Origin of the sequence: Bacteroides sp. DH3716P (assembly GCF_025914115.1) — a bacterium.
In the GTDB taxonomy this organism is placed as follows: domain Bacteria; phylum Bacteroidota; class Bacteroidia; order Bacteroidales; family Bacteroidaceae; genus Bacteroides; species Bacteroides ovatus.
The window spans coordinates 2,206,958-2,322,300 of sequence record NZ_CP083673.1; the positions used below are offsets into that span (position 1 = coordinate 2,206,958).

The following is a 115,343-nucleotide window of genomic DNA, read 5'->3' on the forward strand; positions in this document are numbered from 1 at the left end:
TACACAAGGAGTATCGTCGGCAGCGTCAGATGTGTATAAGAGACAGATGTCGGTGTGGTTGTTGCGAGGGAAGCCATGTAGTAAGGGCGTATAACGGGGGATGTGCAGCGGGAACGTTGCGGGAAGGCCGTGTGGGGCGTTGTAAGTTGCAGGACACGGGTATGGGATTCTTATGTTAGTTAATTAGTTGGTTGTTTTTTAGTTATTTGTTTTGTTTAACCAGTCATAGAAGGTGTATTGGGCTCGTACAGCGGGGGTGCCGGGCGCTCTTTTTTTGAATATATTTCGCAGGTTGTCGTCTACCCAGCAGGCTTTTTGGTTGTCGGCGAGCTGGATATTAAGCATTTCGATGAGGCTGTCACGCAGGTCGGGGGCGAGAATGGGGGTGATGGCTTCGATGCGGCGGTAGAGGTTACGACGCATCCAGTCGGGGGAGCCCATGAAGACTTTGGGTTTGCCGTCGTTGCCGAAGTACCAGATGCGGGCGTGTTCGAGGAAACTGTCTACAATACGGGTGACACGAATGTTACGACTGTATGACTGTCCGGGGATAAGACAACAGATTCCACGGACGATGAGGTCTATTTGTACGCCGTGTTCGGAGGCTTCGTAGAGACGGTCAATCATGGCGGGGTCTTGGAGGGCGTTCATTTTTAGGATGATACGGCCTTGTTTGCCTTCGTCGGCGAGGGCGATTTCCCGATCAATCAGGCGGTTCAATTCGGGGATGAGGTTGAAACGGGCGACAAGAAGGGTGGTGAACTTCGGGTCTTCTTTGCCTTGCAGGGTGCGGAAGAGGTTATAGAGGTCGGCCACTATCTTCGGACGGCAGGTGAAAAGGCCACAGTCGGCGTAGAGGGTGGCGGTCTTTTCATTAAAGTTACCGGTGCTGATATAGGCGTAGCTGGGTATTTTTTCACCGTTCAGTCCGCGGCGGCGGATAAGGGCTACTTTGGCGTGTACTTTCAGACCGGGTATGCTGTATATTATTTTAATGCCGGCGGCTTGCATCATTTCGGCCGTGGCAAGGTTGTTTTCTTCGTCGAAACGGGCTTTCAGTTCCACGAATACGGTGACTTTCTTGCCGTTTTGGGCGGCGGCTATCAGGGTGTTGATGACGGCGGAGTTTTCAGCTACGCGGTATTGGGTTACCATGATTTCACGGGTTTCCGGGTTGTGCACGGCTTCATACAGGAAGTGGATGAAGTGCTCGAAAGAGTGATAAGGGTAATATAATAACAGGTCCTTCTTGGCAACGTAGTTGAAGATAGATTCTTTTTCGTCAAGGATGGTCAGCTTCATTGGCTTCGGCTTTTCGAGGCTGTGAAGAGATTTGTTCGGGTTGGGAAGATGACGCAGGTCTTCAAGATTCAGGTGCTTGTCGCCGGGGACAAGTTCATCACGCTGAATATGGAAGGCGTCTACCAGAAAGTCCAGAAAGTCATGAGGCATACCACGGTCGTAGACGAAACGGCAGACGTCACCGATCTTACGTTTCTTCACTTTCTTCTTGAGTTGAGCGACAAGGTCGGCACTGCTGGCGGTGTCGTCAATCAATATGTCAGCGTCACGGGAGATTTTGATGCAGTAGCTGGAATCAACATCGTAGCCGGGGAAAATAAGGTTGAGGTTTGCCTTGATTATATCTTCGGTAAACATCAGGTAATGGTTTTTCTCGCGGGATGGAAGTTCGATGAAGCGGGGCACTTTGGCGTAGGGTTGCTTCATCACGAAGTAAAGAGGTTGCCGGGATTCTGTTAGACTGGTAGTTCCTTCATTTCCTTCTTTCTTCGGATAGACTCGTATGGCCAGGTAAAGGCGGTTATCCCGCAGGAAGGAGACTATTTTATCTTTGGATACAGGCACAGGCTGCAGGTAGGGAAAAATTTCTTCCCGGAAAAAGTCTTTAATAAACTGCTGGTGGAACGGTTCTACATGTCTGTCCTGATAAAAGATGATGTGATTCTTGCGCAGGGCAGGTAGTAGTTTCTCTTCATAAATGCGTACACGGTCATCCAGCTGGCGGGTGACTTCTTTATTTATTTCTTCTACCAGTTCGCGGGCGGATTGTACGGTTTCTTCATCACTTTCCGTAGCGCCGGAGGCAACAGCTTTATGGTCGGCTACACGGATTTTGTAAAACTCTTCGAGGTTGGAAGAGTAGATAGAGATGAAGTTGATACGTTCGTAGAGCGGTAGACGCTCGTCCAGAGCCTCCAACAATACGCGATAATTAAATGAGAGCCAACTAATATCTCGCTTGAAATAATTATATTTGCTTTCCATGTGCTTTAAGATTTTTCCAAATATAGTATCTTTGTGGGATTAAACAAAGAAATTTATGACAAGAATTGGATTATTATCTGATACTCACGCTTACTGGGACGAGAAATATCTGGAATATTTTGAACCATGTGACGAAATCTGGCATGCCGGAGACATCGGTTCGCTGGAAGTAGCGGAAAGGTTAGCCGCCTTCCGTCCATTCCGGGCGGTATATGGAAATATTGACGGACAGGAAATCAGAAAGCTGTATCCGCAAATAAACCGTTTCACGGTAGATGGTGCAGAAGTGCTGATTAAACATATCGGCGGTTATCCGGGGAAATACGATCCTTCCATCATCGGCAGTCTGATGACACGTCCGCCCAAACTTTTTATCAGCGGACATTCTCATATATTAAAGGTGAAATATGATAAAACGCTGGATATGTTGCATATTAATCCGGGAGCTGCCGGCATGTCCGGTTTCCACAAAGTACGGACTTTGGTACGTTTTGTTATCAACCAGGGGGCCTTTCAGGACTTGGAAGTCATCGAATTGGCGGACAAATAAAATAAATGTTCCTGCCAGATTGAAAAATTATTTTAAAATTTTGCCACGTCGGAATTCTTTCCGACCTTTGCACGCAGTTAATGAATAACTCAGACGAACATGAAAGGAATTATTCTAGCCGGTGGTAGTGCCACCCGACTTTATCCGCTCTCTAAAGCGATTTCCAAACAAATCATGCCTGTGTATGACAAGCCGATGATTTATTATCCGTTGTCAACACTTATGTTGGCAGGAATACGCGAAGTGTTGATTATTTCGACTCCACGCGATTTGCCGATGTTCCGCGACTTGTTGGGAACGGGTGAGGAACTGGGTATGTCTTTCTCCTATAAAATTCAGGAACAACCTAACGGACTGGCACAAGCTTTCGTATTGGGAGCCGATTTCCTGAACGGCGAACCGGGCTGTCTGATTCTTGGGGATAATATGTTTTACGGACAGGGCTTTTCCGCCATGCTCCGCCGGGCTGCCAATATAGAAAAGGGCGCCTGCATCTTCGGCTACTACGTGAAAGACCCGCGCGCTTATGGTGTAGTGGAATTTGACGAACAGGGAAAAGTGATTTCACTGGAAGAAAAGCCGGAAGTGCCAAAAAGTAATTATGCCGTTCCGGGACTTTATTTCTACGATGCCAGTGTGACGGAAAAAGCAGCGGCTCTTCGTCCTTCAGCACGTGGAGAGTATGAGATAACAGACTTGAACCGTCTGTATCTGGAAGAAGGTACATTGAAAGTGGAACTCTTCGGACGCGGATTTGCATGGCTCGATACGGGTAACTGCGACAGTCTGCTGGAAGCTTCCAACTTCGTGGCCACTATTCAGAACCGCCAAGGTTTTTACGTCAGCTGTATTGAAGAAATCGCCTGGCGTCAGGGATGGATTCCGACGGAGCAGTTGCTTCTACTGGGTCAACAGCTCGAAAAAACCGAGTATGGTAAGTACCTTATCGAATTGGCTAAACAATCCTAAAATCAACATAAAGAATAAAATATGAAAACTTATCTAGTGACCGGTGCCGCAGGATTTATCGGGGCAAATTACATCAAGTACATCTTAGCCAAACATAACGACATCAAAGTCGTGATATTGGACGCTTTGACGTATGCAGGTAACTTAGGAACGATTGCCAAAGACATCGACAACGAACGCTGTGTCTTTATCAAAGGAGACATTTGTAGCCGCGATGTGGTAGACGGTCTTTTTGCTGAGTATCGTTTTGACTATGTGGTGAATTTCGCTGCCGAGAGCCATGTGGACCGCAGCATTGAAAATCCGCAACTGTTTCTGATTACCAACATTCTCGGAACACAGAACTTACTGGATTGTGCACGCCGTGCATGGGTAATGGGGAAAGACGAACAAGGATATCCGACCTGGAGAAAAGGTGTACGCTATCATCAGGTATCTACCGATGAGGTGTATGGTTCATTGGGAGCCGAAGGGTATTTCACTGAAGCAACTCCGCTTTGTCCTCACAGCCCATACAGTGCTTCTAAGACAAGTGCAGACATGGTGGTAATGGCTTACCACGACACTTATAAAATGCCGGTAACGATTACCCGTTGCTCCAACAACTACGGTCCGTACCACTTCCCGGAAAAATTGATTCCGTTGATTATCAAGAATATCCTCGAAGGAAAGCATCTCCCCGTCTACGGTGACGGTAGCAATGTGCGCGACTGGCTTTATGTGGAAGACCACTGCAAAGCAATCGACCTCGTTGTGCGTGAAGGTCAAGACGGAGAAGTGTACAACGTTGGTGGACACAACGAGAAAACAAACCTCGAAATCGTGAAACTGACAATTTCGACTATCCACCGTCTGATGGCAGAAAATCCCGAATATCGTCAGGTTCTCAAAAAGAAAGTGAAAGACGAAAACGGAGATATTTCGATCGAATGGATCAACGAAGATCTGATTACTTTCGTTAAGGACCGTCTGGGACACGACCAACGTTATGCTATCGACCCCACCAAGATAACAAATGCCTTAGGATGGTATCCCGAAACTAAATTCGAGGTCGGTATCGTAAAGACAATCGAATGGTATTTAGCCAACCAAGCTTGGGTGGAAGAAGTTACCAGCGGAGATTATCAGGGTTACTACGAAAAGATGTACGGGAAATGATTCTCAATTTATCAACATTCCTATTGCAATAAGAATACCCATAAGCAGCATATTACGCGAAGTCTCGCCTAATATGCTGTTTAATTTTTTACCGCTGTATATTTTCACCATCCGTTTCCAGGTAAGGAAATGAGGGATCAGATAAAGTTGCGGAAGAAAAGCGGCGTAGAAATGACCTTCACGAAGGAAACACAAGCAGAGAAGAGAAGCGGTAATCCCCAGCATCAAATAAAAATAGCGACCGAATTTCTCGCCGAAACGAACGATCACTGTCCTTTTTCCACTGCGTGCATCCGCTTCGCGGTCACGATAATTATTGACTACCAACAATGTATCGATAAGCAGTCCGCAGATTAAAGAGGCGATAGTGACATCCGGTGTCCAGGTTAGCGCCTGTACGTAATATGTTCCGCCTACAGGTACAAAGCCGAAAAAGACAATCACCAATACATCGCCCCAACCGTTGTAAGAAAGAGGATAAGGACCGGTGGTATAAAGAAAAGCAAATAACACACAAAGCACTCCTACGATAATCAATTCCCACCCGGCAAAGAAGAGCAACGTACAGCCGATAAGGCAGGCAAGAGCAACTGTAATAACAATCCCGGTTTTCATCGCTTGCGGAGAAATCCATCCTTGCGCACAAGCACGTTCGGGGCCTAACCGGTCTTCCCGGTCTGTTCCTTTGAGGAAGTCGAAAAGGTCATTGATGAAATTAGCGGCAATTTGCATCAGACTTGCAAACAGACAGCAGATCAGTGCAGGCAACCAGTGAAAACGTCCGTCCATTGCAGCAAGAGCAGTACCTATCATAACCGGAGTTATGGCCCCTGTCAGCGTTTTGGGACGTGCAGCTAATATCCATGCTTGTAGCGAGTTACGCTTTACTTCTTCCATACTTTAATATATTATAAATAGTTTTGACGGACAAAGATACATGATTTTTCGTATCTTTGCACCCCGAAAAACTTCAAACTAAGAGAAGATGAAGAAAATAAAAACAATCTACCCTGTTATCCTGTTGACATTGCTTTTGCTGGTTTCCTGTAAGTCGAAAAAGAATATGGTGGCTACCTTGCCACGCCCTGTTTTAAATTCAGATTCTATTTATCCGGATACGGCTAATGCCATAGCCGGGTTATTCTCCCCCGACCACTCGCAACTCAAAGAGCTGAATGTTTCCAAAAACAAAAAGCAGAATACAAAGGAAAAGACTTCTACCGATACACACGAATCGTCGGATCTGGTACTGCGGGGAACAAAAATCACTTCTTCCAGCGTAGATGTATCTTCTGTCTATACCGGAGTGGACCGTGTAGTAAAATATGACTTTACACACCGCGATGTTCCCGAAGCCTTTGAAGGTTTCCGTATCGCTTTCATTTCCGACTTACACTACAAAAGTCTGCTGAAAGAAAAAGGCCTGAACGACCTTGTCCGCCTACTGATTGCTCAAAAGGCTGATGTGCTTCTAATGGGTGGTGACTATCAGGAAGGTTGTGAATATGTGGAACCTTTGTTTTCCGCACTGGCACGCGTAAAAACACCGATGGGCACTTATGGGGTAATGGGCAATAACGACTACGAACGTTGCCACGACGATATTGTGAATACAATGAAACATTACGGCATGCGTCCGTTAGAACATGAAGTAGATACGCTTCGTAAAGACGGGCAGCAGATCATTATCGCTGGAGTGCGCAATCCTTTTGATCTGGGGCGCAACGGAGTATCGCCTACTCTGGCACTCTCTCCCAAAGATTTTGTCATCTTACTGGTTCATACTCCGGATTACATAGAAGATGTTTCAGTAGCTAACACCGACCTTGCCCTGGCAGGACACACCCACGGCGGACAAGTCCGTGTATTCGGAGTTGCCCCGGCACTTAACTCACACTATGGCAATCGTTTCATCACCGGACTGGCATATAATTCTGCAAAAATACCTTTGATTATAACAAACGGAATAGGAACCTCCAAATTACCAATCCGTGTTGGTGCTCCGGCAGAAATCATCGTTATTACTCTTCATCGATTGACGGAGTAAAGTATCGTAGCTTGGTATGAAAAAACAACCCGAATAGTAGCATTCTACATTTTTAAGGTACGACTTTCTGTGATATACCACACTTTTAGGATACGACTTTTTGTTAAAGATCACATTTTTAATGTACTACTTTTTTGTTAATATCCCTTTTAATGCTTACATTTGCATCTATAAGTAGCTGATAATAAAAGAAAGAAGTATGAGAAGAGATGCAATGCAAGAATTGTATGACTGGAAAGAAAAGTCTACACGAAAGCCTTTGATTATTCGCGGAGCCCGTCAGGTAGGAAAGACATGGCTCATGAAAGAGTTTGCGGCTACTGCTTACAAACAGTTTGCTTACATCAACTTCGAAGACAATGAAGTGATGAAGGAGATTTTCCAAAAAGATTTTGATATCGAACGTATTTTAATGGCTATCCAATTAGTTACCGGAAAAGTAGTAAATACGGATACTTTAATTCTTTTTGACGAGCTTCAGGAAGCTCCACGCGGTTTGACAGCTATGAAGTATTTCCAAGAGAAAGCACCACAGTATCATGTCATTGCAGCTGGTTCTTTATTGGGGATTGCGATGCATCAAAATGATTCTTTCCCAGTAGGAAAAGTCGATTTTATAGACTTATATCCACTTTCTTTTTCCGAGTTTTTAGAAGCTATCGGACAAGAACCTTTTGCCAGCTTGCTCGCTAAGCAAGATTGGAACCTGATTTCTACCTTCCGCTCTAAACTCACCGACTTCCTTAAACAGTATTATTTCGTAGGAGGAATGCCTGAAGTAGTCAATGCCTTTATTGAACACAAAGACTATGCCGAAGTCCGCCAGTTACAACAAAATATACTGGATTCTTATGATCGTGATTTCTCCAAACATGCTCCTATTGCCGAAGTACCCAGAATTCGTATGGTGTGGCGTTCGATTCCGGCACAGTTAGCAAAAGAAAATCGCAAATTCATTTATGGAGTTATAAAAGAAGGAGCAAGAGCCAAAGATTTTGAACTGTCTATGGAATGGTTGATAGATGCCGGCCTTATTTATAAAGTAAACCGGGTAAAGAAAGGTGGAATACCTTTATCGGCATACGAAGATTTTTCTGCATTCAAACTATTTATGCTGGATACCGGATTAATGGGAGCAATGAGCGGACTCCCCCCACAGGCATTATTGGAAGGAAATGTTTTATTTACCGATTATAAAGGAGCAATTACCGAACAATATGTGTTACAACAACTGAAATCGGTGAAAGGCTTGAATATTTATTACTGGTCTTCAGATACTTCCAAAGGAGAGTTGGATTTTCTATTGCAAAAAGAAATCTATATTATTCCGGTTGAAGTGAAAGCAGAAGAAAACTTACAGTCGAAAAGTCTGCGTTCTTTTGTTGAAAAGAATCCAGGACTACATGGCATTCGTTTTTCCATGTCAGATTACCGGCAACAGGAGTGGCTGACAAATTATCCGTTATATTCTGTCGGATATATATTTTAATATATTCAAAGACGTATATTATCTTTCTTTTATAGTCTCCCAGACCTTTGGATGCACAAAGTATCGAACATCTTTCCCTGCATCCAATGCTTCTCGAATAAAAGTAGAACTGATTTCAAATACAGGGGAATGAACGAGACGCACCGTTTCCGGCAATTCCTCCTCTTTGACGGGAAAGCCGGGACGGGGGTAAATAAGAATCTGATTCTCTTTAATGATACGTTCGGACTGATACCAATATCCAAAACGTTCCCAATTATCGGAACCGATAATGAAATAAAACTCGCGATCGGGAAATGCCTCACGCAGTTTCTCCAACGTATATACGCTATATGAGGGGCGAGGCAAATGAAACTCAAAATCTGAAGCCTGAAAACGAGGATAGTCACTGATGCTCAACTTTACCAGTTCGAGACGTAATTCATCATTCCATAACTTCTCCTGTGCTTTCAAAGGATTCTGAGGACTCACCATAAACCAGATTTCATCCAATCCTTCATACTCACAAAGGTAGTTGGCTAGAGCAAGATGTCCGATGTGAATCGGATTGAATGATCCGCTGAAGATTCCGGTTTTCTGCTTATTCATTGTTCCAAAAACTCTTTGATAACTTTCAAAGCTTCCGCTTTAGCAGTTTCCAAATTGTCATTGACAATCACACAATCGAATTGCGGAGCAAAACCCAATTCATATTCCGCCTTAGCGATGCGACTTTCAATCACTTCCGGCGCATCCGTTCCACGTCCTTCCAACCGGCAGCGTAATTCTTCCACCGAAGGCGGCTGGATAAACACCGACAATGCACGATCACCATAAAACTTCTTGATATTGCATCCGCCAACCACATCTACGTCAAACACCACATTCTGACCCGCTTCCAATTGCTTTTCTACCTGCGCTTTCAGCGTTCCGTAATAACGGTCCTTATACACCTCCTCATACTCCAGAAATTCGTTGTTCTCAATGCGTTGGCGAAATTCTTCCGGCGTAAGGAAGAAATATTCAACCCCATGCTGCTCCGTTCCACGCGGAGGACGGCTGGTAGCAGAAATAGAAAACGCTAAATTCAAGTTCTGCGTCAGCAGATAATTGATTATAGTAGATTTGCCCGAACCCGACGGAGCAGAGAAAATAATTAGCTTACCGGTCATAAGTTTAATGAAGAATTAAGAATTAAAAATGATAGATACTGTTTTACATCACGTTCAGCACCTGTTCCTTAATCTGTTCCAGTTCATCCTTCATCTGAACTACGATCTTCTGCATTTCAGCATGATTGGACTTGCTGCCTAACGTGTTGATCTCCCTACCCATTTCCTGGGCGATAAAACCAAGCTTTTTACCCTGTCCGCTACCACTTTCCATCGTGCTGATGAAATATTTCAGATGGTTGCTAAGACGTTGTTTTTCTTCGTTGACATCCAGCTTTTCGATGTAGTAAATCAGTTCCTGTTCCAAACGATTCTTGTCGTAGTCTACGCTTAACGTCTTTTCGAGAGCATCAGTGATGCGTTCCTTCACTTTCTCTACACGTTCTTTCTCGTAAGGAGTAATCTGTTCGAGCAAACTGTTGATGTTGGCAATCTTCTCACGGAATTTCTTTTCCAATGCAGCCCCCTCCTGTTTGCGGAAATCTACCAAATGACTGATGGCTTCAAGTATGGTAGCATGCACCATGCTCCATTCCTCTTCCGTCAGTTCCTGAATTTCCGTTTTCGTCATCACGTCCGGCATGCGAAGTAATAGTTGGAGCCAGTCTTCCGGTGCGGGACAAGGAATCCCCAGTTCGCGGCTTATCGAATCCAACTGGCTATAATAACTTTTCAGTACATCCTTATTGATGGGAGCAGCATCCGCACCCTCCTTCTTCTCTATCCACAGGCTGAAGTCAGCTTTTCCACGTTCCAGAACTTTAGAAATCTCATTACGGATTTCAATCTCTTTTTCACGATACGCCGGAGCGATGCGAGTGGACAAATCCATTGCCTTGCTGTTGAGCGACTTGATTTCTACATTTATTTTTTTATCAGGAAGTTCGGCCGTAGCTTTACCGTATCCTGTCATAGACTGTATCATAACCTTAAAGTTTTGTGCAAAAGTACACGAATATTTTAAGAATTGGAAATAATCATGTAAATTTGCGACAATTTAATAAGCTGATTTTTATGTCGTGTATACTGAATATTGAAACCTCTACCTCTGTTTGCTCGGTAGCGGCCAGTCAAGACGGACAGACGATTTTTGTGAAAGAAGACTTGAAAGGCCCTTCACACGCCGTGTCTTTAGGAGTTTTTGTAGATGAAGCATTGTCGTTCATAGACAGTCATGCCATCCCTTTGGATGCCGTTGCAGTGAGTTGCGGACCGGGTTCGTACACCGGACTCCGAATCGGGGTTTCTATGGCGAAAGGAATTTGTTACGGGCGCAATATCCCCTTGATCGGTATCCCGACGCTGGAAGTATTGAGTGTTCCGGTGCTGTTGTATCACGACTTGCCCGAAAACGCTTTGCTTTGTCCGATGATCGACGCCCGCCGCATGGAAGTATATGCAGCCGTCTATGACCGTCGTCTACAAGTGAAACGTACAGTTGCCGCCGACATCGTAGATGAGAACTCTTACCTGGAGTTCCTGAACGAACAACCGGTTTATTTCTTTGGAAACGGAGCCGACAAATGCCGCGAACAGATCACGCATCCGAACGCACATTTTATCGACAATATCCATCCGTTGGCTAAAATGATGTTCCCACTGGCAGAAAAAGCAGTGGCCGATGAAGACTATAAAGACGTGGCTTACTTCGAACCTTTCTACCTGAAAGAATTCGTTGCCTCCATGCCGAAAAAGCTTCTTTAATTTTTTAATTTTTAATTCTCAATTTTAATTTAACAAATGCAATACAATACTCAACAGAAAAGAATGCCGCTTCCCGAATACGGACGTAGCATCCAGAACATGGTAGATTATGCGTTGACCATTCAGGATCGTGCAGAACGTCAGCGTTGTGCCAACACCATCATCAACATTATGGGAAATATGTTCCCCCATTTGCGTGATGTACCCGATTTCAAGCACAAGCTTTGGGACCACCTGGCTATCATGTCCGGTTTTGAGCTGGATATTGACTATCCGTATGAAATCATCCGCAAGGACAATCTGGTGACCCGCCCGGACCATATCCCCTACTCCACTGCCCGTATGCGTTACCGTCACTACGGACATACGCTGGAAGTACTGATAAAAAAAGCGATCGAATTCCCTGAAGGAAACGAAAAGAGAAACCTGATTGCCCTTATCTGCAACCACATGAAAAAGGATTACTTGGCATGGAACAAAGATACAGTGGACGACAAAAAGATTGCCGAAGACCTATACGAACTGTCCAACGGGGAACTCCAAATGACCGACGATATCGTCCGGCTGATGGCAGAACGCCTGAATCAGAACTACCGTCCGAAGACGAACTATACCAACAATCGTCAAAACAATAAAAGAAGATACTAAACACTTTATACTTAATACTAAAAAAATTAATGGCTTCATTTGTAATCGAAGGAGGACATCGGCTTAGCGGAGAAATCCACCCGCAAGGAGCTAAAAACGAAGTTTTGCAGATAATCTGTGCCACGTTGCTGACCGCAGAGGAAGTGACGGTGAACAATATACCTGACATTCTTGATGTCAACAACCTGATTCAGCTCTTGCGGGAGATGGGAGTGACGGTTGCAAAGAAAGGCATTGATTCTTATAGTTTTAAAGCAGAAAATGTAGACCTGGCTTATTTGGAAAGCGATGAATTCCTAAAGAAATGTTCCAGTCTGCGAGGCTCTGTGATGCTTATAGGTCCCATGGTGGCACGTTTCGGCAAGGCATTGATTTCCAAGCCGGGAGGAGATAAAATCGGTCGCCGCCGTCTGGACACTCACTTTGTAGGTATTCAGAATTTAGGGGCCGACTTCCGCTACGACGAAGAGCGGGGTATCTACGAAATAACGGCCGACAGACTTCAGGGAAGCTATATGCTACTGGACGAAGCATCTGTCACCGGAACAGCCAACATCGTCATGGCAGCCGTACTTGCCAAAGGTACGACCACCATTTACAATGCCGCCTGCGAACCCTACGTGCAACAACTCTGCCGGTTACTCAACCGGATGGGAGCCAAAATCAGCGGTATCGCATCCAACCTGCTCACCATCGAAGGCGTGGAAGAACTGCACGGCACGCAACACACCGTACTGCCCGACATGATTGAAGTGGGCAGCTTCATCGGCATGGCGGCAATGACGAAAAGCGAAATTACCATCAAGAATGTTTCTTACGAAAATCTTGGAATCATCCCCGAGAGCTTCCGCCGTCTGGGCATCAAGCTCGAACAGAGAGGAGACGATATTTACGTTCCCGCACAGGAAACATACCAGATAGAATCATTTATCGACGGCTCCATCATGACGATAGCCGACGCCACTTGGCCGGGACTGACTCCCGACTTGCTAAGTGTGATGCTCGTTGTAGCCACACAAGCCAAAGGCAGCGTACTGATCCATCAGAAAATGTTCGAAAGCCGCCTGTTCTTTGTGGACAAGCTGATCGACATGGGTGCACAGATCATTCTCTGCGACCCTCACCGTGCCGTAGTCATCGGACACAACCACGGCTTCAAGCTGCGCGGCGCCCGCCTGACTTCACCGGATATACGTGCCGGTATCGCCCTTCTGATTGCCGCCATGAGCGCCGAAGGAACCAGTACCATTAGTAACATCGAACAGATAGACCGTGGTTATCAGAACATCGAAGGACGTCTGAACGCTATCGGAGCCAGAATCACCCGGATATGATAAAGAAAGAAGAAGTATACAAGATAGGATTATTCAATAAACCGCACGGCATCCACGGCGAATTGCAATTTACCTTCACGGACGATATTTTCGACCGTGTGGACTGTGATTACCTGATATGCCTGCTCGATGGCATTTTCGTGCCTTTCTTCATCGAAGAATACCGCTTCCGTTCAGACTCCACCGCCTTGGTGAAACTGGAAGGAGTCGACAGTGCCGAACGTGCCCGAATGTTCACCAACATTGAAGTCTACTTCCCCGTGAAACACGCCGAAGAAGCGGAAGATGGCGAATTATCCTGGAACTTCTTTATCGGTTTCCAGATGGAAGACATCCATCACGGACTTCTGGGAGAAGTCATAGATGTAGATACCACTACGGTAAACACCCTTTTCGTGGTTGAAGGAGCGGAAGAAGAGGAACTGCTCGTTCCCGCCCAGGAGGAATTTATCGTAGGAATAGACCAGAAACAGAAACTCATCACGGTGGAACTTCCCGAAGGGTTGCTCAATCTGGAGGAATTGGAAGATGACCGGTGAGAACGAATAAAACGATGAGCCGCTCATCCACTGAAAATAGTAAATAGTAAATAGTAAAAACAGTAAATACCCGAGATGCCAAAGAGAAGACGAAGTAAAGCTTTCTGGAAAAATTTCAAGTTCAAGTATAAACTAACGATCGTTAATGAAAATACACTTGAAGAAATTGTCGGACTTCGCGTATCCAAGCTCAATGGACTTTCCGTATTACTTTGCGTGCTGGCGGTACTTTTCCTGATCGCTTCCTGCATCATCACCTTCACCCCGCTGCGCAACTACCTTCCCGGATACATGAACAGTGAAGTCCGTACACAAATCGTGGACAATGCCCTGCGTGTAGACTCTTTACAACAAGTGCTCAACAAGCAGAATCTTTACATCATGAACATTCAGGATATCTTCAGTGGAAAAGTATCCATCGACAGCGTGCAGACACTCGATTCACTGACCACTGCCCGCGAAGACACACTGATGGAACGTACCAAACGGGAAGAAGAATTCCGCCGTCAGTATGAAGAGAATGAAAAATATAACCTGACCTCCATCACTTCCCAACCGGACGTGACCGGACTCATTTTATACCGTCCGACACGAGGTATGGTGTCCGACCACTTCAATGCCGAGAAGAAACATTACGGCACCGACATCGCCGCCAATCCCAACGAAAGTGTATTGGCAACCATGGACGGGACCGTCATCCTAAGTACATACACCGCCGAGACAGGTTATCTGATTGGCGTACAACATAACCAGGATTTAATTTCAATCTATAAACACTGCGGCTCCCTCCTGAAAAAGGAAGGTGAACGCGTGAAAGGAGGGGAAGCCATCGCTCTGGTAGGAAACAGCGGCACACTTAGTACAGGGCCGCACCTCCATTTCGAACTTTGGTATAAAGGTCATCCGGTGAATCCCGAAAAATACATCGTATTTTAAGTGATAATAGAAAAATGAATATAGAGACTAACAAAAAGAAAAAACAAATAGCTATCCTAGGCTCAACAGGCTCCATCGGGACGCAGGCTCTGCAAGTCATCGAAGAACATCCCGACCTGTACGAAGCCTATGCGCTGACAGCCAACAACCGCGTGGAACTACTGATTGCCCAGGCACGGAAGTTCCAGCCGGAAGTGGTAGTGATAGCCAACGAAGAAAAGTATTCCGAACTGAAAGAAGCATTGAGCGACCTGCCTATCAAAGTGTACGCAGGCACAGACGCTATCTGTCAGATTGTAGAAGCAGGCCCCATCGACATGGTGTTGACAGCCATGGTCGGTTATGCCGGACTAAAACCAACCATCAACGCCATCCGCGCCAAGAAAGCGATTGCGTTGGCCAATAAAGAAACATTGGTAGTAGCGGGCGAACTGATTAATCAGTTGGCACAACAATATCGCACTCCGATTCTGCCGGTAGACTCTGAACACTCTGCTGTTTTTCAGTGTTTAGCGGGAGAAGTGGGTAACCCGATCGAGAAAGTGATATTGACAGCCTCCGGAGGTCCGTTCCGCACTTGCACCCTGGAACAGCTGAAATCCGTCACAAAGACGCAAGCCTTGAAACATCCCAACTGGGAAATGGGAGCAAAAATCACAATCGACTCCGCTTCCATGATGAATAAAGGTTTTGAGGTGATCGAAGCCAAATGGTTGTTTGGTGTTCAGCCCAGCCAGATCGAAGTGGTGGTGCATCCGCAATCAGTCATTCACTCGATGGTGCAGTTTGAAGACGGAGCTGTCAAGGCACAACTTGGGATGCCGGATATGCGCCTGCCCATCCAGTACGCATTCTCCTACCCCGACCGTATCAGCTCTTCTTTCGACAGACTCGATTTCTCCCAATGCACGAATCTGACGTTTGAGCAACCCGATACGAAACGGTTCCGCAACCTGGCACTCGCCTACGAAGCGATGTACCGCGGAGGGAATATGCCCTGTATCGTCAATGCTGCCAATGAAGTAGTGGTAGCCTCTTTCCTAAAAGACGACATCAGCTTCCTCGGCATGAGCGACGTAATAGAGAAAACAATGGAACGGGTTGCCTTCATCGCCAATCCGACATACGACGATTATGTAGCTACGGATGCGGAAGCAAGGAAAATAGCAGCCAGTCTGATATGATCCGCTTCATCCCATTGATGAACAAAGAAAATAAAGAAATTGATTAGTATTAATATAAATTGAAAATAGCCTTTATATCCTCTCTTCGGTAGAGAATTAGTTGAAGGCTTTAAACTGTAAATAGACTATATGGAAACATTTTTGATTCGTGCCCTGCAATTGATTATGAGCTTATCCTTGCTCGTTATCGTTCATGAAGGCGGGCATTTTCTTTTTGCCCGTTTGTTTAAGGTGCGTGTAGAAAAATTCTGCTTATTTTTTGACCCTTGGTTCACCCTTTTTAAGTTCAAACCCAAGAAAAGTGACACAGAGTATGCAGTAGGCTGGTTGCCATTGGGCGGTTATGTCAAAATAGCCGGCATGATTGATGAGTCGATGGATACCGAACAGATGAAACAACCCGAACAACCGTGGGAGTTCCGTTCCAAGCCGGCGTGGCAACGTCTGCTGATAATGGTGGGTGGCGTACTGTTCAACTTCCTGTTGGCACTGTTCATCTACTCCATGATTCTTTTTGCATGGGGCGACCAATATATAAAGGTACAGGAAGCCCCTCTTGGTATGGAATTCAACGAGACTGCCAAAGCGGTAGGTTTCCAGGACGGTGATATCCTCCTTTCTGCCGACGGTGTTCCTTTCGAACGTTATGACGGCGACATGTTGAGCCAGATTGCCGATGCACGCGAAGTAAGCGTCATCCGTAACGGGGCAAAAGCCTCCGTCTATATCCCGGAAGACCTGATGCAACGCCTCTTGGCAGACAGTGTCCGCTTCGCCTCCTACCGTTTCCCGTACGTTATAGACAGCGTAATGGTGAACTCTCCTGCCGCACAAGCAGGAATCCAGGCAGGTGACAGCATCATCGCCCTGAACGGAACACCGATCTCTTTCTCCGACTTCAAAGAAGCGATGGCAGAACGTAAGAAAAACGAAGCAACCCTGCTCAAAGACAGCATAGATCCACGTCTAATCACGCTGACTTATGTGCGTAACGGTGCAACAGACACGCTAAGTATGCGTGTAGACTCCGCCTACCTGATGGGTGTAACCGCCTGTCTCGTCACAGACCGTCTGCTCCCTATGGTAAAAAAAGAATATGCTTTCTTTGAATCCTTCCCCGCAGGTGTCTCCCTCGGTGTGAAAACCCTGAAAGGCTATGTAGGAAACATGAAATACCTCTTCTCGAAAGAAGGAGCCAAACAGTTGGGCGGCTTCGGAACGATCGGCAGCATCTTCCCCGCTACCTGGGACTGGCACCAGTTCTGGTATATGACAGCCTTCCTTTCCATCATCCTGGCTTTCATGAACATCCTCCCTATCCCCGCATTAGACGGTGGCCACGTGCTCTTCCTCTTCTACGAGATGATAGCCCGCCGCAAACCGAGCGACAAGTTTATGGAATACGCCCAGATGACCGGTATGATTCTGCTCTTCGGTCTGTTGATATGGGCTAACTTCAATGATATTTTGCGATTCTTCTTCTAGCGAATATAACAATAGAAAGATAGAGAAAACATATAAAAAGAATCATCCCGGATGAAAAAGGTTTTAAAAACCAATTTTCATCCGGGATCTTTTTTTATTGTTGTTTGTCTTTAAATCTTCAACATCTTCTTCTCTCTCTCCAAATCCGTCTCATCCAACTTAGGTGAAGGCACCGTGCACGTTTTGATATAATCTCCCTCCTGACACGTATAATTATAGTACACCTCCAATTCCGGAGTCAATTCCGCCCGCGGAACCAGACACCCTTCCATCTCCAGAAACTGATTAACATCCGTACTATCCGACTGTTTCACCAATACAATACGACGCGCAATCGGATTATGATTGTAGTCCAGACAGAGATAAAGCCCTTTCAGCATATTCGGAAACTCATAATGCGGAAGTTGCAGGTAAATAGTCACCAGCGCAAACTGTGGCAAATCCCTTTCGTTGAACATCAGGTAAGAGTTCTGATGATTACTGATAATCCCGCTCCCCCAATGCACCGACTTATACGCATTAATCATCCCCACCTTCACATACTCATTATTCTCGGAAGCACAAATCATGTACGGCTCGATCTTCAAGCTATCCGTAGAAGACGACAAACTGTAACTAAGATACATACCGCTATAATTATACACCTCCTGCACAGACTCCTTCGCCTCTTTCCCCAGCAACTTGATAAAAGAGTTGCCATTCTCCGCCTCGCTCTGCACGTCCGGTTCCATCTCCTGAAGCAACAGCCTCACCGATCCCACATTATTTAATAAGCGTTTCTTGGAAACATTATTCACCAGTGCCAAAGCTTCATCCAGCGCCTCGTCCGGTGTGCGTGTTTTCAATAAATCGATATAAGCGGGAAGCACACTCGAATACAAAGCAGACAACACACTCGGAGCCATATCCACCCGGTCGGCAATTTCTTTCATCTTCACCCCGTTGTTGCGCAGGTACTCTATTCTTTTATAAATATCCGTAAGTTCGTCCATGATTTTTCGGTTTGTTAATTGATTCCGTTGCAAAGGAATGACTAAGGTATTATGTTTGTATTGCATGAATATTACATTAATATTTCAGTACACTTAAAGGCTCATATATACAATATGATTCATTGAAATTCATTTTTTCGTTCGCTCCGACACCCTACTTTTGCACCGGAAACAAAAAAATAGCATTATGAATTTCAAAGAAAAACTGTCGCCTTCGGCCCAAAAGAAACTTTCCGATTTACTCTTTATCCTTTATGCGGGAGGAGCGGCACTGCTATCCTATTCATTAGTCTACGCACTACGCAAACCGTTCACCGCCGCCACGTTCGACGGCATGGAACTATTTGGTATGGACTATAAGATAGCCACCAGCATCATCCAGATATTCGGATATATGGTATCCAAGTTTATCGGGATCAAACTTATTTCCGAACTGAAGAGAGAAGGCCGCCTGAAATTCATTCTTGTTTCTATTTTAGTGGCCGAACTCTCTTTGGTTCTTTTCGGATGCCTGCCCCGCCCGTTCAATGTGTTGGCGTTGTTCTTCAACGGACTGTCGCTTGGCTGTATGTGGGGAGTCATCTTCAGCTTCCTCGAAGGACGCCGGGTGACGGATCTGCTCGCTTCCCTTTTCGGACTCAGTATCGCAGTCAGTAGCGGCACAGCCAAATCCATCGGACTTTTCGTTGTCGACACCCTGCACGTCAGTGAGTTCTGGATGCCTGCACTGATCGGTGCGGTAGCATTGCCCTTGCTGGCAGGACTGGGCTATATCCTCGATCACCTGCCCAAACCGACTGCCGAAGACAAAGCACTGCGTGTGGAACGTGTCACTCTCAACAAACAACAACGCTGGAACCTGTTCCGCAGCTTTGCTCCCATATTGACACTGCTTTTCTTCGCCAACCTCTTTCTCACCGTTTTGCAAGATGTCAAGGAAGACTTTCTGGTGAAAATCATAGACGTCAATGCCGCCGGACTTTCCCCGTGGGTATTCGCCAAAGTGGACGGTGTAGTCACACTGATTATCCTGGCCATTTTCGCCACCTTGGCAGTGATGAAAAGCCACATCAAAGTACTTTCCGTTCTATTGACCCTTGTCATTGCGGGAGCAATCACACTTAGCACTGTGGCATTCAACTACCATACCCTGCAACTTTCTCCGCTCGTGTGGTTATTTATCCAGAGCCTCTGCCTCTATTTTTCCTACTTGAGCTTTCAAACCATTTTCTTCGACCGCTTCATCGCCTGTTTCCGCATCAAGGGAAATGTAGGTTTCTTCATAGCGATGGTCGATTCCATCGGCTACACAGGCACAGTGGTGGTATTGGTAGTGAAAGAATGTTTCAACCCGGATTTGAATTGGCTGGAGTTCTACAATACGATGGCAGGGACAGTAGGAATCGTCTGCACCTTTGCGTTCACCTTAGCAATGATTTATCTGACACAAAAATACAGAAAAGGGAAACAGGGTGAAATACGCGGGAACGAATCCTGCCCCGTCCCCTCCCTCGCTTCTTATTAATTTCCGACGAATAAACCAATATTATATAGAAACAAGAATGAAAAAGATTGAATGTATTATTATGGACTGGGCTGGTACAGCCGTTGACTATGGATGTTTTGCCCCCGTGGCTGCTTTTATCGAAGCATTTGCCGAAAAAGGACTGGTAATCGATGTTGTACAGACCCGCAAACCAATGGGACTACCCAAAATTCAACACATCCGCGAACTACTTTCCATGCCTGACGTGAACGAACAGTTTACCGCCCGTTACCAACGCGCCTGGACGGAAGAAGACGTGGTAGAACTAAACCGCCTTTTCGAGAAGCATCTCTTCGCCTCTCTCGAAAACTACACAGACCCTATTCCGGGAGTAATCCCAACTTTGGAAAAATTGCGTGCCGCAGGTATTAAAATAGGATCGACCACCGGCTATACCCGCGAAATGATGGATGTAGTTCTCCCCGCCGCACAGGCAAAAGGATACCACGTGGATTATTGCGCCACTCCCAACCTGCTTCCCGCCGGACGTCCCGCTCCTTACATGATTTTTGAGAACCTGACGAAATTAGCAGTCCCCAGCCTCGACGCCGTTATAAAAGTGGGTGATACGATTGCCGATATTCTCGAAGGAGTGAACGCGAAAGTGTATAGTGTAGGCGTGATTCTCGGCAGCAATGAAATGGCACTTACCGAAGCAGAAACAAAATCAATGCCTGCCTCCGAACTCGAAGCCCGCATCGCCGATGTCAAAGAGCGCATGCTTGCCGCAGGAGCTTCTTACGTGATACGCACTATCGAAGAACTTCCCGCACTGATTGAAACGATCAACGCCGGCAACTAACATTCAAGCCCGCACCCAACAATCAGAAAAGAAACAAAATCATTTATTTATTCATTTCTAAAGAAAACATCATTATGAAACCATATTTGTTATTAACTCCGGGACCTCTAACCACCTCTGAAACAGTAAAAGAAGCCATGATGACCGACTGGTGTACATGGGACGAAGACTACAACCTCGGCATTGTTCAGGAACTCCGCAAAGACCTGGTTAACATCGCCACTAAAAAACCGGAAGAATACACTTCCATCCTTTTACAGGGAAGCGGAACCTATTGCGTGGAGGCCGTTTTAGGCGCCACCATCACCCCGAAAGACAAACTCCTGATTTGTAGCAACGGAGCCTATGGCGACCGTATGGGCAACATTGCAGAATATTACCATCTCGACTACGACATGCTGGCTTTTGAAGAAACAGAGCAGGTATCAGTTGAATATGTAGACGATTATCTTAGCAATAACTCCGATATCACACATGTCGCTTTCGTTCATTGCGAAACAACGACCGGTATCCTGAATCCGATCAAAGAACTGTCCCACATCGTCAAGATGCATGGTAAAAAGCTGATTGTAGACTGTATGAGCAGCTTCGGAGGTATCCCCTTAGATGTAAACGAACTCGGTATCGACTTCCTAATCAGCAGTTCCAACAAGTGTATTCAGGGTGTACCGGGATTCGGATTCATCATCGCCCGCCGTTCGGAATTAAAATATTGCAAAGGAGTGGCACGCTCTCTTTCCCTGGACATCTACGACCAATGGGAAACAATGGAAAAAGGACACGGAAAATGGCGCTTCACTTCACCGACACACGTTGTCCGTGCTTTCAAACAAGCCCTGACCGAATTGATTGAAGAAGGAGGCGTAGAAGCACGTTACCAACGCTACTGCGAAAATCACCGTATTTTGGTGGAAGGTATGCGTGCACTCGGATTCAAAACATTACTCGAAGATGACATCCAGTCGCCTATCATCACTTCTTTCCTTTATCCGCATGAAGGATTCGACTTCAAAACATTCTACTATGCACTGAAAAATAAAGGATTCGTGATTTACCCGGGAAAGATTTCAAAAGCAGATACCTTCCGTATCGGAAACATCGGTGATGTGCATCCGGAAGACTTCCGCCGTCTGGTAGAAGTCATACGGGAAACGAAATACTAGAAAGTCAAATCTTTCAAGTTCATCTTGAATGATTACTTACTAATATGTTGTATGATGTTCCTGTGAAGTTCTGAAAGACTTAATCCTCTTTCAGGACTTCATTATTTTCTTTTCAGGGTGGAAGGCTGTGATAGCCTCAAGCTACTGACGATAGCTGCCACAACGGCAAACCCACTCCCCACCATCAGGCAAACAGCCGTGCTCCGGCTATGAGTGACAAAGCTGAAAAGCAAGGCAACCAATGTTGTTCCGGTGGTCTGTCCCAACAGGCGGGCCATTCCCAGCATCCCACTGGCCCCTCCCGAACGCTGCGTAGGAGCGGAAGAGATAATTGTACTGTTGTTTGGCGTCTGAAACAATCCGAAGCCTGCACCGCATAACATCAAACGCAGGATAATACTTATATCAGATGATTCGGCAGTCAGACTGGAAAGCGAGAAAAGCCCGATGGCAAACAAAACCATCCCGATACTTCCCAGTATACCGGGGTGAATACGCTCCACGAGATACCCTGCCAATGGAGCCGTGACCAGCGTAGCCAACGGCCACGGAGTAAGCAAAAGTCCGGTCATCACCTCACTGTGTCCTAAAGTGTTCTGCAGGAAAAAAGGCAGGGAAACCATTGCCGACATTTGAGCGATAAAGGAACAAATGGAAGTCAGGATGGATAACCGGAAAATCGGAATCCGCAACAGGTCGAGCGGCAATAGAGGAGTAGTCTGTGTGAGTTGCCGGCGCACATAGTACGTGCCTACCACTGCCAATACAACCAGTTGGATGAAAAGGAAATCCATTTCCTCGTGATGGGCGAATCCGTCCAGCGTATATATAAGCAGGCCGAAGGTAACCGCATTCGCTATGGCGCTGATATAATCGAATTTGCGTTTCGAGCGTTCCTCCTGCCTTGGCAGATGTTTGATGCCGAGAAACAATGCGGTAAGTCCTAACGGAACATTAATAGCAAATAACCAGTGCCAGCTGGCAATAGAAAGAATACCGCTCGCCACAGAAGGCCCGGCGGCAGCCGATATGGCAACGACCATCGCATTAATCCCCATTCCCCGCCCAATCTGGCTCTTCGGATAGATATAACGTAGCTGTGCCGTATTCACGCTGGTGATGGCAGAGGCACTGAACCCCTGAAAAATACGGGCGACGGTTAGCGTCCAAAACGAATCGGACAAGGCACAGATCAATGAAGTGATGCAAAACAGGCCGATACCCGAAAGAAAGACTTTCCGGTAACCGATGATTTCACCCAAAGCGGAAAAAGACAGTAGCGATATGACGATGGCCAGCTGATAGCCGTTGATAATCCAGGTGGTTACAGCGGGAGAAGTCCCAAAATCATGCGAAAGCGTGGGTAGTACGATATTGACGATGTTAATATCCAATACCGACATACAAAGAGCGAATCCAACGGACACCACCGCCCAAATACGCTTAGGCATCGGCAATCCGTCGGTTTCCTCTATTTTTTGAGTTGAATTTATCGATTGTACCATAAAAACTTATTCTTGTAAGTAGTCATTCTTTTTTCACCATAAAGCAACGCAGGGATGCAAACACAAACACCACCGACTACAAAAAAAGCACCGCGTTACTCCGTGATGAAAAATGATTCACTTGGTTTCGTAAAGGTAAACAAAACAATGGTACAGGTGTTTTTGTTTCCTTTGAAAAATAAGTTTTTTTAGTGGAGAAAAGTCGTTACTTCAACTTCAAGATCCGTTGATTACTGCTTCCCCTGAACTCCAGATACGGAGAGAAAAGAGCCTGCTCGAAGCGTCCGTCCACCAACACATCTATATAATCAAGAGCAGCACTCAAGCGGGGCTGTGCCTTGATTTCTTCGTAGCTATATCCTGTATAGCACCACACATTCATCCCCGTCTCCTCTTTCACCCGTTTCAGTAAAAGCAGAAACTCCTCCGGATGGAAGAACGGATCACCACCGGAAAAAGTAACACCGTCCAGCAAAGGATTTGCCTTGATTTCACGGATGATGGACTGTATTTTTTCTTCCGTCAACTCTTCCCCCGCCCTCGGATTCCAGCTCTCCGGGTTGTGGCAACCAGGACAGTGATGGGAACATCCGGCAAGATAAATAGAGTACCGGATGCCTTCACCATCGACAATCGTTTCAGGATAAGTTCCTAATAAATTCACTTCTACAGGTGTTTTACGCGGTCTTGTTCTTCTGCCCGTTTAGCAGAGTTCCAGGAACTCAAATCGCCTGTCAGGTAACCGGTTATACGGCGCATACGAAGGATGCTTTCACTCTGGCACACCGGACATTTATCGAAGATAACCCCTTTGTAACCACAGTTATGGCAAGTATCTACCGGGTGATTGATAGAGCCGTAGCCAATCCCCTCGTCGTGCATCACTTTCACAATCTTGGCGATGGCACGTACATTCTTCTGTGCTTCACCGTCCAGTTCTACATACGTGATATGTCCGCCGCGCGTAATGGCGTGGAACGGAGCTTCACGCTTGATTTTCTCAACGATGCTGATCGGTTCTTTCACGTCTACGTGAAAAGAGTTGACATAATAGTCGCGGTCTGTCACTCCGGGGATTTTTCCATATTTCCGACGATCCATTTTAGTGAAACGTCCCGAAAGTCCTTCGGCAGGAGTAGCCAGAACGGAGTAGTTCAGGTTATATTTCTCTTTATATTCGTTTACCACTTTATTCATTTCCATCACCGCTTCATACAGCGTGTCCCATGCTTTCTGGTTGTGGCCGTGACCTTGTCCGTAGAGAGCCACCATCGCGTTGTGTCCGCCGATAAATCCGATACCCAGCGTACCGCTGCGCAATGCATCACCCACCTGTTCATTCGGGTTCAGCTCACCGCCGCCTTTCCACACATTATTTCCCATCATGAACGGGAACTGACGTGCCAGGGCCGTACGCTGATACTGATAACGCTCGTAAAGCTGATCGGCTACAAGCACGGACATTTGGTGTACGGATTCGATGAAAATTTCTTTTGCCTTCTGTTCAATGGCATCCTTGTTGCGTTCATCCTCTATCAGGTTTTCCGCCTTGATGCGGGCTTCAATCGCCAGTCTCGGCATATTCAGCGTAGTGAATGAAAGATTGCCACGACCTAAAGAAGATTTTTCTCCTGCCACGTTTTCAAAGACACGGGTGCGACAACCCATCGTCGCCAATTCGTAGATGTAACGTTTCGGATCGTCCGCTCTCCATTTCTCGTTCTGATTGAAAGGTGCGTCGAGGAACATGAAGTTCGGGAACAATGCTTTCGCCGTAGTCTGGCAAGCCTTCAACAGCAAGTCGAAGTTGGGAGCCTCGTAACGGTCGGTCATTGCCTCTTCGATATTTTCCGCTTTCATTGCTTTCTCAAAGTCTTTTTCCGAGTAAGAAACTCCGTCTTTCACCTTGAAAATCTGGATCGGGAATACAGGCACCTCACCTCTTGTACCCAATCCTTCAATGGTAGCTTTCAGCAATTCTTCGATCACCATGCGGCCTTCGGCAGAAGTGTCCGTACCGTAGTTGATGGAGCTGAATACCACCTGATTACCGCCACGTGAATGCATCGTGTTCAGGTTGTGGATAAATCCTTCCATGGCCTGATGGGTATCTTTGCGAGTCTGCTGATAAGCTTTCTCAACGATACGGGCAAGGTGTTCCTTATCTATAATAATCTGTAAAGCCACCAAAGCAATGCGCAATGTTTCGCGTTCGGCTTCAGTAGTCTTGATAGACGGAAGATATTCTTTAATCAATGTGCGGATGGATTTCTCATCGGCCTGATTTCCGTTTTCCATGGCGACATAGAAATTGATGAACGATGCCAGATGCTTGCGGAAAGATTTGGCCACACCTTTTGCCATGAAGAAATCGAAAGCAGGAATTGCCTGTCCGCCATGCTGCTCATTCTGATTCGTCTGGAAAATAATAGTAGCCAACGTAGCATAACTCTGGATGCTTTGCGGGGTACGGATACTACCGTTCTTGGTGCGAAAACCACGTTCAAAGAGGTCATCCATATCATATTGGATACAGGTCGTCGTCTTTGTCGGATAATAATCCAAGTCGTGAATGTGAATATCTCCCAACTGGTGCGCTTCGGCAAAACGTTTCGGCAACAGGTATTTATACGTATAATCTTTGGTTACTTCGGAAGCGAACGTCATCATCTGTCCGGCAGGCGTGTGACTGCTCATGTTGGCATTGCTCAAGTTGACATCGTTCTTGTCGATAGCAACGATGCCGTCCATCACTTGCTTCATCTGGGTTTTCTTATCGCGCTCCGTATTCCGCCATTCGCGATAAATAATATATTTCTTCGCTACTTCCGGGCGTACTTTCATCAACGACTTTTCTACTAAATCCTGAATCTCTTCTACGGTAATAGTAGGAGTAGTAAACTGACTGATTACGTTCATAGTGATGTCAGCCACCAACTGCTGCTCATCCTGAATACCTGTTGCACTGAATGCTTTACTAATTGCATTCTTGATCTTACTGATAGAGAAATCTTCTCTCTTACCATCACGTTTGATGATACAAATTTCCGCGTAGTTCATAACTTTAACTCCCGAAAGTTTAAATTTAAAATATTGATAACTAAAAGAAAAAGTTCCGGCAGGTCTTCTGACTTATCCCTCCCTCGCAACACCTTCCCACACCGACATCGATGCAGTGGCTTATTGTGCGGATTCTTAGAGAATTACAGCAGCGGGTACTGTCGCCGATTTACACAGCGTTCCCTCATTGACTAAACCTCTTTTAGCTCCGAAACCGGATACAAAGATAGAAGATAATCTAATAGCTTGGTTAGCTTTTAACATTAAATTTCGGGAAACATTTCTTTCTCGCTGATACAGAAAGTTTTCCAAAACGGAAAACTTTTTTCTGATTTTAACGTGGATAATATTCCAATTCCGTTTATTTCACCCAAAAGACATATATAGTTTTTAGCTACTTCACTCTTAGCGAAAAAAGAATGTGTGTAAAAGTCTCCACAACTATCTTTTGCTTCATAAGTTACAGACTATTTTTCACTTTCGACCAAACCTTTCTTTCCGATAAAATGAAAGAAATTATAATTTTTCGATTTCTTCTTTCGAAAGCCCGGTAGATTTTATGATAATATCGTCAGCCACTCCTAATTCTTTCAAATTACGAGCTGTTTCTTCTTTACCTTTTTGCAAGCCTTTCTGTTCAGCAAAGTCCAACGTATTAAAATAATCGTTATAAACTTTCCATTCTTCTTCATACTGGGCTCTTTCCTCCTGGGTCATATTTGCTTTGGAAGCCAACTTTTCAAGTCGCTCGAAGACGGCCTTGCGAGCCTTGAAAGGCATCCGGTCAAGTGTATCCATATGCTTTAGTATATAAATCCAGCGTTCAAAATCATTTTCACATTCATCCTCCTCTTTGTTGAAGTTCGGCAGTTCGATAAAAATCTGCCGGAACTTGTTGCTGAAGAGCTTCCCCGTATCCCTGTCAGAAAGAACGATATCCGTTCTGATTTTAGAGGGCATATCCTTGTCCATCACGAAATTCATGAAGAACACTCCGTACACGGCATCCAATTGAAAGTTCCAAACTCCCCTTTTCGCCTGCTGCGTAATGGCCCTAGAAAGATAGAAGAGGGCACGATCTTTAAAGTAAGGCTGTTCCCGGTTCTGCATTTCTACGATAATACGTTCACCGGTATCGGTTACGCAATAGATGTCGTAGATAAGACCTCGTTCTGTTTTTACTTCCGGCTGCTGTTCACTGTTAAGGAACTGAATGTCGGTAATCACATGCTCTCCTACGAGCAAATCGTTCAAGAAGTCGATTAACAACTCCTTTTCTACCTCTCTGCCGAATAAAAACTTAAAGCCAAAATCGGTAAAGGGATTGATAAATCTTCCCATTATATGCTGTGTCTCAATTACAAAACAAAGATAGAGTTTTTTTGTTGAATACGGTCAAGAATAGAAAAAAATAAATGGGTACAAAAAAAGAAGCTGCCTCATTCATCGGGAGACAGCTTCTTCATTTGAACCTTGAGCCTTACTTTACTTTCACTTTATGAGTTGCTCCACGTTTGTTACCGGTTCCGTGAGCTATGTGCGGGCGGCACGTTTCGTTTTTTTTCAGGATCATTTTTTTACACGTACACTAATCTTTTTCCGTCTTACTGCTTCTCCGATGACGGAACCGCAGAACAGCCTCAAGAATGTCTAACAACTTTTCCAGTAATAATTTCATTCGCTTTTCTATTAAGGTTGATAATCTATTTTATATCGGTCGAAGTGCAACCATCAGCTATACCCGATTCGCGGCTACTGATAAGTCTATCAATAAGCTTTAGTTTGCCTGACAAACTTATCAGTTAATCCCTACGGATTCAGCTGCCAGCTGCACTTCCGGTCAAGCGGCCGGGTCCGGCGCTTCTCCTCCTCCGCCACCGGGTTCGTCGCCGTCATCCGGGTCTTTGTCAACGACATCGTCGGCCACAAACGAACCCGCTACATCCTTGATGTGCACAAACTCCACTCCGGTGGTCAATGCGCGGGTAGCACTTCCGTTAGCGGCACGGGTGTATTCAGGGGTAAACTGACAACGCAATGAAGTGATCTGCGAACTGCTGACTTTACTCTCCAACTCCACTCCTTTTCCTCCTGCTTTGGCAATCATTGTAAATGTTCCCAAGCCTTCGAGGCGCACCGTGCGGCTGTTGAGCAACTGTTCGCGCATCACCGACATCAGGTTACGAATCACGTTATGAACATCACCCGCCGTCAGCGAGGCTTTTTCTGCAATCAATTCCGCCATTTTCTGCGTATTGACCATTTTCCCGAATTTCACCAGACGGGGATAATAAAGTTTCTGTCCTTCCTTGTTGGCAAGTGTTGCCTGATAAGGTTTGTAAATTAATGGCATACTGTTTTCCTTTCTTTTTTGATTGATGAATAAATAACTACTGTTTGTAACCGATTACGAAGACAAAAGTACACGAAGAGAAAAAAGCAGGGAAACACGATGTTACAACCCGTCGCAAGAGAGAACAGACAAACACAATTTGATACGATTCATGCCTACAAAGGCTTCTGTACAAAACAGAACCAACCGACATAAAAAGGCGTACCTTTGCATGAGTTCATACAAAATAAACCTCTAAAAAACAGTCAATATGAAAACAGAAACAACTCCAAAAGCAGAAACAGAGAGCCGTACCCGCATACAAGCCTATAGCAAAAGCCAGTTGGCCGGACTTTACCTACCTCACATACAGTCCGCCTCGGCACGACGCACCCTCCGTAGTTGGATTGCCAAGAACACTGCACTGCAAGCCGCACTCGCTCAAACCGGATATAGTGAAAAAGCCATCCTGCTCACTCCGGCACAAGTAAGGCTGTTCTTCAAGTTTTTAGGAGAGCCCTGAAACGACTCTTTTACAAAGAAAATATCATTCGGAGAAAGATAAAGCCAAACAAGGCAAGAAAAAAGGCAAGCCAAAGCAAAGCGGACATTTCATCACAGATCACGCGAATCAAATTATAACTTGCTGATTGCTGTTATAAAGAGTCCAAGATAATCTGTAACGAACTGTCCGCTCATTATATAAAAAAAGGATTATATCATTCCGGAGTACCTTCTCCCGACGGCTTCATCAAATCGGCTGTAACCTCCGCTTTAAAACGGACACCGTCGTGAAGCCGCAGATTCAATTTGACAGTAACATTCTCATCGTTGTTACGCTTCACATAAAACGTTCCCGTCACCCTTTTATATTGGGAATAATAATAGAACGGATCTTCGTAAATAAAGAAATACTGGTCGTTTTGGTACAAGGTCGATGCATCCACCACTTGCCCCTCCCAATACATACCCAGAGAAAACAAAAAATAAGTACTAGTTTTCCCGTCCTGTATCTTTTCCGGAGAAAAGATACAGGTAAAATAACCACCGTCCATAGTAGCCTCACCGGACACGATCCTGTTCGCTTCCCCCCGGAATGAATAAGTACCGATGGAAGGCAATTCCTCCACATCCGGACCGGGATTTACCGGATCATTATCTTTATCGTCACTACATCCGGCAAAACCCACCAGAAGCAATCCCGATAAAACATATAAATTTAAATATTTCAATAAGATTTTCTTCATGAATACACTTCATTAAATCGTCACTCTATTACTGTCACCGCACCTTTATAGTAGCCGGACAAACTGGCATCGCCATATTTCTTAATACCTACCACTTCAAAAGTCATTTCAACTTCATTGCCCTGAAGAGACACCGAAGTCCGGCCTCCCAGAGCCAGATTGCCCAATGTGGTATTAGCCCGACTGTAAGTCACTCCTTCATACGTAATCGAGATTTTCACATTTTCATCATCACCGGAGAATCCGCGGAGCACTCCATCCAGCATTGTTTTCGAAAGACGCACCACTGCATCCGCTGCCGACATTCCCGCCACAGTAGTGATACCTGGTTGTCGTGAAAGGTAAATAACACAAATATCCGCATCCGTCTTATCTATCACCACAGACTGGATAGTGACCGGAGTACCGTCCGCCCCTAAGCGATATTCATTCGGGATCGTCGTATCATACACCGCGAAAGCACCGTTATAGTTACCTGATATTTTAAGGCTATTATCACCCAAATATTTGAGGTTAAGCGTCAATGAATATTCATTATCCGCTGATTTCGATACACTGAACGTACCTGCCGCATCCTCCAGGTGACCTTTGGATATTTGTATTCTTTCTTCGTCATACGGGCTATAATAAGTAAACTCAAAAGCCAGATTGGTATCTGTAATATCCACCTCCTGCCCGTTAAGTCCTGCATTCGGAACAAAAAGGCGCACATAATACGAGTTTACATTTTCCAAGTCCGCAGCAGATGAAATTCCCGACGGAGTGAGATACAACGCTACTCCTGCATCTGTCTTTTCATAGAAAGTAGCTTTGATGTCACGCGTTTTTTCTCCGTTCAACGTTAATATATTCGTCGTACTCTGCTTAATTTCAGAATAAGCACCCTCATAAGAACCTTCGAACTTTTCACCCGAAAGCAAAGTAAAGCTAAAAGTTACTTTCACATGATCGTCCGTCTTTTCTACTTTGAACTTACCTGCCGAACATATTTCAGACCATCCATAAGGCTCCACCGCACCCAGATCGTCAGCTCCCAATTCTGTCATATTATAGAAAGCATAATCCGTACCGTCATAAGACGTGATATCCAATACCTGTCCCAACATATCCGGATTGATTCCGATCATCAGGAACTCCGTGTCCGACATATCTTCCACCGTTGTCACTCCCGCGTCCGGACTAAGATAAAGGTATTGAATCCCTCCGATGACAGTAGCCACCGCCGATTTCAACGGACGCACTTCACTTCCGAAAGAAAATTCACTGGGCAACTTTGCAGGAGCCTTGTAGCTACAACCAGCCTCCCCTGTAAACTTACCGCCACTTTTCAGCGTACAATCAAAAGTAGCTTTCACAGCCGATATCTCATTCTCACCCGGAGTCATCGTCAAAGTGATCTTGCCTTGCGTCAGCACCTCTTCCCATTCGTAAGGGTCCACGGCTACAATAGCCTCACCATCGGCATCCATGTAATAAAGCACATAATCGTCACCTTCAGAGCTGCCTACCGTAACCGGACTGCCCACCAGACTCTTATCCACTCCCAGCATCACATATTCCTTTCCGCTATTCATAAAGTCTTCAAGCGTTTCCAAACTCTGCAACGGACTCATACACACATACACAATGCCATCCTGTTCAAAACAAGACACCGATTTAGCTTGTATCGTCTTATCCTTATACGTATACGTATTCACTGTTTCCACAGGTTCCAGTTCCGGCTCCGGTTCGGGATCAGTGGCCGGATCATCGTCACTACATGCCACAAAACAACTCATTGCCAACATGAATAAGAAAAAGGAAATAAATCTAGTTTTCATATTTCTCGTTTTTTGGGTTAATTATAAAATCGCGTTATTAGTAAAATGATGCCATCCACCCGTGTTTACTGCGGACGATAATCAAATACGGTAATAGGAGCATCCTGCGAATAAGTGGTACGTACATGATTCGGGTGTTCCTTATCACAGTCAATAAAATCTATCGTCAGCGTGTGTTTGTCACCGTCGCGTGCCACAGTCATGGTTCCGCCGTCTATGCGTGCATATTCTTTCATGGCTCCGTTCTGAAGTTTCTCATACCAGGTTCCTCCCGGATAAGTAAAGCCGTTAGGATAGCCCGAAGCTATGTTTCCCGGTTTCAGCAACTCGCGCGGGATACCATATGATTCCTTATCACGCGCCACCACCGTATAAGTACCTGCCGGAATACCCTGTGTTACATCCGTAGCCCATTCCACGAAAAATTCCACCTTCAATACTCTTCCATTACCGGCCGGCCAAGTGTCGACAAGACTTATACTCTCTTCCGCCAGATAAAGCTCGACTACCCGGCACGACTCATCTTGCAGATAATAAGAATCGCCCTTATCCTGCAGGCGGGCTTGCGTCCATCCATTCAGTGCAATATCGGTGGTCAGCGTAGAATTAGGAGTTTCATCCTTGCTTTCGTGACGGTCGATGGTGATTACTTTTCCCGTATAGGTGAAATAACGTTTCAAGGAAAGATCGCCCACCAATGTTCCGCTAATCGAATATTCACCACCGGACAGCCGTTTCACCGTCATTTTACCACCGGAAAGCAAATCGGCATCGACACTCGTAGAGTAAGATTTCACATCACCGTAGAAAGTTCCGGCAGGAATATCCACCTTTCCGGTCGGGAGATCGATTTGATTCATATATCCGAGGTTGAATGTCCATTCATCAAACGTGTATCCGTTCAATGCTGCATCAAAAGTGCCTTCAGGGAGCGGAAATTCCGTAGCTTCCGAAGCAAATGGCGGGACATTCAGGCTGAACGCCATGATCTTGCCCGGTCCTATCGGATTACCAGTAGCATCTACTTCCATATCCGTATAAAGCGTCAATACAAAATGATCTGTGCCCACTCCGTCTTTATCTCCCCAGTACACCAGGTTGGAGTTGACAAACTCCACCACTTCCGGCGCCGGGTTTACGTCTTCTCCACCGGGTTTTCCTCCCTCCGGATTTTCGGCGTCATTGTCACTGCAAGCGGTCAACACCCCCACAGACGCAACAGCGAACAGGCAGACACCCAATAACTTCATTATTTTCTTATCCATATCAGACTGATTTATATATTTTACATCATTGAAAAGAACTTCCGTAGCGACCGGGAATCATAAAAAAGGCGGAGTAAGCTCGGGAAAAGGATTCCCATTCTTCGCACGAGTATCCCCGCCTGTCATATAGTAAAGTTAAATTAAGAGAGAATTAGTAAATTCTCATTCCGTTTCACAACGGTAGTTCTTTTCTTTATTCATCAATGTTATGTTCGTTTTATCTGAAAAGTGCAATATCCGGGAAAAGGATACAATCTTTCAGTGTCCCGGTCAGGAACTGCTGTCCGTCAAACAATGCTATCGCCAGGTAGCATCCGCTTTCCGGTGCTCCGGTCACGTCCTGAAAACTGACTCCGACAGAACCGTCCTGATAAAGCACAGGAGCGAAACCGAAATTTCCTTTCGAATAAATATTGGAAGAAGCCGCTACAGAAAAGCCGTACAGGGTTTGCAAAACAACACCTGCCCCATCATCCGATGTTCCGTCCGATACTCCACCTGACGTTCCGTCCGAAGCGCCTTCTGCCACCTCATCCGCAACTTCTTCCACGACCGTAAAGTCTTTCTGTGCCGCACCGATAGGAACCACAAACGATCCATTTTCATAGGTAGCCTGCAATGAAATCGTAGCCTTTGCGGGGTCTTTCAGATATTGCGCTGCCGGAGTATTTGCCAACGACATCTTAATGGTATATCCCTCGCCATCGACATTCTTCGAAATTTCAGTAGCCGACAAGGGATAGGCGTTTTCGATATTCTTCGTATCCCATTTCACATAAATCCGGCTATTTCCCCACACTCCAAGCAGGTCCGTCGCTTCATACTGGTAGACGTAGTAAAGGAACTTCCGCCCCTCATTGGTGCTGACCAATAACTGGCAGGCACGGGGATTTCCGGTTTTGTTCTCTTTCAACACAAGCAAGAAACCATCTTCTTTTGAAGCAGCCGGCACCTCCACCCAGTCGATTCCCCGCTGCACGCTCACTTTGAAATCAAACGAACTATTCACACGTACAATCGTCTGTGAAGGAGCATTTCCGAAGCGTATCACCTGCTGGTCGGAGTCGGGAGCAAAAATATTTCCCTCCTGCGTCACTACAATTTTCTGTTCGCTATTACCATCGCTCACGGTCACCTGCGTGGCACGTGACGTATATTCATAATTGGCTCTGGCAAGCAAAGTTATCTTTTCGTTTGTCACTTCGATTACCCTGCACCAGTCCGCACCCGAAACGGCAGTCAGTTCTCCGGTAGCCTGCAAAGCCACTTCCACCGTTCCGCCTCCGGCTGCCAGATCGACGTCCGCATTCATGATGCGGAAGCCTTGTGCCGTTTCATCGTTTTCCTTGTCGCACGCTGTCATCAGCAAACAGCACGCAGATAATAACAGTATAACTAACTTATTCATCATATCATTCTTCTATTGTTTTTTTAATCAACCTGATTGCTGCAACTGCATCCGTGTATCCCATGAAAGAGGCCTCCTCATCCTGCGAGTCGTACACACCGAAGATAAATCCGGAGATTTCACCCATCCACACTCCATTGTCCACCAGATAAATGCCGTCGGTGGTAGGATAACTGATAAGACCGATTGCCGAACTGCGCAAAACATAATCATTCATCAAATCCCACATAGCCAGATACACGTAACCTCCCTGTACTTTCTTCAAAAATTGCGGCAAGATGGAAAGTCCGCCACGCGGCTTGTCATAAGTTACCAGAATGTCATATTCGAGTCCTTTGAGCCAATAGCTCTTGCCGTCCTCGTCCTTCACCAGTTGAATCTCCTGCGAAGCCACTTCCATCTGGTTCGTCGCATCGTTCAGACGATAAAAATCCATCTGGTAAGTGCCTGGATAATAGTCGTAACTTTGATACCCGGCAGTATAGACACCCGCCAGTTTCACCTCCGTAGCTCCTTCGTCGGTACAAACAAAGCTGATCTCCTCGTTCTTCCAGACAAAATTCTGCATGGTTTGTCCGTCTATCGTCACCGGTTCGTGAAAACGCATTCCGTCGGTGGTAAACATAAAAGGTACGGTTTTCTGATGCACCTTTCCAACTTCGTCATAATAGGTCACAATGAACGTATAGTTGCTGCGTAGCATTTGCCCGGTGTAGAGTCCGTCCATCCGCAGGTCGTATTCATAAAAGAAAGCATCGTCTTCCACTTTCTTTATCCGGGTGAGATATTGCTTCCACGTCTGGTCGGCAGAAAAAGCCTTCATCACGATGCGGTTGCCATATTTCTTGCCTTTCAGTTCGATACGGTCGGCGGTGGCATCGGAGATCACGAATTCGTAGTCGCCTCCGAGCGTTCCGTTCGGGTCGTCGGCCATACTTCCCTGTGGTTGACCGAAATAATGCACCAGATAATTGTAGGTATCGAAAGACAACATCGTTGCCTGCTCGGACTTGACGCTATAAAGCGAACTGACCGTCTCATCCGCTCCCGCTATCTGCGAAGCCATCGTCACCCGCTGGCCGTCGAACTTGCAAAGCAGGGTAATACCTCCCAGCGAGTAGTCCTTACCGACGTAATATTCCATCACCCATCCGTTGGGTGCTGCTTCCAGCAGTTCGCTGCAACGCTTCACATCGGCCGTGGCACGGTTGGCAGACGAATCGTCAAAATAATCTTCTTCCTGAAAGAGGCACGACTGCAAACCCAGGCAGACAAGGGCCAACAGGAAATATATCGTTCTATTTTTCTTCATCATAATAATGTGTAATTAAATAATCATCCAATCGTCAATCAAAAAAACAAGAGGTGACCGGCACTTATTGAATAGTGCTCAAGTCAATTTCGGTAATCTCCTGCTGGCGGCGCAGCACGATTTTACGAAGTTCGTTGAGGTCGATCCCCCATGTGTCGCGCATATAGTTATAGACAATCGTGAATTTCTTGTTGATGATGGCAGCGCCCGATTCTCCGGCTGCCGTCATCATATTGTCCCAGTAGGCCTGCGTATGTGTGACGTACATGGCTATATTTTCCACAAAATCCTCGTTGGACTGGCTCATGGCATAAGCCGTCACGAAACCGTCGGACCAGGCCACATCGTCCGTGCGGGGCATGGCACCCTGGGCGGTCATGTAGTAATACCAGTCGGCTCCCACGTATTTTCCTTCCGAGATGCGGTTGAAAGAAGGGTCGAAATTCCGTTTCTGATGCAGGATATGGGCAAATTCATGATGCATCGTTTCAAAATAATACTCGTTGAGCTTTTCGATATTGTTCTTCTTTATGTTGAGGTCGTTCACGTTATAGAGGGTGATTTTCTTCCCGCCTTCTGCCGTGCCGAGCACCATGTTACCGCTACTTTCGTAGGCGGGCGATCCGATGAGGTGGAATGTCTTGGGTACGTAGACACGGAGAAAATCCATTCCTGCCAGTTCGACGTAAGCGTCCATCCAGACGTGTTTGATGATTTTCGACAGTGCCACCGCTTTGTCATAGTCGGCGGGCACGAGGTTGTATTTATGATCGCTCTCGATATCCTTCATGCGGTACATGAAGTCGATGTTATAAGGATAGGTGTAGTTGTCGAGCAGCCAGTAATCGAAAGCATTTCTCTCCAGAGGTTCGGTAGAGAAGATGCTGTTCGCGGTGTCTATCTCGTCGTTATTGTTGCAAGCCCCCAGGCAGACTGTGGTGAGAGCAAGCAAAGAGTAAATGATCTGTTTCTTCATAATTTTCACTTTTTTCTCTGTTAGTTTCTTCTCGGGTTAGGTTGCATTCCCGCCACGATCACGTTTCGCGGAATCTGGATGGCACGGCGCAGGTCGTTCGGCGGCATTTCGTCGGTGACACGTTGAGTAGCCATGTTGCGACGGTAAATCATAATACCGTACCGTTTGATATCGGGCCAGCGCATCCCCTCGTGCAGGGTAGTGACACGGCGTATGTGCAGAATACAGTGAAGAATATTTTCCTGCATCCCTTCCTCGATAGTGAAATCGGGAGCTAGCTGTTTCTTGGGCGTCTGTTGCGTGAAAGGCGTGTAGAAATTCATTTTATCATAATACGCATTGATCTGGTCGGGTGTCAGGGCCGATTTGTTGCGGGTGTAGGCACGTTGCCAGCTCGTGATGTCGGCAGCCGACTGGGGGTACATTTTCTTCAACGCGTATGCTTCGGCACGGCAAAGCAGGGTTTCGTCCGTTGAAAACAATACCGGCATATAATAAAGGTAGCCGCCATCATAAAGTCCGCTCTTGCGCAGGATGCTGGCTACAAATCCGGTGGTAGAGAAAGGTTTCAGATACAAATAATCCGAGCTGCCCCACAGTCCTGCAGAAAGACAGGTTTCGCTGGTGGCGAGCGTTTGGTTGTGGAAGTAACGCGGGCCTACCAGGTAGTCGCTTCCGAGTGCGCCCCAGTTGGAGACGGTGCTGCTTATCAGCAGGTTCGCCTCATTGGAAGAAGCAATATACGCATCTGCCTGCACATTTCCGTTCACGGAAAGATTGCTCAATGCTTCCCAGTCGCGGAGCAGGTCGTCGGGGTTGCTGCCCAACACACGGGTGGCAAAGTCAATCACCCGGTCGCAGTTGGAGAAATCGGGTTTCATATAATAAAGGTAGAAACGGGCGGCAAAGGCATAGGCGGCCTTGCGGGTGAAATGGTATTTGGGGACGGAATATCCGTCGTCCGAAATCAGTTCCACTCCCTCCAGGAGGTCACGCTCCACTTTCCGGTACACTTCTTCCAGCGTGCCGCGCTCGTAACGGGGAGACACGGTGGTTTCCACGTCTTCCATATAGGGGATTCCCAACGATTCGGAGGCATGAGTGTCATAAGCATTGCAGAAGATAGTTGCCAGCATGAAATGGCAGTAGGCACGGCACACCAGTGCTTCACCGCGCTGCGGGTTGAGCGATGCCGGATTTCCTTTCTCCTCTATCGCCTTGAGTGCCATGTTGGCGGCTGAAATTGCACCGTAATAACCTCCCCAAAGGGAATTGGGTGTGTCCTGATATTCCTCTTTGGTATCTTCCCAGTTGTAACATTCCTTTTCGGAAAGCTGGTAGTAACCGTAGGTGGGGCCGCTATCATCGGAGTTGTCGCTGTAGAGTTCGAACAGTTCGTTGGGCGATACGTCGGGATAGGCCGATACAAGCAGTTTGGCTATTTTCTGGTCGGTGTTCAGTTCCGTGCGGTTGTCCGGTGTTTTGTCCAGAAAATCATTGCAGGAAACGGTAGTCAGACCGGAAGCTGCGGTGAGCAGCAGCACAGGGAGTATATGGTTTATTTTCGTCTTCATCTATCGTATATTTTTTCGGGTTCTCTATTGGGGGTTACAATCACAGTCCCAGACGCAGGGTGAGGGTAAACTGACGCGGAACGGGGGATGCCACCCCTCCGGTGTTCACAAATTCGGGGTCCTGCCCGTTCAACTTCTTGTCGGCGTAGATCAGGAAGAGGTTGGTAGCCTGCAACTTGAGCGACAGGTTGGATATTTTGGCAGGAGCGATCCAGCTTCTCGGGAACTCATACATCAGTGATATTTCTTTCATGCGGATAAAATCGCCTTTGGCGATGCGCTCCGTAGAATAGTTGTAGGCGTTGTAGGCAAGATAAAGCGATGTATTCGTCCTATATTGCGGGTCGCTAAGTATCACCGGGATATTCGTTCTCGCTTCGTCGCCGGAAACAGTCCAGCGGTTTTTGAATTCACGCGGCATGGCGGTAAGGTCGGAATATTTGTAGTTGAACACCGGGTTGAGGCGGACTACGTTGCCGAAAGAGTAAGTCATAAAGACATTTAGTTTGAAGCCTTTATAGGTGAATACATTACCGAAACTTCCCGTGACGGTGGGATCGGTAGGACCTTCGTATTTCAGGTAATCCAGTTTTTCGCGTTCCTGGAAGTTGATGCTGGTGCTAGTCACTTTTCCGTCGATGAGGTATTGCGGAATACCGTCTTCATCAAGTCCCGCAAAAGGGATGGAGAAGAGTCCGCGCACGGGGTATCCTTCGCGGGCAAAGCCGTTGCCGGAAACGAGTTCCATCATACTTGTGAGTCCTTTCAGCTGGGTGACTTCGTTCTTGGCATAGGAGAAGATAAAGTCTGTGTTCCATGAAAAATCATTCGTGCGGATGTTGCGGGTGGAGAGCGTAAATTCCACACCGTGAGATTTCATGGTGGCTACGTTGGCATATTTGTTGATGACGCCGCCTACTCCCTGTGTGGGGACTACACCGATCAGGTCGTAGTTGTTACGCTGGTACCAGTCGGCGGAGAAGTTGATGCGATTTTCGAGCAGGCCGAGGTCGATGCCGATGTTCAGCTCATGCTTTTTCTCGTAAGTGAGTTCGCTGTTCTCGATGTCATCGATATAAAGTCCCGTTTCCTGAATGTCGGTAAAGGGGCGGTAGGGCGAGAAGCTGCGGATGATGGCTTGCGAGTTGGTCACTTCCGCCGGGCCGCGGTCGGCGGTGAGGGAGTATGAGGCTTTCAGTGTCAGGTTGGAAAGGGTGGGTTGCAGCGCTTTGAAGAAAGATTCTTCATGCACGTTCCAGGCACCGGACAGGTTCCATGTGGGTAGCCAGCGGGATGAACGGCTGCGTCCCATGCGGTTGGTTCCTTCATAGCGGAAAGTGCCGTTGAGAGTGTAGCGTCCGTCGTAAGAATACGTGGCGTTGAAGAAGCTGGCTATACTCCGGGTTTCGGAGTGTCCCAGGCTGTAATAGCGCGAACCGGATTCGATGCCGTTCTTAAAGAACTGGTAGATGTAGGACGGAATTTCCCCCATCGAATATTGCATTCCCCAGCCTTGGAAAGAGGAATATGTTTTTTGAAGGCTGTTCACTTCCATTCCGGCAAAGAAGTTGGTGATGTGCTTTTCGGCGAAAAGATGATTCCATGAGAGTGTTCCACGGAAATCGAGTCCCAGCATACGGCGGTCCTGACGCTGGTAGATACCGCCTTCGGGCAGCAGGGTGATAGGCAGGGCGTATGGGTTGTCGGGGTCGGTATAGAGCAATTTGTTTTGCTCGCGGATGGTGGCGTCGTCCATACCGGTGCGGTAGGCGATTGCCTGATTGGCGTCGTCGAGCACGTTGTGTTCCTGCGATGAAGTCTGGTATCTAACGGCTCCGAGGGCACTCAATTCGAGTCCCTGAATCACTTTCCACTTCATCTCGCCTTGAAATTTCACATCGACCATATTGATTTCGATGTAGTTATTGTCGAGTTCGTGGAGAATATTGAATGGGGCGTAGTTGCTGATATAGTCCACAGAGGGGTCGAGTGTGCGGCTTGTGTTGAGCGCGTATGAATAAGGGTTGATGTCGAATCCGCGGGACATCTTTCCTGATGCGATGTCGAGGGTGGAGTTCATCGTTCCCGGCGCGTTCTGCTGGCGGTAGGAGGCGTTGGATATGAGGTTGAGCGACAGATTTTTATATATATTATAGGTTGTGTTCACATTGGCCGTGTAGCGTTTCACCTTGCTCTGCTTGTACCAACCCGGATCGAGCATGGCACTCAAGGAGGCATAGAAAGAGGATTTTTCCGTTCCGGCGGTGATGCTGACGGAATGGTTCTGCGAAACGGCATTGGTGAAAAGCACGTCGAACCAGTCAGTGTTGCGCATTTCCGCTTCGCGGAGGTAAGCGTTACGGGCTTCGGTGGTGTTGAGCAGTCCGCGTTGGCCGTTACTGTTGTTGTATTCGTCGATGAGGCGGTACATACGACCGTACACTCCGGTGTCTCTGGTGCGGAAAAGGTCGGCACTGTTCAACCAGCCTTTCTGTTCCATTTCTTTGTAGATTCCCATCTGTTCCTGCGAATTCATGATATTGAATTCTTTGTAGCTGGGGATAGCACGGGTGGTGAACTCGCCCGTATAACTGATCTTGCTGACTCCGGCACGTCCTTTCTTAGTGGTGACTACGATAACGCCTGCCATCGCACGTGCACCGTAAATGGAGGTTGCCGAACCGTCTTTCAAAATTTGGAAACTCTCGATATCGTCGGAATTCAGTCCGGCTATGGCGGAACTAATCAGTGTCTCGGCATCACCGGAGGAAAGATCATCGGGACCTACGTCTATGGCGTCTTCCAGAATCACGCCGTCAACAACCCACAACGGTTTGGAACTTCCGTAAATGGAAGTGGCTCCACGCACACGAATCTTGGGGGCAGTTCCAAAAGTGCCCGAAACATTCTGAACGGAAACTCCTGCCGCACGACCTTCCAGTCCGCGACTAATGTCGGGCAAACCGTCCAGCTTCACATTATCGGCATTTAATTGTTTGGTGGCTCCGGTAAAAAGACGTTTATCCATTTTCTGCATACCGGTCACTACCACTTCCTGTAATACTTCGGAATCGGATTTCATCATTACCTTGATGGTCCCGGACTTGATGGGAACATCCTGCGACTTCATGCCGACATAGGTGATTTGCAAAGTTCTTGATGAACTCATGCATTTTCTGCCCCTCCTTCCATAAGTGCTTGAGCACAAAATATTTAATAAATATAAAAAAGAAAATACAGAAAGGGGAATAAGAAAAGCAAAAAAGGAAGTGAAACGCAAAATAAATCGTCCTTTTTTGCTTTTTATCTACTTACTGAAAAGGTAGAAAATATCTTTCATGTAGCAAACTTCAAGTCCGGCAGCAACTCTCGTCTCCCCAATTAGGGTATTAATATAAGAGACTACGGATAGAATTTCTTTCTTTGTCCAATAAACTATCTTTTTTCTACCTGCAATTATTTATTTGCAGATTATTATGTGTTATTAAACATCTTATCTACGAATTTATCCACATTTATTTATCAAAAAGATACTTATTTTCGTTTATTAATCACCAAAAAGAAATAAGAAACCGCCTTTCATGTACTTATCTTGTATTTAAGTCCTTTTGCTACAAGTATTTTGTATCGACAGCACAAATTCATATTTTTTTCATATTTTTCTTTGTTTTTCTAAAAAAGTGGTTACTTTTGCGAATCGTAAGATAGCAAAACAGACTATTCTACTATATAAAAACTATATGAAAAGAAAACTAACGCTGTTATTAACCTGCCTGCTAGCAGGCATTAGCCTGGCAATCGCTCAAACCTCCAGAAAGGTAATGGGCGTTGTCTTCTCCGAGGAAGACAACCAGCCCGTCATAGGAGCATCCGTTTTAGTTAAAGGTACATCTATAGGAACCACCACCGACCTCGATGGAAAGTTCGTTATCAATAATGTACCAAGTTCATCAAGAACTTGGTAATTCCCCTCCCGCTTTCCTCTATTTTCCATCTTTTTTCTTCACCTTTCCTTCCTTTTCACCAGTCTCCAGGAACAGTGTTTTATCGTCATGAAACTGAATATCTATACGAATATGATGACTATCATCAACTGTATAGCCTACATCCGCAGAATCTCCTAGAAAAAGCTTCAGAATCCAGCACAACACCTCCGGAATATTGACAATAATCGTTGCCTTTCCAATCACACAAGAGAAAAAATTAAAGATAGTTGTCCAATTTGGTATAGGACTCCGACCGTCGAAATTACACCTGTACACACGCCCCACGGACGAACGCGAACAATCCGAATTCTTTTCAACATATTTTTCTGGAATATTATTCAGTTGCCCCAACTTAAAAACACAATCAATTACTTTCTTCTTAACATCATCGTCGCTGTGACGTACACCGGTCATTTCTTTCTGACCATTTTCACTGTTAAAAACCACTTCTCTTTCTACCTTAGTCATTTTTTTACATTTTATTTAATATTTACATATAAAATTCACGACAAAAGTACAATGCTTATTTTAACATATATGTTCAAGCATGACACATTCTATATTTTTCATCCATATTTTCACAAAGAAAGAGGGTTTGGGGTACCCATTTTCTACCTTACCGGTATTATCAAGAAAATAGATGAAATAAAATCTGCCAAAGAGGAAAGAAATCACTCGTTCCAAAAGCTGTGATTTGCGCTAAAAAAGAGAAAGCATTCCTGCACTAAAAGTTTCAACGTTTCATTATGGTTCAAGCTTGGACAGCCTTTGCATTACCTGCTCTCTACCTTTGTCCCCATAATCAAATCATTAAAACGAATCAAAATGACTGAAACTGAAAAAAATCATTCCTTCCAACGGGTACAGCTAATGAAGCAAGCTGCCGTCATCCGGCAAAACAACGGTATGAACCGGCACGATGCACTCGTCACGGCTCACCGGATAGGGGCTCTCATCCGGCAGATGCATCACGGAAATGTCTGTTTCCGCTACACCAAACAGGATGGAACCATCCGACATGCCACCGGCACCCTCACCGGATATGAACATAGTTTCCACCGTCCGTATCTACCCAAACCGGAAAATACGTTCGTTGTCTACTATGATATCGAAGCCAAAGGCTGGCGCACCTTTCACGCTGAAAATTTTCTGGATATCGAAACGGACGGGCAAGACAGCAACAAGTAAAAATGAATCTGCAAAAGAACGGAATGAACGGGCAGGAACGAAAAGAATGGGAGGCGCTTTGCAGACAGTATAACGTAGATTCGCTATACGAGGCCATTCAAGGCTGCCGGGAAGAACTGGAGTTTCTGATTCATTGTGCCGAACGGCTCGAACCTCATACGGAGGAGGAGGAAGAAACGCCGTTTAACACATACAGACCACAGCGTTTCTCCGCACCAGAAAGCGCCGTTTAACAGATGGAGGAAACGCCGTTTCTCCCCGCATGATTCAGAAAAACGATTATTTTTTAACAGAGTATAATTTTATTAACATTATCAATATCAAGTATGGAAAATTGGAGATTTATTGAAGAAAACCCCGACTATATGATTTCAGATCACGGACGGGTATTGAGTTTCAAGGGCAGATCAAAGTTGATCCTTTGTGCCAAAATCATGGGGACCGGTTACGAAACTGTCATACTGCCGAATAAAGGTGTTTGTATCGAATACAAAATTCATCGTTTGGTTGCCAAAGCATTCATCCCCAACCCGGAGCAGCTGCCACAGATTAACCACCTCGATGGCAATACGATGAACAACCACGTGTCAAACCTCGAATGGTGCGATGCATACACCAATATGATGCACGCCATCCGGACGGGATTACGACGTACGGGAGTGGGATCTCATCAAACACCTTTCGCCGTTACGGATGCAACGGGGAAAGTATTGCGTGCCTACCCGTCTATGAAAGAAATGGTCAGAGAGGAACGTCTGAAGCCTGCGCACCGAAACTGGCTTATCCTCCAACTAAAGCATCCGGACCGCGTGAAACAACACGCCTTGCGTGTGCAACATCATCGGGGAGATGCTTTTATTATGGTTCAGACAAGGCCTAACCAGACCACAGTGCTTAATCGGACGACAATACCTAATCGGCCCACCATGCCTAATCAAACGACAACGCCGCCGATGGATGCTCCCTTCTCTCCGGTGCTCCATTCAGTAACAAAGCAATATTACCGCCAACTGTCCAAAGAGGAGGCTATTGCGTTCGGGGTTATCTCACGTGCCGTCTGCAAACAGGAAAGGAGGATTCTGCCATGAAAGACACGATCATCATCCACTGTTCCGCCACTCGTGCGGGACAGGATTTTACCGCTACCGACATCGACCGCTGGCATCGTCAACGTGGTTTTCGTTCTATCGGTTATCATTTCGTCATCCGTCTCGACGGTACGATAGAACCGGGAAGAGATGTTGCTCTCGACGGAGCGCATTGTACAGGTTGGAACCATCGGTCTATCGGCATCTGCTACATTGGCGGATTGGACAGGAACGGCCGGCCTGCCGACACACGAACGGAAGCGCAACGTGAAGCGCTCGTCCGGCTGGTAGAAGATTTGCGCCTTGTCTTCCCTTCTCTGAAGCAGGTGATAGGGCATCGGGACACCAGTCCTGACCTCAATGGAGACGGCATTATCTCACCTGACGAGTATATAAAATCTTGCCCCTGCTTCGATGTAAAAGCAGAATTTATTCAGTAATAATCAACCATTTACAACCAGCATTTTATCATCATGGCCCGCATTTCCAAACCCGGATTAGATTATTTCCCCCTCGATGTCAATTTTCTGCAGGACAGAAAAGTACGCCGCATCTCCTGTCGCCACCACGCGGCAGGGATTGCCGCACTCACTTCGCTGCTCTGCCTCATCTATAAAGAAAAAGGTTATTATATTTTGTGGAACAAAGACACTCTTTTCGACATCGCCCAGGAAGCGTGTTGCGGGGAGGAGGAAATGCAGGCCATCATTGATGATTGCCTGTCAGTGGGGCTGTTCGATGATCTTATATATAAGGAGTATGGCGTACTGACTTCACAGGCGATTCAGGAACAATATCATAAAATCATCACCGACAGCCGGAGAAAATATAAATTACCCCTGGAACATTTCTGGATTATCAAGGAGGAGAGTAGTGAAATAGAACCGGAAAATACGGATGACTCCGGCAAAGATGTTACAAAACCCCATGAATTTGCTACAACAATGCCACAAACAAAAGAAGAAACGGATACAGATATCAAAGGTAAACAGGAAAGGAATATGGAAAATGAAATCAAACCTGAAATAAAAAAAGACATAGAGACAGAGAGGGAAGGAAAAGACGGAAAGGAGAATGAGAGGAGCATGCCGCCCGTTCCGTCAAACAGCGTTTTTCAGGCTTCGCCTGTCGTTGTAGAGGGTTTGTCTTTGGATAAATCGATTGGAAAAGAAACGGTTTCGGAAGGGATGCAAGCGGGAGGAGGCTCGGAAGCTATACTTCTACTTAATATGCAAACTATCGGCATCCGGAACGAACAGACCGTAAAAGCGATTGTCGCCCTTGCCCGACGTAAAGAATTGGGAGGCCCCGGCGGTATTTTATGGAAAATTCTTAGTTCCCAATACCGCCCTACCCTACTCAAAAAGAATGAACCGGGTGATTACATTCTTTGGGCACTCAATCATCCGACGGAATTTGAAAACACCTACAACGGGACACTGAAAAAGCTAATCAGGGGAAGATAAAGCGGAAAAGTCTGCCTATAAACAAGGAACCTTTTATTTTTACTGCAAAAGGGATGGAAAACCAAGAATTATCGTACCTTTGTAGTACGAAGAAAAAGCCTCTTTTTTATGTATAAAGAGAAACGTCTCTTTGCAAAACATAAAAAGAAGCGACCCAAAACAATGAGTAAATTTATCAATCCGTTCACCGACTACGGATTCAAACTAATATTCGGCAGAGAAGTGTCTAAGGATTTACTAATCGAATTTCTGAACGACCTGCTCGAAGGTGAACGAGTGATAACGGACTTACAGTTTTTGAATAATGAGCAATTGCCGCTCTATCCGGAAGGACGAGGTATTATCTATGATGTATATTGCACCACGGACACAGGCGAAAAAATCATCGTTGAAATGCAGAACCGTATGCAAAGCAACTTCAAAGAACGCTCGATTTATTATTTATCGCGTGCCATCATCAATCAAGGAAGGGTAGGCAATGAATGGAAGTTTGAAATAAAAGCCGTATACGGAGTTTTCTTGATGAATTTCATTATCGACAAGAACATAAAACTCCGCACAGATGTTATTCTAAGTGACAGGGAAACAGGAGAACTCTTCTCGGATAAGTTCCGGGAAATCTTTATCGCCCTCCCTCTCTTCAACAAAAACGAAGAGGAATGCGAAACGAATTTTGAACGTTGGATTTATATATTAAATAATATGGAAACTTTAAAACGCATGCCGTTCAAGGCACGAAAAGCTGTCTTCGAGAAATTGGAAGATATCGCTGATGTGGCTTCTATGTCTCCGGAAGACAGGGAGCGATACGACAATAGCGTCAAAGTGTACCGAGATTATTTGGTGACAATGGATGCAGCTGAACAAAAAGGTGCACAAGAAACCCAGCTGAAAATAGCCCGGAACATGAAAGCCAAAGGGATAGACAATGAGTCTATCGCCGAATGTACCGATTTACCTTTAAGCATAATCGAAGGGTTATAAAGTAATCGGATTCATAAAGGCACTATGTTGTAACCAACCGTTTACGAACGAAGAAAATAAAAAGAGGTGAGCTCCCTTTGCAGGGTAGTCCACCTCTTTCTCTTCATACACAAACATTCAAATTATCAGGTTTCAGGTGTTCGTCAATATAACGGATACCGTCCATCTTAAAAAGCCCCCGCAGAAGCGTATAGTTCAACATACGCTGTACCAGGTACGGGGTGCCTTGCAAGCTGCTCTGGTAGATGACCTCCTGCAAATCCGGTGCAAAACGGTCGGGATCGACTCCGGGAAGCAGATAACCGCAAATCTTACAATGCGTCAAGACATCAATCAACTGCTGCAACCAGAAAGCCTCCTCCCGCTCGAAAGCAGCACGGTATTCCCTGTCGGCAGCAATATCCATCAGCAACTTCTTCCCCAGCGAATGAAGCAGGGTGAGATAGCCATCCACTGTGATGAAAAGTGCCTCCATGCACGAGCTGTCCATCCGTATCTGTTTTTGCTGGATCCGGCTTCTGATTCCGTTGGCAAAATCAGAAAGACAGACACGGAACAGACTCGTTTTGCTGGGAAAGAGCTTGTAGAGTGTCCGCTTCGACATCTTCATTCCCCTGGCTATATCATCCATCGTCAACCCGTCGGCACCATGCTGGTACATTTCCCGCTTGGTGTAGTCGAGTATCCGGCAACGCAGTGTTTCTGGATTCATACATACCTCCCTACATACGGCCGCCACCCAATGCCTGATACAAAGTGATTACGCCCTGGATTTCAGTAAAGCGGTTCGCCACTTGTGACAGTTGCGCGTTGAGCAACGTCTGTTGGGCGGTCAATACTTCCAGATAAGTGGTGTTGCCATGTTTCATCAACAGGCTTGTGCTCTTGGCTGCTGTTTGCAGGGAAGCCACCTGCTTGTTGTAGTAGTCGGCTTTCTCGCGGGCAGTCTGGTACTGCACCAGTGCCTCGTTCACTTCCACGCCTGCGTTCAGCAAGGTCTGTTCGAAACTAAGGCGGGCTTCCTCCTGTTGGGCTTTCGCTATTTTCAGTTGGGCGATGTTCGCTCCTTTATTAAACAAAGGCTGCGTCAGGGAAGCCACGGCGGAGGCCAGGAACTTACCCGGGTTGACAATCATGCTCCCTGCACTGTTGGTCCATCCTGCACTGCCGCTCAACGTGATGGAAGGATAGAAAGCGGCACGGGCGGCATTCGTGGTATAGAAAGCCTGTGCCAACGAAAATTCTGCGCTACGCACGTCAGGACGGTTGGCAAGCATCTGTAAGGGAACACCCACGGAGAAGTTTTCCGGCAACTGTTGATTTCCCAATTTGCCACGCTGTATTTTGTGAGGAGTTTCTGCCAGTAAAAGTGCCAGTGAATTTTCCGCCTGATTGATTTGCTCTTTCAGGTCGAGTACGGTGGTACATATATTGAAGTAGGTAGCCTCCGTCTGCGCCAGTCCGGCCTCATTCACCATCCCGGCCTTTTTCATGGCACGGGTGGCATTTACACTTTCTTTCCAGGCAGCTTCGGTAGCCACAGCTATCTCATACTGCGAATCGAGCATCAGCAAGGTGTAATACGTATTGGCAACGGATGCTACCAACTGCGTCTTGACAGCCTGTTCATATTCCTTGCTCTGTTCGTAGGCAGCTTTCGCACGACGCTTTGCTGTTGTCACCTTTCCAAAAATATCCAGTTCCCACGAAGCAGTCACGGGCAGCGAATAAGTTTGTGTAGCCTTTCCACGGTCGAAGCTGCTGGCAGCTCCTTCCGGTGCCAGAAACAAAGAAGGCAGATAAGACAGTTTGGACGTCAACAGCGTGGCTTCCGCTTCTTTCACACGCAAATGGGCAGTCTGCATATCGGTGTTGCGCAAGAGTGCCGAATCCACCAAATTCTGCAGATAAGGGTCGGTAAAGACCTCCCGCCACGAGAGGTTACCGAAGTTTGCCGTATCGGTGGCAGCAACAGACTCGCTGCCGTAAAGTCCTTCGGGAACTTCCGATACCGGTTTGTATTTATTGTAGATACCGCAACTACTCAATATAAGCGTTGCTGCGGACAGAATGATTATTTTTCTCATTAGTTCTTATTTTAATTCAGGTCTAAAACCTTTAATCATCAATTATTCTTTTCCAGCTTTAGATTTTTCTTCCTCGCTCACTTTGATTTCTTCTTCAATCTGCCAGTCATGCGTCGGGACGCTCTGCACGGGACGCAAACGTTCCTGCAACCACTGGAAAGCAATAAACAAAGTAGGCACGATGAAGAGCAACGCCAACGTACCGATGGTCATACCACCTACTACACCCGTACCCAATGAACGGTTACCGTTGGCTCCCACTCCACTTGACATCATCAACGGGAACAGACCGAAAATCATCGTCAATGCCGTCATCAGAATCGGACGCAGACGGGCTTTAGCCGCACTGACCGCAGAAGCAATCAGCCCCATACCTGCTTTACGACGTTCGGCAGCATATTCCGTCAGCAAAATAGCCGTCTTCGCCAGCAGACCGATCAACATAATCAAACCTGTTTGCAGATAAATATTATTCTCCAGTCCGAACATCCAGGCGAAAAGGAAGCTACCCATCAATCCGCAAGGCACACTCAAAAGCACAGCGAACGGAATAATGAAGCTCTCATAAAGCGCACTCAAAATAAGGTAAATCATCAGGAAGCAGATACCGAAAATAATGATCGTCGTACCGCTCTGCTGGTTTTCCTCACGGGTGATACCTCCGTAATCATAGCCATAGCCTTTCGGAAGAGACTGTTCGGCAGTTTCCTGCACAGCCTTGATGGCGTCTCCCGTACTATATCCGTCGGCCGGCATCGCATTTACCGCAATGGAGTTATACATATTGAAACGGCTCAACGATTCCGCACCGTAGCTACGGGTCAGCGTAACGAACTGGCTCAATGGCGCCATCTCTCCATTCGACATACGCACAAAAGCATTATCGAGGGAAGTTTCGTCCAAACGGAACACCGGATCGGCCTGAATCATGACACGGTACACTTTAGAGAAACGGTTGAAATTGGACACATACTGCCCACCGTAATAACCGGACAGCGTACTCAACACAGCGTCGGGCGTGATACCTGCACGCTTACATTTAGCCGCATCCACCTCTACCGTCCACTGCGGATAGCGAACGTCGAACGTCGAATAAGCCATCGATATTTCAGGCCGCTGGTTCAAAGCTCCCAAGTATTGCTGGGTGGTGGTGAAGAACTCGTTCATATCACCGCCCATCTTATCCTGCATGTGGAGTTCGAGCGCATTACCCATACCGTAACCCGGAATCATACCCGGAGAGATGGCGAACACACTGGCATCCTTGATATCAGCCGTACGCGCATATACCTGACCGATCACCGACTGCACATTGTCCTCATCACCCGGACGTTCGTCCCACGGTTTCAGTTTGAGAATCAACATACCGAACGAACTACCCTGTCCTGCCAACAATCCGTAACCGGCCACTTTCTGCACGTGTTTCAGTTGAGGTATTTCTATCAGGCGTTTTTCGATACGTTCCATCACCTTATCCGTCGTTGTCAGCGAACTGCCTGCCGCTGTACTCACATTGACGAAAATAACACCCTGATCCTCGTCGGGTACCAGACTGGTCTTCGTGTTATTCATCAGTAACACAAGCAATACCACGGAACAAGCCAGCAACGACCATGTCAACCATCTGCGCTTGATAAAGAACAATACAATCGTCTTATATTTATCCACCATCATATCGAAAGCCGAATTGAAAGCCTTACGGAAGCGTGCCGCAAAGTTGTTCTTCTGCGTTCCGTCTTCATTAATATAAGGTTTCAGCAGCAATGCACACAAAGCCGGACTCAAAGTCAACGCGTTAATAGCGGAGATACCTACCGCAACCGCCATCGTCAAACCGAACTGGGTATAGAACGTACCGGAAGTGCCGCCCATGAAGGACACCGGAATGAACACCGCCATAAATACCAGCGAAGAGGTGATAACGGCATTACTGATACCTTTCATAGCGTCGATACTTGCCATATATGACGACCTGTAGCCCACATCGAACCGCGCCTGCACCGCCTCGACGACAATAATGGCATCATCCACCACCGTACCGATAACGAGCACTAGCGCAAACAGGGTCAGCAAGTTGATACTGAATCCGGCTATCGCCATGAAAGCAAACGTACCCACCAGGGAAACCACAATTCCGACCAGCGGAATCAATGTAGAACGGAAGTCCTGCAAGAAGACGTACACCACAAGGATAACCAGAATGATAGCCTCGATCAACGTTTTCACCACCTCATGAATGGAAGCGAACAGGAAGTCGTTGGAGCTCATCATCTGCGTCAGTTCCACGCCTTTCGGAAGGTCTTTGCTTGCCTCTTCGAGGAGTTTGTCGATATTCTGGTTTACTTCGGTCGCATTGGAACCTGCCGTCTGGAACACCATACAGGATACACCCGGATGACCGTCCATACCACCGTGGTAAGCGTAGCTGTCCTGTCCCAGTTGGATATCGGCAACGTCTTTCAGTTTCAAGACTTCGCCATTGTCGGTGGAACGGATGACGATATCCCCGAATTCTTCGGGAGTAATGAGACGTCCGGTGTACTTCATCGTATACTGATAAGTCTCATCGGAATTTTCACCGAACGAACCGGTAGCCGATTCGATATTCTGCTCGGCAAGCACACCGGTGATATCGGACGGAATCAGTTTGTACTGCGCCATCACGTCCGGTTTCATCCATACACGCATACTATATTCACCGCCCATAATCATCAGGTCGCCCACACCGGAGATACGAAGAATCTGCGGTTTCAGGTTGATGCTGATATAGTTGGACAGGAAGTTCTCGTCGTAACTGTCGTCCGGACTATACAATGAGAACATCTGCAGAATACTCGTCTGACGCTTGGAAGTGGTCACACCGACCTGGGTTACCTCCGCCGGAAGCTGTCCCGTAGCACGTGATACACGGTTCTGCACGTTGACAGCCGCCATATCGGGGTCTGTGCCCTGCTTAAAATAGACGGTGATGCTCACCGAACCGGAATTGGTGGCGGAGGAAGTCATGTAGGTCATGTCTTCCACTCCGTTGATCGCCTCTTCCAAAGGCGCAATAACACTCTTCTGCAATGTTTCCGCACTGGCGCCATAATAGGTGGTACTCACCATAATGGTAGGCGGAGCAATATCGGGATACTGCTCAACGGGCAAGCTGAACAGCCCGATGATACCCACTACGACAATCGTGATAGAGATGACTGCCGATAATACGGGGCGTTCTATAAAGGTTCTTAAATTCATGAATGATTCCTCCTTGGTTTAATTTTCAGTAGTAGTTGCCGGAGACTTCGTTGTTGTCTCTGTTGATGAGGATTGATTAGCATTTGTCACTCCTGCCACTGGAGTTTGAGCAGCCTTTGCCTTGACCGGAGTACCTTCACGAAGCAAACCTACTCCTTCTGCCACGATCACATCTCCCGGTGCCAATCCTTCATCTACAATAAATTCCCGACCGCCATTGACACGGGTCACTTGTACCTGGCTGGATTGAGCCTTGCCGTCCACTACCTTATAGACATATCTCTTATCTTGTATTTCGAAAGTGGCAGCCTGTGGAATGGTCAGCGCAGCTGTTTTTTGAACAGGAACAATCACATTACCCGCACCACCGCTATGCAGCAATCCTTCCTTGTTCGGGAAAACTGCACGCAGGCTGACCGTACCCGTCGAACGGTCGATCACTCCGCTGATAGATTCAATCTGTCCCCGTTCGGAGTAGGCTGACTTATCGTTCAGTTGCAGGTCGATGGCAGGCATATTTTTCAATGCTTCCTCTTTAGAACCGTATTGGCGGATCAGTCCCAGTAATTGGTTTTCCGTCATGGAGAAGTAGACGTACATATCCGAATTGTCGGAAACGGTAGTCAACGGCTGGGCAAGAGCGGAACTAACCAAAGCTCCTACACGGTAAGGCAACGTGCCTACCACTCCGTCGGCCGGACTTTTCACAACCGTATAAGAAAGATTATTGCGGGCACTCACTTCCTGCGCCTTGGCCTGTGCCAACTGTGCTTTGGCAGCCAACAGGGAGTTTTTTGCCGTACTCAAATCGAAAGAGGAAATTACGTTCTCTTTATACAGTTCCTCTTTACTGTCATACGTCAGTTGCGCTGTAGCCAGAGAGGCCTTGGCCGATTCAACGTTTGCCACTGCCGTCTGCAAAGCAGCTTCATACGGCACTTGGTCGATGATGAACAATGTCTGTCCGTTCTTTACACGCTGCCCTTCCGTTACACAGACTTTAGTCAGCGTACCACTTACCTGGGGGTAAATATCAATATCCTGACGTCCGCGGATGGTCGCCGAGTAGGCGCTTGAAATCATCCGGTCGGCCGGAGAAACGGTCATCACTTCGTATTCTGTTTCCATTTGTGCCGGAGGAGCTTGTTTACAGCCCGTAGCAGCTACCATACAGCAGAGCAACAATAGCCCTTGCTTCACTTTACATACCTTTTTACTCATTTTCTGTTACCTATTTAACTATTTTTGAACACGGCAAAGGTAGACTGTTTTCTTCATAGGAAACTGGACTTAGTATCTTCAGTTTTGTTCATTTTAGGAACATTAAAACCGATATTTAGTGAAAAAGTCCTATTTTTGTACCCAAAATAAGAACAACAATGGAATCAAAAAACTCTAGCCTAGCCATACTTCATGAACCGTTCGTTGCCGGAATGGACGAAAACCTGTCTCCAATTATGCAACGCCTGTGGAAACTGGAAGGGGGTGCCATCTATTTTTGCAGAAGCGGATGGGCACACGTCACAATCGACCTGAAAGACTATGAAATAGTAGAAAACACTCAAATCGTGCTCTTGCCGGGAACGATTATCCGCATCAATGGCAACAGCAGCGATTTCACAGCTTCTTTCTTCGGATTTCCCAAAGAAATGTTTCGCGAAGCCTGCCTCCGTTTCGAGCCGATCTTCTTCCGGTTCATCAAAGAAAAACCGTGCTATACACTCAAGGATGAAAGCACAGGAGCAATCAACGGGTTAATGCGTGCCACAACAGCTATATACAACGATCGTGAAAACCGTTTCCGCAACCAGATCGCCAAAAATCATCTCCAGTCGTTTATGCTGGATATTTATGATAAGTGTTACCGCTACTTCGACCGACAGGAAATCGAAGGAGGAAGCCGGCAGGATGAAATCTTTAAGAATTTCATCGCACTGGTACATGAAAACTGTATCTCACAACGGGAAGTGACTTTCTACGCCAGCAAACTGTGTATCTCCACCAAATACCTGACAGGTATTTGCAAAAGCGTGACGGGCGAGGCTGCCAAAAAGATTATCGACGACTTTGCCATCCTGGAGATAAAAGTGTTGCTTCAATCCACCGGACTGACGATTCAGGAAATAGCCGACCGACTTGGTTTTCCCGATCAGTCGTATTTAGGAAGGTACTTCAAACGGCACGAGGGAATGTCGCCGAAAGAGTATCAGAGTAAGTATTCTATCTAATCAAGTAAAATAATCTTTTATTATTAGATTATTAGGCACGGATTACGCGGTTCTTTTATTAACTAAAACCGTGTAATCCGTGCCTCCATTTATTTTATTAATTTGTATTTATCGCACAACACAGATTGTTAACAGATCTGTAATACTATCTTAATCTGCCTTGCATTCCTTTGCACCGTGAAACAAAAACACGGGTGTGAATAACTTTATTTCATTTAATAAATTAAAAGAAGCAAGGTAAAAGATTATGAAAAGAAACAAATGGCTGCTTTCTCTGTCGATTGGGCTCTTGTGCTGTGGCTCTGCATACGCACAGACAACAGTGAAAGGAAAAATCACAAGTGAAGGCGGGGAACCGTTAATCGGGGCTACCGTAGCTGTGAAAAACTCGACAGACGGCACGGTGACCGACATCGACGGAAACTACTCCCTGAAGACTAAGAAAACATTGACTCAAAAGGATTTGCTTGTATTCAGTTATGTGGGATATAAAACGCTACAGAAGAACTATGCAGGCAATACGATGAACGTAAAACTGGCGGAAGAGTCGCAACAACTGAATGATGTGGTGGTGACTGCCCTGGGGATCAAACGTGAAGAAAAAGGATTGGGATATGCCACGGAAACCGTGAAAGGGGATATGATTACGAGTGCCCTGCCCACCAACTGGTCGACGGCACTGAACGGCAAGGTAGCCGGATTGAGTGTTATCTCTTCCGGTGGTCCGCTTAATTCGAGCCGTATCTCGCTGCGGGGGGACGTCTCGCTGAACCAGAACGGAAACGACGCATTGGTGGTAGTGGACGGTGTACCGATGAGTAGTCCGATGACCAATCCGGGTGTTGCCTACGGTGCAGGTTCAAACAGCGAACTTTCCGTGGACTATGGTAACGGATTCTCCGACATCAATCCGGATGATATCGAAAGCATCCAAGTATTAAAAGGGGCCAGTGCGACAGCCTTGTACGGTACGCGTGCAGCCAATGGCGTGATTATGGTGACTACCAAATCGGGAGCGGGTGCACCCAAAGGTATCGGTGTGTCTTACAGCGGTAACTTCAGTATTGACGATGTGATGAGATGGCCCGATTACCAGTATGAATTCGGACAGGGATTGCCGAGCAATATCGGTCCGGCAGGTTCTATCTACGAAGGCCAGCCCTATTACTCTTACGGGAAAGCGGAAGACGGCAGTTACGCAAGCACTAGCGGAACCAGTAGCGCCTACGGAGCACGTTTCGACGCCAACAGGTTGTTCTACCAATATGACCCCGTAACGCAGGGACGCGCTTCTGTTGCCACCCCTTGGGTAGCGTACAAAAACAACCGCAAAGATTTGTTCCAGACAGGATACACCCTGACCAACTCGGTAGCCTTGACCGGAAAATCCGACCGGGGCAGCGTACGGGCGTCCATCACCCACACTAAGAACGAATGGATTCTCCCCAATACAGGTTTCCAGCGTATCACCGCCATGGTTTCCGCCCAACAGCAGATTTCGAGGGCACTGCGCATTAATTTCAAGTCGAGTTATACGTACCGCAAGCTCAACAACACGCCTGCACTGGGATATAACAGTAACTCTATCTCCTACTTCCTTATCTTCCAGAATCCGAATGTCAACCTCGACTGGTTGCGTCCGATGTGGCGTACCGGACAGGAAAATGTGAAACAGCTCCAACCGTACAGTTCCTTTATCGGAAACCCGTATGTCATTCTATACGAATCTGAAAATCCTTCGGAGAAACACAGTAATGTATCATCCATTTCTGCCAATCTGCGCATCAACAGTAAATTCGATTTCATGATCCGGTCCGGTATCCAGTTGTCAGCCGACCAACGCGAACAGCATCGTCCTATCAGTGACGTGGTTTTCGGAAACGGGTTTTTCAAGAAACAGAATGTGTTCGATTATGAATTAAACAGCGATGCTTTATTTACTTACCATGATTCATTCGCCAACGGATTGCGTGTCAACGCTTCGGCAGGTGGAAACATGATGCAACAAAGCTACGATATGTTGGCTGCCTCGGTGGTAGGATTGATTACGCCGGGAGTATACAAACTGGCAAACGGTGTTTCCAACCCGAACGTGCAGACGGTTATCAAAAAGAAAGCGCTGAACAGTCTTTATTTCACGGCCAATTTCTCGTATAAGGATAAACTGTTTCTCGATGTCACCGGGCGCAATGACTGGTCGTCTACCCTGCCGAAAAGTAACCGTTCTTTCTTCTATCCGTCGGTCAGCGTCAGTGCAGTGATGAACGAGTGGTTCACGTTGCCGGAACAGATCAGTCTGTTGAAAGTGAGAGGTTCGCTGGCACAGGTGGGCAATGACACAGACCCTTACAAGACATCGCCCTATTATGGCACGAGCGATTTCCCCGGATCGGCCATCGTATCTTCTACGCTCTATAATCAGGATTTCAAACCGGAGATTTCGACCAATTACGAAACGGGATTCGACTTCCGTATGTTTCACAACCGCATCGGACTCGATTTCACATTCTATTATAACCGCACCAAAAACCAGATTCTGGATGCTCCGATGGACCCGACCACAGGTTACAGCAAAGCTACCATCAATTCGGGATGCGTCCGCAACCGCGGTTACGAAATCCAGTTGGACGTTACTCCGGTAGTCAGCAGGGATTTCCGATGGAATGCTACTTTCACCTGGTCTAAGAACGAGAACCGGATTCTCTCACTGGCGGAAGGGGCGGATGAGAACCAGTTAATCAGCAGTATCGGTAGTGTGTCTATCATCGGACGTGTGGGTGGAACTACGGGCGATCTCTGGGGATATAAACTGGTACGCGACCCGGAAGGAAATGTGGTCATCAACGACAACGGATTGCCCGAACGTTCGGGAGAGATCGAATACGTCGGCACGGCCTATCCGAAATGGAAAGCCGGACTGTACAATGAATTTTCTTACAAGAACTTCACGCTTAGCGTCCTGCTCGACGGACAGGTGGGAGGTAAAATGTACTCGCACTCGCACCACAAAATGACGGAACAGGGAAAACTGCAACATACCCTGAACGGACGTCTGCCGGGAACGGAATTTTATATGTCGAAAGACGACCCGCGCATCGCTGCCGCCGGACTTTCACCACAAGACGGGATGTACATGATTGCTCCGGGAACAGTGAAGAACGATGACGGAACTTACTCGCCAAACACCAAAGTGGTGACCGTGGAAAGTTATTATAAGGAATATTACCGGATGGCCAATGTGGAAACTAACACGTTCGACACTTCATTCCTCAAGTTGCGCGAAATGAGACTGGAGTACAAGTTGCCGAACAGCACACTGAAGAAAACACCGTTCAGCAAAGCATCGGTGGCACTCTACGCACGCAACCTGTTCTGTATCACTGACTATCCTCTGTTCGACCCCGAATCTGCCGCCCTCAACGGAAGTTCGATGGTGACCGGTGTGGAGACGGGCTCACTGCCTACGGCACGTACTTTCGGACTGAATATTAACGTATCTTTTTAAACACTGACTTATGAAAACCAATAAACTTTTCAAAAATATAGTATGGGGAATGACTTTGTGCGGAGCTCTCTGCACGACTTCCTGCACCAGCTTCGACGAACTCAATACAGACCCCACCCGCATGGATGAGGTGAATCCCGGCACGCTGCTCAACCCGATTTTATACGAAACATCGGTCTACAACTGGAAACGCTACAACAGCTATACCTACGACCTGATGCAATGCGCCGTATCTACCAGCAGCACCAACGGTGTGGGATGGTGGTATATGACGGACAGCGAAGGAGACGGCACATGGACTACTTATTATAAATGGATCAACAACGCCAAAGAGATGATGCGCCTCACCGGAAAATTGCCGGAAGCCTCCAAACAACCCAACTACGATGCTATATCGCTGACTTTGCAATGTTGGTTATACCAGATTCTGACGGATGCCTTCGGTGATATTCCGATGAGCGAAGCCTGCTCCGCCGACGAGGGAATACTTGCACCGAAGTTCGACACCCAGCAGCAGGTGTACCAACAGATTATCGACAATCTGAAAACAGCTAACGAGTTGTTCGACAAAGCTAACGGGTTGATCTACAACCAATCGGGCGAAATGTTGTACAAGACGTCCAAAGGGGATGCAACCGGTATTTTGAAATGGAAGAAGTTCTGCAACTCGCTCCGTCTGCGTGCACTGCTCCGGGTGATCGACGTGCCGGAATTCAACGCGAAACAGGAGCTGCGTACCATGCTGACCGATCCCGCCACTTATCCGGTATTCGAATCGAACGATGATGCTGCCCTGCTTGCCATCAGCGGAACTTATCCGGAGGAAGCTCCGCTCACCCGTCCACAGGATTTCACTTCTTATGTTCAGATTTCAGAGTTCTTTGTTAATCTGCTGAAAGGTTGGAACGATCCCCGTCTGCAGGTGTATGCAACACAGGTCACTCTCCCCGACCAGACTAAAGATTATGTGGGTTTGCCCAGCGGTTATCAGACGTTGCCTTCAATCACTGCTTCGGGACTGAATCAGGAAATGGCGAAGGCACCTATGAAACTTGCCATGATGCCTTATGCCGAAGTGGAATTCATCAAAGCGGAATTACTGAAAAAAGGAGTGATCGACGGAGGAAGTAGCGCTGCCAAAGAGGCTTATCAGAAGGGAGTGCAGGCGGCTATCGAACAGTGGGGACAGAAAATGCCTGACCATTATTTTGAAAATCCGGAAGCTGCTTATGATGATACGCTGGAACGAATCATGAACCAGAAGTTTGTCGCACTGTTCTTCTGCGATTATCAGCAGTGGTTTGAATATAACCGTACCGGTTTTCCTGTGTTACCTGTGGGGCCCGGCATCGCAAATGCTAATAACAAAATGCCGAAACGCTTTAAATATCCATCTGCTCTGCAGCGTACTAATCTGAAGAATTATCAGGCGGCTAAAGCGAACATGGGAGGCGATGACTTCCATATCCGACTGATGTGGCAGCAATAAATGAATGTGTCGGTCACCAAGATTGCGGCAATAATTATCATTTCAATCAATCTTTAAAATTCAATGAATATGAAAAGAATAATCAGTATGGCTGTTGTGTTAGTTATAACGATGGCAGCAACGGCGCAAAAAGGAGAGCTCGCCATGAACGAGAATATCTCCGGAAAAAACCATATTTCCAAAAACGAAAAAGAAGCTACTCCCGTAGGCAAAAAGCCGAAAGCGGTGTTTATATTCGACGTGTATGGAGAAATCCCGACTACCAAACCAGTGTTTGAAGCGGAACATTATCTGGGGAGTGACATTACCGGAAAATGGAATACTTTCATCCAGAATTATACGCATGAGTATGATGTAACAATCGGATTTACGGATTCTTCGGTCGAAATTTTGAAGCCTTCTATTTACAAGGCGGTTAATAAGGTGAATAAATATTATAAGAAGGCATTGAAGAAAGAAGAGGTGAGCCGGGAAGTTGCTACATTCAACATGGGTCATATTCTGGATTGCGCCAATGTGATGTGTTTCGATGATAACAGCAAGTCTTTTGAGGAGGCTCTCAAGTCGGCAGATGAACCGGAAGAAATTATCGCATTATTCAATCAGGTTACTTTAAGAAAGTTATAAGCAATGAAAAAGATCAATTTTAGAAAAACGCTGTTTGCAGCGGTTTTGCTTTTCCAGCTGAACGCTATTGCCGCCTTTGGTCAGACGGTGGTGAAAGGTAGTGTGAAAGATAATACAGGTAAACCCATCAGCGGTGTAGTGGTGACAGACGGGGCACATTTCAATACGACTGATGCAGAAGGAAATTATGTTCTGAACACTGATCCGACACGTTATCCAATGGTTTACATCTCTACTCCGGCAGCGTATGAGCTTCCTTCCAAAGAGGGGGTAGCAGATGGTTTCTATCAATATCTGGATGCCGGGAAAAGCGAAAACCAATGTGACTTCGTATTGACTAAACGGCAGAAGCCGGTGGATGAATTTGTCTACATCGTCCTTTCCGACCCGCAAGTGAGAAACGAAAAGCAACTGGACCGCTTCCGCACGGAAACAGTGCCCGATCTGAAACAGACTGCCGACTCACTAAAGAACTTCGAAATCATCGGCATGGGACTGGGGGATCTGGTGTGGGATGCCATGAACCTGTACGCTCCTTACCGGCAAGCGGTGTCCAACTTGGGAATGACGATGTTCCAACTGATGGGAAACCACGACTTCAACCTGCTCTACAAATCTATAACGCAGACGGATCATCCGGCGGATGGTTATGGGGAACAGAATTATTATCAGTCATTCGGCCCGGCTAACTATTCATTCAATATCGGTAAAGTGCATGTGATAGCAATGAAGGATATTGATTACGACGGCAACAAGAAATACACGGAACGCTTCACGCCGGAAGATTTGGACTGGTTGAGAAAAGATTTAAGTTATGTGCCTAAAGGAAATATCGTGTTCCTGAACGTTCACGCTCCAGTAGCTAATAACACGGTAGCTGCGGGGGGAAATGCGCGCAACGCCAATGCGCTTTTCCAACTGTTGAGGCCTTACCAAGTACATATTTTCTCCGGACACACGCACTTTTATGAAAATCAGTTGCCCGCCCCTACCATTTACGAACATAATATCGGAGCGGCCTGCGGCGCATGGTGGGCAGGACACGTGAATCGTTGCGGAGCACCAAACGGTTATCTGGTGGTACAAGTGAAAGGTGATGATGTGAAATGGCGTTACAAGGCAACAGGGTGTTCGCCGGACTATCAGTTCCGGCTTTACCAACCGGGAGAGTTTGAAAGCCAGAAAGACTATGTGGTAGCCAATATCTGGGATTGGGACTGGACGTATACGGTAAACTGGTACGAGGATGGAGTGTTGAAAGGTGCTATGCAGGCTTTTGACGATGAGGATCAGGATTATATCAATATGGTAAAGGGAAAGAAAACGGGTTATCGCACACGTCATCTTTTCCGTGCACAGCCTTCTAAAGATGCAAAATCTGTCAAGGTGGTGGTTAAGAATCGTTTCGGGGAGATATTCACGGAAGAGATAAAACTCTAGTTTTATTTCGGTCTGTTTATACTGGTAGTAATTATAATTATACTGGTAGTAAATTATAAAAGTCATGAGGGAGTTTAAGCTTTAACTTCCTCATGACTTTTATTTTTGAAACAATCTCACTTTAACGGAAAATCCGGCACATTGCTACTTTCATCGGTACTTTCCTCATCGCCCATAGTGCACAAAGCAGGGAACAGATGGCGCAGACCACAAACGTAACTCCGGTAGATACAAGGATATTTCCCAAGCCGACCAACGGAGAAACAATACCTCCGGAAGCAAAACAGAGTGCTCCCAACAGGGCGGAAGCTGCTCCGGCGTAACGGCGTTCGCTATCCATCGCCAAGGTGGTGGAGGAAGTAAAGGTCAGTCCCATTGTGAAAAGTAATGCGAACATCAGCAGTTCATAGGTCCAAAAGCCGCATCCGTTATACAAGGCAATCATCACACAGACGGACAGACACAACATACCGATGCATCCGGTCAGCGTCCCAGTTTCAGGTTGGCGGAATTTCACGGAGATAGCTGCTGCCACCCCGATAGCTACCGCATTCACCGCGAAGCAAGCTTCACCTTACGGTACATATTATATCGCATCTTTACTTCAGGAGTGGTTGTGCTTCTTTCTATTCTTTCTCCTATTTGATATGCTAGCTGCCATTCGTTAAAAAACATTATATTTGAGCCTATATAGGGTTACAACTTACTTGTTTTTTTTCATAATTTTGCAAACCAAAAATAGAAAAATAGGTATCAAGATGAAACTAAGATATTATCAAATCGCCATTCGTTACAAGAACAAAATGCATGACTTTCACGGTTGGGGTGTAGCAGCGCAGATTTGATAACCCTCCTATTTTCACTACAGAGAACGCCAGAGGACACAGCGTTCAAATAATCTTCATTAACTTGTGTCAACTGACATATTTCAAAAGAAAAAAACTCTGTGTTACTCTGTATTATTCCGTGGTGAAGAAAATTCAAAATTCTACTATTAATTAAATTTCTTTTCACTTTATGAGCAAAAAAAGATGGCTCATAGTGCCGCTATGTGCCGTGCTATGCAGTCAGGGACTGTTTGCCCAGACGCTTGACAGGAGAGTGTTGGGCATTGACGAAATGTTCCGTCTGGCAGACGAGAACAGTCAGAGTATTCAAACGTATAAAACCGGAAAGGAAGCAGCCGATGAAGCTTTGAAGGCTGCCAAGTCACAACGTTTGCCGGACATAGGTGCCTCACTCTCATTTAGTTACCTGGGCGACGGATATATATGGGACCGTGACTTCAAAAACGGGCAGAATATCCCTATGCCACACTTCGGCAATAACTTTGCGTTGGAAGCGCAACAAGTGATTTACGCCGGAGGAGCCATCAACAGCAGTATTACTCTGGCTGAACTCGGTCAGCAAATGGCTGCATTGGACTGGCAGAAGAACCGTCAGGAAATCCGCTTTCTCCTGACCGGCTATTACCTGGATTTATACAAGTTGAATAACCAGCTGCAAGTGTTACAGAAGAATCTGGATTTGACGGAACAGGTGATCCGCAACATGGAATCACGCCGCACACAGGGAACGGCCTTAAAAAATGACATCACCCGCTATGAGCTACAGAAAGAGACGCTGAAACTGCAACTGGCAAAGGTGCAGGATGCCCGCAAAATAATGAATCACCAACTGGTGACTACCCTACATCTGCCTGCCGGAACAGAAATCGTTCCCGATTCTACCTTGCTGAACGAGGAAGTGACAGCATTAGCCGAAAACGACTGGCAAATGATGGCCAGTCAAAGCAATGTCGGACTGCAACAAGCCCAGCTGGCTATGAAAATGAACGAGCAGAAAGTGAAATTGGAACGCTCGGAACTGCTTCCGAAAATTGCACTTGTGGCCGGTGAACATTTAGATGGTCCTATCACCATCGAAGTCCCGGTGCTCTACAATAACTTCAATTACTGGTATGTGGGGGTCGGTATCAAATACAATCTTTCTTCTTTATTTAAAAACAACAAGAAAGTGCGCCAGGCAAAACTGAACGTCCGCAGAGCACAGGAGGAATATTCACTGGCACAGGAACAAATAGAAAACGGTGTACAGGCGAACTACGTCAACTTTCTCACCTCTTTCACAGACCTGCGTACACAGGAGAAAAGCGTGGAACTTGCCGACCAGAACTATAACGTAACCAGCAACCGTTATAAAAACGACCTTGCCCTGCTCACCGATATGCTCGATGCCAGCAATATGAAACTAAGTGCCGACCTCGGTCTGGTCAATGCGCGTATTAACTTGATATACAGTTATTACAAAATGAAATATATCACACACACTCTCTAACAGAGAAGTAATGACTTATCAAAAAGAATCCAATTTATAACAGAATCAAATTCTCATCTCTCTTAAAATAGAACAGATTATGATAGCTAGAAAAACCCAGAAGATAATATACAACATTGTAATTATCTGTTTACTTATCGGTGGTGTCACTTATGTTTGTTCCCGGTTTATCCACTTGGGAAATATCGAATATACGGATAATGCGCAGGTGAAACAACATATCACACCGATCAATACCCGTGTACCGGGATTCATCAAGAAAATCTACTTTGACGAGTATCAGCAAGTGCGCAAAGGCGACACGCTTCTTATCATCGAAGATGCGGAATTCCGTCTCCGTGTGGCACAGGCAGAAGCGGATTTGGCGAATGCCACCGCAGGACGCCAGGCCACTACCATCGGTATCGCCACTACGCAAAACAATTTAAGTGTGAGCGACGCAAGTATTGAAGAAGTACGTGTACAGATGGAAAATGCCAAACGGGAACTGAACCGTTTTGAGAAACTGTTGCAGGAAGACGCAGTGACAAAACAGCAATATGACAACGTACATACAGCATACGAAGCTGCCAAAGCCCGTTATGAACAGGTGTCACGGGCTAAAATGTCTACTTCTCTAGTGAAAAGTGAGCAGACTCATCGCCTGGGACAGAATGAAGCAGGTGTCCGCCTGGCAGAAGCTGCGTTGGAACTTGCCCGTCTGAATCTCTCTTATACAGTCATCATTGCTCCGTGTGACGGCACGACAGGAAAGAAAGAAATCCTGGAAGGGCAACTGGTGCAACCGGGACAGACTATAGTTGATATCGTAGACAGCAGTGATTTGTGGGTAATCGCCAATTACCGCGAAACCCAGCTTCCGAATATCAAAGAAGGTGCAGAAGTGGAAATAACCGCAGACGCCGTGCCGAACGTCACATTCAAAGGAGTAGTAGAATCCATCTCCGATGCAACAGGAGCCGCCTTCTCAATGATTCCGCAAGACAACGCCACCGGAAACTTCGTGAAAGTGGAGCAACGTATTCCCGTACGTATCAGTCTGAAAGGAAACAAACCAGAAGATTTGAAACGCATGCGTGCCGGTTTTAACGTGGAATGTGAAGTGAAATATTAACCGCTTTAACCCTTTATCGTTTTAATCATTGTTTTAATTATCAATTGCTTTAATTTTTAATTTCTAATCTTTAATTCTTATGAGTGCTCCTGTTCTGAACGGTCCTTTTGTTTTGCCGATGTTCCGCAGCTTCGTGCCGCGGAAAATGCAACCGTGGATTTATCTTTTCATAGCCGTCACCTTCCAACTTTCGGGAGGTGTCTATTTGGGTGCATTGAATCAGATGATCGGCAGCATGTCACTGATGCGGGAGGATATTTTGATGTGCATGTATGCCAACCTGGCCGGTATGGCAATCTACTTTCCGTTACTGTTCCGCATGAAGTTCCGTTTTACCAATAAAACCCTGCTTACATCGGCCGCACTGGGAGTATTACTCTGCAACCTGATAGCACCGCATATCACCTTTCTCCCTCTATTGTGGTTGGTCTGCTTCATCGAAGGTATGTGCAAAATACAGGGAACTTTCGAGTGTATGTCAAACATTCAGCTGTGGATGACCCCTAAACGGGATTTCACCGTTTTCTTTCCCTGGCTTCATATTGTAATTTTGGGAAGCATCCAGCTATCTGACCTACTTACGACCCGTCTAATGTATCATTATCACTGGACGTACATGAACCTGTTCGTTGCCGGTCTGATGCTGATTGTCTTATTGATACAGTTCACTTGTGTGAAGCATTTCCGGTTCATGCGTAAATTTCCTCTGTTTGGTATCGACTGGCTGGGCGGGATACTATGGGCTGCCTTATTAGCGGAAATCGCCTTCCTCTTCAACTACGGAGACTGGTACGACTGGTGGAACAGCCCGGTCATCCGCCAACTTACCATCGTGATTTTCATCACTTTAGGAATTTGTATTTGGCGCATGATGACCATTCGACACCCATTTCTCGAACCAAAGATGTGGACGTACCGCCATTTTTTGCCTTTATTGGGATTAGTCACTTTAGTGGAAGCGTTCCTCGCCACGGAGCACGTGCTGGAGGAAGTCTTTTACGAGGAAGTAATGAAATATGAAGAACTGGTCAGTTCCCAACTCGATTGGCTTGCCATTGTCGGTATCGTATGCGGTTGTGTGTTTTCGTATTGGTGGATGCACGTCAAGCAGTATAATTATGTACGCCTGGTCATTGTCGGCTTTATCGGGTTGATCGGTTACCTGATCGGTTTCTACCTGACTTTATCCACCGACATCCATATTTCACAGCTTTACCTGCCGACCGTATGTCGGGGCTTCGCTTATGCCATATTGAGTGCTACTTTTATGGTGTGTCTGGAGGAAATCATGACTTTCCAGCATTTCTTCCAGGGATTAAGTGTGTTCAATATGCTGCACATGGTAGTAGGCGGCGTAGTGGGAGCCGCAGTCTATGCACAGGGATTGGCGTATTATGTTCCCGACAATCTGGCCCGTTACGGTTCAGCCATCGATCATGTAGCTTTCAGCAGTAGTCCGTTCAATCTGGGTCACTATATGGAAGAGTTTATCAGTCAGATGATGGAGATAAGCATCAAGCAGATTTACGGCTGGGTGGCTTATGCCTGCATTTTCCTCTTCCTATTGTTATTGCTTTACGATTTCCCGGCTCGACGCTCACTAAAAAGTATACCAAGCTGGAAAGAGGTGGCAAGGGAGGTGAAAAATACGTTCTGGCGGACAACACACACGCCGTCGGAGAAAGAAAAATAGGAAGACTGTTTACCTGTATATTTATTGAGCTGATAATCAATAGAGTTTATGCCATCCGGCTACGAAAACAAACTGCCGTAGCTATCCGGCATAAACTCTACCTTTTTCTAACTAGTCACTTACCTTCTATATCTTTATAAATAGTTGCTTTTTGTACAGCCCCCATACAATCAGATAATTGAATCCGATAAACAGAAGGCCGTAAATCAGAGAGGCCAGATGAGCATCGGGAAGAACGCTCCAAATGGAAGTGTAAATCTTCTCCTGCAAGCTACTCTCCCCAACTGTAATTACCTCCAGCAAAGTAGCTAACACACCGGCCACTATATAAATAAACAATGGATTCGTACCAAAAACATGGAAAGGATATCCCCATTTCTGCTTTTTACGAATATCAATCAGCCAGGTGAGAAACACAAGCAACAAGGAAGCAAAACCACAAGTCACCAGCACAAAAGTCGGACTCCATACTTTCTTATTCAACGGGCAGCCGTAACTCAACAACCATCCTGTAAACAAAAGAGCAATACCCAGTATGGAGATCTGCAACAGCCGGTGATGGATTTCAGTCTTCTCCCGCAAAATATTTCCGCAGAAATAACCGATAATCACTTGCGCAATGCACGGCAAGGTACTCAACAGGCCTTCCGGGTCGAAAAAGATACGCCCGCCATCCGGCAACCACTCCCGATACAAATGGGCTTCTCCGAATAGTGTGCGATCTGTAACGGCAATAATATTCTGTTCGGAAAGTTCAAATCCGTGTCCCAAAGCCAGCAAGATGGAATAACCTGCCAGAATGATCCCGGAGATCCATACCAGATTTGCCGGACGCCGGACACCCACAATCAGCAAGGAACCAAAGAAATAAGCCAATGCCAACCGCTGCAACACTCCCAGAATACGTATGTGCGAGAAAGGTTGTTCTACTCCTGTGCACACCAACGAGAACCAGGAAAGAAAAAGTCCCAACAAAAACAAGATCACCGTGCGCCGTACCAGTTTGATGATAAAACCGCGACTGAAATGATGATCGAACCGGGATAAGGCAAAACTCATGGAAACGCCCATTATAAACATGAAGAACGGGAAGACCAAATCAGTCGGAGTCAGTCCGTTCCATTCGGCATGTCGCAAGGGTGCGTAAATGGATTCCCATGTTCCGGGGTTGTTCACCAAAATCATTCCGACAATGGTGATTCCCCGGAGTATATCTAATGAAAGTAAACGTTCTGATTTCATATTGTTCTTAGTGTACCGGGATTAAAGAAATCCCGGTTTGGTGAAATAGAATCCATTCGCATTCAACCATTTAACATGCCATTTCAGGCGATTGGTAAAATCAATCCAGTTACGGCTACTTCCCCACGCCAACTCCGAAAATGCTTGAAGAGAGGGAAACACGTGCTGGCCAAACTTCCGTTCATTAGGAATCATCTCCGTCCATACACAAGCCTGGAAGCCTAACACATTTTGCTTCACGATGCCGGGAAACTGGGGTTCGAACTCGAAGTTATACAAAGAGCTTAATCCTTCGTCTGAAGGCGTTGCACTCAAATAGAAACGGGACCATTCCATGAATATAATCGGATAACCTTTCTGGGTAATCTTTCCCGGCTGATCGGGCAGCCAGTCACGCCAATAAGTATAAATCAAATCCTGTGGCTCTTTTTCAAGAAAAGCATCGTCCCATCCCATCACTTTCTTGCCTTTACCCTTCACATAGTTCGTCATAATCTTCACAAAACGGTTTTGCAGTTCATCCACTTTCTGATAACCTTCCTGCTGCATCAATCGCTGACAAACTTCACACTGTTCCCAGTTATCTTTCTCCACTTCATCTGCTCCGATATGGAAATATTCCGAAGGGAAAATCTCGACCATCTCATCAATGATGGACTGCACGAACTGATAGTTCTCCGGACGCGAGGGACAGATAGGATAAGAGAATTCTTCTCCCCATCCGGCTTCTCCCGTGCACGACAACTCGGGATAGACTTTGATAGCCGCCGAGAAATGACCTGGCATGTCAATTTCGGGTACAATATCGATCCCTCTTTCCAACGCATAACTTACCAAACCTTTCATCTCTTCCTGCGTATAATGACCACCATATTGAGAACCGTTTCTCACGAAACGGGGATCTATCTCATAGTTATAATCCTGTTGGGAAAGTTCTACGCATCTCTTGTCATATTCGTCAAAGTCGCGCCAGCTGCCTTCCTGCGTCAGCAACGGATATTTTTTCACTTCAATGCGCCAACCCTGATCGTCCGTCAGATGCAAGTGAAGCTTGTTTATCTTGTAGAAAGACAAACAGTCTATCACCTTTTTCAGATAATCAACCGTAAACATGTGGCGGACTACATCGATATGAAATCCGCGCCAATCATATTTGGGAGCATCTTTTATATCGACCATCGGAAGATATTTAGCACTTCCGGAAGTGAAGAAATTTGCTTGTTCGAGCGCTTGTCTCAATGTCTGGATTCCCCAGAGAAGTCCGGTTTCCGTTGAATAATAGACGCAGGCTCCCTCTTTGGTAACGGTGAGCCGGTAAGCCTCTTTAGCCAGATCCGCTTCCTGTTTCACACGGATAAAGGCACGATCGTTGGAGGCATCACTGACGGAAAGAGAAAGTTTCTCTTCCAGGGTGGATTTCAACAGTTGCGACGTGGAAGCCGGAATGTTCTGGCTGACAGTCACATTCTGCGGAAGAGAGACAACCGATTCTTTATAATCGACTCTTTCCGGCAAAGGCATCACCGACAGGCGGGTGGGCACTCGCTCCGGGTAGTTCGCGTTATCATTATCATTGCACGACAACGATGTGATCGCACCTATTCCCAACAAGAATAATATTCCGGTTCTTTTTATCTTATCATAGTTCATAACTTATCTACTTTTGTGGATTAATCTACTTTGAGAGTGCTTGTTACACTCTCTTTATTTAAATAAAACAGTTTCGCTTTCACAACGGAAGCATCACAGGCTACGGGAGCTTTCCAAAGTTCCGAACGAAGGGTCGGTTCCGTGCCATCGGTCGTATAGCGTATTTCACCTCCCCGGATAGGGGTACTGGCATGGAGTTGCCCTTCTTTGATGCAAAGTCCGGGATGAGGTAAACGGAAATTGATACTTCGGGACGCCCAGTGAGGCATTTCTTTCTCACTCACTTTGGAGTAGAACAGGCCCAGTTCTTTATTGAAAGCCTGACGTTCTTTCTCTCCTGTTAAAGTGCTCCAGGCGGGAAAAGCGTTCCAACCGCGTTCCACCAATCCGAGGATTTTGGGGAAGGTGTAATATTCCACCCATTCAAAATCACGGATGGTTTCAGCAAATAATTGTGCCTGCACTCCCTGGATATGTTCCTTTCCGGAAGCGGTCAAAGTCGTTTTTCCCTTTCCTGCGATGTCCGGATCGACCGGATTGCCTGCCATATCGGTACGCGAAGAACGATAAATGCTATATGGAAGCATGGAGAAACCTTTGGACTCGTCGACATATCCCGCCCACGAGAGACCTCTTTCGTCGGGATGAGCGTCATAGGCCAAATCCAGATAGAAATTGTTCACGTTGCAGAGAATCACCGGATATCCTTTGTTGGCTATCTGGTAAGGTATTTCATCCGCTTCCCATTCAGGAACCGTATTCCAGCAATACACTCCTGCTGCAAGTTGGTTCAAATGACGATCGGTTGTTTCCGGATGTCCCAACGCTACTTCCTGCCAGCCGCTGAATTGCAAATTATGTTGTTGCAGATAGTCTGCCATCTTCGTAATATAGTATTCAGACAGTTCGTGGGCACTTGTCATCCCGTTTTCATCCATAAACGTCCGGCAGACAGGAGAACCCATCCAGGCTCCTTCGGGTACTTCATCGCCACCTAAATGAATCGTAGTCAAAGGTACCTCCGCTTCCTCATACATGGCTATCAACTCACGAATCACTTTTTCCATAAACCGGTATGTAGAAGGCAATGCTACATTCATGACATTATCCGTATAAGACTGCGCGGAAACATAACGGGAAGTGTCTTGTGCGTCACTTAATAAATATTCGTTGGCCTTTTCAGGGGCAGTATTCACATACTTATGATAGCGCGCTTTCATGGACACGATTGCCGCACGGGCATGTCCCGGAGACTCAATCTCCGGAATCACACGCACATGTCTTTGAGCTGCATAACGCAATAAATCGATAAATTCTTCACGGGTGTAATATCCGTTGCCGGAGGTAGCTGCAGACGGATCATAGTTGCCATCGTAGCCCGGATATAAACATTCCAGTTCATCCGTGGTATGTCCCCGGCGTGCGCCAACCGAGGTCAATTCTTCCAAGCCGGGAATCTCCAGACGCCAGCCTTCATCATCCGAAAAATGGAAATGCAGTACGTTCAGTTTATAAGAAGATATTACATCTACCAGCTTTTTCAGATGTTCAACAGTCGTAAAGTTCCTGGCAATATCGAGCATTTGCCCGCGATACGGCAAATCGGGATAATCGCGGATGGAGAGAGCTTCCAAACGGAACAGCTTTTCCTGACCTTTCAACAGGGAGAGCAAGGTTTGCGTCCCATTGAATATGCCATGTGAAGTGGAAGCTGAAATATTTATTAGCCCGTTTCCCGTATCAATCCGATAATATTCGCCGTTCACTGCTGTTTCCCGTTCCGGCAAATAATCCAGATGAACTGTTACCGGTGCTCCGGATACAACTTCCAGGCCATGGATGGTTGCCAGCTTTTCTTTCAGTAATTCAGCTTCGTTGGCAAAATCGGGATGGAAAGTCAGTTTTACTTTATTTTCTATAGCAAAACCCTCTTTGCCGGTAGCCGGCACCGCTTCTTTCACTGACGGAAAAATATCAGTTTGCTGCAACTGGGCTGTAGTCTCCAACGCCAAATTCGAAGCATATATCTTATCAGGTGCGGGATACCAGTCTTCTGTCTCCATTCCTTTCAGCGGCTGTATGGTCAGTCCGACAGGCAAGGAAATACCTTGCTTACTGCCTGACTGACTCACCCAGTAAGTGCCTTCGGGAGCATGTGACATTTTTTTCAATCCGTTGGTACAACAGAATTTGACGGTCAACGAATCTCCCGGAGCCAGTGGTTGAAAATTTTCTGCCGGATACATCCGGAAGAAGTTCGCATTCACCACTTCCACTTTGACCGGAGCAGACTCTTCCTGCAGAATCTCACGAGGCAGCTGCGAATAATAGATGATCCAATCCTTTCCTAAAGGAACATCTGAGATGTTCTTCAGGACAAATGAATTCTCATAGTAACCGGGCTGTACTTCCACAGCTCCCATCTTCCAAGTCAATGACACGGGGGCTTTCGCCCCGTCAGTCGATTTACAACCGGAAATGACCAGCAGGAGGCACAGACTTCCCCATATTGTATATAGCATATTTCTCATAGGCTTTCCTGTTTTTCTATATATCATTCTTTTAGGTATTAATCACTCAATCGTTCGATGTGCAAAGTTTCTTTGCCTACTCCCTGCGAGGCGTCGAAAGTCAGACGATAATAGCCGGGAACGAAACCGTCGCCACTCGTTATTCCATTGGAACCAGATAGTTCAATTCCATCCGTATCGCCGGACAATGAACCCTCTTGCAGTAGCATGCCTTTATCTTTATTCCATTGCAAATCGCTGTAAATTTCAATTTCGAAGGATTCCCATTCATGAGTGTTACTCAAATACACGGTGGTCTGGTATTTCTGTTCACCGATTGGCACAATATATCCTAACTGTGATATGTCTTCCAAATTCCAGCCTCCACTATTATATGCTTCATTCCAGACGGGTGCGCATGTAAATCCGTGTCCTACCAGCCAGAAGCAAGTGGGAGCCGTATCACCCATCCGTGCCACCCAGATATAATTATACTTAGAAGAATAATAGATCTCCCAGGTTCCTGATTTGCGCAAGAAGGTAAACTTGCCATTATCCGGATTATAGCTAAAGAAGTCGCGATTGTAAGCGTGTTCCACATCTTCAAATCCACTCATTTCGAACTCTTCCCCCTGCGTAAAGCTAATCTGTGCACGGAAAAATCCCTCACTGGCTATCAACTCGGTTTCTTTAATTTTCAGGTTCTTTTGGTAGCCGACTACTCCCAGTTCAAAAGTCATCACATTGAAAGTGATTTGTTCGACAAACCAATCCCGGTAATCAAAAGCAAAGCTGGGTCCCGACGCTTCAATAAGGACTGCCGTATTGCTTGCTTCGGCAGCTCCCCAAATCAGTTTTGCATCGTCCAATGATGCTGCGGTAGAGATCTTTCCGGATAGTTCCATCGGATAACCCTCTTCCGAATCGGAAACTTCCGTGAGGTACAGGTAAGGATTGTCCTCACTCCGGTTCATTTCTACCACCTCACCGTTATAGTGAAGATAAAGCACTTCGGGAATCTGCGGACGGGTTATATGGAAATCAAATGTTTGAGTGACTTCACTACCTTCCACATTAATGGCTGTCAGAATCACCTTCGCTTCCTGATTCTCTTCAAGTCCGGCTTCAAACGGGATATAAATCCCTTTTTCAACAATCGAAACATCAGTGCCTTTCGTACGGATCGACTGCGAACTGACCAAAGTTTCACCTGTCATCAATTTCACTTCCAGCGTAGACAAAGGAGTCTGCGGATCGTGAATCTTCACAGAAAAATAAAGAGAATCGGCAGCAGGTGTCTGATCGGTAGTTGAGAATTGCAGTTCCGATATTTCGGGACACGAATATGGATACGTCACCCGGCCATCTTCTTCGCTGCATGAAGCCAGCCAACAAACAGTCAGCCCCAGCAGCCATAAAAACAGATTATTGTGTTTCATCATTTTTTCTTTTAAAGTTTTACGTTCCTCTTTTCATTAATAGCCTTCATTTTGAGTCAGATTGGTGTTCTTATCTTTCTCTCCTTGAGGAATCGGCCACAACTGCCGAAAAGCCTGCAAACCTGCAAACAGCAATCTGCCGTCTTTGTCTTTATGCTTCTGCATCACTTCCAGCAAACGATTATTGCGTACCAGGTCGAACCAGCGCTGACCTTCCATATACAACTCTAATTGGCGTTCGTTCTCTACCGCCAGGCGTCCTCTGGCCTGCCCCATATTTTCATCTAAAGAAGAAGGAGCAAAACCGGCACGTTCTCTAATACTATTTACAATCCGGATGGCTTCCGGGGTGCGGTCCAACTCTACCAGTGCTTCGGCTTTCAACAGCAGTATATCTGCCAACCGCATCAAAATGATATTGGAAGTCTTCTCGCGAATCTTATAAGACAACGGGTAACTGTCTGCCGGCCAATAGGTATCATAAGGCACTGATTTCCAAAGAATACTGGATGCATAACGGGTATCTTTCTCTTTGTCAAATTTAGCAACCAGATCATGAGTAGGTGTACAATAACGTCGCCAGGTTACTGATCCGTCATCTTCTTTCAGCAATACCCAGTAAGCCCAGTTGGGTGCATCGGAGGTGTAATAGACTTCAAAGATGCTTTCTGAAGAAAATTTCTTATCGGGTTGCCACAACTCGTCAAAATTGCTGACCAGCGTATAGCCTTCTGCTATTACTTTGTCACAAGCCTCAACCACTTTGGTATAGTCGCGTGTTGATTTCTCCCCTCTCGTTGCTAACACTTTGGCACGTAAGGCATAGGCTGCTCCCTTAGTTGCCTGGAAAATTCCTTTATTCTTGCTTACCAGGTAACGAATGGTATTTTCTTCATTCAGGTCGTCCAGGATCTGGTCATATATTTTATCTGTGGCAGAACGTTCCGGATACATCACCGGATACCATTTATCGAGGTTTTCGGCTGTAATGGTCGGAATCAAATCCAGCACCATCGGGGCATCACCCCATAAACGGACAATATCAAAATACGCCCATGCCCGCAAGAACTTGGCTTCTGCAATAACACGATTACGTTCTTCTGCTACGGTAGAAGTAGGATCCATCATCTTCGTATTTTCAATCACACTGGTTGCAGTGCCCGCCATCGAATAATACTGTGACCAGACCAGTTCTACTTTATAATTGGTAGAGGTCAGTTTCAACAAATCAAACTCCTGTTCGGCCACACCATCTCCGCCGATATAACAATTATCGGACTGCACATCTCCAATAGTATAATTTTCCGACTGGAATATATCTGCTTTAAAACTCTCATACGCACCCTGCAACTCGGCCTGTGCATCTGCCAGACTTCCATATTTAGACTCCTGATCTTCCGTTCCGGTACCTTCCTGCATAAAATCCGATTGCGGTTTCTCATCTAGGAAACTACTGCATGAAACGACTAATGTACAGAGTACGACATACGCTAACTTTATTATATTTTTCATTTTCGCAGCTATTAAAATTCAACATTCAAACCAAAAATTACCGCCCTCGATTGAGGATAAGTACCATAGTCCACCCCTTGAGCAACGGAGTCTCCGCCAAAAGCATTTACTTCAGGATCGTATCCTTTGTATTTAGTCAGTGTGAAGAGATTCTGTCCGGTGACGTAAGCCTGCAATCTGGACAGATGTATCTTATTCAACCATTTCTTAGGAAAATTATAGGATAAAGTGACTGTTTTCAGGCGCAGGTAAGATCCATCTTCTACAAAACGGGAGGAGTTATGATTATTCTCTGTATTACCAACGCGGGGGACATTGGTAATCATACCCGGTCGTTTCCAACGATCCAACACACGAACCGACTGGTTTCTAAAGTCTGTCATGCCTTCCATATCAATACGCGATGCATTAAAAATCTTATTGCCCTGACTTCCCTGCAAGAATACAGACAGGTCGAAACCGGCATACGAAAATGTATTCGTCATACCGTAAATGAACTTGGGCTGGGCATTTCCCAAAGTAGTGCGATCTTCCGGATCGATAAAACCGTTACCATTCAAGTCACGATAGATAATATCTCCGGTTTCCGGATCAACGCCTTCTGATATGTAACCAAAGAATGTGCCTAACGGAAGACCTTCTTTCAGGATGACGGCTTTCTCCTTGGATTCGTACATTTCAGCATAATAATAAACTTTATTCAAACCGAGCTTCGTCAGCTTATTCCGGTTGAAAGATATATTGAAATCGGTATTCCACTGAAAGTTACCTTTAAAATTCTGGGAAGAGAGAGTGAACTCCATACCTTTATTCACCATCTCACCGTCGTTTCTTGTCACACTGCTCGGCACCACATTCTCCGGCAGGCTGACTGTCAATAGTAAATCGGTGGTCTTTTTGTAGTAAGCATCAACCGAGAAGGATAAGCGGGAATCAAACATGGTCAGGTCGAGTCCCAGATTCCATTGGCTTGTTTTTTCCCAGGTCAGTTCTTTATTGGCTGCCGAGCCGGGTTTAATGGCAAGTCCCGGATATAAGTTTCCCTCCGAAACGGGCAGTTTACTGACGCTCATGGAAGCCATGTAAGCGTAGTTTCCAAAACCGCCTTGGTTACCATTCATACCCCATCCGGCACGTAATTTCAGGTCGGTAACAATGTCTTGTAAAGGTTGCATGAACTTTTCGCCTGAAATTCTCCAACCTGCAGAAACAGAAGGGAAAGTACCCCAACGATGTCCCGGGGCAAAACGAGAAGAACCGTCTGCACGGAAGTTAACTGTCAGCAAATAACGGCTGTCGTAATTGTAGGCTACACGACCCAGAAAAGAGGCCAGCGTCCATGCGGAAGCAGAAGAACCGCAAGCATCCTTATCCAGTTGATTGGCGGCACTGATGGAATGAATATCGGGATAAGACTCTGCCAGGTCGAAACCTGCCATCCACGAACCGTTATATTGTGCACGCTGCTGGGTAGCCCCTCCCAAAATAGAAAGGTTATGTTTGTTGAATGAACAATCATAGGTCAGCAAATTTTCAAAAAGCCATTCGAAGTTTCGTGAGAAACTCTCTTCCACACGCCCTTTTGTACCCCGTCCGTCCGAAGTTGAAATCGGGTCCAGATAGTAGTCCCAATGTTCATTGGTCAGTTCAATGCCAAAAGTGGTTTTAAACTTCAGTCCTTTGAGTATGTCAACCGTGAAGCCGAGTGAGCCATTTATATGGTCTGTATTCGTGTTACTGTCTGCGGCATTGGCAGCCAGCGGATTCAGAATACGTGCACCGTAAGCCTGTTCATCATATTCGTTCGGATCATACGGATTCCGCTTCTGCATAAACGGAGGAGTATTCACAACGGATAAGATGGAACCGGCACGCAAAGAACTACGGCTTTCGTTCACCCATTGTCCGCCTGTATGCGAATATGCAAAATTGAGTGCCATCTTTAGCCATTTGGTCTGCTCACTATCCAGGTTTGCACGGAAATTATACCGATTGAAATGTGCTTTTTCCACGATACCCTGTTCGTCGGAATAACCTCCGGAAACAAAATATTGCAGTTTCTCGGTTCCATTTGCCACAGACAACTGATAGTTCTGATTGACACCCGTACCGAAGAATAAATCAGTCCAGTCCACATAGCGCGTTTCACTTTCGGGGATATTGGGGGCAACATCCGAAACTGCTTTCAAGTCTTTCATCAAGTCTTTATATTGTTCTGTATTCAACGCATCTATTTTTTTCCCTAATTTAGAGAAACCCACATAAGCACTCATTTTCACTTGTGGTGCACCGATCTTTCCTCTTTTAGTCGTAATCAACACTACTCCGTTTGCCGCACGTGCTCCGTAAATAGCTGCCGATGAGGCATCTTTCAGAATTTGCATGCTTTCAATATCATTCGGACTGATATTCGAAATGTCATCCGACGGCAAACCGTCCACCACATACAACGGTTCATTGGATGCCTGTACCGAAGTGGCTCCTCTCACCCGGATTGTCACTCCGGAACCCGGCATACCCGACGGCTGCACAACCTGAATACCGGCTGCCTTTCCCTGAATAGCCTGTGCAGCTGTCATAATCGGACGTTCTTCAATATCTGCCGTGGAAACGACAGATACCGCAGTCGTAATATCTTTCCGTTTCATAAACCCGTATCCCACTACGACTACCTCTTCCAGTACCTGCGAATCTTCGCTCAATGACACATTGTATATGTTCTGCTTATTGACCGTATGAGATTGGGAAACATAACCGATATAGGAGAAACTGATTTTTGCCCCCACAGGAGCTTCCAAAGAGAAACGACCGTCTATATCGGTAGCGGTTCCAATATTCTCTCCCTCCACTCTCACTGTGACACCAATCAAGGGTTCTCCCCTCCGGTCGGCCACAACACCGGTGATTGTTTTCTTATCGCCTTTCTGGGGGGCGTTCTGTTCACTTTTCAGAGTAAGCACCACTTGCTTACCCGATTCTATTTTATAACTAATAGATGATCCTTTGAAAACTTTTTCTAAAACCGCATCAATACTTTCATTACTCACTGTCAATGAAATTTTTTGATCTAATCCGGGAAGCTTATCCGTATAAAAAAAGCTGTAATCAGCCTTCTTTTCAATCACTCGTATCGTCTGGCGTATCGTCTGATTCTTCACAGAGAAAGTGATCTGCGCACTTGCCTCTTGAGACACAAACAACAAGATACAACTGAACATAACAAGCCTGAATATGATATGTAATTGTTTTCTCATTAGTAATTAGCTTTAAATTCTTTAAAATATAAGTCTGAAAATTAGACTTTTTATTATCTTTGTAAAATCGTGAAGCAAAAAGGATTCCCTTTCCCTTATCCGCATAAGGAAAATTTCTTTTTTACTATCATGTATAAACCGTATTTGATTTCGGGGTAGAATTATGCTGCTACATAATTCTACCCTCTTTATTTTATTATGAGGTGTCTTCCATAAATCGTCCTTTTTAGTTAATACTACTTCCTATTCTCACCGTATCTCCTTCTAACTCATAGGTTAAAGGATAAGTAAGGCTTATAATGTAAAATACATTATGCAAGCTGCTGTTCCGGATGGTTCCGGAAAATGGCACGTTCTTCAGTTTCTCGGAGTCAAACACGACTTTCACTCCGTACATCCGCTCCAGCGTAGTCGCGATCTCCGCTAAAGAGGATGAATTAAAAATCAACATATTGTTCCGCCAAAAGTCGATTTCACGCATATCCGAGATGGGCGATTTAGTAAATGTCTGCTTGTTCTTATGGTATTCTACCTTCTCCCCGGGTTTCAACAAGGTTACGTCCGTTTTATTAGAAACCTTGACGCTTCCTTCTGCCAGCAGTGTTGTGACAGAATGATCGTCACAATAGCCTTTCACATCAAAGGTGGTTCCCAACGCTTCTATCTCCAGATCATTGCAGCAGACGATAAAACGTTTATCTTTGTTTTTCGCCACTTCGAAATAGGCTTCTCCGTCCAAATAGATTTTCCGGTCGGATTTGTTGTACTCCGCATCATAAGAAAGATGAGTAGCCGAATTTAACCAGACTTTCGTTCCATCGGGCAAAGTCAGATTCGCTTTCTGTCCATAATCGACAGCCACCATGAAAGGGTCCTGTGACACCTTATTCATGTGTTCTACCCCAAAGTAAGTGGCCAGTCCCAAACAAACCGGTAATAAGATAGTGGCTGCCACCTTATATATAATAGGTTGCCAGCGCCGTTTCTTCGGAGATAGTATCTTGGGCTCATCCAGATTCCTCTGCAGATGGTTCCACATTTCTTCTTCCACTGTCTTATCGATTTCGACGGCTGCTTCTTTCCACATTTGCTCGCAAAGCAGATTAAACTCATTACGAATTCCGGGTTTACGAATCCATTCAATAAGTATCCTTCTTTCTTCAGAAGAGGCCTCCTTTTTGAAGAATTTTTCCAATAGTACTATGTAATCGTGTTGCTCCATAATTTTCCTGTTCTATTTATACTAGTCTTGAGAGACAGAAAAGGACTACAGAGAAATCGAAATAGTTCAGATATTAACTTTTATTAAAACTTCTATATTAGATATCATGTAAGAAGAGAGAGACTGAAAAGGCAATTATTCCCAGTTTGTCACGCAAGAAATCCAAAGAACGGTGTACCTGTGTGGCAACAGTCTTTTCCGAGATATTCAACTGGTCGGCTATCTCACGATAGTTCAACCCTGATTTCCAATAAAGCATAAAAACTTCCCGGCGCGCTGGAGGCAGTTCTTCTAAAAGTTTCAGGATATATTCTTCCAAAAACAAATAATCCAGTTCTTCATCTATCTCTACGGATTCGTCAGATGACTCATTCGCAAGCCTGTCTACATAATTTTGAAGCAGGAGTTCGCGTCTTACATAATGATATACCATGTTTTGGGATATTTTAAAAAGATAGCCGTCAAAATTCCCTTCCAGATCGATATTAAGCCGCTTCTCCCAGATATGGAGAAAAATATCTTGTGTGATATCTTTCGCCACCCCGGCATTGCTCACCATAGAAAGGACAAAATTATAAATGCGAGCATTGTATCCACGATACAATGCCTCAAAAGCATTTTTATTTCCTTCTTTCAATAATTGAAGTTGCTGGGTGGTAATCATTATAAAATAAGGTTAAATCATATATCGATTCAAAAATAGCGAAATAACTAAAGCCGACAACCAAAGCACTTGTTAAAATTTCAATAAATCAATATCATAGCATTTAAAAGGGAATAGAATACAAAAACACATCCTTGACATATCATATCATAAATTCAGCCATTTTGCTATAAAATTAATAGAAATTATTAATCAACAGCTACAATTTCGAACTTTTATTCCTACATTTGCGGTCAAATGATAACTTATTAACAAATTTCATAAATACCATGGCTAAAATAACGAAAGAAGCCGCTTTGCTCTATCATTCACAGGGCAAACCCGGTAAGATTGAGGTAGTGCCTACCAAACCTTACAGTACACAAACCGACTTATCACTCGCATATTCTCCCGGTGTAGCAGAACCTTGTCTCGAAATTGAGAAGAATCCGCAAGATGCGTATAAATATACGGCTAAAGGTAATCTGGTAGCCGTTATTTCCAACGGTACAGCCGTACTCGGACTGGGTGATATAGGTGCATTGAGCGGTAAACCTGTAATGGAAGGTAAAGGTCTGCTTTTCAAAATTTACGCGGGCATCGACGTTTTCGACATCGAAGTGGATGAAAAAGATCCAGAGAAATTTATTGCTGCAGTAAAGGCTATTGCTCCTACTTTCGGAGGTATCAACCTGGAAGACATCAAAGCTCCCGAATGTTTTGAAATCGAACGTCGCCTGAAAGAAGAACTGGATATACCTGTCATGCACGACGATCAGCACGGTACTGCTATTATCTCCAGTGCCGGTTTGGTGAATGCCCTGCAAGTGGCCGGAAAGAAAATCGAAGATGTAAAAATCGTTGTGAACGGTGCAGGTGCATCTGCCGTATCTTGTACTAAATTGTATGTGTCACTGGGTGCACGTCTCGAAAACATCGTCATGCTGGATAGTAAAGGCGTTATCAGCAAGGCGCGCACGGATCTGAACGAACAGAAAAGATTTTTTGCAACCGACCGCACGGATATTCACACGCTGGAAGAAGCAATCAAAGGTGCAGATGTATTCCTCGGCCTGTCGAAAGGAAATGTGTTAAGCCAGGATATGGTGCGCAGCATGGCTCCGATGCCGATTGTGTTCGCATTGGCTAACCCGACACCAGAAATCTCTTACGAAGATGCCATGGCAGCACGTCCTGACGTACTGATGGCTACCGGACGTTCTGACTATCCGAACCAGATTAATAATGTAATCGGTTTCCCGTATATCTTCCGCGGTGCTTTGGATACTCACGCTAAAGCTATCAACGAAGAGATGAAGATTGCAGCCGTACACGCTATCGCTAATCTGGCAAAACAGCCGGTACCCGATGTAGTTAATGCGGCATACCACGTGAACAACCTCTCTTTCGGCGCGGAATACTTTATCCCGAAACCGGTAGATCCACGCCTCATCACCGAAGTTTCCTGCGCAGTGGCAAAAGCTGCTATGGAAAGCGGAGTGGCTCGCACTGAAATCAAAGACTGGGATGCTTACTGTGTTCACCTGCGCGAATTGATGGGTTATGAGTCCAAACTGACCCGCCAACTGTATGATACAGCCCGCCGTTCACCGCAACGTGTCGTATTTGCCGAAGGTATCCATCCGAATATGCTGAAAGCTGCCGTTGAAGCGAAAGCCGAAGGTATCTGTCATCCTATCTTATTAGGAAATGACGAGGCTATCGGAAAACTGGCAGAAGAAATGGATCTTAGCCTGGAAGGTATTGAAATCGTCAATCTCCGTCACCCGGACGAATCGGAACGCCGCGAACGTTACTCACGCATTCTTGCAGAAAAACGTGCACGCGAAGGCTTTACTTATGAAGAAGCCAACGATAAAATGTTCGAACGCAACTACTTCGGTATGATGATGGTGGAAACAGGAGATGCGGATGCTTTCATCACCGGACTTTATACAAGATATAGCAATACGATCAAAGTGGCCAAAGAAGTAATCGGTATCCAACCGGGCTTCAAACACTTCGGAACAATGCATATCCTGAACTCCAAGAAAGGTACTTACTTCCTGGCAGACACACTGATTAACCGCCACCCGGATACGGAAACATTGATTGACATCGCTAAATTGTCTGATAAAACAGTTCGCTTCTTCAATCACACGCCGGTTATCTCAATGTTGTCATACTCCAACTTCGGTGCTGATACTGCAGGTAGCCCTGTGAAAGTGCACGAAGCTGTTGCCCACATGCAGGAAGAATATCCGGAACTGGCTATTGACGGTGAAATGCAGGTAAACTTTGCCATGAACCGCGAATTGCGTGATACCAAATATCCGTTTACCCGCCTGAAAGGAAAAGATGTAAATACATTGATTTTCCCGAACTTGAGTTCAGCAAACGCCGGTTACAAACTGTTGCAGGCAATGGACCCGGATACGGAATTCATCGGCCCTATCCAGATGGGATTGAACAAACCTATTCATTTCACCGATTTCGAAAGCTCTGTCCGCGACATTGTCAATATCACAGCTGTAGCCGTGATCGACGCCATCGTTGACAAAAAGAAAAGAGGAGGTAAATGAAACGTCCGTTATCCAAATCACAAATAGTTTGCATCAGCCTGCTTTGGTTGGCGCTTTGCTATCTAGTTCTGACAAAAGCCGAACGAATTGACGGGATGACGGCGGTAATGCTTGGCATTTCGGCAGCATTAGTGTTTATTCCTGTCTATAAGTCGATCAAAAAGAACAAATAAATATCTTTTTTCCTATTTTTAATGCGATAAAATATCAAATTTGATGTTTTATCGCATTTTTCTTTATAAAATGTTTGCTAGTTCAATTTTTATCTTTACTTTTGCAACCGAAAATAAATATCCGATGTACCCATACGCAGATGTGCAAATCTGCTATATAGCACAAAAGCACATAGTCAAACGGTATATTAGCAAATTGTCAAATTAGCACTTTATTTATATCAACCAATTAAAGAAAAAAAAGATTATGAATGCAGCAAAGGTATTAGACGATCTGAAAAGAAGATTTCCCAATGAACCGGAGTATCATCAAGCAGTAGAAGAAGTACTTTCTACTATTGAAGAAGAATACAACAAACATCCGGAGTTTGATAAAGTAAACTTGATCGAACGTTTGTGTATTCCTGATAGAGTATATCAGTTCCGCGTGACTTGGATGGATGATAAAGGTAATATTCAGACCAATATGGGTTACCGTGTTCAGCACAACAACGCGATCGGTCCTTACAAAGGCGGTATCCGTTTCCACGCATCTGTAAACCTTTCTATCTTGAAGTTCCTTGCCTTTGAACAAACATTCAAAAACTCACTGACTACTCTGCCAATGGGTGGTGGTAAAGGTGGTTCTGACTTCTCTCCTCGTGGAAAGTCAAATGCTGAAGTAATGCGCTTCGTACAGGCATTCATGCTGGAACTGTGGCGTCACATCGGTCCTGAAACTGACGTTCCTGCAGGTGACATCGGTGTTGGTGGCCGCGAAGTAGGTTTCATGTTCGGTATGTATAAAAAACTGGCTCACGAATTTACCGGAACATTCACAGGTAAAGGCCGCGAATTCGGTGGTTCACTGATTCGTCCGGAAGCTACAGGTTACGGTAACATCTACTTCCTGATGGAAATGTTGAAGAGAAAAGGAACTGACTTGAAAGGTAAAGTTTGTCTGGTTTCTGGTTCTGGTAACGTTGCTCAATATACAATCGAAAAAGTAATCGAACTGGGTGGTAAAGTAGTTACTTGCTCTGACTCTGACGGTTATATCTACGATCCGGACGGTATCGACCGCGAAAAACTGGATTATATCATGGAACTGAAGAATCTGTACCGTGGCCGTATCCGTGAATACGCAGAAAAATATGGTTGCAAATATGTAGAAGGAGCTAAACCTTGGGGTGAAAAATGTGATATCGCTCTTCCTTCTGCTACTCAAAATGAATTGAACGGTGACCACGCTCGTCAGTTGGTAGCAAACGGTTGTATCGCTGTATCTGAAGGAGCTAACATGCCTTCTACTCCAGAAGCTATCAAAGTATTCCAGGATGCAAAAATCCTTTACGCTCCGGGTAAAGCTGCTAACGCTGGTGGTGTATCAGTATCAGGTCTTGAAATGACTCAAAACTCTATCAAATTAAGCTGGAGCGCTGAAGAAGTAGACGAAAAGCTGAAAAGCATCATGAAGAATATCCACGAAGCTTGCGTTCAGTATGGTACAGAAGCTGACGGATACGTAAACTATGTGAAGGGTGCTAACGTAGCCGGATTCATGAAGGTTGCTAAAGCAATGATGGCACAAGGTATCGTATAATCAGCAAAAGATATATAAGCTATAGTTTATTTAAAAGCTCCCGTCTTCCGTGAAGGAAGTGCGGGAGTTTTTTTATGCAATAAAAAGATGTACGACACCCGGGTGTCAGCACAATAATCTTTGTAGAAAAATAAATAGCAGACAATACACACACAATTCATAGTTATTCTCTATCTTTAGATAGAAATTATCTGTTTGACAAGCGAGCAAAAGAAGCCTATCTTTGTTATATATTATAAACCCCGGATGAAAGAATAAAAGGAAACAGTCTGCTTATACTTGTATCCGACTAAAAAATCTATTTATGGAAAAGAAAAAACTTACTGCAGCGAACGGTCGTCCTATCGCTGACAATCAAAACTCGCAAACCGCAGGTCAACGCGGACCTGTAATGTTACAAGATCCCTGGCTTATAGAGAAGCTTGCCCATTTTGATCGTGAAGTAATTCCTGAAAGACGTATGCACGCTAAAGGTTCGGGAGCTTACGGTACGTTTACTGTCACCCATGACATTACAAAGTACACCCGTGCTGCTATTTTCAGTAAAGTCGGAAAACAAACAGAATGTTTTGTCCGTTTCTCCACCGTAGCCGGAGAACGTGGAGCTGCTGATGCAGAACGTGACATCCGTGGTTTTGCTATGAAATTCTATACGGAAGAAGGTAACTGGGATTTGGTGGGTAACAACACTCCTGTATTCTTCTTACGTGATCCGCTTAAATTTCCGGATCTGAATCATGCCATCAAACGAGATCCGAAAACCAATATGCGTAGCCCGAACAGTAACTGGGACTTCTGGACGCTTTTACCGGAAGCATTACATCAAGTTACTATCACTATGAGTCCGCGTGGTATTCCTTATTCATATCGCCACATGCACGGATTCGGCAGTCATACTTATAGTTTTATCAATGCAGAAAATCAACGTATTTGGGTTAAATTCCATCTGCGTACCTTGCAGGGTATCAAGAATCTGACAGACCAGGAAGCAGAAGCAATAGTTGCTAAAGATCGCGAATCTCATCAACGTGATCTCTTCGAGAGCATCGAAAAGGGCGATTATCCGAAATGGTTATTCCAGATTCAGTTAATGACGGAGGAAGAAGCGGACAACTATCGTATCAACCCGTTTGACCTGACTAAAGTATGGCCGCACAAAGATTTCCCTCTACAAGATGTTGGTGTCCTTGAACTGAACCGCAACCCGGAAAATTATTTTGCTGAAGTGGAACAAGCTGCTTTCAACCCGATGAATATTGTAGACGGTATCGGTCTGTCTCCCGACAAAATGTTACAAGGTCGTTTATTCTCTTATGGCGACGCACAACGTTATCGTCTAGGGGTGAATGCTGAACAAATCCCGGTCAACAAGCCTCGTTGTCCTTTCCACGCCTATCATCGTGACGGTGCTATGCGCGTAGACGGTAACTACGGTGCTACCAAAGGGTATGAACCGAACAGTTACGGCGAATGGCAGGATTCTCCTGACATGAAAGAACCGCCTCTTAAAGTTACCGGTGAAGTTTACAACTACAATGAACGGGAATATGACGACGATTATTATAGCCAACCGGGCGACTTATTCCGATTGATGCCGGCTGAAGAACAACAATTATTGTTCGAAAATACAGCCCGTGCCATGGGAGACTCCGAATTGTTTATCAAACAACGTCATGTGCGCAACTGCTACAAAGCCGATCCTGCATATGGAACAGGAGTTGCCAAAGCGCTGGGTATTGACTTACAAGAGGCTTTGAAAGAATAATCTGCTATCACTTTCCTCTACAGGTACTCCTTCTTCCCAAAGAAAGAGTACCTGTTTTCTTATACCCCATAAGGTATAATTCATAAATCTACAACTAAATTTATACCCTAAAGGGTGTAAAATAGAAAATTTACATTATCTTTGTACCCAAAAGGGTATAATATGAACGATAAATCATTATCAGAATACGTCAAGCAAATGCGTAAAGAACATAACTTGACCCAAGTAGAGCTGTCCGAAAAATCAGGAGTCGGGTTACGTTTTGTACGCGAACTCGAACAGGGGAAACAGACTTTGCGTCTTGATAAAGTAAATCAAGTGCTTAGTCTCTTTGGAACGGAAGTGGGTGTTGTACCAATAAGTAAATTCAACAAGCTATGAGACAAGCACTCATATACAACCAAGACCAGTTGGCAGGATTGCTTACAGAAGATGAAAATGGCTATACCTTTCAATATGATACAGCCTACATTAAATCCAGCGATGCGGAATCTATCAGCCTCACACTGCCAATCTCGGAAAAGCCATATACAAGTCTAATATTATTCCCATTCTTTGACGGTCTTATTCCTGAAGGCTGGCTTTTAGATATTGCTGAAAAAAGTTGGAAGATAAATCGACGTGACCGTATGTCACTACTGCTTGCCTGTTGCAAAGATTGCATCGGTGCAGTTAGTGTGATTCCCATCTTAAATAAAGAATAATGATGAGCAGATGCCTATATTGTTATCAGGAACTTGGCGAGGGAGAAACTGATTTTCACCCTCAATGCGGAAAGAAAATATTTGGGAGCAAAACAGTTCCTCTCCTACCTTATACAAAAGCGGATATTAAGCAACTTGCCGAACAAGTCATACGCTCACAAACCACACTTACAGGAGTGCAAGCAAAATTGTCTCTCGATATATCATCGTCCCCCAACCAACCGCAACGCTTTACTATCGTTGGTTTATGGGGACGTTATATTCTCAAACCGCAAACGGAACAATTTAAATACATGCCTGAAGTTGAGGATTTAACGATGCATCTTGCCGAATTGGCTAAAGTGAACGTTGTCCCTCATTCATTGATTCGTTTTGCCGATGGCGAATTGGCCTATATCACTAAACGCATAGATAGAACCGCAAAGGGTGAAAAGTTGCCAATGGAGGATATGTGCCAGCTCTCGGAACGCCTCACAGAGTATAAATATAAGGGTTCTTATGAAAAGATAGCAAAGATAATTATGCAATATTCCTCTGTGCCAAAACTTGACGTAATAAATTTCTGGGAACAAGTCGTTTTCTCATGGCTGACCGGAAATGCGGATATGCATCTGAAAAACTTTTCACTTTATAGTCAGCGTAAAGGCTATTATTCACTGACCCCGGGATATGACATGATCTCTACGGCACTCCTCATGCCGGAGGACACTGAAGAATTGGCTTTGACACTTTATGGAAAAAGACGCAAAATCAAGCGTTCTGATTTTGAAGTTGCCATGAATAGTTGCAGTTTAGAGAAAAAGATCATAGACAACCTATTTTCTAAATTTACCAAAGTTGCCGAAAAATGGTTAGAGTTCATAGATATTTCTTTCTTGCCTAAAGAAATGAAGCAACAGTACAAGCTGATTATAACAAGAAAGTATCAATCCTTCTTTGATGCGCAAATATAAAAACAGGCTAATACAACGAAATGACATGAAACTTAGAGAGGATAAAATTCTAAACATAAGGATCTATTAATTAGATATTTAATAGTTCCTTTCCTCTCGCTTTAAGAAAGAGGGCTTCCGAAAAGAAGCGGACAGCCTCTTTTATATATCATTACCGACAACTCTGATTTTTCTTTTAACATTCTACAGAAATAGCCACTCAACTATTTTAACTATCTTTGTCCCCTGTATAACCCCTTAATATTTATAACAGACTGATGAAACTAAAAAATTTATTCGCCGGAATGATATTATGTCTGGCAGTTGCTTCCTGCATTCAGGATGAAGCTCTAAACGTTGAAGCAGCTATAGACGGATGCAGCGGAAACGATATTCAACAATGTTTGATTGATCCAAACGAGTTCACTGTTCAGCTATATGTATCAAGAGCTGCCGATCCGTCTAAGATAAACATCAATTTTGACCTTCCTGCCGGAGCTTCCATAGCGCCTGTCAAACAGCTAGCCGAAGACGGAGTTAATACTTATAATTTCAAAGATGAAAATAACCCTAGAGAATTTAAGGTTACATCAGAAGATAGCGACTTTTCTGCTACCTATACAATCAGACTTTGGCAAACAGAAATGCCTATCACATACAACTTCGAAACGCTAAGTTCAGACAATCCTTACCATAAGTTTACTGAAGAGAATCCCTCCGCAGGAGCTATCATTCGTAGATTGGAATTAGCTAGCGGAAATCCTGGATTCGAACTGACTAAAATGGCAAAAACACCAGAAGACTATCCGACAGTACAAGTAAATGGAGGAGTTGATGGCGGTAAATGTGTAAAATTAGAGACTAAGAATACCGGCAGTTTTGGAAGCATGGTAAATATGCATATTGCAGCTGGTAATCTTTTCATTGGTTCATTTGAAGTAGGGCAAGCATTAAGCGATGCAATGAAAGCCACCCATTTCGGATTTCCATTCTTCTACTATCCACTTGAACTGAAAGGATCGTATAAATACAAGGCAGGTCCTATTTTCTCATCAAAAGGAGTACCAGTGGAAGGGAAAAAGGATAAATGTGATATTTATGGAGTATTATACGAAACAGATGCCAATGTACAATTTCTCGACGGTTCAACCTCACTCAATTCACCAAATATTGTAGCTTTGGCACGGAATCTTGAAAAGCTTCCTGAAACAGACAGTTGGACAGAGTTTAGCTTCAAATTCGAGCCAAAAAACGGCAAATCTATTGATTCCGACAAATTAGAAAAAGGTATCTACAAACTTGCCATCGTATTCTCATCCAGTGTAGACGGCGCGAAGTTTGAGGGAGCTGTAGGTAGCACCCTTTATGTAGACAAAGTTAAAATTGTTCAAACTTCTGACCCGAATGAATATCCCGCAAATTAATAATAAACCCAATCAATTGATAAAATAATGAAGAAAACAATATATTATAAAGTAGTAGGGATTGTATTCCTCACAATACTTTTTTCACATGTGGCATATGCCCAAAACGAACGTAACAAAGCTCTTATCTACTCATACTTACATGGATGGGAGTATAGTATCAAAGCAGGATTAAGCATTGGAGGTACTTCTCCTCTACCCTTACCTAAAGAAATACGTAATATTGATAGCTACTCTCCCAACATAGCTATCGCTATTGAAGGAAATGCTACAAAGTGGTTCGGTAATGACAAGAAATGGGGAATGACTGCGGGTATACGTCTCGAAAACAAAACTATGACAACCGAAGCTACCGTAAAAAATTACGGAATGAAGATCATCAACACTAATGGCGGCGAGCTACAAGGTCTTTGGACTGGTGGTGTAAAGACAAAAGTGAAAAATTCATATCTCACCATTCCTGTATTGGCTAATTATAAGATAAGTGACCGTTGGAAAGTATCACTTGGTCCTTATGTTTCTTATATGACTGAAGGCAACTTCTCCGGCCATGTATATGAAGGACATTTACGTACGCCTGATGAAACCGGTCAACGGGTAGATTTCAGCGGTGAAAGTGTTGCAACTTACGACTTCTCTGATAATTTACGCAAGTTTCAATGGGGAGCCCAATTAGGCGGTGAGTGGAAAGCTTTCAAACACCTTAATGTTTATGCAGATCTGACATGGGGGCTAAACGACATCTTTAAGAAAGACTTTGATACCATCACGTTTGCGATGTATCCTATCTATTTGAATATTGGGTTTGGATATGCGTTCTAAAGCTTATTACATAATAATTTTATCTAAAACTTTCATAATTGTCTAATTCCAACAACTTAAATTATGGAAATAAAAAGAGAGCTTTTATAATGAAGCTCTCTTTTTATTTCCATAACAAGGATTTTACTTACCTATCACCTCCAAATCATCTATAAAAAGTGTACTACCACCAGCACCGACAAAGAGATCACCTTTTTTACTTGAAGAACATACAATAGCTATCTGATAATCTTTACCTGCCTCATACTTTTTACCTTCCAAATTTTGAAATGGAATCTTAAACGATTCCCAATCAGCTTTTGCACTACCATCTGCCAATTGAGCTACTGCAACACGGCGATCTGAGGTATTTATATCATGCCCTGTAAGAGGAATATTATTTCCTTTCTCATCCAAAGTCGTCTCATACAATACAGCCATTATAGAACACTCATCTATAGCGCCTTCTACTACTTTTACCTCTTCAGGTTTAGTTGCTCCTTCGCCATTAATAAATTTTTCTCCCGGAATATATTTGTACCATCCTTTCAAATATAATGGTTCTTTATCATAAGGAACTCCAAATTTTGTTGCAGCAAGTCTATCAACACCTTCTGTCAAATTTAACTCAAATGTCCCTGTATATAAAGAACCGGCTGTTAATGCGGGGATCAAAGATGATGTTTTTGAACTAGTATCCAAAGTCACTAACTTGGCAGCATAAGATCCCGATTTCGCATCTGTACTCTTAGAAACTGGCATTTCTGTCAAAGAAACTTGCATAATCTTTAACATAGCAACTCCCTCCGTACTTGTAGCTAATACCTCTGTAGGTTTAGGTTTATCATAAGCATAACTTAAAAAACTACCTGCCACAGGTTCCCAACCCTCGAATCCAAAAGCCAATACAGAAGTAGTTACTCTCGCAGGAGTCTTTACCACATACTCTACCGAAGTTCCATTCTCTGCTACAATCATAATAACCACATCCGAAGAAAAATCGATAGCAACTCCACTTTGTAAAACACAAGTTGCTTTTTCAGAATAAGCAAACGTAGGCACTAACCCTTTTAACAAATCAGGATTAGCATCCACCATAGCTTGATCAACATCAAAAGTTATTGTATTATCCTCATTAATCACAGGATGTCCTATAACACAGGCATTAGCCTCATTCTCTAAATCAAAAGTAAAAGAAAGAATTTTCGCTTCGCCACTTTCATTACCGCTCATCTTATCTCCCTCAAAAGCAACATCCACTGTTTGGCCTAAAGCTGCAACTGTTACACCTATTTTCATACTAACTTTCCCGTCTCTCACAGTTCCACTTACCGACGTAGGAAGCGTTCCTAACATTTGACCAAACTCTGTAGTAAACTTCAGATCTTTCTGTCCACTAAAAGATTGTACTCCATCTTTTTCTTCCACCGTACAAGGCACTTCAATATCACCTACCAACCGACCTGCAAATGAAAATTTTTTCAAAGACAATATGACTTGTGATGTTTGATCACCTGATTTAGCAATAGATATCACTTGAGAGACAGGATCAGCTGCACTTCCATCAATGGATACTACCAAATTACCTTTATAGCTACCACTAATATCAGTAACTTCTGTCTGATCATCACCATTCTTTCCATTATCATCATCGTCACTACAAGACGTAAACAATGTCGCAGTACACAATACTGCAAACAGATAATAAAATAATTTCTTTTTCATTTCTAAATTCTCTTTTTAATTAATAAAAGCAAATACGCGATATACCATCGCATAGATCCAAAATTTCACAGCTGCAAAGTAACTACTATTTCCACATCTCCGCAAGGTCTATTTTTCTTGTTTCTGTTCTATTTTTAAAGAAATATACTCAAAACCCCTTGTAATATACCATTTTTCAAGTCAAAATTATAATTTAAGAAAAGAAAAGAGAGCCTATTTCCCTAAATCTACATATCTTTGTTATAAAGTAAGAAGTACGAAACATGGAAGAATTACCCAAAATAGACTTACCTGAAGAATGGCTTATAGGTACAGGAGTTAACAAAGAATTGCTCAATTTATATACAAACTTTCCCTGCCGGTTGAAATCGGAAATATTCGTATTATGTATGGATGGAGAAATTGAGGCTTCAGTCAATCTAAACCGTATCACAGTACGAGCTAACGATTTTGTTACTATCATGCCGGGAAGCATTCTTCAGATACACAGTGTAAGCGGAGAACCAATACTTTATTTTGGAGGATTCTCATCAAAATACATAGAACAAGCCAATTTGACACCTTCATCTATCAAGACTTTATTTATAACGATAGGACGACCTGTCATTTCATTAAAACCGGAAGGAGCCAAGTTATTGGCGGAGTACTTTCAATTCTTGATAAAATTATATGCCTTTTTCAATGAATCAACCCGTAAAGGTATTACTCCGCACTTGTACAACAACATACACGCAGGGATAGCTGCCATGTATAACACCCAACTACAAAACACCAAAGAATTTTTATCTAAAGGTGAATTAATCTACAAAAACTTCACTCAACTGGTGATGCAGAATTACAATCATACCCGAAATGTAGCATGGTACGCCAAAAAACTCAAAATCTCAAATATTCACCTATGTACAACAGTTAAGAAAGTCACTGGGAATACATGTGCAGAAATCATTGCACACATGGTCATCATGGATGCCAAATCACAATTAAAGTCCACCCATCTTTCCATTCAAGAAATTTCTAATTCACTCAATTTTGCCAACACATCGTTTTTTGGCAAATACTTTAAACGATATGTCGGCATGAGCCCATTAACCTATAGAAATAACGGATAAATAGAATAAACCATACACCACCTTAAGCCTCCGGCATCAAGACTACTCCCAGCTTCTTCTTACCGTCCATCTTGACTACCACAGGCTTTTCAAAGCGAACGTGACGGAGATAGTTCGTTTCCTGCACTGCCGGTTGCGCATTGAGGAAATCCTGATTATACACTCCATCATTCATAAAGGCGTTGATCGTGAAATACCCTACCCCGAAAGAAGTCAGGTTCTGGAAAAAGTGTGTCCCCTGACTGGGATCTACCCGGTAATTAGTCAGACCGGCTTCCACAATCACACGGGCAGCCGAGATATGCGGCCACTTCACCGGAATACCAAGCCATGTATCACTGCTTCCCCAACGTCCCGGACCGACAAGCACATAATTCTTTCCTTCATTCAAGAATTGTTGGTTAATCTTTTCTATCTCCCAGGCAATTGTCTGATTGTTGGAGGCACTATAATTATCGGTCTTTACATAGACCACATCATAAATATCATTCATGATACCATGTCCCAATGAATTATATGAGCGGAGAATCACATCTTCATCCGGTATCTCGTTCAAATCCTCGTCCAGCATTTCTTTACTGTCTACGATAGGACGGATCTGCAACAGATAGAAAGTTCCGGATTTATCATGTTCGCAACTTAACGTTGCTGCAAATTCAATTTCAACCGGACGGCGCATCTCCTGTTCACCATATTTCAATACTAACTGCAGAATACGAGCTAACGGAAAAACATCATGTTGCAGGATATTAGCAAAAGTAATCACCTTACGTCCTCCCGGATATAAACCATCACGAATGATCTGATCGTACGGATCGTAGGTAGAAGCAATATAACGCAGAGCACCGTCACTTTCTGCCTCTTTGACATGAAGTTTCAGCAAATTAAAACCATCGTCGATAGAAAAATCATGTCCGGCATTTTTCAAATCCAATGCATAGAAACGGGTTTGAGTCTCCTTGAGAGCAATTTCCATTTCGCTGGTCTGTAACACCTGATTAGGATGATAAGGAGAAAAACGAAGGGTCATGCCACCGTCAACAATATATTTTCCTAATCCCAAAGCCAGATTCACCGTTCCCTCTTCTGCCTTTTCATTCCCCAACGGATAATAATTGAGCGAGCGTGCCACACCGGACATGGAAGGATAATAACGGTCACCATACTGATTGCCAACTACTTCCTGTAAGATAACAGCCATTTTCTCCTGATCGATTACATTCGACGTAGCTTGCATATACGCTTTGCTGTCACGGAAATAAACCGAAGCATACACCCCTTTGATGGCATCGGAAAGCATCCGCAACATTTCATAGCGGTCGTCCAGATAAGGAATCATGTAAGTGTTGTAAATTCCGGCAAACGGTTGATAGTGAGAATCCTCCAACAAGGAAGAAGACCGAATGGCAATCGGAGACTTCACGACATCGAAGAAAGTGAAAAAGTCCTCTATCAACCGGTCCGGTAATTTAGCCTTCAGGAAGTATTTCAAAATCGTAGCATCATCCGCATCCGACAGTGCAATCTGATACAAGTTGTTGGTGTCCATGAACTCATCAAAGACATCCGTACAAAGCACCACTGTTTTAGGAATAGCAATACGCGCATTTTCAAACTCGTCAAACTCCGGATGACGCTTCACCATATTATCAATAAATGCCAGTCCACGCCCTTTTCCTCCGAGAGAGCCATCCCCGATACGGGCAAAGTTAGAATAACGGTCGAAGCGATCGCGCTTAAAGACCGCCACAACTCCCTGGTTCTTCATCTTACGATATTTCACAATCGCCTCAAAGATGATTTTACGGTGAGCATCCACATCCTGAAGACTATTCCAGGTTATCGGTTTCAAAAATTCAGCCACCGGGAACATGGCACGTGAATAAAACCAACGCGACACGTGATTCCTGCTGATATGATATAAGAAAGATTCCGCAGGTACGGCAAAAAGAATGTTTTGCAGCTCCTTCAAATTCCGGACGCGGGCAATCTCCTCCCCGGTATCCGGATTGCGGAAAATAAAATCACCAAAACCAAAATTATCGGAGACGATACGGCGCAAATCAACGTCCATCTTCTTGGAGTTCTTATCGATAAAGCTAGCACCATACTTGACTGCATAAGACGAATTTTCAGATTCGGAAGACTGAATAATCAAAGGAACAAACGGATCATTCTTACGTATCTCCGCACACAGCTTGATACCTGCCAGACCGTCTTTCTCTCCCCGTTCCACTTTCGGGAAACGGACGTCAGTGATTACCCCCAATATATTATTCTGATACTTATGATAGATCTCCATCGCCTCCTGATACGTACGTGCCAACACTATTTTAGGACGTCCGCGCATACGGAGCGTACGCTGGTGTGCATTCAAGGCTTCGGTAGAGAATTCCTGACTCTGCTTCAACACGAACTTATACAGATTCGGCAAAATGGAAGAATAGAAACGAATGCCATCTTCCACCAAAAGAATCAGCTGCACACCGACCTCCTGTACATCGTGTTCCAGATTCATCTTGTCCTCTATCAACTTAATGATAGACACCAACAGGTCGGTATTACCCAACCAGCAGAACACATATTCGAACGCACTTAAATCTTCATTGATAATCCGTTTGGTAATACCATGGCTAAAAGGAGTCAGTATGACGATAGGAATATGCTCGTATTTCTCTTTAATGTGACGGCCGATATCGAAACTGTCATTATCCCCCGTGCTCGGCATACAAATCACCAGGTCGAACGACATATTTTCCAACTGTGACAATGCTTCCTCCTCCGTAGATACCTGCGAGAAACGAGGTGGATAGCGCAGAGACAAAGAAGTGTATTCATTGAAAATCTTCTCATCAATGCGCCCGTCATCCTCCAACATGAAAGCATCGTAAGGATTAGCGATTAATAACACGTTAAAAATCCGCCTTGTCATCAAGTTAGCGAATTGTGTATCTTTGAAGTAAAGCTGGTTTAATTTATATTTACTAAGCATAAAGTCATTCTCCTTTCTTATTTCAAATCGTCTATCTGCAGAATCACATTTTGCAAAGTTAATTCTTTAAATCTCATTTTCCACCATCTTCTTTATAAAGTTTACTTGTTTATCTCTTATTATTTTGTAGATTTGTAACTTTAAGTTTATTCAAAAAGACTTTTTATTCACATGAAAAAAGTAACTTTATTAATGAGTGGAATCATGGTGATGTCATGCGCTCCCCAACAGAAAAAGCTAGTCTACCCCGAGACGGCAAAGGTAGACACCGTAGACGTGTACTTCGGTACACAAGTTCCCGACCCTTACAGATGGCTGGAAAATGACACCAGTGCAGCTACTACTGCCTGGGTAGAAGCACAAAACAAAGTAACGAATGAGTATCTAAGTCAGATTCCATTCCGGGAAAACTTGTTGAAACGATTGACCACACTGGCCGATTACGAGAAGATCAGTGCGCCAATCAAGAAACATGGCAAATATTACTTCAGTAAAAATGACGGCCTGCAAAACCAGAGTGTATTCTACGTACAGGATTCACTGGACGGCGAGCCTCGCATTTTCCTCGACCCGAACAAGCTCTCGGACGATGGCACAGTGGCACTGACCGGTCTTTACTTCTCAAACGACGGCAAATATACCGCTTACAGTATCTCACGCAGCGGATCGGATTGGTCTGAAATATTTGTCATGGACACTGAAAGTGGCAAGTTATTGGAAGACCACATCGAATGGGCCAAATTTACCGGTGCCGCCTGGCAGGGAGACGGCTTCTACTACAGCGCCTACGATGCTCCCGCCAAAGGAAAAGAATTCTCCAACGTAAACGAAAAGCACAAAATCTATTATCACAAAATAGGTGAACCGCAATCGAAAGATAAACTGATTTATCAAAATCCGGCTTATCCGAAACGTTTCTATACAGCCAGCACCAGCGAAGACGAACGTATTCTCTTCCTCACAGAATCCGGTGCCGGAAGAGGCAATAACTTGTTTATAGGAGACCTGAAAAAACCGAATTCTCCTTTTATCCAGCTGACTACCGACCTCGACTACCAATACTACCCGATTGAAGTGATCGGCGACCAGATTTATATTTATACCAACTATGGCGCACCGAAAAACCGGATCATGGTAGCCAACATCAACCGTCCGAAACTGGAGGACTGGAAAGAACTCGTTCCCGAATCGGAAGCCGTTCTTTCAAACGCAGAAGTGATCGGTGGCAAACTGTTCCTTACTTACGACAAAGATGCTTCGAACCATGCATACGTTTACGGCCTCGACGGCAAACAAATTCAGGAGATTCAACTGCCGTCACTCGGTTCCGTAGGCTTTAGCGGCAACAAAGACGATAAAGAATGTTTCTTCGGATTCACTTCATTCACCATTCCGGGTGCCACTTACAAATATGATATGGACCAGAACACCTACGAACTATACCGTGCACCGAAAGTACAGTTCAACTCGGATGATTTTGTGACGGAACAAGTATTCTTTGCCAGCAAAGACGGTGTAAAAGTCCCGATGTTCCTTACCTATAAGAAAGATCTGAAGAAAGACGGCAAAAATCCTGTATTCCTCTACGGATACGGTGGTTTCGGCATCAGCCTCAACCCGGGTTTCAGTGCAATGCGCATCCCATTCCTCGAAAATGGCGGTATCTACGCACAAGTCAACCTGCGTGGTGGCAGCGAATACGGTGAAGACTGGCACGTAGCCGGAACTAAGATGCAGAAGCAGAATGTATTCGACGACTTCATCTCTGCTGCCGAATATCTTATCAACGAAAAATATACGAATAAAGACAAAATCGCCATTGTAGGTGGCTCCAACGGTGGTCTGCTAGTAGGTGCCTGCATGACACAGCGTCCGGACCTGTTCCGTGTAGCAATTCCGCAGGTAGGCGTGATGGATATGCTTCGCTATCATAAATTTACTATCGGTTGGAACTGGGCAAGCGATTACGGAACAAGCGAAGACAGCAAAGAAATGTTTGAATACCTCAAAGGCTATTCTCCATTGCACAACCTGAAACCGGGCACAAAATATCCGGCAACACTGGTAACCACTGCCGACCATGACGACCGTGTGGTTCCCGCCCATTCATTCAAGTTTGCCGCTACGCTGCAAGCAGACAACGACGGTACAAACCCGACACTGATCCGCATCGACAGCAAAGCAGGTCACGGTGCAGGCAAACCGATGGCAAAAGTACTTGAAGAACAAGCAGACATCTACGGTTTCATCATGTACAATCTGGACATGAAGCCGGATTTTAAGAAGTAAAAAGTACAAAGTATTAAATTCTGGTATCAAGTATTAAGTATTAGCACTGAATACTTGATACCTAATGCTTTTTTTACTATCATTTTATCATTATTTAATCAAAATAATGGCATAAAATCAATCGCATCTGAAAAATTTTCCTATATTTGCAGTGAGTTAGTTGACATTTTATCAGAATTAACCTTTTAAAATATAGTATCATGAACATCCAGAAAATCATGTCCTCTTTGGAGGCTAAGCATCCCGGTGAATCTGAATATCTTCAGGCAGTGAAGGAAGTTCTTCTTTCTATCGAAGATATATACAATCAACATCCTGAATTTGAAAAAGCTAAAATCATAGAAAGATTGGTAGAACCTGACCGCATCTTCACTTTCCGTGTGACATGGGTGGACGATAGAGGCGAGGTACAGACCAATCTCGGCTATCGTGTACAATTCAATAATGCGATAGGCCCATATAAAGGTGGTATCCGTTTCCATGCATCCGTTAATCTTTCCATTTTGAAGTTCCTCGGTTTCGAACAAACATTCAAGAATGCACTGACTACCCTGCCTATGGGTGGCGGTAAAGGCGGTTCCGATTTCTCTCCACGCGGTAAGAGTGATGCTGAAATCATGCGTTTCTGCCAGGCATTTATGCTGGAGTTGTGGCGTCATCTCGGACCGGACATGGATGTGCCTGCCGGTGACATTGGTGTAGGAGGACGTGAAGTGGGCTATATGTTCGGTATGTACAAAAAACTGACTCGTGAATTTACCGGTACATTCACCGGCAAAGGATTGGAATTCGGCGGTTCATTGATTCGTCCGGAAGCTACTGGTTTCGGAGGACTGTATTTTGTCAACCAGATGCTTCAGGCAAAAGGGATCGATATAAAAGGTAAGACAGTGGCAATCTCCGGTTTCGGCAACGTTGCCTGGGGAGCAGCTACTAAAGCTACCGAACTGGGTGCAAAAGTGATTACGATTTCCGGTCCGGACGGATATATCTACGATCCGGATGGTATCAGTGGTGAAAAAATTGACTATATGCTCGAACTTCGTTCTTCGGGTAACGATATTGTGGCTCCTTATGTCGAACAGTATCCAAACGCAACCTTCGTAGAAGGAAAACGCCCGTGGGAAGTGAAAGCAGACATCGCACTTCCTTGCGCCACCCAGAACGAATTAAATGGAGAAGATGCTCAAAATCTCATAAAAAATGACGTACTTTGCGTCGGAGAAATTTCCAACATGGGATGTACCCCTGAAGCTATCGATCTTTTCATTGAACATAAGACGATGTATGCTCCCGGTAAAGCGGTCAACGCAGGTGGTGTAGCCACTTCCGGTCTGGAAATGTCTCAAAACGCAATGCACCTTAGCTGGAGTGCCGCCGAAGTGGACGAAAAACTCCATGCAATCATGCACGGCATCCATGCACAATGCGTGAAATACGGCACGGAACCCGACGGATACATTAATTATGTGAAGGGTGCCAACATTGCCGGATTTATGAAAGTAGCTCACGCAATGATGGGACAAGGCGTTATTTAAGGACTTTGTTTAGTTGTATTTGTATTTGTGGTTTGCGCTGCTCGTCTCCTGTGACAGGACGCGGGTAGCGCTATTTTTTTGAGATTAACATTATTTTCGCTGGAATTAATTATCTTTGTAGCATGATAGGTTAAATAATAGTTTGTGAATTTGTTATATGCGATAAACAACTCACAACTAATAATTTACCATTATTGGTTTTGTAATTAATAATCAAGTAATAAATAAAAAATGCTACAACCCGAATTGAAATTTCGCCGTGACAAAATTCGCAGTCTGATGGTGTCGCAGGGCATTGACGCCGCACTTATCACGTGTAATGCAAATTTAATTTACACGTATGGCTGTGTAGTCAGTGGCTATCTTTACCTCCCCCTTCATTCGCCTGCACTATTATTTTTTAAACGTCCTAATAACATCACAGGAGAGCACTCATTCTCTATCCGCAAACCGGAACAAATTGTTGATCTGCTGAAAGAACAAGGATTACCGATGCCAACCAAACTGATGTTAGAAGGTGACGAACTTCCTTATACGGAATATTGTCGTCTGGCCGGTCTCTTCCCGGAAGCGGAAGTGGTAAATGGTACCCCGTTGATTCGCCAGGCACGCAGCGTGAAAACACCTGTAGAAATTGAAATGTTCCGCCGCTCCGGCATTGCTCATGCAAAGGCTTATGAGCAGATTCCTGGTGTTTATCGTCCCGGTATGACGGACATTGAATTTTCCATCGAAATAGAACGCCTGATGCGTCTGCAAGGTTGCCTCGGAATTTTCCGGGTATTCGGACGCAGTATGGAAATATTCATGGGTAGCGTACTGACCGGAGATAATGCCGGTTACCCCTCTCCTTATGATTTTGCCTTAGGCGGTCAGGGACTTGATCCTGCCTTGCCGGGAGGAGCAAATAAAACTCCGTTAAAAGAGGGACAAAGCGTTATGGTGGACTTAGGTGGCAACTTCAACGGTTACATGAACGATATGAGCCGTGTATTCTCCATCGGCAAACTGCCCGAAGAAGCTTACACCGCCCATCAGGTTTGTCTGGATATCCAAGAAAAAATTGCTTCCATTGCCAGACCGGGTATTGCCTGTGAAGTGCTTTACGACACAGCAGTCGAAGTGGTCAAAGCAGCCGGATTTGCCGACAAATTTATGGGAACAGGACAACAAGCCAAATTTATCGGTCACGGCATCGGGCTTGAAATTAACGAAGCTCCGGTACTGGCTCCCCGCATAAAGCAACAATTAGAACTGGGTATGGTCTTTGCCCTCGAACCGAAAATCGTTATTCCGGGTGTAGGTCCCGTAGGTATCGAGAACTCTTGGGTAGTGACCAACGAAGGAATAGAAAAACTGACGAACTGCAATGAAGAAATCATTGAATTAAGTTAAACAGACGATGAAAAAGATGTGTCCGGCAAAGAACAGGCACATCTTTTTCTACTAATAATAACACACTTAACCCCCAAAACCAATGAAACAACCTTTCATTCTAACCCTTGTATCCTCTGTTGCCTGTGCTGCAACAGCCGCCAATAAAGCACCGGAAAACACCACACCGACAAAGTCAAAAACACCCAACGTTGTATTTATCTACGCCGACGATCTCGGCTACGGCGATCTGGAATGTTACGGAGCTAAAAACGTACAGACACCCAACGTCAACCGACTGGCAAAATCGGGAATCCTTTTCACCAATGCTCATGCAACAGCCGCCACCAGCACCCCTTCCCGCTACTCCATGCTAACCGGAGAATACGCATGGCGCAAAGAAGGAACGGATGTAGCGGCAGGAAATGCCGGAATGATTATCCGTCCCGAACAATACACCATGGCAGATATGTTCAAAAGTGTCGGTTACACCACTGCCGCAGTAGGCAAATGGCATCTGGGACTCGGAGATCAAACCGCCACTCAAGACTGGAATGCTCCGTTACCGTGCGCACTGGGCGATTTAGGTTTCGACTATCATTACATTATGGCAGCCACAGCCGACCGTGTACCCTGTGTATACATCGAAAACGGGAAAGTAGCCAACTATGATCCGAGTGCTCCCATCGAAGTCAGTTATCAAAAGAACTTCGAGGGTGAACCTACCGGAAAAAGTAATCCTGAATTACTTTATAACCTCAAGCCAAGTCACGGTCACGACATGTCGATCGTTAATGGAATTTCACGCATCGGTTTTATGAAAGGCGGTGGAAAGGCGCTCTGGAAAGACGAAAACATTGCTGATTCACTTACCACACACGCCATTCAATTCATCGAGGAAAACCAAAACAAACCTTTCTTTCTCTACTTTGCCACCAATGACGTACATGTGCCCCGCTTTCCTCACGACCGTTTCAGAGGAAAAAATCCGATGGGATTAAGAGGCGATGCTATCGTACAGTTCGATTATTGTGTCGGTGAAATCCTGAATACACTCGAAAAACTGGGATTAAGAGAAAATACACTCATTATTCTTTCAAGTGACAACGGCCCGGTAGTAGACGACGGATACGATGACAAAGCAGAAGAACTACTCAACGGTCATAGTCCTGCGGGACCACTACGGGGCAACAAATATAGTGCCTTTGAAGGAGGAACCCGTATTCCTGCCATCGTCAGCTGGCCTGCAGGAGTAAAAAAAGGAATGACTTCAGACTTATTGGTTTCACAAGTGGACTGGCTCGCCTCTCTCGCTTCCCTGACCGGAGCTACGATGCCTAAGAATACCGCACCGGATAGTTACAACTATCTGGGAAGTTGGCTGGGTAAAGAAAAGACAGACCGCCCGTGGGTAATAGAGCAGGCTTCTAATCACACGCTTTCTGTCCGCACCAAAGACTGGAAATACATCGAACCGAATGACGGACCGAAAATGATTCAATGGGGACCGAAGATAGAAACCGGAAACTCTAAAGAACCCCAGCTTTATAAGATGAAAGAAGTGAAAGAGGTAACCAACTATGCAAAGAATATGCCGGAGAAAGTGGCAGAACTGCAAAGTATCCTTCAAAGCGTACGCGAAGGAAAGGACTTAATCGGGAAATAATTCCAGATATGAAACACTGAAACGCTTTTATTTTAATGACAACAATATCATGAATTATCAATCAATCCCGTTGATAGGCAGTGCCCTGCTCCTATCTACCCTATCTGCCAACGGACAGAAAAAAAATACCCAGCCCAATATCCTCTTCATCCTTTGTGACGATATGGGATATGGAGACTTAGGATGCTACGGTCAACCATTTATCCGTAGCCCTCATATAGACGCCATGGCCGGTGAAGGAATGCGTTTTACGCAAGCATACGCAGGAAGTCCCGTCAGCGCCCCTTCCAGAGCTTCATTCATGACAGGACAACATTCAGGCCATTGTGAAGTACGAGGTAACAAGGAGTACTGGAAAAATGCACCGATCGTGGAATATGGACAGAATAAAGAATACTCAATAGTGGGGCAACACCCTTATGATCCCGACCACGTAATCCTGCCGGAGATAATGAAAGATAACGGCTATACCACAGGTATGTTCGGTAAATGGGCCGGAGGTTACGAAGGTTCCTGTTCCACTCCCGACAAACGGGGGATAGACGAATACTACGGTTATATCTGTCAGTTTCAAGCTCATCTTTATTATCCCAATTTCCTGAACCGTTATAGTAAAGCATTGGGTGACACCGGAGTGGTACGTGTAGTGATGGATGAAAACATCCAATATCCGATGTATGGTCCCGACTACCTGAAACGTCCGCAATATTCGGCCGACATGATTCACCAGAAAGCATTGGAGTGGCTGGATCAGCAAGACGGCAAACAACCGTTTTTCGGCGTATTGACTTACACCTTACCTCATGCGGAACTCGTTCAGCCGGAAGATTCTATCCTGAATGAATACAAAGCTAAATTCAACCCGGATAAAGAATTTAAGGGAAGCGAAGGCTCACGATACAACGCCATCACGCATACACACGCCCAATTTGCCGGAATGATTACCCGCCTGGACTATTACGTGGGCGAAGTTTTGAAAAAACTGAAAGAAAAAGGACTGGACGAAAACACATTGGTTATTTTCTCCAGTGACAACGGCCCTCACGAGGAAGGCGGAGCTGATCCTACTTTCTTCGGCAGAGACGGAAAACTACGCGGACTGAAACGTCAATGTCACGAAGGAGGAATACGTATTCCATTTATCGCCCGTTGGCCGGGACACATACCTGCAGGCGAAGTAAACGATCACATCTGTGCATTTTATGATTTAATGCCGACGTTCTGCGAAGTTATCGGTATCAAAGACTACGAAAAGAAATACCGCAATAAGGAAAAAGAAGTCGATTATTTCGATGGGATTTCTTTCGCTCCTACACTGCTGGGTAAAAATAAGCAAAAGAAACATGACTTTCTGTATTGGGAGTTTGATGAAACAGACCAGATTGCCGTACGCATGGATGATTGGAAAATGGTAGTGAAAAAAGGAACACCGTTCCTCTATAATCTAAAAACAGATATTCATGAGGATCATGACATAACACTCCAACATCCAGATATCGTGGAAAAGATGAAGGCTATCATCTTTGAACAACATACTCCGAATCCTCATTTTTCGGTGACGTTGCCCAAACGGTAAACACACAGATAAAGAAATAATGAGTAATCAGCAGTTGGAAAGCAAGTTATCATTCATTCCTATACGGTTTTCACCACAGAGGACACGGAGGGTACAGAGGTGAATCTTGTTCATGCCGGTACTGAAATGAACTAATTTCGAGCTTGTGCAGATTTATTTTTGATACCTAATGGGGTTATGGCTAATGATATATAGATTTATTCGTCTGACAATTGTCAGACGAATAAATCTATGTATAATGAATATTAAATCATCGCATATTACCAATTAAATCTTAGAAGAACTAAGATTAGTTCATTCCTGCCTTGTTTTACTCCAATTCAACTACTGATTCGCATAAATCAGTGTCTGAATACTATAGGATTACGATGCCTGATTTTATATATGTTCCGTCCTTCTATCAGCGAATAGGCGTCATTCCCATCTTCTTTGCCCGTTCCAGCATGAAAGCATGAGCCGCCTCATATTCATTCGGAATCACTCCATCCAAGATTGCATCTTTGATAGCACTCTTCAAGACTCCGACCTCACGACAAGGTTCCAAGCCGAAAATCTCCATAATTTCTTCTCCGCTCACAGGTGGCTGGAAATTACGGACACGGTCTTTCTCTTCCAAATCCTTCAGTTTCTGTCGAACCAACTGGAAGTTATTCAGGAAACGCTGTTTACGTTCCATATTCTTGGAAGTAATATCCGCTTCACAAAGCATCATCAAGTCGTCAATGTCATCACCCGCTTCAAAGAGCAGACGACGTACAGCCGAGTCTGTCACGACATCATCTGCGATAACGATCGGGCGCATGTGCAGGCTGACCAGCTTTTGTACATACTTCATCTTCTCATTCATCGGCAACTTCATCTTGCGGAAGATATGCGGAATCATCTTTTCACCGATAAAGTTATGATTATGGAACGTCCATCCCGCTTTAGGCTCCCAACGTTTCGTGGCAGGTTTGGCAATGTCGTGCAACAAAGCAGCCCAACGCAGCCAAAGGTTATCAGTCTTCTTGCTGATATTATCCAGCACTTCCAACGTATGATAAAAATTATCCTTATGGGAACGTCCGTTCCGTGTTTCCACACCCTGCAAGGCAGCAAATTCCGGAAAAATCAACGGCAGCAAACCGCTACGCTCCAAATCAATAAATCCTTTTGAGGGGATTGGAGAAAGAATAATCTTATTCAGTTCGTCCGCAATACGTTCACGGGATATAATTTCAATCCGTTCCTTATTCCGGCAAAGCGATTCGAAAGTATCATCGTCAATGTAAAAACCCAATTGCGTAGCAAAACGGATGCAACGCATCATGCGCAAGGGATCATCGCTGAAAGTAATATCCGGGTCGAGGGGAGTGCGGATTGTCTTTTCCTTCATATCCTCCAAACCTCCAAACGGATCTACCAATTCACCAAAACGTGCTTTATTGAGACATACGGCCAGAGCATTGATCGTGAAATCGCGACGATTCTGATCGTCTTCCAGCGTGCCGTCTTCAACAATAGGTTTACGCGAATCCCGTTGATAAGATTCTTTACGTGCACCAACAAACTCTACTTCCGTGCCTCTATATTTTACTTGTGCTGTTCCGAAATTCTTGAAAACAGAAACATGAGCACCACGTCCCAACTGTTTTCCAAGGGCTTCCGCCATTGCAATTCCACTTCCTACAACTACTACATCTATATCTTTAGAGGGACGTTGCAGAAAAATATCACGAACATAACCACCTACCACATAACACTCCATACCGAGTGTATCAGCCGTTTCGGCTATCTGTCCGAAGATGGGTTCGCTAAAATGCTGCTTCAATTCCTCTTGAGTCAACTCTATCATTCTTTTTAGTTATAAGTTTTGAGGGGACAAAATTACAAAAATAAGGGATATATTTGTATTTTTGCCGCTAATAAAACCAGTAAATAGAATTTGTGATGAAAAAACTGATTATCCTCTTTTGTGGTACGCTGGCATTAGCTGCCTGCGGAAATGGCCTTGAGAAAAAAGCCAATGAAAAACTGATGGTTGCCAAGGCTGCCTACGAACGTGGCGACTATGAAGAAGCTAAGTTACAAATTGACAGTATCAAGATTCTCTATCCCAAAGCGTTCGAAGCACGTAAGGCGGGACAGGCACTGATGCTCGATGTTGAAACAAAGGCACAGCAAAAAACGCTTGCTTACCTGGATAGCGCCTTTCAGGCAAAGACAGAAGAATTCAATGCCATCAAGGACAAATTCAAACTAGAAAAAGATGCCGAATATCAACAAGTCGGCAACTATCTCTGGCCTACACAGACCATTGAAAAGAATATGCACCGTTCGTACCTCCGCTTCCAAGTGAACGAGCAAGGTATAATGAGTATGACTTCCATCTACTGTGGTGCCGGCAATATTCACCATACAAAAGTGAAAGTGATTGCTCCTGACGGCAGTTTTGCAGAAACTCCAAGCTCCAAAGACAGCTACGAGACAACGGATATGAACGAGAAAATAGAAAAAGCTGACTACAAACTAGGGGAAGACGGAAATGTGATCGAATTCCTGAATCTCAATAAAGACAAAAATATCCGTGTGGAATATATAGGCGACCGCACCTATAAAACGACAATGAGTCCAACCGACCGCCAGGCCGCAGCAGGTGTTTACGAATTAGCACAAATCCTCTCGGCCATGGAACAGATTAAAAAAGAACAAGAGGAAGCCAACCTGAAAATCGGATTCATCAATAAGAAGAAAGAACGGAAAGCACAGGAAGAAATTACCGATTAGTAAAAGGAAAGCCATCCACCAGAAAAAGCCATTGGTTAATAATAAAATAGACGGGAATAGTTGTTATTTTTCATAAACGACAACTATTCCCGTCAAATGCATAATGAGACTCTTAATCCTCTGCGTGAGAGAAAAGGCGTTTCCTGGTAGGGAGAAAAGGCGTAGTCTGCCATCATCAAACGGCGTAGCCTGATAACCAAAAACGGCGTGGTCTACACGCCTTTATTTTATCCTTCTATTCAACTGATTATTAGCCTTTTCCTGCTTTGATTTTCCGACCCGTTTTCCGGTCGTCTTCTTTTTACCGACTGCAGACTTTGTCTTTCCGGCAAAAGGATTGTTACTTTTTTTGATTAACATAGACAGCACTTATATAAACAGTACTTATTTCTTATAATTCTTATTCTCCTTCGTAATACTCACCCAAAAACCAGCGAGCCACAAAATCCCAGTTTTCCTGCAATAACTCCTTTCCGTTCTCAAACGGGAACTGTGCTTCCGGCAACAAATCGTGTTCCATTCCATATTTCAGCAGATCGAACGGACACAAACCTTCTTCACAAAACAGCTCGTATGCTTCCTCTTCAGCCAGTTCGGCATTGTAGAGCGGATTACGTTTGTCTGCAAAATATTCGGCTACATCAGGACCGATCAACAACCCTTTCGGATTGGCAAAAACCACAAAGTTACCGAACTCCTTTAAGTCAGGCAACAAAGAATCCTCTTCATCTTCCCACTTCAACGATTGCACAAAGAAATATTTCAGCGCTTCGTAAGAGTCAAAGTATAAAAGCGGTTCACCTTTGCTCGCTTCAAGGAAACGTTCTACGTTCGTAGGCATCTTTTCTCCCGGCAAAGCTACCGGCAGAGGCATCCGCTTCTTTTGCATCAGCTCCGTTTCCATCAGCCAGTCCGTTGCCAGATAATCGCTGATAGGAGCCAATTCGAACGCAGCATCCAAACGGTTGTAAAGCGTATCCGCAAACTCCAGCAAATCCGCATCCATCGGGTTCTCTACTCCATCAAAATCATCGCCAACCGGAGAATTGATGGCCCACAAAAGGAAAACAACATCTTCACGGTTAATTTCGTCCGGCAAATATTCCTCCGTCAGTGCGTAAAAAGGCAAATAACGTCCGTAGCTTTTCCGGTGCCAATGAATAAACTGACGCCAATTTCCTCCGTCTGCTACGCAATCTTCCAAATACAAGGCACACGTCAAAGCCACTCGCTTCTGGTCTTCCTCCCACTCTCTCCCACCGTATATAAAAGAATCTGCCACCAACGGCAATAGCTGGTTAGCGAAATCCAGATACCATTCATCCGTATCCACTGCTTTTGCACGACCATGAGCGTCCAGCCATGCTTTCATATATATCTTCTGTTGCTTCATACTACAAACGTTTCAAAGCCAGTTTGATAACCTTTTCTACCGGAGCATCCGGCTCCTCCTTCAAGATAGCCAACACCACCTTCTGTGAAGGCGCAGCAGCAAAGCCTAGCATCGTCAATGCAGACACCGCCTCTTCCTGCACTTCCACATTGGCAGGTTGTAACAACAAACCTGCGGAAGCCCCTCCGGCAGCAGACGTTCCCATTGTTTTTATCTTATCTTTCAGGTCGACAATCACCCGTTGCGCGGTCTTCAGTCCGATGCCTTTCACCGTTTTCAGCATGTTCGCATTTTCGGTGCTGATTACGTTCACCAATTCGGCAGGCGAGAGAGCCGAAAGAATCATACGAGCCGTGTTCCCACCGATTCCGGAAACGGAAATCAATAATAGAAAAATCTCCCGTTCCTGTTTCTCGGCAAATCCGTAGAGCACATACGCATCTTCACGAATCGCCTCGTAAATATATAGCTTACAGCTTTTCTTTCCCTGAATAGCCGAATAGGTATTCAAAGATATATTGGCGGCATATCCCACCCCGTTACAGTCGATCACCGCGGTTGCCGGACTTAGTTCGGCAAGTTCGCCTCTAATATATTCTATCATAACAGGGACAAAGATAAAACTTTCTCACCACAGATTACACTGATTTTCACAGATTATTCTTTTGTGCATTAGATATGAAGAATATGAAAAAAATAAAAATATTAAAGCAAATGAACCAAAGTTAGTAGTAATTTGTTTACTTTTGCAAGCAAAAGAAAGAAATTTGTTCATTAAAACCAAGAAAAGAATGAAAAAAGTAAGAGCTGCCATCGTTGGTTATGGCAACATTGGACATTATGTACTTGAAGCGCTTCAGGCGGCACCTGATTTCGAAATAGCCGGAGTCGTTCGTCGTGCAGGAGCAGAGAACAAACCGGAAGAGTTAGCAAACTACGCAGTAGTGAAGGACATAAAAGAGCTGGGAGAAGTAGACGTAGCTATTCTTTGCACGCCGACCCGCAGCGTAGAAAAATATGCAAAAGAATATCTGGCGATGGGTATTAACACGGTAGACAGTTTCGATATCCACACCGGTATCGTAGACCTGCGCCGTACCTTGAATGCTACCGCCAAAGAACATAAAGCCGTATCGATCATCTCTGCCGGATGGGATCCGGGAAGCGACTCCATCGTACGCACCATGCTGGAAGCAATTGCTCCGAAAGGCATCACCTACACCAACTTCGGTCCCGGTATGAGCATGGGACACACAGTAGCCGTAAAAGCCATTGACGGAGTGAAAGCTGCCCTTTCCATGACCATTCCGACCGGCACGGGAATCCACCGCCGCATGGTATACATCGAACTGAAAGACGGATATAAATTTGAAGAAGTAGCCGCTGCCATCAAAGCAGATCCTTACTTCGTGAACGATGAAACACACGTGAAACTCGTTCCGAGTGTAGACGCCCTGCTGGACATGGGTCATGGTGTAAATCTGACTCGCAAAGGTGTATCCGGCAAAACACAGAACCAGTTGTTCGAATTTAATATGCGTATCAATAACCCCGCACTGACCGCACAAGTACTGGTATGCGTGGCACGTGCTTCCATGAAGCAACAACCGGGATGCTACACGATGGTAGAAGTTCCCGTTATCGACCTTCTCCCCGGCGACCGCGAAGAATGGATCGGACATTTGGTATAATATATTTTATACATAAAACAAAATTAAAATAGAGAAAGGCGGTACACCTTTCTCTATTTTTTTTATCTTTGTGAGCATACTACAAAAAACACAATTATGAGAAAACTATTCATTCTCTGCGCATTTCTATTACAGCTCCTGTCGCCTGTCTACCCACAGCAAGCCACAACAGCCACCATAGAGCCCAATCTGAAATACGGAAAACCCTCCAAAGAAGAACTGTCTCTCACCTCTTATGCCCCGGACACCACCGCTACGGCTATTTATCTCTTCCATCAGGGACAAAGTGACTTCATCTACCATGACGGTTTTCAACTAACTACCGAGCACTGGGTACGCATCAAAATCCTGAAACCACAAGGAGTGTCATACGCCGACGTGTCCGTTCCCTACTACTCTCCTACCGATAAAGATGAAGGACAGGAAAGAGCCAGTGAGATAGAAGGCTGCTCCTACAATATGGAAAACGGGAAATGCATAAAAACACCCATGAAGCGGGAATCCATCTCTTTCGAACGGTTCAATAACCTGTATAAAATACTAAAATTCTCTTTGCCTGCTGTCAAAGAGGGCACTATCATCGAATATCACTACAAACTCTACTCCGACTATTTCTCACACATCGACAACTGGATGATACAGGAAGAACTCCCGATGCTCTACAACCAGTATAAAATCACCATCCCTCATGTATTTGTCTACAACATCGAACTCCGGGGAAAGGACTACATACAAGTGAAGCAAAGAGACTCCTCCATCCATGCCACGGAACGTGAAGGCTCCGGTGCGGGTGGAGTCAGCAAAGACTTCACCGTTTCGGCACAAGAAACCACCTTTATCTCACGCAACCTTCCGGCTATCCGTCAGGACGAATCCTACTGCTGGTGTCCGGAAGACTATAAGGTGCAAGTGAGCTTCGATCTGCAAGGCACTCAATTCACCCCCAATGAATACAAACCATACAGCCAGAAATGGGAAGATGTAGACAAGCAGTTGCTCAAACCGGAAAATACACAGTTCGGCGAACACCTCTCACTCACCAACCCTTTCCGCCCTGAAACCAAACAAGCCTACAACAGCGAAATGAATTTCGAGGAGAAAATCATCTGCGCCTTCCAGGTGCTCAAAAAGAAAATGGCCTGGAACGGACGGTATCAGCTCTACAGCAAAGAGCTCGAAAAAGTAATCAAGAAAGGAAGCGGCAGTAATGCCGACCTGAATTTCATCCTTATCAGCATCCTGAAAGACTTTGGACTGGAGGCCTATCCGGTGGTTATGAGCCGACGTTCATCAGGTATGCTGCCGTACAACTTTCCTTCTCTGCAAAAACTAAATACGTTCTTTGTTGCTATCCACGATATAAACAAACAAAAATATGTATTTTTAGACAGTTCTATGGACGTACCTGCCTTTAATATATTACCGCTTGAATTGTCTGTAAACAAAGCACGCATCCTTTCCCGGAAAGAGAAAGAAGAGAATAAATGGGTGAATGTGATGGCTCTTTCCAACAACAAAAGTTTCATGAAAATCGATGCCCGAATAGAAGGAGATCAGGTGAAAGGACATCGCAGCACAGTTCTTTACGGACAAGAAGCTATAGAGTATCAGGCAAATGCAAAACATAAGCAGGACAGCCTCGTCTCGAATCCCGAAAACAAGATCAGTAGTCAGAAAGAGCAACTCACTGTCACCAACCTGAAAGTGAAAAAACAAGAAAATGACTGGGCACTGATAGAAGAAGAATTCGATTTCGTCTTGCAAGTCAACCGGACGGACAATCATCTTTATATCAATCCGATGCTCTTTCCGCAACTAAAGAGTAATCCGTTTATCCAGACGGAACGGGTGCTCCCCATCGAATTTCCGTATCCGTACAAGTTCACGATGTTGTCTACGCTGACTCTCCCCGAAGGCTACGAAGTGGAAGAACTCCCCCAACCACAAGCCATCCGGTCGGAAGGAGACGGCCTGCAATGCAAATATATGATTCAGAAACAGGGAAATACAATCCTGCTCAATTATGTATTCCACTTAAAGGGATATATATTCCTTTCCGAACAATATAAACAACTACAAGAACTGTGGACTAAAGTGATCGAGAAAAATAATGCGCTGATCGTACTCAAGAAAATATAAACTTTACCTATCTATACCGATGATCCGTTCCAGCTATCTCATCCTGAAGCAAATGACACATCGGGCATTCAGCCTGTCCTGTGTCCTTATCTGCCTAAGTCTGCACATACAGCCGGCATGTGCACAGGATATTCTCAAGGATGCCAATTCCGTTATCGTTGAAGCACGCACAGAGGTTCTCTGCAAATCTATGACCCAATCCATAGAAAAAGAGAGCCTGACAATCACCATCCTCAACCGTAAGGGGTTGGAAGCTGCACATTTCTTCTGCGGATGTGATATGTTCCGTTCTTTGCAGAAATTCTCCGGGGAAATCATCAATGCCGATGGACAAAGTGTACGTAAGATAAAGAAATCTGAACTACAGAAAAGTGAATACAGCTCCTCGCTTAGCACGGATGATTATTTTTATTTTTACGAATGCAATTATCCTTCTCTCCCTTTCACGGTGAAATACGAATGGGAAGTGAAGTGCAACAACGGTCTGATCGGCTATCCCCCCTTTATACCGCTGGCAGACTTCAACCAAGGTGTGGAAAAAGCGACTTACCGGATCGAACTGCCCGCAGGACAAGGATGCAGATATCGTGAACTGAACACGCAAGGAAAAGGAATCCAGGTAAAAGAATCCACCGGAGCCAACAGACAGCAAGTGATTGAAGCCACCGCCTCCAAACTCTCTCCCATCATTAAAGAACCTTTCGGACCGGATTTTACTGAACTGTTTCCACGTGTCTATTTTGCGCCTTCCGCCTTCAAGTACGACAAGTCGGAAGGCGATATGAGCAACTGGCAAAAGTACGGAGAATGGCAATACCGATTGCTCGACGGGCGCGACCTGCTCACCGAACCTTTCCGCGCCAAACTGCACGAACTGACAGCCCACTGCACTACCGACCGGGACAAGGTGAAAGCAATCTACGATTATCTGGCCAAAACCACCCGTTACGTGAGCATCCAACTAGGTATCGGAGGTTTACAGCCCATTGCCGCCGCCGATGTTTGCCGCACGGGATTCGGCGACTGTAAAGGATTGTCCAATTACACCCGCGCCATGCTGAAAGAGTTGGGAATTGCTTCCACTTATACAGTCATCAGCACCACCAACGAGCGTTTACTACCGGACTTCTCCAGTGCCAACCAGATGAATCACGTCATCCTACAAGTTCCACTTCCCCAAGATACGCTCTGGCTGGAATGTACAAACCCATCGTTTCCCTTCGGTTATGTCCACCAAGACATTGCGGGACACGACGCCTTACTCATCGAACCGACCGGCGGCCAGATGTATCGCCTACCCACCTATCCCGACTCACTGAACACGCAGCACATCGTTGCCAACATCACCCTCTCCCCCACAGCCGAGGCACGGATAGAGGTGAACGAAATCTCCCGGATTTTCCAATATGAGAATGAAGCAGGCATCGTCTATCTGGAGCCTAACAAACAGAAAGACCGCATCCGTTCAAGCATCAACTTATCCCAAGCCGATATTCAGAACCTGCAAATCAGCGAGTGCAAGGAGCCCAATCCGTCTATCACCTTCGACTACACTGCCACCAGCAATCAATACGGGCATAAAACGGGCAACCGTCTGTTTATCCCCACCAATGTGTTCCGAAAAGAATTCAGTGTTCCTCCTGTGACGAAGCGCACCTATCCCATTTACATCAACTACGGATACACAGATACCGACAGCATCCGCATCCAACTGCCGGAAGGATATGTAATCGAAGGACTTCCGAAACCGCTTGACGTGAAAAGCAAGTTCGGCAGTTTCCATTCCGGTATTCAGGTGAAAGATAAGGAAATCTACATCACTCACCGATTGTTTATGCGCAAAGGGGTTTACAGTCCGGATGAATATGCGGCATTCATTGATTTCCGCAAGCAAGTGGCAGGACAATATGGAGGAAAAATCATTTTAAAAAAAGAATAAGGAGGGAAACGCTTTACAGAAAATAAAGTATCTTTGCGACTCAACATTTTTTGTGACTTAACCATTCAAAAAAAGGAACATTGAAGAACAAACGATACAATCATATAGAAGAATGGGCAAATACCCTTAGCCACGGAATAGGCATCCTGCTTGGAATCGTGGCCGGATATTTCCTATTGGAAAAGGCTTCCGAGAATATGGAACCGCAGTGGGCAGTTGCTTGTGTATCCGTCTATCTGGCGGGGATGCTTTCCTCTTATATCAGTTCTACGTGGTATCACGGCAGCCGTCCGGGAAAGCTGAAAGAGCTGCTCCGCAAATTCGATCATGGAGCTATCTACCTGCACATTGCCGGAACCTACACTCCTTTTACCCTGCTCGTTCTGCGGCATGCCGGCGGATGGGGATGGGGAATCTTCGCTTTCGTCTGGCTGTCGGCTATCGCCGGTTTCATTCTTAGCTTCAAAAAGCTGAAAGAACACAGCAATCTCGAAACGGCTTGTTACGTAGGTATGGGCGCCTGTATATTGGTAGCCATGAAACCTTTGTTAGATCATCTGGGAGAACTGGGAGCCACTACCGCTTTTTGGTGGCTGATTGGCGGAGGAGTTTCGTATATTGTGGGAGCTGTTTTTTATTCATTGCGCAAACCCTATATGCATGCCACTTTCCACTTGTTTTGTCTGGGAGGCAGCATCGGGCACATCATTGCCATCTGGCTGATTCTGTAAGGAATGGTAGGGACAAAAAAAAGGCT

88 protein-coding genes, 1 pseudogene and 1 riboswitch are annotated in these 115,343 nt (G+C 45.2%); of the genes and pseudogenes, 51 read left to right on the top strand and 38 right to left on the bottom strand.

Annotation, left to right across the window (positions count from 1 at the left end):
* Positions 1-198 precede the first annotated feature (198 nt).
* A complete protein-coding gene (locus tag KQP79_RS07970; protein ID WP_004296808.1) occupies positions 199-2,286 on the bottom strand; it encodes an RNA degradosome polyphosphate kinase in 2,088 nt (695 codons plus the stop codon).
* A gap of 55 nt (positions 2,287-2,341) precedes the next feature.
* Here KQP79_RS07970 and KQP79_RS07975 point away from each other — a divergent pair, with 55 nt between their 5' ends.
* The 3 genes from KQP79_RS07975 (at position 2,342) to rfbB (ending at position 4,963) form a co-directional block, all read left to right on the top strand.
* Positions 2,342-2,836, top strand: a complete 495-nt coding sequence (locus KQP79_RS07975; RefSeq protein WP_008650393.1) for a metallophosphoesterase family protein — start codon at positions 2,342-2,344, stop codon at positions 2,834-2,836.
* Between the two features lie 99 nt (positions 2,837-2,935).
* Positions 2,936-3,805, top strand: coding sequence for a glucose-1-phosphate thymidylyltransferase RfbA (gene rfbA / locus KQP79_RS07980; RefSeq protein WP_004296806.1), 870 nt, complete (start codon positions 2,936-2,938; stop codon positions 3,803-3,805).
* A gap of 21 nt (positions 3,806-3,826) precedes the next feature.
* Positions 3,827-4,963, top strand: a complete 1,137-nt coding sequence (rfbB, locus tag KQP79_RS07985) for a dTDP-glucose 4,6-dehydratase (RefSeq protein WP_004296805.1) — start codon at positions 3,827-3,829, stop codon at positions 4,961-4,963.
* A 3-nt stretch (positions 4,964-4,966) separates the two neighbouring features.
* Here the strand turns inward: rfbB and KQP79_RS07990 are convergent, their stop codons facing one another.
* A complete protein-coding gene (locus KQP79_RS07990) occupies positions 4,967-5,860 on the bottom strand; it encodes a 1,4-dihydroxy-2-naphthoate polyprenyltransferase (protein WP_008650392.1) in 894 nt (297 codons plus the stop codon).
* A gap of 88 nt (positions 5,861-5,948) precedes the next feature.
* Between KQP79_RS07990 and KQP79_RS07995 the strand changes: the two genes are divergently transcribed.
* Positions 5,949-7,010 carry a metallophosphoesterase gene (locus tag KQP79_RS07995; RefSeq protein WP_004306886.1) on the top strand — a complete coding sequence of 354 codons (1,062 nt, stop codon included), beginning with the start codon at positions 5,949-5,951 and terminating at the stop codon, positions 7,008-7,010.
* Positions 7,011-7,209: 199 nt separating this feature from the next.
* Positions 7,210-8,499: an ATP-binding protein gene (locus KQP79_RS08000; protein ID WP_118161294.1), complete on the top strand. Its 1,290-nt coding sequence runs from the start codon at positions 7,210-7,212 to the stop codon at positions 8,497-8,499.
* 18 nt (positions 8,500-8,517) lie between these two features.
* On the opposite strand, the gene nadD is transcribed toward KQP79_RS08000, so the two are convergent.
* Genes nadD through KQP79_RS08015 form a run of 3 tightly spaced genes read right to left on the bottom strand, consistent with a single transcriptional unit; the run spans position 8,518 to position 10,575 of the window.
* The gene (gene nadD, locus KQP79_RS08005) at positions 8,518-9,087 is read right to left on the bottom strand and encodes a nicotinate (nicotinamide) nucleotide adenylyltransferase (protein ID WP_004296801.1); all 570 of its coding nucleotides are present in this window, start codon (positions 9,085-9,087) and stop codon (positions 8,518-8,520) included.
* Positions 9,084-9,650 carry a guanylate kinase gene (gene gmk, locus KQP79_RS08010; protein ID WP_004306884.1) on the bottom strand — a complete coding sequence of 189 codons (567 nt, stop codon included), beginning with the start codon at positions 9,648-9,650 and terminating at the stop codon, positions 9,084-9,086. The genes nadD and gmk overlap by 4 nt, the downstream gene beginning before the upstream one ends.
* Before the next feature lie 43 nt (positions 9,651-9,693).
* Complete coding sequence (locus KQP79_RS08015) at positions 9,694-10,575, bottom strand: YicC/YloC family endoribonuclease (RefSeq protein ID WP_004296799.1); 882 nt, start codon at positions 10,573-10,575, stop codon at positions 9,694-9,696.
* A gap of 89 nt (positions 10,576-10,664) precedes the next feature.
* Here KQP79_RS08015 and tsaB point away from each other — a divergent pair, with 89 nt between their 5' ends.
* The 7 genes from tsaB (at position 10,665) to rseP (ending at position 17,480) form a co-directional block, all read left to right on the top strand.
* A complete protein-coding gene (gene tsaB, locus KQP79_RS08020; protein WP_004306883.1) occupies positions 10,665-11,354 on the top strand; it encodes a tRNA (adenosine(37)-N6)-threonylcarbamoyltransferase complex dimerization subunit type 1 TsaB in 690 nt (229 codons plus the stop codon).
* A gap of 36 nt (positions 11,355-11,390) precedes the next feature.
* The gene (locus KQP79_RS08025) at positions 11,391-12,002 is read left to right on the top strand and encodes a DUF4290 domain-containing protein (protein ID WP_004296797.1); all 612 of its coding nucleotides are present in this window, start codon (positions 11,391-11,393) and stop codon (positions 12,000-12,002) included.
* Positions 12,003-12,031: 29 nt separating this feature from the next.
* Positions 12,032-13,336 carry a UDP-N-acetylglucosamine 1-carboxyvinyltransferase gene (gene murA / locus KQP79_RS08030; RefSeq protein WP_004296796.1) on the top strand — a complete coding sequence of 435 codons (1,305 nt, stop codon included), beginning with the start codon at positions 12,032-12,034 and terminating at the stop codon, positions 13,334-13,336.
* The gene (gene rimM / locus KQP79_RS08035) at positions 13,333-13,875 is read left to right on the top strand and encodes a ribosome maturation factor RimM (RefSeq protein ID WP_004296795.1); all 543 of its coding nucleotides are present in this window, start codon (positions 13,333-13,335) and stop codon (positions 13,873-13,875) included. Before murA ends, rimM begins: the two co-directional genes overlap by 4 nt.
* Before the next feature lie 75 nt (positions 13,876-13,950).
* Complete coding sequence (locus tag KQP79_RS08040) at positions 13,951-14,811, top strand: M23 family metallopeptidase (RefSeq protein ID WP_004296794.1); 861 nt, start codon at positions 13,951-13,953, stop codon at positions 14,809-14,811.
* A gap of 14 nt (positions 14,812-14,825) precedes the next feature.
* Entirely contained in the window at positions 14,826-15,995 is a 1,170-nt protein-coding gene (locus KQP79_RS08045; RefSeq protein ID WP_004308958.1) for a 1-deoxy-D-xylulose-5-phosphate reductoisomerase, read from the top strand.
* Positions 15,996-16,124: 129 nt separating this feature from the next.
* Positions 16,125-17,480, top strand: coding sequence for an RIP metalloprotease RseP (gene rseP / locus KQP79_RS08050; RefSeq protein WP_004296792.1), 1,356 nt, complete (start codon positions 16,125-16,127; stop codon positions 17,478-17,480).
* A 110-nt stretch (positions 17,481-17,590) separates the two neighbouring features.
* Here rseP and KQP79_RS08055 read toward each other — a convergent pair whose 3' ends face one another.
* On the bottom strand, positions 17,591-18,472 hold the full coding sequence (locus tag KQP79_RS08055; RefSeq protein WP_008998748.1) for a hypothetical protein: 882 nt from the start codon (positions 18,470-18,472) through the stop codon (positions 17,591-17,593).
* A 187-nt stretch (positions 18,473-18,659) separates the two neighbouring features.
* Here KQP79_RS08055 and KQP79_RS08060 point away from each other — a divergent pair, with 187 nt between their 5' ends.
* The 3 genes from KQP79_RS08060 to KQP79_RS08070 all read left to right on the top strand — a co-directional run bounded on the left by KQP79_RS08060 (position 18,660) and on the right by KQP79_RS08070 (position 21,983).
* A complete protein-coding gene (locus KQP79_RS08060) occupies positions 18,660-19,997 on the top strand; it encodes a DUF5690 family protein (RefSeq protein ID WP_004296790.1) in 1,338 nt (445 codons plus the stop codon).
* Positions 19,998-20,034: 37 nt separating this feature from the next.
* A complete protein-coding gene (gene phnX, locus KQP79_RS08065) occupies positions 20,035-20,820 on the top strand; it encodes a phosphonoacetaldehyde hydrolase (RefSeq protein WP_004306877.1) in 786 nt (261 codons plus the stop codon).
* Positions 20,821-20,894: 74 nt separating this feature from the next.
* Positions 20,895-21,983, top strand: a complete 1,089-nt coding sequence (locus KQP79_RS08070) for a 2-aminoethylphosphonate--pyruvate transaminase (protein WP_004306876.1) — start codon at positions 20,895-20,897, stop codon at positions 21,981-21,983.
* 101 nt (positions 21,984-22,084) lie between these two features.
* Here the strand turns inward: KQP79_RS08070 and KQP79_RS08075 are convergent, their stop codons facing one another.
* The 5 genes from KQP79_RS08075 to KQP79_RS08095 all read right to left on the bottom strand — a co-directional run bounded on the left by KQP79_RS08075 (position 22,085) and on the right by KQP79_RS08095 (position 28,901).
* Positions 22,085-23,488, bottom strand: coding sequence for an MFS transporter (locus KQP79_RS08075; protein ID WP_004296786.1), 1,404 nt, complete (start codon positions 23,486-23,488; stop codon positions 22,085-22,087).
* Positions 23,489-23,693: 205 nt separating this feature from the next.
* A complete protein-coding gene (gene nrdG, locus KQP79_RS08080) occupies positions 23,694-24,152 on the bottom strand; it encodes an anaerobic ribonucleoside-triphosphate reductase activating protein (RefSeq protein WP_004296782.1) in 459 nt (152 codons plus the stop codon).
* A 2-nt stretch (positions 24,153-24,154) separates the two neighbouring features.
* Positions 24,155-26,548, bottom strand: coding sequence for an anaerobic ribonucleoside triphosphate reductase (locus KQP79_RS08085; protein ID WP_004296781.1), 2,394 nt, complete (start codon positions 26,546-26,548; stop codon positions 24,155-24,157).
* A 39-nt stretch (positions 26,549-26,587) separates the two neighbouring features.
* Positions 26,588-26,782, bottom strand: a riboswitch (cobalamin riboswitch).
* Between the two features lie 282 nt (positions 26,783-27,064).
* Positions 27,065-27,889, bottom strand: a complete 825-nt coding sequence (locus KQP79_RS08090; RefSeq protein ID WP_004310114.1) for an Rpn family recombination-promoting nuclease/putative transposase — start codon at positions 27,887-27,889, stop codon at positions 27,065-27,067.
* 499 nt (positions 27,890-28,388) lie between these two features.
* Positions 28,389-28,901, bottom strand: coding sequence for an HU family DNA-binding protein (locus tag KQP79_RS08095; protein WP_004296776.1), 513 nt, complete (start codon positions 28,899-28,901; stop codon positions 28,389-28,391).
* A 250-nt stretch (positions 28,902-29,151) separates the two neighbouring features.
* Between KQP79_RS08095 and KQP79_RS08100 the strand changes: the two genes are divergently transcribed.
* The gene (locus tag KQP79_RS08100) at positions 29,152-29,403 is read left to right on the top strand and encodes a DUF4248 domain-containing protein (protein ID WP_004296773.1); all 252 of its coding nucleotides are present in this window, start codon (positions 29,152-29,154) and stop codon (positions 29,401-29,403) included.
* 196 nt (positions 29,404-29,599) lie between these two features.
* On the opposite strand, the gene KQP79_RS08105 is transcribed toward KQP79_RS08100, so the two are convergent.
* The 8 genes from KQP79_RS08105 to KQP79_RS08140 form a co-directional block, all read right to left on the bottom strand.
* Positions 29,600-30,127 (bottom strand): hypothetical protein, encoded by a 528-nt coding sequence (locus KQP79_RS08105; RefSeq protein WP_004296771.1) that lies wholly within the window; start codon positions 30,125-30,127, stop codon positions 29,600-29,602.
* A 20-nt stretch (positions 30,128-30,147) separates the two neighbouring features.
* Positions 30,148-31,947 carry a hypothetical protein gene (locus tag KQP79_RS08110; RefSeq protein ID WP_022200250.1) on the bottom strand — a complete coding sequence of 600 codons (1,800 nt, stop codon included), beginning with the start codon at positions 31,945-31,947 and terminating at the stop codon, positions 30,148-30,150.
* 65 nt (positions 31,948-32,012) lie between these two features.
* Positions 32,013-33,212 (bottom strand): hypothetical protein, encoded by a 1,200-nt coding sequence (locus tag KQP79_RS08115; RefSeq protein WP_004310112.1) that lies wholly within the window; start codon positions 33,210-33,212, stop codon positions 32,013-32,015.
* Positions 33,213-33,429: 217 nt separating this feature from the next.
* Complete coding sequence (locus KQP79_RS08120; RefSeq protein ID WP_004310111.1) at positions 33,430-34,623, bottom strand: BACON domain-containing protein; 1,194 nt, start codon at positions 34,621-34,623, stop codon at positions 33,430-33,432.
* A gap of 1 nt (position 34,624) precedes the next feature.
* The gene (locus tag KQP79_RS08125; RefSeq protein WP_004296764.1) at positions 34,625-35,935 is read right to left on the bottom strand and encodes a DUF4302 domain-containing protein; all 1,311 of its coding nucleotides are present in this window, start codon (positions 35,933-35,935) and stop codon (positions 34,625-34,627) included.
* Positions 35,936-35,996: 61 nt separating this feature from the next.
* Entirely contained in the window at positions 35,997-36,908 is a 912-nt protein-coding gene (locus KQP79_RS08130; protein WP_022200249.1) for a putative zinc-binding metallopeptidase, read from the bottom strand.
* A 20-nt stretch (positions 36,909-36,928) separates the two neighbouring features.
* Entirely contained in the window at positions 36,929-38,482 is a 1,554-nt protein-coding gene (locus tag KQP79_RS08135; RefSeq protein ID WP_004296760.1) for a RagB/SusD family nutrient uptake outer membrane protein, read from the bottom strand.
* Between the two features lie 40 nt (positions 38,483-38,522).
* On the bottom strand, positions 38,523-41,651 hold the full coding sequence (locus KQP79_RS08140) for a SusC/RagA family TonB-linked outer membrane protein (protein WP_004326044.1): 3,129 nt from the start codon (positions 41,649-41,651) through the stop codon (positions 38,523-38,525).
* A 571-nt stretch (positions 41,652-42,222) separates the two neighbouring features.
* On the opposite strand from KQP79_RS08140, the gene KQP79_RS08145 reads away from it, so the two are divergent.
* Positions 42,223-42,447: a carboxypeptidase-like regulatory domain-containing protein gene (locus KQP79_RS08145; RefSeq protein ID WP_004310107.1), complete on the top strand. Its 225-nt coding sequence runs from the start codon at positions 42,223-42,225 to the stop codon at positions 42,445-42,447.
* An 18-nt stretch (positions 42,448-42,465) separates the two neighbouring features.
* On the opposite strand, the gene KQP79_RS08150 is transcribed toward KQP79_RS08145, so the two are convergent.
* On the bottom strand, positions 42,466-42,936 hold the full coding sequence (locus KQP79_RS08150) for a hypothetical protein (RefSeq protein ID WP_004296754.1): 471 nt from the start codon (positions 42,934-42,936) through the stop codon (positions 42,466-42,468).
* Between the two features lie 357 nt (positions 42,937-43,293).
* Between KQP79_RS08150 and KQP79_RS08155 the strand changes: the two genes are divergently transcribed.
* The 6 genes from KQP79_RS08155 to KQP79_RS08180 all read left to right on the top strand — a co-directional run bounded on the left by KQP79_RS08155 (position 43,294) and on the right by KQP79_RS08180 (position 47,194).
* Entirely contained in the window at positions 43,294-43,656 is a 363-nt protein-coding gene (locus KQP79_RS08155) for an SH3 beta-barrel fold-containing protein (RefSeq protein WP_004296751.1), read from the top strand.
* A gap of 2 nt (positions 43,657-43,658) precedes the next feature.
* A complete protein-coding gene (locus KQP79_RS08160) occupies positions 43,659-43,889 on the top strand; it encodes a hypothetical protein (protein ID WP_004296750.1) in 231 nt (76 codons plus the stop codon).
* A 93-nt stretch (positions 43,890-43,982) separates the two neighbouring features.
* Positions 43,983-44,744, top strand: a complete 762-nt coding sequence (locus KQP79_RS08165; RefSeq protein ID WP_004296749.1) for an HNH endonuclease — start codon at positions 43,983-43,985, stop codon at positions 44,742-44,744.
* Complete coding sequence (locus KQP79_RS08170; RefSeq protein WP_004296748.1) at positions 44,741-45,184, top strand: N-acetylmuramoyl-L-alanine amidase; 444 nt, start codon at positions 44,741-44,743, stop codon at positions 45,182-45,184. Before KQP79_RS08165 ends, KQP79_RS08170 begins: the two co-directional genes overlap by 4 nt.
* Before the next feature lie 33 nt (positions 45,185-45,217).
* Positions 45,218-46,210 (top strand): DUF4373 domain-containing protein, encoded by a 993-nt coding sequence (locus KQP79_RS08175; RefSeq protein WP_004296747.1) that lies wholly within the window; start codon positions 45,218-45,220, stop codon positions 46,208-46,210.
* A gap of 162 nt (positions 46,211-46,372) precedes the next feature.
* The gene (locus KQP79_RS08180; protein ID WP_022200246.1) at positions 46,373-47,194 is read left to right on the top strand and encodes an Rpn family recombination-promoting nuclease/putative transposase; all 822 of its coding nucleotides are present in this window, start codon (positions 46,373-46,375) and stop codon (positions 47,192-47,194) included.
* Positions 47,195-47,297: 103 nt separating this feature from the next.
* Here the strand turns inward: KQP79_RS08180 and KQP79_RS08185 are convergent, their stop codons facing one another.
* The 4 genes from KQP79_RS08185 to KQP79_RS08200 are packed head-to-tail and all read right to left on the bottom strand — an operon-like array spanning position 47,298 to position 53,742.
* Positions 47,298-47,906, bottom strand: a complete 609-nt coding sequence (locus KQP79_RS08185; RefSeq protein ID WP_004296744.1) for a TetR/AcrR family transcriptional regulator — start codon at positions 47,904-47,906, stop codon at positions 47,298-47,300.
* Positions 47,907-47,916: 10 nt separating this feature from the next.
* A complete protein-coding gene (locus KQP79_RS08190; RefSeq protein WP_004296742.1) occupies positions 47,917-49,281 on the bottom strand; it encodes a TolC family protein in 1,365 nt (454 codons plus the stop codon).
* Positions 49,282-49,323: 42 nt separating this feature from the next.
* Positions 49,324-52,521, bottom strand: coding sequence for an efflux RND transporter permease subunit (locus tag KQP79_RS08195; protein WP_004296741.1), 3,198 nt, complete (start codon positions 52,519-52,521; stop codon positions 49,324-49,326).
* An 18-nt stretch (positions 52,522-52,539) separates the two neighbouring features.
* Positions 52,540-53,742: an efflux RND transporter periplasmic adaptor subunit gene (locus KQP79_RS08200; protein ID WP_004296740.1), complete on the bottom strand. Its 1,203-nt coding sequence runs from the start codon at positions 53,740-53,742 to the stop codon at positions 52,540-52,542.
* A 158-nt stretch (positions 53,743-53,900) separates the two neighbouring features.
* On the opposite strand from KQP79_RS08200, the gene KQP79_RS08205 reads away from it, so the two are divergent.
* The 5 genes from KQP79_RS08205 (at position 53,901) to KQP79_RS08225 (ending at position 61,810) form a co-directional block, all read left to right on the top strand.
* Entirely contained in the window at positions 53,901-54,749 is an 849-nt protein-coding gene (locus KQP79_RS08205) for a helix-turn-helix domain-containing protein (protein ID WP_004296739.1), read from the top strand.
* 247 nt (positions 54,750-54,996) lie between these two features.
* Positions 54,997-58,254 (top strand): SusC/RagA family TonB-linked outer membrane protein, encoded by a 3,258-nt coding sequence (locus KQP79_RS08210; RefSeq protein ID WP_004321754.1) that lies wholly within the window; start codon positions 54,997-54,999, stop codon positions 58,252-58,254.
* A 10-nt stretch (positions 58,255-58,264) separates the two neighbouring features.
* Complete coding sequence (locus tag KQP79_RS08215) at positions 58,265-59,743, top strand: SusD/RagB family nutrient-binding outer membrane lipoprotein (protein ID WP_004296736.1); 1,479 nt, start codon at positions 58,265-58,267, stop codon at positions 59,741-59,743.
* A 69-nt stretch (positions 59,744-59,812) separates the two neighbouring features.
* On the top strand, positions 59,813-60,370 hold the full coding sequence (locus KQP79_RS08220) for a hypothetical protein (protein WP_008998758.1): 558 nt from the start codon (positions 59,813-59,815) through the stop codon (positions 60,368-60,370).
* A 3-nt stretch (positions 60,371-60,373) separates the two neighbouring features.
* Entirely contained in the window at positions 60,374-61,810 is a 1,437-nt protein-coding gene (locus KQP79_RS08225; RefSeq protein ID WP_004310100.1) for a calcineurin-like phosphoesterase C-terminal domain-containing protein, read from the top strand.
* Positions 61,811-61,931: 121 nt separating this feature from the next.
* On the opposite strand, the pseudogene KQP79_RS08230 reads toward KQP79_RS08225, so the two are convergent.
* Positions 61,932-62,375: pseudogene (locus tag KQP79_RS08230) on the bottom strand (Bcr/CflA family drug resistance efflux transporter); the annotation flags it as partial.
* Positions 62,376-62,827: 452 nt separating this feature from the next.
* Between KQP79_RS08230 and KQP79_RS08235 the strand changes: the two are divergent.
* The 3 genes from KQP79_RS08235 (at position 62,828) to KQP79_RS08245 (ending at position 66,954) form a co-directional block, all read left to right on the top strand.
* Positions 62,828-64,147, top strand: coding sequence for a TolC family protein (locus tag KQP79_RS08235; protein ID WP_138343515.1), 1,320 nt, complete (start codon positions 62,828-62,830; stop codon positions 64,145-64,147).
* A 79-nt stretch (positions 64,148-64,226) separates the two neighbouring features.
* Complete coding sequence (locus tag KQP79_RS08240) at positions 64,227-65,261, top strand: HlyD family secretion protein (RefSeq protein ID WP_004296729.1); 1,035 nt, start codon at positions 64,227-64,229, stop codon at positions 65,259-65,261.
* Between the two features lie 79 nt (positions 65,262-65,340).
* Positions 65,341-66,954 (top strand): hypothetical protein, encoded by a 1,614-nt coding sequence (locus KQP79_RS08245; RefSeq protein WP_004306864.1) that lies wholly within the window; start codon positions 65,341-65,343, stop codon positions 66,952-66,954.
* Between the two features lie 126 nt (positions 66,955-67,080).
* Here KQP79_RS08245 and KQP79_RS08250 read toward each other — a convergent pair whose 3' ends face one another.
* The 8 genes from KQP79_RS08250 to KQP79_RS08285 form a co-directional block, all read right to left on the bottom strand.
* A complete protein-coding gene (locus KQP79_RS08250; RefSeq protein WP_138343512.1) occupies positions 67,081-68,196 on the bottom strand; it encodes an acyltransferase family protein in 1,116 nt (371 codons plus the stop codon).
* A gap of 21 nt (positions 68,197-68,217) precedes the next feature.
* Positions 68,218-69,846 (bottom strand): beta-N-acetylhexosaminidase, encoded by a 1,629-nt coding sequence (locus KQP79_RS08255; protein WP_004306862.1) that lies wholly within the window; start codon positions 69,844-69,846, stop codon positions 68,218-68,220.
* A gap of 20 nt (positions 69,847-69,866) precedes the next feature.
* Positions 69,867-72,377, bottom strand: a complete 2,511-nt coding sequence (locus KQP79_RS08260) for a family 20 glycosylhydrolase (protein WP_061448630.1) — start codon at positions 72,375-72,377, stop codon at positions 69,867-69,869.
* A 38-nt stretch (positions 72,378-72,415) separates the two neighbouring features.
* Positions 72,416-73,798 (bottom strand): DUF5016 domain-containing protein, encoded by a 1,383-nt coding sequence (locus KQP79_RS08265; protein WP_004310091.1) that lies wholly within the window; start codon positions 73,796-73,798, stop codon positions 72,416-72,418.
* A gap of 33 nt (positions 73,799-73,831) precedes the next feature.
* Positions 73,832-75,307 carry a RagB/SusD family nutrient uptake outer membrane protein gene (locus tag KQP79_RS08270; protein WP_004297680.1) on the bottom strand — a complete coding sequence of 492 codons (1,476 nt, stop codon included), beginning with the start codon at positions 75,305-75,307 and terminating at the stop codon, positions 73,832-73,834.
* A gap of 11 nt (positions 75,308-75,318) precedes the next feature.
* Positions 75,319-78,561: a TonB-dependent receptor gene (locus KQP79_RS08275; RefSeq protein WP_032849568.1), complete on the bottom strand. Its 3,243-nt coding sequence runs from the start codon at positions 78,559-78,561 to the stop codon at positions 75,319-75,321.
* Positions 78,562-78,787: 226 nt separating this feature from the next.
* The gene (locus KQP79_RS08280; protein ID WP_008776325.1) at positions 78,788-79,783 is read right to left on the bottom strand and encodes a FecR family protein; all 996 of its coding nucleotides are present in this window, start codon (positions 79,781-79,783) and stop codon (positions 78,788-78,790) included.
* 97 nt (positions 79,784-79,880) lie between these two features.
* Entirely contained in the window at positions 79,881-80,447 is a 567-nt protein-coding gene (locus tag KQP79_RS08285; RefSeq protein WP_004297676.1) for an RNA polymerase sigma factor, read from the bottom strand.
* Positions 80,448-80,716: 269 nt separating this feature from the next.
* Between KQP79_RS08285 and KQP79_RS08290 the strand changes: the two genes are divergently transcribed.
* The 9 genes from KQP79_RS08290 to KQP79_RS08330 all read left to right on the top strand — a co-directional run bounded on the left by KQP79_RS08290 (position 80,717) and on the right by KQP79_RS08330 (position 90,410).
* Complete coding sequence (locus KQP79_RS08290) at positions 80,717-83,008, top strand: NADP-dependent malic enzyme (RefSeq protein ID WP_004306858.1); 2,292 nt, start codon at positions 80,717-80,719, stop codon at positions 83,006-83,008.
* Entirely contained in the window at positions 83,005-83,181 is a 177-nt protein-coding gene (locus tag KQP79_RS08295; protein ID WP_004310082.1) for a hypothetical protein, read from the top strand. The genes KQP79_RS08290 and KQP79_RS08295 overlap by 4 nt, the downstream gene beginning before the upstream one ends.
* Before the next feature lie 247 nt (positions 83,182-83,428).
* Positions 83,429-84,763, top strand: coding sequence for an NADP-specific glutamate dehydrogenase (locus KQP79_RS08300; protein WP_004297671.1), 1,335 nt, complete (start codon positions 83,429-83,431; stop codon positions 84,761-84,763).
* 304 nt (positions 84,764-85,067) lie between these two features.
* Positions 85,068-86,528, top strand: a complete 1,461-nt coding sequence (locus KQP79_RS08305; protein ID WP_004297668.1) for a catalase — start codon at positions 85,068-85,070, stop codon at positions 86,526-86,528.
* Positions 86,529-86,690: 162 nt separating this feature from the next.
* Positions 86,691-86,909 carry a helix-turn-helix transcriptional regulator gene (locus KQP79_RS08310; RefSeq protein ID WP_004297664.1) on the top strand — a complete coding sequence of 73 codons (219 nt, stop codon included), beginning with the start codon at positions 86,691-86,693 and terminating at the stop codon, positions 86,907-86,909.
* Positions 86,906-87,232 (top strand): HipA N-terminal domain-containing protein, encoded by a 327-nt coding sequence (locus KQP79_RS08315; protein ID WP_004297663.1) that lies wholly within the window; start codon positions 86,906-86,908, stop codon positions 87,230-87,232. Before KQP79_RS08310 ends, KQP79_RS08315 begins: the two co-directional genes overlap by 4 nt.
* Before the next feature lie 2 nt (positions 87,233-87,234).
* Entirely contained in the window at positions 87,235-88,185 is a 951-nt protein-coding gene (locus KQP79_RS08320; protein WP_032855996.1) for a HipA domain-containing protein, read from the top strand.
* Positions 88,186-88,442: 257 nt separating this feature from the next.
* On the top strand, positions 88,443-89,588 hold the full coding sequence (locus KQP79_RS08325) for a PCMD domain-containing protein (RefSeq protein WP_004310075.1): 1,146 nt from the start codon (positions 88,443-88,445) through the stop codon (positions 89,586-89,588).
* Between the two features lie 27 nt (positions 89,589-89,615).
* Positions 89,616-90,410 carry a porin family protein gene (locus KQP79_RS08330; protein ID WP_004310073.1) on the top strand — a complete coding sequence of 265 codons (795 nt, stop codon included), beginning with the start codon at positions 89,616-89,618 and terminating at the stop codon, positions 90,408-90,410.
* Between the two features lie 123 nt (positions 90,411-90,533).
* On the opposite strand, the gene KQP79_RS08335 is transcribed toward KQP79_RS08330, so the two are convergent.
* Positions 90,534-92,114: a PCMD domain-containing protein gene (locus tag KQP79_RS08335; protein WP_149952243.1), complete on the bottom strand. Its 1,581-nt coding sequence runs from the start codon at positions 92,112-92,114 to the stop codon at positions 90,534-90,536.
* A 263-nt stretch (positions 92,115-92,377) separates the two neighbouring features.
* Between KQP79_RS08335 and KQP79_RS08340 the strand changes: the two genes are divergently transcribed.
* The gene (locus KQP79_RS08340; protein WP_004310069.1) at positions 92,378-93,223 is read left to right on the top strand and encodes a helix-turn-helix domain-containing protein; all 846 of its coding nucleotides are present in this window, start codon (positions 92,378-92,380) and stop codon (positions 93,221-93,223) included.
* A 22-nt stretch (positions 93,224-93,245) separates the two neighbouring features.
* On the opposite strand, the gene KQP79_RS08345 is transcribed toward KQP79_RS08340, so the two are convergent.
* Complete coding sequence (locus tag KQP79_RS08345; RefSeq protein WP_061448618.1) at positions 93,246-96,215, bottom strand: PEP/pyruvate-binding domain-containing protein; 2,970 nt, start codon at positions 96,213-96,215, stop codon at positions 93,246-93,248.
* 171 nt (positions 96,216-96,386) lie between these two features.
* On the opposite strand from KQP79_RS08345, the gene KQP79_RS08350 reads away from it, so the two are divergent.
* The 5 genes from KQP79_RS08350 (at position 96,387) to KQP79_RS08370 (ending at position 104,658) form a co-directional block, all read left to right on the top strand.
* Entirely contained in the window at positions 96,387-98,504 is a 2,118-nt protein-coding gene (locus tag KQP79_RS08350) for a prolyl oligopeptidase family serine peptidase (protein ID WP_061448617.1), read from the top strand.
* 200 nt (positions 98,505-98,704) lie between these two features.
* Complete coding sequence (gdhA, locus tag KQP79_RS08355; protein ID WP_004297996.1) at positions 98,705-100,042, top strand: NADP-specific glutamate dehydrogenase; 1,338 nt, start codon at positions 98,705-98,707, stop codon at positions 100,040-100,042.
* 231 nt (positions 100,043-100,273) lie between these two features.
* Positions 100,274-101,437 carry a M24 family metallopeptidase gene (locus tag KQP79_RS08360; protein WP_061448616.1) on the top strand — a complete coding sequence of 388 codons (1,164 nt, stop codon included), beginning with the start codon at positions 100,274-100,276 and terminating at the stop codon, positions 101,435-101,437.
* Positions 101,438-101,519: 82 nt separating this feature from the next.
* Positions 101,520-103,082 carry a sulfatase family protein gene (locus KQP79_RS08365; RefSeq protein WP_004297992.1) on the top strand — a complete coding sequence of 521 codons (1,563 nt, stop codon included), beginning with the start codon at positions 101,520-101,522 and terminating at the stop codon, positions 103,080-103,082.
* A 49-nt stretch (positions 103,083-103,131) separates the two neighbouring features.
* Entirely contained in the window at positions 103,132-104,658 is a 1,527-nt protein-coding gene (locus KQP79_RS08370) for an arylsulfatase (RefSeq protein ID WP_061448615.1), read from the top strand.
* Between the two features lie 400 nt (positions 104,659-105,058).
* Here KQP79_RS08370 and KQP79_RS08375 read toward each other — a convergent pair whose 3' ends face one another.
* The gene (locus tag KQP79_RS08375; protein WP_004297989.1) at positions 105,059-106,492 is read right to left on the bottom strand and encodes a CCA tRNA nucleotidyltransferase; all 1,434 of its coding nucleotides are present in this window, start codon (positions 106,490-106,492) and stop codon (positions 105,059-105,061) included.
* Positions 106,493-106,587: 95 nt separating this feature from the next.
* On the opposite strand from KQP79_RS08375, the gene KQP79_RS08380 reads away from it, so the two are divergent.
* Positions 106,588-107,424, top strand: coding sequence for a hypothetical protein (locus KQP79_RS08380; protein WP_004297988.1), 837 nt, complete (start codon positions 106,588-106,590; stop codon positions 107,422-107,424).
* A gap of 400 nt (positions 107,425-107,824) precedes the next feature.
* Here KQP79_RS08380 and KQP79_RS08385 read toward each other — a convergent pair whose 3' ends face one another.
* Together KQP79_RS08385 and ruvA are read right to left on the bottom strand one after the other, a co-directional pair.
* On the bottom strand, positions 107,825-108,817 hold the full coding sequence (locus tag KQP79_RS08385) for a DUF3843 family protein (RefSeq protein ID WP_004297985.1): 993 nt from the start codon (positions 108,815-108,817) through the stop codon (positions 107,825-107,827).
* A 1-nt stretch (position 108,818) separates the two neighbouring features.
* Positions 108,819-109,421, bottom strand: a complete 603-nt coding sequence (gene ruvA, locus KQP79_RS08390) for a Holliday junction branch migration protein RuvA (protein WP_008776314.1) — start codon at positions 109,419-109,421, stop codon at positions 108,819-108,821.
* Positions 109,422-109,608: 187 nt separating this feature from the next.
* Here ruvA and KQP79_RS08395 point away from each other — a divergent pair, with 187 nt between their 5' ends.
* From KQP79_RS08395 to trhA, 4 genes are all read left to right on the top strand, one after another.
* Positions 109,609-110,508, top strand: coding sequence for a diaminopimelate dehydrogenase (locus KQP79_RS08395; RefSeq protein ID WP_008776313.1), 900 nt, complete (start codon positions 109,609-109,611; stop codon positions 110,506-110,508).
* Between the two features lie 96 nt (positions 110,509-110,604).
* Entirely contained in the window at positions 110,605-112,647 is a 2,043-nt protein-coding gene (locus tag KQP79_RS08400; protein WP_061448614.1) for a DUF3857 domain-containing protein, read from the top strand.
* Between the two features lie 19 nt (positions 112,648-112,666).
* A complete protein-coding gene (locus KQP79_RS08405; RefSeq protein ID WP_061448613.1) occupies positions 112,667-114,586 on the top strand; it encodes a transglutaminase domain-containing protein in 1,920 nt (639 codons plus the stop codon).
* An 80-nt stretch (positions 114,587-114,666) separates the two neighbouring features.
* Positions 114,667-115,317, top strand: a complete 651-nt coding sequence (trhA, locus tag KQP79_RS08410) for a PAQR family membrane homeostasis protein TrhA (RefSeq protein ID WP_004297979.1) — start codon at positions 114,667-114,669, stop codon at positions 115,315-115,317.
* Positions 115,318-115,343 lie beyond the last annotated feature (26 nt).

Excerpts from the sequence above, each read along its gene's own strand:
- KQP79_RS07970 (WP_004296808.1), bottom strand. The coding sequence starts at position 2,286 with ATGGAAAGCAAATATAATTATTTCAAGCGAGATATTAGTTGGCTCTCA.
- KQP79_RS07975 (WP_008650393.1), top strand. The coding sequence starts at position 2,342 with ATGACAAGAATTGGATTATTATCTGATACTCACGCTTACTGGGACGAG.
- rfbA (WP_004296806.1), top strand. The coding sequence starts at position 2,936 with ATGAAAGGAATTATTCTAGCCGGTGGTAGTGCCACCCGACTTTATCCG.
- rfbB (WP_004296805.1), top strand. The coding sequence starts at position 3,827 with ATGAAAACTTATCTAGTGACCGGTGCCGCAGGATTTATCGGGGCAAAT.
- KQP79_RS07990 (WP_008650392.1), bottom strand. The coding sequence starts at position 5,860 with ATGGAAGAAGTAAAGCGTAACTCGCTACAAGCATGGATATTAGCTGCA.
- KQP79_RS07995 (WP_004306886.1), top strand. The coding sequence starts at position 5,949 with ATGAAGAAAATAAAAACAATCTACCCTGTTATCCTGTTGACATTGCTT.
- KQP79_RS08000 (WP_118161294.1), top strand. The coding sequence starts at position 7,210 with ATGAGAAGAGATGCAATGCAAGAATTGTATGACTGGAAAGAAAAGTCT.
- nadD (WP_004296801.1), bottom strand. The coding sequence starts at position 9,087 with ATGAATAAGCAGAAAACCGGAATCTTCAGCGGATCATTCAATCCGATT.
- gmk (WP_004306884.1), bottom strand. The coding sequence starts at position 9,650 with ATGACCGGTAAGCTAATTATTTTCTCTGCTCCGTCGGGTTCGGGCAAA.
- KQP79_RS08015 (WP_004296799.1), bottom strand. The coding sequence starts at position 10,575 with ATGATACAGTCTATGACAGGATACGGTAAAGCTACGGCCGAACTTCCT.
- tsaB (WP_004306883.1), top strand. The coding sequence starts at position 10,665 with ATGTCGTGTATACTGAATATTGAAACCTCTACCTCTGTTTGCTCGGTA.
- KQP79_RS08025 (WP_004296797.1), top strand. The coding sequence starts at position 11,391 with ATGCAATACAATACTCAACAGAAAAGAATGCCGCTTCCCGAATACGGA.
- murA (WP_004296796.1), top strand. The coding sequence starts at position 12,032 with ATGGCTTCATTTGTAATCGAAGGAGGACATCGGCTTAGCGGAGAAATC.
- rimM (WP_004296795.1), top strand. The coding sequence starts at position 13,333 with ATGATAAAGAAAGAAGAAGTATACAAGATAGGATTATTCAATAAACCG.
- KQP79_RS08040 (WP_004296794.1), top strand. The coding sequence starts at position 13,951 with ATGCCAAAGAGAAGACGAAGTAAAGCTTTCTGGAAAAATTTCAAGTTC.
- KQP79_RS08045 (WP_004308958.1), top strand. The coding sequence starts at position 14,826 with ATGAATATAGAGACTAACAAAAAGAAAAAACAAATAGCTATCCTAGGC.
- rseP (WP_004296792.1), top strand. The coding sequence starts at position 16,125 with ATGGAAACATTTTTGATTCGTGCCCTGCAATTGATTATGAGCTTATCC.
- KQP79_RS08055 (WP_008998748.1), bottom strand. The coding sequence starts at position 18,472 with ATGGACGAACTTACGGATATTTATAAAAGAATAGAGTACCTGCGCAAC.
- KQP79_RS08060 (WP_004296790.1), top strand. The coding sequence starts at position 18,660 with ATGAATTTCAAAGAAAAACTGTCGCCTTCGGCCCAAAAGAAACTTTCC.
- phnX (WP_004306877.1), top strand. The coding sequence starts at position 20,035 with ATGAAAAAGATTGAATGTATTATTATGGACTGGGCTGGTACAGCCGTT.
- KQP79_RS08070 (WP_004306876.1), top strand. The coding sequence starts at position 20,895 with ATGAAACCATATTTGTTATTAACTCCGGGACCTCTAACCACCTCTGAA.
- KQP79_RS08075 (WP_004296786.1), bottom strand. The coding sequence starts at position 23,488 with ATGGTACAATCGATAAATTCAACTCAAAAAATAGAGGAAACCGACGGA.
- KQP79_RS08085 (WP_004296781.1), bottom strand. The coding sequence starts at position 26,548 with ATGAACTACGCGGAAATTTGTATCATCAAACGTGATGGTAAGAGAGAA.
- KQP79_RS08090 (WP_004310114.1), bottom strand. The coding sequence starts at position 27,889 with ATGGGAAGATTTATCAATCCCTTTACCGATTTTGGCTTTAAGTTTTTA.
- KQP79_RS08095 (WP_004296776.1), bottom strand. The coding sequence starts at position 28,901 with ATGCCATTAATTTACAAACCTTATCAGGCAACACTTGCCAACAAGGAA.
- KQP79_RS08100 (WP_004296773.1), top strand. The coding sequence starts at position 29,152 with ATGAAAACAGAAACAACTCCAAAAGCAGAAACAGAGAGCCGTACCCGC.
- KQP79_RS08105 (WP_004296771.1), bottom strand. The coding sequence starts at position 30,127 with ATGAAGAAAATCTTATTGAAATATTTAAATTTATATGTTTTATCGGGA.
- KQP79_RS08110 (WP_022200250.1), bottom strand. The coding sequence starts at position 31,947 with ATGAAAACTAGATTTATTTCCTTTTTCTTATTCATGTTGGCAATGAGT.
- KQP79_RS08115 (WP_004310112.1), bottom strand. The coding sequence starts at position 33,212 with ATGGATAAGAAAATAATGAAGTTATTGGGTGTCTGCCTGTTCGCTGTT.
- KQP79_RS08120 (WP_004310111.1), bottom strand. The coding sequence starts at position 34,623 with ATGATGAATAAGTTAGTTATACTGTTATTATCTGCGTGCTGTTTGCTG.
- KQP79_RS08125 (WP_004296764.1), bottom strand. The coding sequence starts at position 35,935 with ATGATGAAGAAAAATAGAACGATATATTTCCTGTTGGCCCTTGTCTGC.
- KQP79_RS08130 (WP_022200249.1), bottom strand. The coding sequence starts at position 36,908 with ATGAAGAAACAGATCATTTACTCTTTGCTTGCTCTCACCACAGTCTGC.
- KQP79_RS08135 (WP_004296760.1), bottom strand. The coding sequence starts at position 38,482 with ATGAAGACGAAAATAAACCATATACTCCCTGTGCTGCTGCTCACCGCA.
- KQP79_RS08140 (WP_004326044.1), bottom strand. The coding sequence starts at position 41,651 with ATGAGTTCATCAAGAACTTTGCAAATCACCTATGTCGGCATGAAGTCG.
- KQP79_RS08145 (WP_004310107.1), top strand. The coding sequence starts at position 42,223 with ATGAAAAGAAAACTAACGCTGTTATTAACCTGCCTGCTAGCAGGCATT.
- KQP79_RS08150 (WP_004296754.1), bottom strand. The coding sequence starts at position 42,936 with ATGACTAAGGTAGAAAGAGAAGTGGTTTTTAACAGTGAAAATGGTCAG.
- KQP79_RS08155 (WP_004296751.1), top strand. The coding sequence starts at position 43,294 with ATGACTGAAACTGAAAAAAATCATTCCTTCCAACGGGTACAGCTAATG.
- KQP79_RS08160 (WP_004296750.1), top strand. The coding sequence starts at position 43,659 with ATGAATCTGCAAAAGAACGGAATGAACGGGCAGGAACGAAAAGAATGG.
- KQP79_RS08165 (WP_004296749.1), top strand. The coding sequence starts at position 43,983 with ATGGAAAATTGGAGATTTATTGAAGAAAACCCCGACTATATGATTTCA.
- KQP79_RS08170 (WP_004296748.1), top strand. The coding sequence starts at position 44,741 with ATGAAAGACACGATCATCATCCACTGTTCCGCCACTCGTGCGGGACAG.
- KQP79_RS08175 (WP_004296747.1), top strand. The coding sequence starts at position 45,218 with ATGGCCCGCATTTCCAAACCCGGATTAGATTATTTCCCCCTCGATGTC.
- KQP79_RS08180 (WP_022200246.1), top strand. The coding sequence starts at position 46,373 with ATGAGTAAATTTATCAATCCGTTCACCGACTACGGATTCAAACTAATA.
- KQP79_RS08185 (WP_004296744.1), bottom strand. The coding sequence starts at position 47,906 with ATGAATCCAGAAACACTGCGTTGCCGGATACTCGACTACACCAAGCGG.
- KQP79_RS08190 (WP_004296742.1), bottom strand. The coding sequence starts at position 49,281 with ATGAGAAAAATAATCATTCTGTCCGCAGCAACGCTTATATTGAGTAGT.
- KQP79_RS08195 (WP_004296741.1), bottom strand. The coding sequence starts at position 52,521 with ATGAATTTAAGAACCTTTATAGAACGCCCCGTATTATCGGCAGTCATC.
- KQP79_RS08200 (WP_004296740.1), bottom strand. The coding sequence starts at position 53,742 with ATGAGTAAAAAGGTATGTAAAGTGAAGCAAGGGCTATTGTTGCTCTGC.
- KQP79_RS08205 (WP_004296739.1), top strand. The coding sequence starts at position 53,901 with ATGGAATCAAAAAACTCTAGCCTAGCCATACTTCATGAACCGTTCGTT.
- KQP79_RS08210 (WP_004321754.1), top strand. The coding sequence starts at position 54,997 with ATGAAAAGAAACAAATGGCTGCTTTCTCTGTCGATTGGGCTCTTGTGC.
- KQP79_RS08215 (WP_004296736.1), top strand. The coding sequence starts at position 58,265 with ATGAAAACCAATAAACTTTTCAAAAATATAGTATGGGGAATGACTTTG.
- KQP79_RS08220 (WP_008998758.1), top strand. The coding sequence starts at position 59,813 with ATGAAAAGAATAATCAGTATGGCTGTTGTGTTAGTTATAACGATGGCA.
- KQP79_RS08225 (WP_004310100.1), top strand. The coding sequence starts at position 60,374 with ATGAAAAAGATCAATTTTAGAAAAACGCTGTTTGCAGCGGTTTTGCTT.
- KQP79_RS08235 (WP_138343515.1), top strand. The coding sequence starts at position 62,828 with ATGAGCAAAAAAAGATGGCTCATAGTGCCGCTATGTGCCGTGCTATGC.
- KQP79_RS08240 (WP_004296729.1), top strand. The coding sequence starts at position 64,227 with ATGATAGCTAGAAAAACCCAGAAGATAATATACAACATTGTAATTATC.
- KQP79_RS08245 (WP_004306864.1), top strand. The coding sequence starts at position 65,341 with ATGAGTGCTCCTGTTCTGAACGGTCCTTTTGTTTTGCCGATGTTCCGC.
- KQP79_RS08250 (WP_138343512.1), bottom strand. The coding sequence starts at position 68,196 with ATGAAATCAGAACGTTTACTTTCATTAGATATACTCCGGGGAATCACC.
- KQP79_RS08255 (WP_004306862.1), bottom strand. The coding sequence starts at position 69,846 with ATGAACTATGATAAGATAAAAAGAACCGGAATATTATTCTTGTTGGGA.
- KQP79_RS08260 (WP_061448630.1), bottom strand. The coding sequence starts at position 72,377 with ATGAGAAATATGCTATATACAATATGGGGAAGTCTGTGCCTCCTGCTG.
- KQP79_RS08265 (WP_004310091.1), bottom strand. The coding sequence starts at position 73,798 with ATGATGAAACACAATAATCTGTTTTTATGGCTGCTGGGGCTGACTGTT.
- KQP79_RS08270 (WP_004297680.1), bottom strand. The coding sequence starts at position 75,307 with ATGAAAAATATAATAAAGTTAGCGTATGTCGTACTCTGTACATTAGTC.
- KQP79_RS08275 (WP_032849568.1), bottom strand. The coding sequence starts at position 78,561 with ATGAGAAAACAATTACATATCATATTCAGGCTTGTTATGTTCAGTTGT.
- KQP79_RS08280 (WP_008776325.1), bottom strand. The coding sequence starts at position 79,783 with ATGGAGCAACACGATTACATAGTACTATTGGAAAAATTCTTCAAAAAG.
- KQP79_RS08285 (WP_004297676.1), bottom strand. The coding sequence starts at position 80,447 with ATGATTACCACCCAGCAACTTCAATTATTGAAAGAAGGAAATAAAAAT.
- KQP79_RS08290 (WP_004306858.1), top strand. The coding sequence starts at position 80,717 with ATGGCTAAAATAACGAAAGAAGCCGCTTTGCTCTATCATTCACAGGGC.
- KQP79_RS08295 (WP_004310082.1), top strand. The coding sequence starts at position 83,005 with ATGAAACGTCCGTTATCCAAATCACAAATAGTTTGCATCAGCCTGCTT.
- KQP79_RS08300 (WP_004297671.1), top strand. The coding sequence starts at position 83,429 with ATGAATGCAGCAAAGGTATTAGACGATCTGAAAAGAAGATTTCCCAAT.
- KQP79_RS08305 (WP_004297668.1), top strand. The coding sequence starts at position 85,068 with ATGGAAAAGAAAAAACTTACTGCAGCGAACGGTCGTCCTATCGCTGAC.
- KQP79_RS08310 (WP_004297664.1), top strand. The coding sequence starts at position 86,691 with ATGAACGATAAATCATTATCAGAATACGTCAAGCAAATGCGTAAAGAA.
- KQP79_RS08315 (WP_004297663.1), top strand. The coding sequence starts at position 86,906 with ATGAGACAAGCACTCATATACAACCAAGACCAGTTGGCAGGATTGCTT.
- KQP79_RS08320 (WP_032855996.1), top strand. The coding sequence starts at position 87,235 with ATGAGCAGATGCCTATATTGTTATCAGGAACTTGGCGAGGGAGAAACT.
- KQP79_RS08325 (WP_004310075.1), top strand. The coding sequence starts at position 88,443 with ATGAAACTAAAAAATTTATTCGCCGGAATGATATTATGTCTGGCAGTT.
- KQP79_RS08330 (WP_004310073.1), top strand. The coding sequence starts at position 89,616 with ATGAAGAAAACAATATATTATAAAGTAGTAGGGATTGTATTCCTCACA.
- KQP79_RS08335 (WP_149952243.1), bottom strand. The coding sequence starts at position 92,114 with ATGAAAAAGAAATTATTTTATTATCTGTTTGCAGTATTGTGTACTGCG.
- KQP79_RS08340 (WP_004310069.1), top strand. The coding sequence starts at position 92,378 with ATGGAAGAATTACCCAAAATAGACTTACCTGAAGAATGGCTTATAGGT.
- KQP79_RS08345 (WP_061448618.1), bottom strand. The coding sequence starts at position 96,215 with ATGCTTAGTAAATATAAATTAAACCAGCTTTACTTCAAAGATACACAA.
- KQP79_RS08350 (WP_061448617.1), top strand. The coding sequence starts at position 96,387 with ATGAAAAAAGTAACTTTATTAATGAGTGGAATCATGGTGATGTCATGC.
- gdhA (WP_004297996.1), top strand. The coding sequence starts at position 98,705 with ATGAACATCCAGAAAATCATGTCCTCTTTGGAGGCTAAGCATCCCGGT.
- KQP79_RS08360 (WP_061448616.1), top strand. The coding sequence starts at position 100,274 with ATGCTACAACCCGAATTGAAATTTCGCCGTGACAAAATTCGCAGTCTG.
- KQP79_RS08365 (WP_004297992.1), top strand. The coding sequence starts at position 101,520 with ATGAAACAACCTTTCATTCTAACCCTTGTATCCTCTGTTGCCTGTGCT.
- KQP79_RS08370 (WP_061448615.1), top strand. The coding sequence starts at position 103,132 with ATGAATTATCAATCAATCCCGTTGATAGGCAGTGCCCTGCTCCTATCT.
- KQP79_RS08375 (WP_004297989.1), bottom strand. The coding sequence starts at position 106,492 with ATGATAGAGTTGACTCAAGAGGAATTGAAGCAGCATTTTAGCGAACCC.
- KQP79_RS08380 (WP_004297988.1), top strand. The coding sequence starts at position 106,588 with ATGAAAAAACTGATTATCCTCTTTTGTGGTACGCTGGCATTAGCTGCC.
- KQP79_RS08385 (WP_004297985.1), bottom strand. The coding sequence starts at position 108,817 with ATGAAGCAACAGAAGATATATATGAAAGCATGGCTGGACGCTCATGGT.
- ruvA (WP_008776314.1), bottom strand. The coding sequence starts at position 109,421 with ATGATAGAATATATTAGAGGCGAACTTGCCGAACTAAGTCCGGCAACC.
- KQP79_RS08395 (WP_008776313.1), top strand. The coding sequence starts at position 109,609 with ATGAAAAAAGTAAGAGCTGCCATCGTTGGTTATGGCAACATTGGACAT.
- KQP79_RS08400 (WP_061448614.1), top strand. The coding sequence starts at position 110,605 with ATGAGAAAACTATTCATTCTCTGCGCATTTCTATTACAGCTCCTGTCG.
- KQP79_RS08405 (WP_061448613.1), top strand. The coding sequence starts at position 112,667 with ATGATCCGTTCCAGCTATCTCATCCTGAAGCAAATGACACATCGGGCA.